84 protein-coding genes, 1 tRNA gene and 2 pseudogenes (1 of these 87 cut by a window edge) are annotated in these 109,774 nt (G+C 69.5%); 47 read left to right on the top strand and 40 right to left on the bottom strand.

The window, feature by feature from the left end; all coding sequences use genetic code 11:
• Positions 1–181 (bottom strand): transposase (locus ACFQ7F_RS02435; protein WP_383264822.1); only part of this gene is annotated, 181 nt, incomplete at its 3' end.
• Complete coding sequence (locus ACFQ7F_RS02430) at positions 165–4,346, bottom strand: hypothetical protein (protein WP_383264819.1); 4,182 nt, start codon at positions 4,344–4,346, stop codon at positions 165–167. The genes ACFQ7F_RS02430 and ACFQ7F_RS02435, both read right to left, overlap by 17 nt.
• Before the next feature lie 532 nt (positions 4,347–4,878).
• Between ACFQ7F_RS02430 and ACFQ7F_RS02425 the strand changes: the two genes are divergently transcribed.
• From ACFQ7F_RS02425 to ACFQ7F_RS02370, 12 genes are all read left to right on the top strand, one after another.
• Positions 4,879–5,022 carry a hypothetical protein gene (locus ACFQ7F_RS02425; RefSeq protein ID WP_383264817.1) on the top strand — a complete coding sequence of 48 codons (144 nt, stop codon included), beginning with the start codon at positions 4,879–4,881 and terminating at the stop codon, positions 5,020–5,022.
• A 191-nt stretch (positions 5,023–5,213) separates the two neighbouring features.
• The gene (locus ACFQ7F_RS02420; protein ID WP_383264814.1) at positions 5,214–5,543 is read left to right on the top strand and encodes a hypothetical protein; all 330 of its coding nucleotides are present in this window, start codon (positions 5,214–5,216) and stop codon (positions 5,541–5,543) included.
• Between the two features lie 58 nt (positions 5,544–5,601).
• The gene (locus tag ACFQ7F_RS02415; protein ID WP_135335255.1) at positions 5,602–5,913 is read left to right on the top strand and encodes a pore-forming ESAT-6 family protein; all 312 of its coding nucleotides are present in this window, start codon (positions 5,602–5,604) and stop codon (positions 5,911–5,913) included.
• An 84-nt stretch (positions 5,914–5,997) separates the two neighbouring features.
• Positions 5,998–6,390 (top strand): DUF6507 family protein, encoded by a 393-nt coding sequence (locus tag ACFQ7F_RS02410; RefSeq protein WP_383264812.1) that lies wholly within the window; start codon positions 5,998–6,000, stop codon positions 6,388–6,390.
• Positions 6,387–8,834 (top strand): hypothetical protein, encoded by a 2,448-nt coding sequence (locus tag ACFQ7F_RS02405; protein ID WP_383264810.1) that lies wholly within the window; start codon positions 6,387–6,389, stop codon positions 8,832–8,834. The genes ACFQ7F_RS02410 and ACFQ7F_RS02405 overlap by 4 nt, the downstream gene beginning before the upstream one ends.
• Positions 8,831–9,850, top strand: coding sequence for a hypothetical protein (locus tag ACFQ7F_RS02400; RefSeq protein ID WP_383264807.1), 1,020 nt, complete (start codon positions 8,831–8,833; stop codon positions 9,848–9,850). Before ACFQ7F_RS02405 ends, ACFQ7F_RS02400 begins: the two co-directional genes overlap by 4 nt.
• Positions 9,851–9,928: 78 nt before the next feature.
• Positions 9,929–10,222 (top strand): hypothetical protein, encoded by a 294-nt coding sequence (locus tag ACFQ7F_RS02395; protein WP_383264806.1) that lies wholly within the window; start codon positions 9,929–9,931, stop codon positions 10,220–10,222.
• 31 nt (positions 10,223–10,253) lie between these two features.
• Positions 10,254–11,618 (top strand): type VII secretion integral membrane protein EccD, encoded by a 1,365-nt coding sequence (eccD, locus tag ACFQ7F_RS02390; protein ID WP_383264804.1) that lies wholly within the window; start codon positions 10,254–10,256, stop codon positions 11,616–11,618.
• 11 nt (positions 11,619–11,629) lie between these two features.
• On the top strand, positions 11,630–12,775 hold the full coding sequence (locus ACFQ7F_RS02385; RefSeq protein ID WP_383264802.1) for a hypothetical protein: 1,146 nt from the start codon (positions 11,630–11,632) through the stop codon (positions 12,773–12,775).
• Positions 12,772–16,794 carry a type VII secretion protein EccCa gene (gene eccCa, locus ACFQ7F_RS02380; protein ID WP_383264799.1) on the top strand — a complete coding sequence of 1,341 codons (4,023 nt, stop codon included), beginning with the start codon at positions 12,772–12,774 and terminating at the stop codon, positions 16,792–16,794. The genes ACFQ7F_RS02385 and eccCa overlap by 4 nt, the downstream gene beginning before the upstream one ends.
• Complete coding sequence (locus tag ACFQ7F_RS02375) at positions 16,791–18,209, top strand: DUF6177 family protein (RefSeq protein ID WP_383264797.1); 1,419 nt, start codon at positions 16,791–16,793, stop codon at positions 18,207–18,209. The genes eccCa and ACFQ7F_RS02375 overlap by 4 nt, the downstream gene beginning before the upstream one ends.
• Positions 18,210–18,343: 134 nt before the next feature.
• Positions 18,344–18,895: a DUF6188 family protein gene (locus ACFQ7F_RS02370; protein ID WP_383264795.1), complete on the top strand. Its 552-nt coding sequence runs from the start codon at positions 18,344–18,346 to the stop codon at positions 18,893–18,895.
• A gap of 44 nt (positions 18,896–18,939) precedes the next feature.
• Here the strand turns inward: ACFQ7F_RS02370 and ACFQ7F_RS02365 are convergent.
• Positions 18,940–19,306 (bottom strand): annotated as a pseudogene (locus ACFQ7F_RS02365) (integrase core domain-containing protein); the annotation flags it as partial.
• On the opposite strand from ACFQ7F_RS02365, the pseudogene ACFQ7F_RS02360 reads away from it, so the two are divergent.
• Positions 19,303–19,830: pseudogene (locus ACFQ7F_RS02360) on the top strand (integrase core domain-containing protein); the annotation flags it as partial. The pseudogenes ACFQ7F_RS02365 and ACFQ7F_RS02360 overlap by 4 nt on opposite strands.
• 244 nt (positions 19,831–20,074) lie before the next feature.
• Here ACFQ7F_RS02360 and ACFQ7F_RS02355 read toward each other — a convergent pair.
• The 3 genes from ACFQ7F_RS02355 to ACFQ7F_RS02345 all read right to left on the bottom strand — a co-directional run bounded on the left by ACFQ7F_RS02355 (position 20,075) and on the right by ACFQ7F_RS02345 (position 21,516).
• Positions 20,075–20,635, bottom strand: coding sequence for a DUF4352 domain-containing protein (locus tag ACFQ7F_RS02355; protein WP_383264792.1), 561 nt, complete (start codon positions 20,633–20,635; stop codon positions 20,075–20,077).
• A 110-nt stretch (positions 20,636–20,745) separates the two neighbouring features.
• Complete coding sequence (locus ACFQ7F_RS02350; RefSeq protein WP_383264790.1) at positions 20,746–21,168, bottom strand: hypothetical protein; 423 nt, start codon at positions 21,166–21,168, stop codon at positions 20,746–20,748.
• Between the two features lie 153 nt (positions 21,169–21,321).
• Positions 21,322–21,516 (bottom strand): hypothetical protein, encoded by a 195-nt coding sequence (locus ACFQ7F_RS02345; RefSeq protein ID WP_383264787.1) that lies wholly within the window; start codon positions 21,514–21,516, stop codon positions 21,322–21,324.
• A 795-nt stretch (positions 21,517–22,311) separates the two neighbouring features.
• Between ACFQ7F_RS02345 and ACFQ7F_RS02340 the strand changes: the two genes are divergently transcribed.
• Entirely contained in the window at positions 22,312–22,998 is a 687-nt protein-coding gene (locus ACFQ7F_RS02340) for a hypothetical protein (RefSeq protein ID WP_383264785.1), read from the top strand.
• A 65-nt stretch (positions 22,999–23,063) separates the two neighbouring features.
• Here the strand turns inward: ACFQ7F_RS02340 and ACFQ7F_RS02335 are convergent, their stop codons facing one another.
• Positions 23,064–29,528: an RHS repeat-associated core domain-containing protein gene (locus tag ACFQ7F_RS02335; protein ID WP_383264783.1), complete on the bottom strand. Its 6,465-nt coding sequence runs from the start codon at positions 29,526–29,528 to the stop codon at positions 23,064–23,066.
• A 137-nt stretch (positions 29,529–29,665) separates the two neighbouring features.
• Positions 29,666–33,940, bottom strand: coding sequence for a LamG-like jellyroll fold domain-containing protein (locus ACFQ7F_RS02330; RefSeq protein ID WP_383264780.1), 4,275 nt, complete (start codon positions 33,938–33,940; stop codon positions 29,666–29,668).
• 906 nt (positions 33,941–34,846) lie between these two features.
• Here ACFQ7F_RS02330 and xerC point away from each other — a divergent pair.
• The gene (xerC, locus tag ACFQ7F_RS02325) at positions 34,847–36,319 is read left to right on the top strand and encodes a tyrosine recombinase XerC (protein ID WP_383264777.1); all 1,473 of its coding nucleotides are present in this window, start codon (positions 34,847–34,849) and stop codon (positions 36,317–36,319) included.
• On the opposite strand, the gene ACFQ7F_RS02320 is transcribed toward xerC, so the two are convergent.
• Positions 36,301–36,374, bottom strand: a tRNA-Pro gene (locus ACFQ7F_RS02320). The genes xerC and ACFQ7F_RS02320 overlap by 19 nt on opposite strands.
• Before the next feature lie 108 nt (positions 36,375–36,482).
• Between ACFQ7F_RS02320 and ACFQ7F_RS02315 the strand changes: the two genes are divergently transcribed.
• Together ACFQ7F_RS02315 and ACFQ7F_RS02310 are read left to right on the top strand one after the other, a co-directional pair.
• A complete protein-coding gene (locus ACFQ7F_RS02315; protein WP_383264774.1) occupies positions 36,483–37,025 on the top strand; it encodes a DUF309 domain-containing protein in 543 nt (180 codons plus the stop codon).
• Between the two features lie 374 nt (positions 37,026–37,399).
• On the top strand, positions 37,400–39,484 hold the full coding sequence (locus ACFQ7F_RS02310; protein ID WP_383264772.1) for an MDR family MFS transporter: 2,085 nt from the start codon (positions 37,400–37,402) through the stop codon (positions 39,482–39,484).
• Positions 39,485–39,521: 37 nt separating this feature from the next.
• Here the strand turns inward: ACFQ7F_RS02310 and ACFQ7F_RS02305 are convergent, their stop codons facing one another.
• From ACFQ7F_RS02305 to ACFQ7F_RS02280, 6 genes are all read right to left on the bottom strand, one after another.
• Positions 39,522–40,289, bottom strand: a complete 768-nt coding sequence (locus ACFQ7F_RS02305; protein ID WP_383264769.1) for a sulfite exporter TauE/SafE family protein — start codon at positions 40,287–40,289, stop codon at positions 39,522–39,524.
• 137 nt (positions 40,290–40,426) lie between these two features.
• Positions 40,427–41,944, bottom strand: coding sequence for a long-chain fatty acid--CoA ligase (locus ACFQ7F_RS02300; RefSeq protein ID WP_383264766.1), 1,518 nt, complete (start codon positions 41,942–41,944; stop codon positions 40,427–40,429).
• 82 nt (positions 41,945–42,026) lie between these two features.
• A complete protein-coding gene (locus tag ACFQ7F_RS02295; RefSeq protein WP_383264763.1) occupies positions 42,027–43,214 on the bottom strand; it encodes a thiolase family protein in 1,188 nt (395 codons plus the stop codon).
• Positions 43,215–43,459: 245 nt separating this feature from the next.
• Positions 43,460–44,683: an NAD(P)/FAD-dependent oxidoreductase gene (locus tag ACFQ7F_RS02290; RefSeq protein WP_383264760.1), complete on the bottom strand. Its 1,224-nt coding sequence runs from the start codon at positions 44,681–44,683 to the stop codon at positions 43,460–43,462.
• A complete protein-coding gene (locus ACFQ7F_RS02285; RefSeq protein ID WP_383264758.1) occupies positions 44,680–46,125 on the bottom strand; it encodes an FAD-dependent oxidoreductase in 1,446 nt (481 codons plus the stop codon). Before ACFQ7F_RS02285 ends, ACFQ7F_RS02290 begins: the two co-directional genes overlap by 4 nt.
• Positions 46,122–47,594 (bottom strand): FGGY family carbohydrate kinase, encoded by a 1,473-nt coding sequence (locus tag ACFQ7F_RS02280; protein WP_383264755.1) that lies wholly within the window; start codon positions 47,592–47,594, stop codon positions 46,122–46,124. Before ACFQ7F_RS02280 ends, ACFQ7F_RS02285 begins: the two co-directional genes overlap by 4 nt.
• Positions 47,595–47,838: 244 nt before the next feature.
• Between ACFQ7F_RS02280 and ACFQ7F_RS02275 the strand changes: the two genes are divergently transcribed.
• Both ACFQ7F_RS02275 and ACFQ7F_RS02270 read left to right on the top strand, forming a co-directional pair.
• Positions 47,839–48,831 carry a hypothetical protein gene (locus ACFQ7F_RS02275; protein ID WP_383264753.1) on the top strand — a complete coding sequence of 331 codons (993 nt, stop codon included), beginning with the start codon at positions 47,839–47,841 and terminating at the stop codon, positions 48,829–48,831.
• A gap of 83 nt (positions 48,832–48,914) precedes the next feature.
• Entirely contained in the window at positions 48,915–50,444 is a 1,530-nt protein-coding gene (locus ACFQ7F_RS02270; RefSeq protein WP_383264751.1) for an amino acid permease, read from the top strand.
• Positions 50,445–50,474: 30 nt separating this feature from the next.
• Here the strand turns inward: ACFQ7F_RS02270 and ACFQ7F_RS02265 are convergent, their stop codons facing one another.
• The 4 genes from ACFQ7F_RS02265 to ACFQ7F_RS02250 all read right to left on the bottom strand — a co-directional run bounded on the left by ACFQ7F_RS02265 (position 50,475) and on the right by ACFQ7F_RS02250 (position 53,915).
• Entirely contained in the window at positions 50,475–51,029 is a 555-nt protein-coding gene (locus ACFQ7F_RS02265; RefSeq protein WP_383264748.1) for a GNAT family N-acetyltransferase, read from the bottom strand.
• Between the two features lie 43 nt (positions 51,030–51,072).
• Positions 51,073–51,828, bottom strand: a complete 756-nt coding sequence (locus ACFQ7F_RS02260) for an SDR family oxidoreductase (protein ID WP_383264746.1) — start codon at positions 51,826–51,828, stop codon at positions 51,073–51,075.
• Between the two features lie 159 nt (positions 51,829–51,987).
• Positions 51,988–52,869, bottom strand: a complete 882-nt coding sequence (locus ACFQ7F_RS02255; protein WP_383264743.1) for an NAD(P)H-binding protein — start codon at positions 52,867–52,869, stop codon at positions 51,988–51,990.
• 5 nt (positions 52,870–52,874) lie between these two features.
• Positions 52,875–53,915: a saccharopine dehydrogenase NADP-binding domain-containing protein gene (locus ACFQ7F_RS02250; protein WP_383264740.1), complete on the bottom strand. Its 1,041-nt coding sequence runs from the start codon at positions 53,913–53,915 to the stop codon at positions 52,875–52,877.
• Between the two features lie 82 nt (positions 53,916–53,997).
• On the opposite strand from ACFQ7F_RS02250, the gene ACFQ7F_RS02245 reads away from it, so the two are divergent.
• From ACFQ7F_RS02245 to ACFQ7F_RS02235, 3 genes are all read left to right on the top strand, one after another.
• On the top strand, positions 53,998–54,630 hold the full coding sequence (locus tag ACFQ7F_RS02245) for a TetR/AcrR family transcriptional regulator (protein WP_383264737.1): 633 nt from the start codon (positions 53,998–54,000) through the stop codon (positions 54,628–54,630).
• 147 nt (positions 54,631–54,777) lie between these two features.
• Positions 54,778–55,065, top strand: a complete 288-nt coding sequence (locus ACFQ7F_RS02240; RefSeq protein ID WP_383264734.1) for a DUF4190 domain-containing protein — start codon at positions 54,778–54,780, stop codon at positions 55,063–55,065.
• Positions 55,066–55,323: 258 nt separating this feature from the next.
• The gene (locus tag ACFQ7F_RS02235) at positions 55,324–56,715 is read left to right on the top strand and encodes an AMP-binding protein (protein WP_383264731.1); all 1,392 of its coding nucleotides are present in this window, start codon (positions 55,324–55,326) and stop codon (positions 56,713–56,715) included.
• On the opposite strand, the gene ACFQ7F_RS02230 is transcribed toward ACFQ7F_RS02235, so the two are convergent.
• Positions 56,712–58,079 carry a radical SAM protein gene (locus ACFQ7F_RS02230; protein ID WP_383264730.1) on the bottom strand — a complete coding sequence of 456 codons (1,368 nt, stop codon included), beginning with the start codon at positions 58,077–58,079 and terminating at the stop codon, positions 56,712–56,714. The genes ACFQ7F_RS02235 and ACFQ7F_RS02230 overlap by 4 nt on opposite strands.
• Before the next feature lie 155 nt (positions 58,080–58,234).
• On the opposite strand from ACFQ7F_RS02230, the gene ACFQ7F_RS02225 reads away from it, so the two are divergent.
• Positions 58,235–59,587 (top strand): CAP domain-containing protein, encoded by a 1,353-nt coding sequence (locus tag ACFQ7F_RS02225; RefSeq protein ID WP_383264728.1) that lies wholly within the window; start codon positions 58,235–58,237, stop codon positions 59,585–59,587.
• A gap of 40 nt (positions 59,588–59,627) precedes the next feature.
• On the opposite strand, the gene ACFQ7F_RS02220 is transcribed toward ACFQ7F_RS02225, so the two are convergent.
• From ACFQ7F_RS02220 to ACFQ7F_RS02195, 6 genes are read right to left on the bottom strand one after another with little or no spacing between them, the layout of a single operon-like run.
• Entirely contained in the window at positions 59,628–60,638 is a 1,011-nt protein-coding gene (locus ACFQ7F_RS02220; protein WP_383264725.1) for a Gfo/Idh/MocA family protein, read from the bottom strand.
• Positions 60,635–61,687 carry a Gfo/Idh/MocA family protein gene (locus ACFQ7F_RS02215; protein WP_383264723.1) on the bottom strand — a complete coding sequence of 351 codons (1,053 nt, stop codon included), beginning with the start codon at positions 61,685–61,687 and terminating at the stop codon, positions 60,635–60,637. The genes ACFQ7F_RS02220 and ACFQ7F_RS02215 overlap by 4 nt, the downstream gene beginning before the upstream one ends.
• A 35-nt stretch (positions 61,688–61,722) precedes the next feature.
• A complete protein-coding gene (locus tag ACFQ7F_RS02210) occupies positions 61,723–62,634 on the bottom strand; it encodes a carbohydrate ABC transporter permease (protein WP_383264720.1) in 912 nt (303 codons plus the stop codon).
• Entirely contained in the window at positions 62,627–63,571 is a 945-nt protein-coding gene (locus ACFQ7F_RS02205; protein WP_383264719.1) for a carbohydrate ABC transporter permease, read from the bottom strand. Before ACFQ7F_RS02205 ends, ACFQ7F_RS02210 begins: the two co-directional genes overlap by 8 nt.
• The gene (locus tag ACFQ7F_RS02200; RefSeq protein WP_383264717.1) at positions 63,571–64,827 is read right to left on the bottom strand and encodes an ABC transporter substrate-binding protein; all 1,257 of its coding nucleotides are present in this window, start codon (positions 64,825–64,827) and stop codon (positions 63,571–63,573) included. Before ACFQ7F_RS02200 ends, ACFQ7F_RS02205 begins: the two co-directional genes overlap by 1 nt.
• A 22-nt stretch (positions 64,828–64,849) precedes the next feature.
• A complete protein-coding gene (locus tag ACFQ7F_RS02195; RefSeq protein ID WP_383264714.1) occupies positions 64,850–65,983 on the bottom strand; it encodes an ROK family protein in 1,134 nt (377 codons plus the stop codon).
• Positions 65,984–66,495: 512 nt separating this feature from the next.
• Between ACFQ7F_RS02195 and ACFQ7F_RS02190 the strand changes: the two genes are divergently transcribed.
• The 17 genes from ACFQ7F_RS02190 to ACFQ7F_RS02110 all read left to right on the top strand — a co-directional run bounded on the left by ACFQ7F_RS02190 (position 66,496) and on the right by ACFQ7F_RS02110 (position 84,270).
• Positions 66,496–67,527 carry a hypothetical protein gene (locus ACFQ7F_RS02190; RefSeq protein ID WP_383264711.1) on the top strand — a complete coding sequence of 344 codons (1,032 nt, stop codon included), beginning with the start codon at positions 66,496–66,498 and terminating at the stop codon, positions 67,525–67,527.
• A 49-nt stretch (positions 67,528–67,576) separates the two neighbouring features.
• On the top strand, positions 67,577–68,848 hold the full coding sequence (locus ACFQ7F_RS02185; RefSeq protein ID WP_383264709.1) for an FAD-dependent monooxygenase: 1,272 nt from the start codon (positions 67,577–67,579) through the stop codon (positions 68,846–68,848).
• A gap of 87 nt (positions 68,849–68,935) precedes the next feature.
• Positions 68,936–70,333, top strand: coding sequence for an MFS transporter (locus ACFQ7F_RS02180; RefSeq protein ID WP_383264706.1), 1,398 nt, complete (start codon positions 68,936–68,938; stop codon positions 70,331–70,333).
• 55 nt (positions 70,334–70,388) lie between these two features.
• Complete coding sequence (locus tag ACFQ7F_RS02175; RefSeq protein WP_383264704.1) at positions 70,389–71,237, top strand: FAD binding domain-containing protein; 849 nt, start codon at positions 70,389–70,391, stop codon at positions 71,235–71,237.
• Complete coding sequence (locus tag ACFQ7F_RS02170) at positions 71,234–73,594, top strand: xanthine dehydrogenase family protein molybdopterin-binding subunit (protein ID WP_383264702.1); 2,361 nt, start codon at positions 71,234–71,236, stop codon at positions 73,592–73,594. Before ACFQ7F_RS02175 ends, ACFQ7F_RS02170 begins: the two co-directional genes overlap by 4 nt.
• A complete protein-coding gene (locus ACFQ7F_RS02165) occupies positions 73,591–74,115 on the top strand; it encodes a (2Fe-2S)-binding protein (RefSeq protein WP_383264699.1) in 525 nt (174 codons plus the stop codon). The genes ACFQ7F_RS02170 and ACFQ7F_RS02165 overlap by 4 nt, the downstream gene beginning before the upstream one ends.
• On the top strand, positions 74,115–74,789 hold the full coding sequence (locus tag ACFQ7F_RS02160; RefSeq protein WP_383264696.1) for an SRPBCC family protein: 675 nt from the start codon (positions 74,115–74,117) through the stop codon (positions 74,787–74,789). Before ACFQ7F_RS02165 ends, ACFQ7F_RS02160 begins: the two co-directional genes overlap by 1 nt.
• Positions 74,786–75,445, top strand: coding sequence for an isochorismatase family protein (locus tag ACFQ7F_RS02155; RefSeq protein WP_383264693.1), 660 nt, complete (start codon positions 74,786–74,788; stop codon positions 75,443–75,445). The genes ACFQ7F_RS02160 and ACFQ7F_RS02155 overlap by 4 nt, the downstream gene beginning before the upstream one ends.
• Complete coding sequence (locus ACFQ7F_RS02150; protein ID WP_383264690.1) at positions 75,442–76,290, top strand: alpha/beta fold hydrolase; 849 nt, start codon at positions 75,442–75,444, stop codon at positions 76,288–76,290. Before ACFQ7F_RS02155 ends, ACFQ7F_RS02150 begins: the two co-directional genes overlap by 4 nt.
• Before the next feature lie 39 nt (positions 76,291–76,329).
• A complete protein-coding gene (locus tag ACFQ7F_RS02145; RefSeq protein WP_383264687.1) occupies positions 76,330–76,821 on the top strand; it encodes a MarR family winged helix-turn-helix transcriptional regulator in 492 nt (163 codons plus the stop codon).
• Positions 76,822–76,901: 80 nt separating this feature from the next.
• The gene (locus ACFQ7F_RS02140; RefSeq protein ID WP_383264857.1) at positions 76,902–77,639 is read left to right on the top strand and encodes an Asp/Glu racemase; all 738 of its coding nucleotides are present in this window, start codon (positions 76,902–76,904) and stop codon (positions 77,637–77,639) included.
• 81 nt (positions 77,640–77,720) lie between these two features.
• Complete coding sequence (locus tag ACFQ7F_RS02135) at positions 77,721–78,533, top strand: SAM-dependent methyltransferase (RefSeq protein WP_383264684.1); 813 nt, start codon at positions 77,721–77,723, stop codon at positions 78,531–78,533.
• 162 nt (positions 78,534–78,695) lie between these two features.
• Complete coding sequence (locus ACFQ7F_RS02130; protein ID WP_383264854.1) at positions 78,696–79,787, top strand: mechanosensitive ion channel family protein; 1,092 nt, start codon at positions 78,696–78,698, stop codon at positions 79,785–79,787.
• A 187-nt stretch (positions 79,788–79,974) separates the two neighbouring features.
• Complete coding sequence (locus ACFQ7F_RS02125; RefSeq protein WP_383264681.1) at positions 79,975–80,925, top strand: ABC transporter ATP-binding protein; 951 nt, start codon at positions 79,975–79,977, stop codon at positions 80,923–80,925.
• Positions 80,922–81,902 (top strand): ABC transporter permease subunit, encoded by a 981-nt coding sequence (locus tag ACFQ7F_RS02120; RefSeq protein WP_383264678.1) that lies wholly within the window; start codon positions 80,922–80,924, stop codon positions 81,900–81,902. The genes ACFQ7F_RS02125 and ACFQ7F_RS02120 overlap by 4 nt, the downstream gene beginning before the upstream one ends.
• 47 nt (positions 81,903–81,949) lie before the next feature.
• Entirely contained in the window at positions 81,950–82,354 is a 405-nt protein-coding gene (locus ACFQ7F_RS02115) for a GntR family transcriptional regulator (protein ID WP_383264676.1), read from the top strand.
• A gap of 119 nt (positions 82,355–82,473) precedes the next feature.
• Complete coding sequence (locus tag ACFQ7F_RS02110; protein ID WP_383264673.1) at positions 82,474–84,270, top strand: acyl-CoA dehydrogenase; 1,797 nt, start codon at positions 82,474–82,476, stop codon at positions 84,268–84,270.
• Here the strand turns inward: ACFQ7F_RS02110 and ACFQ7F_RS02105 are convergent.
• The 3 genes from ACFQ7F_RS02105 to ACFQ7F_RS02095 all read right to left on the bottom strand — a co-directional run bounded on the left by ACFQ7F_RS02105 (position 84,212) and on the right by ACFQ7F_RS02095 (position 89,046).
• Positions 84,212–84,871, bottom strand: a complete 660-nt coding sequence (locus ACFQ7F_RS02105; protein ID WP_383264670.1) for a DUF6629 family protein — start codon at positions 84,869–84,871, stop codon at positions 84,212–84,214. The genes ACFQ7F_RS02110 and ACFQ7F_RS02105 overlap by 59 nt on opposite strands.
• Positions 84,872–84,927: 56 nt before the next feature.
• Positions 84,928–86,331: an FAD-binding oxidoreductase gene (locus ACFQ7F_RS02100; RefSeq protein ID WP_383264667.1), complete on the bottom strand. Its 1,404-nt coding sequence runs from the start codon at positions 86,329–86,331 to the stop codon at positions 84,928–84,930.
• A gap of 111 nt (positions 86,332–86,442) precedes the next feature.
• Complete coding sequence (locus tag ACFQ7F_RS02095) at positions 86,443–89,046, bottom strand: ATP-binding protein (RefSeq protein ID WP_383264664.1); 2,604 nt, start codon at positions 89,044–89,046, stop codon at positions 86,443–86,445.
• A 262-nt stretch (positions 89,047–89,308) separates the two neighbouring features.
• Between ACFQ7F_RS02095 and ACFQ7F_RS02090 the strand changes: the two genes are divergently transcribed.
• Both ACFQ7F_RS02090 and ACFQ7F_RS02085 read left to right on the top strand, forming a co-directional pair.
• Positions 89,309–90,433 carry an NADH:flavin oxidoreductase gene (locus ACFQ7F_RS02090; protein WP_383264661.1) on the top strand — a complete coding sequence of 375 codons (1,125 nt, stop codon included), beginning with the start codon at positions 89,309–89,311 and terminating at the stop codon, positions 90,431–90,433.
• 77 nt (positions 90,434–90,510) lie between these two features.
• Entirely contained in the window at positions 90,511–91,140 is a 630-nt protein-coding gene (locus tag ACFQ7F_RS02085; protein ID WP_383264658.1) for a CGNR zinc finger domain-containing protein, read from the top strand.
• Between the two features lie 14 nt (positions 91,141–91,154).
• Here the strand turns inward: ACFQ7F_RS02085 and ACFQ7F_RS02080 are convergent, their stop codons facing one another.
• Genes ACFQ7F_RS02080 through ACFQ7F_RS02050 form a run of 7 tightly spaced genes read right to left on the bottom strand, consistent with a single transcriptional unit; the run spans position 91,155 to position 101,231 of the window.
• Positions 91,155–92,189, bottom strand: a complete 1,035-nt coding sequence (locus tag ACFQ7F_RS02080) for a LacI family DNA-binding transcriptional regulator (protein WP_383264851.1) — start codon at positions 92,187–92,189, stop codon at positions 91,155–91,157.
• Between the two features lie 2 nt (positions 92,190–92,191).
• The gene (locus tag ACFQ7F_RS02075) at positions 92,192–93,109 is read right to left on the bottom strand and encodes an ROK family protein (RefSeq protein WP_383264656.1); all 918 of its coding nucleotides are present in this window, start codon (positions 93,107–93,109) and stop codon (positions 92,192–92,194) included.
• Positions 93,106–94,833: a class I mannose-6-phosphate isomerase gene (locus ACFQ7F_RS02070; protein WP_383264653.1), complete on the bottom strand. Its 1,728-nt coding sequence runs from the start codon at positions 94,831–94,833 to the stop codon at positions 93,106–93,108. The genes ACFQ7F_RS02075 and ACFQ7F_RS02070 overlap by 4 nt, the downstream gene beginning before the upstream one ends.
• Before the next feature lie 58 nt (positions 94,834–94,891).
• Positions 94,892–98,059: a glycoside hydrolase family 38 C-terminal domain-containing protein gene (locus ACFQ7F_RS02065; protein WP_383264650.1), complete on the bottom strand. Its 3,168-nt coding sequence runs from the start codon at positions 98,057–98,059 to the stop codon at positions 94,892–94,894.
• A gap of 40 nt (positions 98,060–98,099) precedes the next feature.
• Complete coding sequence (locus tag ACFQ7F_RS02060; RefSeq protein WP_383264647.1) at positions 98,100–98,912, bottom strand: carbohydrate ABC transporter permease; 813 nt, start codon at positions 98,910–98,912, stop codon at positions 98,100–98,102.
• Positions 98,913–98,922: 10 nt separating this feature from the next.
• Positions 98,923–99,927, bottom strand: coding sequence for a carbohydrate ABC transporter permease (locus ACFQ7F_RS02055; RefSeq protein WP_383264644.1), 1,005 nt, complete (start codon positions 99,925–99,927; stop codon positions 98,923–98,925).
• Positions 99,924–101,231, bottom strand: a complete 1,308-nt coding sequence (locus tag ACFQ7F_RS02050) for an ABC transporter substrate-binding protein (protein ID WP_383264641.1) — start codon at positions 101,229–101,231, stop codon at positions 99,924–99,926. The genes ACFQ7F_RS02055 and ACFQ7F_RS02050 overlap by 4 nt, the downstream gene beginning before the upstream one ends.
• A gap of 382 nt (positions 101,232–101,613) precedes the next feature.
• Here ACFQ7F_RS02050 and ACFQ7F_RS02045 point away from each other — a divergent pair, with 382 nt between their 5' ends.
• A complete protein-coding gene (locus ACFQ7F_RS02045; protein WP_383264849.1) occupies positions 101,614–102,435 on the top strand; it encodes a PPK2 family polyphosphate kinase in 822 nt (273 codons plus the stop codon).
• Between the two features lie 133 nt (positions 102,436–102,568).
• Complete coding sequence (locus ACFQ7F_RS02040; RefSeq protein ID WP_383264638.1) at positions 102,569–104,224, top strand: GMC oxidoreductase; 1,656 nt, start codon at positions 102,569–102,571, stop codon at positions 104,222–104,224.
• 24 nt (positions 104,225–104,248) lie between these two features.
• On the opposite strand, the gene ACFQ7F_RS02035 is transcribed toward ACFQ7F_RS02040, so the two are convergent.
• The 4 genes from ACFQ7F_RS02035 to ACFQ7F_RS02020 all read right to left on the bottom strand — a co-directional run bounded on the left by ACFQ7F_RS02035 (position 104,249) and on the right by ACFQ7F_RS02020 (position 107,134).
• Positions 104,249–104,728, bottom strand: coding sequence for a carboxymuconolactone decarboxylase family protein (locus tag ACFQ7F_RS02035; protein WP_383264846.1), 480 nt, complete (start codon positions 104,726–104,728; stop codon positions 104,249–104,251).
• A gap of 22 nt (positions 104,729–104,750) precedes the next feature.
• A complete protein-coding gene (locus tag ACFQ7F_RS02030) occupies positions 104,751–105,830 on the bottom strand; it encodes a dihydrodipicolinate reductase (protein WP_383264635.1) in 1,080 nt (359 codons plus the stop codon).
• A gap of 75 nt (positions 105,831–105,905) precedes the next feature.
• Positions 105,906–106,421, bottom strand: a complete 516-nt coding sequence (locus ACFQ7F_RS02025; protein ID WP_383264632.1) for a lytic polysaccharide monooxygenase auxiliary activity family 9 protein — start codon at positions 106,419–106,421, stop codon at positions 105,906–105,908.
• 170 nt (positions 106,422–106,591) lie between these two features.
• Positions 106,592–107,134, bottom strand: coding sequence for an FABP family protein (locus ACFQ7F_RS02020; RefSeq protein WP_383264629.1), 543 nt, complete (start codon positions 107,132–107,134; stop codon positions 106,592–106,594).
• 218 nt (positions 107,135–107,352) lie between these two features.
• Here ACFQ7F_RS02020 and ACFQ7F_RS02015 point away from each other — a divergent pair, with 218 nt between their 5' ends.
• The 3 genes in view from ACFQ7F_RS02015 to ACFQ7F_RS02005 are tightly spaced (at most 4 nt apart) and all read left to right on the top strand, a layout consistent with a single transcriptional unit that may run on beyond the window.
• The gene (locus tag ACFQ7F_RS02015) at positions 107,353–108,378 is read left to right on the top strand and encodes a FecCD family ABC transporter permease (RefSeq protein ID WP_383264627.1); all 1,026 of its coding nucleotides are present in this window, start codon (positions 107,353–107,355) and stop codon (positions 108,376–108,378) included.
• A 2-nt stretch (positions 108,379–108,380) separates the two neighbouring features.
• Entirely contained in the window at positions 108,381–109,472 is a 1,092-nt protein-coding gene (locus ACFQ7F_RS02010; RefSeq protein WP_383264624.1) for a FecCD family ABC transporter permease, read from the top strand.
• Positions 109,473–109,476: 4 nt separating this feature from the next.
• Positions 109,477–109,774: the start of an ABC transporter ATP-binding protein gene (locus tag ACFQ7F_RS02005; RefSeq protein ID WP_383264620.1), read on the top strand. 584 nt of this gene lie beyond the right edge of the window; 298 of the gene's 882 nt are visible here — the first part of the coding sequence; the start codon lies at positions 109,477–109,479; its stop codon lies off the right edge, out of view.

The following is a 109,774-nucleotide window of genomic DNA, read 5'->3' as shown; positions in this document are numbered from 1 at the left end:
GCGACTGCCACGGCCCGTACCGGGCGGGCACATCCCGCCAGGCGGCACCCGCACGGATCTTCCACACGATCCCGTTCAACATCGTTCGGTCATCCACCCGCGGACGACCGAACGAAGATGCAGGAAGGAACGGACGTAACAACTCCCATTCCTCACCGGTCAGTTCATAGCGTCGGCTCACAAGGCCCATCATCCCGCGCAACTACATTGAAGACACGACCTAGGTGCCAGGCTCGGGCGAACCGTTCGTGAATGGGGATCGGGATGGCGACCGCTGCGGCGCCGTCCGCCGGGGTGGGCGGCGCGGGGCGCGGGGCCTTCGAGGCAGTGAGCTCTTTGCGGACGGCGCGGTGGTGGTCGAGGGTCCAGGCGTTCCAGCGGCGGATGGTGCGGTCGGCCGGGTGGTCGAGGGCGTGCAGTTGGAGGTAGAGGGCCGCCGCGTCGCGGCCTACGCCGAGGGCCGCTGCGGCCTTTTCCACCAGGGCCGGGACGCTGAACAGCGGGTTGGCCTCGTACTGGCCCGGCGGGACCGGAGTGACGGCAGACCGGTCCGCCAGTCGGTGCAGGGCGGTGAGGAGATCGGCGGGGGCGTCCGTGAGCCGGTCGATGAGGGCGCGGGCGCCTGCCGTGGCCGGGTCGCCGACCGGGCGTTCGGTGAGCGCCCAAGTGGCGGCGGTTGCGGCGGCTCGCATCCCGCCAGCGTCCAGGGACTCCGGGACGTGGCCGGTGAGTAGGGCAGTGGCCCAGGTCTTGGGAAGGCCGCGGTCTGCGGTGAGGGCGGCGGCGTGGCTGCCGTCGTCGATGTACGGGCCGGTACCAAGGAGTCCGGCCCATGCGGCGGCCATCCGGTCCGCGGCGGAGGTCATACCGCCGGGTGTCCACAGTTCGGCCGGGTCCGTGGGCAGGGCTGCCGCGAGCACGGTGCGCCGACCGACCGCGCCAAGCCGCCCCTGAAACTCTTGGTACGCCCAGACGGTGTCCTGGTCCGCCTTGTACGGCTTGGTGCGGAGCAGCTTGCGGTGCTCGTTGTAGTCGTCTCTGCCGGGGAACCCGTCGAGGACCAGGGCGGCGATCGGGCGCGGCACTCCGGTGCGCCAGCGGAAAAGGTCCACTGCCTCCTCGGGCACCGGCAGCGGTCCGTGCTCGGCGAGCAGGGCCAGCAGGCGGGGCAGCCGGGTGGTGTCGTCCCCGGTGATGGTGTGGGTCTCGCACTCCTCGGCGTCGGCGGGCGCCGGGTCGGCGGCGCGGTGGAGGAAGGGGGCGCGGCCGCTGCGGACCCGGCCGGAGGCAATCAGGGCGCCGCCCGCGCGGAGTTCGGCGATCCGCTGCTCGGGGGCGCGGCCGGTCCGCCAGGCGCTGTCGGCCTCGGCGAACGGTTGTCGGCTCCACACGCCGAGCAGGGCGGTGAGAGCCTGCCGCTCCTTGTCGGGGGTGGCGGCGGTGGCAGCGCGCCAGGCAACTGCGTCGATCCGGCCGGTCAGCACCGCCCACTCGGGTGGGACGGCAGGCAGGGCGAGCACCCGGACCTCGTCCTCGATCTCGCCGCGCAGGTACCGGCTGTCGGCAGCGACCGCTGTGAGGAGCGCGGGCTGCGGCTGCGGCGGATGCGCCTCGAAGGGCCGCAGTTCGGGCAGCAGGCCGCGCAGGGCAGGGGTGAGACGGGTGTCGGGTGCCGGGTCGGGCAGGTCGACGACCGGCCCGGACCGCATGATGGCGACCCGGTGGGACAGTTCGCAGCGGCGGCGCAGTACGTCGGCGGCGAGCCGGGCGGCGCGGTCGACGCCGGCCCGGATCCGCAGGTCGATCACGCCGGGCAGGGGGTGGGGCGCGTCGTTGCCGCTCCCGGAGCCGGGGTGCAATAGCTGTCGCAGGTCGGTGTCGGTAACGGTCCGTAGGGCTTTGGAGGATGCCTCGTCGCGGGGGATGAGGAAGTGCCAATAGGCGGGCGGCGGCATCGGCCCGGCCTGTTCGCCGAGGGTGGCGCGTCCCGGGGAGCGGTCACGGCTGCCAGGAAAGCCCCGAACCTGCCAGAGCAGGGAGTTGTCCTCGGCGGCGTGACTCCGGATGGTGATCTCGCCGGTCACGACGGCGTCCTCACCGCCGAGCGGCAGGGCGAGGATGCCCCAGGGGCGGCGGCCCCAGCTGCGGCTGCGGTAGGAGGCGCTGCGGCCGTCGATGGTTTCCAGCACGAATTCACGGGGCGAGGGTCCGTCATACGGCGTGCGGTAGTGGACCCGGCAGCCGGTGAGTCGCCCGCCCTGGCCCAGCGGAGAGGGCGGGGCGCCTGGCGGCAGCGCGGCGAGGATCCGGTGGTCGGTGAAGAGCTCGGTTCCGGGCGGGGTATCGGCGGGGCGGTGGAATGCGGGCAGGGTGCGGTCGTCGGTGGGGGTGCCTGTGTCCGGGTCGAAGCGGGCCCAGCCATTCCTGCGGTCGCCGAATACCTCGGAGCTCCAGAGGGCGTGGCCGTCGTTCATCTGGTAGTCGCGGTGGCCGATGCCCTCGTGGCCACCGGCGCGCAGGACGCGTTCGCCGTCGAAACGCCCGCCGCCGTCAGGGGTTTCGAACTGATAGCCGAGACCGCCCTGGATGCTGCCGCCGTAGGGGGCCAGTCCATACGTCTCCTCCGGTTCGAAGATCTCGCCGGGCCGGTCGGACCAATAGGCGCTTCGGGGCCGCCGGTCGTCCTCGGCCTCCTCCCACGCGACGAGGAACCGCCCGCCTACCCAGTGCACGGTGTGAGAACGGGAAGCGTCGGGCAGCTCCAGGGTGTGATCGCCGCGCCGGCCTACGTGGTCGACCGCGATGGCACGCGCTTCCCCGTACACGGCGAGCACCGGCCAGGTGCAGGTGACGTGCACGGTCTCGTCCGCACGAAACTCGGCAAGGGCCTGCTCCAGTGCGGGCCAGCCCAGTTCCTCGGGCAGGCCGGCGCGCAGGGTGCGGGCCAGCGGGCCGGTGAGGTGGAGGGCATCGAGGGCTTCCTCGATGCCCTCCAGGGCGATGGCGGTGGGCCGGTCGAGGAGGTCGCGCAGTTCGTCGACGGCTTCGTCGGCGGCGGCGAGGCCACCGCCGCGCAGGGCGTCGAGCAGCTTCTCGATCCGGGCGTGCACCTCGGCGGCAACGCCCGGGTTGTGTGGGAGTCGACTGATGGCGGTGCCGGTGCGGGGCTCGGCGGCGGCACCGAGGCCTGATCGGGGCCCGGCGTGCACGGTGCCCTCCAGACGGGACCCAAACACCGGGTCGGCGGCGAGCGCCTTGAGGTCCCGCTGCGAGCACTCGTCCCAGAACCGCAGGGGGATGGCGGCGCCAGGGTCCTCGACCGGGACGCCCTCGGCGAGGCAGAGGTCGAGCAGATCCGCGTCCAGGTGCTGCCACCGGTAGCGGTCCTCGTGCAGCCGGACCGGGGTGCCGGCCGACCGCAGCAGCGGCCCGAACCGGCCTACCAGGTCGAGGAGTTCGGTCGGCATGGGCTGGCTGGTCACCCCGCCGCCGGCGACACGGCGGTGCGAGTAGCCGGCGGCGTAGCGGCGCAGCCAGTCGCCGAGGCCGCCCGCGGGGGCGATCCGGCCGGCCGCTGCGGCGTCCGCGGCGCCGCAGCGGATGAGCAGCCGCAGCCAGGCGGCCGCGTTGTTCTTGGACTCGGGGAACAGGTCAAGCAGCCCGGTGGCCTGATCGTCCGTCGGTGGGTGCGCGGTGAGCGGTCCGGCGGCGGCGTCGAGCAGCCGGTCGGGTACGGCCTTACCTCGGGCTGCGGCCAGCAGCCCGCCCAGCACCCGGGCTTCCTCCTCGGTGCCGAGGCCGGCGGCGCGGGCCGAGTCGCGGACCCGGCGAGCCAGGTCGGCGGGGAGCTCGCCGGGCGACGCCGCCCAGGTGACCAGCAGGCGGGCGAACTCGCGGTGTGCGTCGCCGGGTTCGAGGATTCCGGCCAGCCAGGTGCGGTGACCACTGAGTTCGGTGGCGGGCAGGGCGCCGAACCGGGCGAACAGCAGCACATTCGCCCGCCGCCAGTCGGGGTCGACGTGCAGCTGGTGGTCGCGTTCGGCGACGCGCGCCTGGCCGTAAGCGCGGGCGGCCGAGCGGCGGTGCGTCTCCAACAGCCAGTGGCCGATGGTGTCCCAGAACCAGGGCAGATGGGCCGTCGGCAGACCACGGGCCAGACTCTCCATATCGTCCACGAACCGGCCGGGCTTCTCCCAAGCTCGCCCCCGCTTCCGGTCGGCCTCGTCGAGCACGGCGCGCGCGGTGGGCTCGACGCCCGGCTCACGGGTGCGCGCCCAGTCGGCGTAGGTCTCGGAGATGCGGTGGTTCGCCGGGAGCGGGACGGGAGTGTCGGTGCGGCTGGTCATGCCCCCGATCGTGCCAGTCGGTACTGACATGACCGCCGTAGCCCCAGCATTGAACGCGAGCTCCCCCGACCGGCTCTGCCCGCTCACAAGCGCGCAACACCGATCGTCACACTGGTACGCGTCCACCTCCACCTCGGCGAGATGGACGCAGCCATCGATGCTCGCCTCCAATTGCTCACCGCCGATCCTGCCATCGGACCGGCTCGCCTCGTCCGCCAGCTCGAGAGGTTGCGGCTGTAGCCGCACTGCGGGAGCGCCTGCAGCACAGGCTCGTAGCCGCTTTGCAAGCACTCCCGGAGAGAGCACCCCGGTACCTGCACGACGGTGCCGACTTCGCGTGACACCTACCCCCGAATTACCCATCTCGTGCAGGGCCATCGCCTCGCAGCCCTCTGCTAACCCGCATCCACGACGAAGCGACAAGCCGCCGCTTACCAACTGATCTGCGGGCAGGCAGCAAGCAGACCGAGCCGAGGAGGTGAGAGCACCGGTATGCCGCTCGCACCCTCAGGCCGTGCATGCAGTTTCGGCCATGGCAATCGCGACCGGCGCCCCCTCCTCGCCACCGCCCATCGAGTGCACCTTTCGTGACAGCGCTTCGCCAGCCTCGCACTTCTACGGCGGCATAGGACTCCTGCCGGCCCAACTGCGGCCACAGAACATCACTGCCCTGTAGCGACGGGCCTCCGCAGTGGCGCACCTCATGGCACAGATCACGCCATCTCACCCCGAACTACGTTGTGCCTGCAACGTCGTATGGGACAGGATGTTCGATACACTACGGGGCGTGAGTGACGTGTGCGTTTGCCGTGACGGCGGAACCGCCCGCGGCGCACCACGCAATTGGGGATACACGGGGGTGGACTCATGAAGTTCGACATGGGAGACACGACGCTCGCGGTGCTGGGGAAGAGCACCGTGGGGTCCAGCGACGATCTCGGGACGCTGATCAGCCTCCTTGTCCAGGCGGCCGAGCCGCTGGAGGGCAAGTTCAACGGCGCGGGCAAGGCGACCTTCGACTCGTTCAAGTTGCGTGCGGACGAGATCACTTCGGATCTGAACGGGACACTGTCCTCGATCCTGGGCGGCCAGGCAGGCATGGACACCGCATTCGGCTCCGGTGACCAGGAGCAGTCCGACAACGCCCACCAGAACATGGGCGCGGCCAACTTCGACGGCGCCCGCTTCTCCGCCTGAGCCCGCTGAGCCGACCAGCTCGCACACCCAACACTTCGCACACAGGGGGAACTTCGCCATGGCTGGAACCCAGGACCGCCGCTCCTACGACACCGGCGCCTCGTCCGACGTACAGGGCGGCCTGCAGATCATCATCGGCCAGCTGGAGCGCGTGCTCGGCGACCGCGACCGCGCGGTGAAGGCCGCGATGGCCGACTACCAGGCCGACGGCGTCTCCGACGACTACCACGGCAAGGAAGTCCGCTGGAACAAGGCGGCCAACGAGGTACGGGAAATCATCCGCCTCGTGCGCACCACGCTGGAGCAGAACGACGGCACCGCACAGTCGACGCTCGCGCGGGCGCGCGCCGCCGTCGACAACATCGGCTGACTGGGCGCCTCCGGAGGGGCACTGAGGAGCCCGGCCATGTACAGCGGTGCGGGTGACGGGGATCGGGGATGAAGGGGGCTTGTTGTGACGGCTTGGGACATTGATCCCGCGGGAGTGAGCGGCGTTCTGGAGAAGGCGGGCACGGCCGCCGAAGGGCTTGCCAGCGTCGGCGGGCAGATGCAGGAGACCCTGCCGAGCGCGGCGAAGTCTGCGGGGACTGCGGTCGAGGGTGGGCGCGAAGGTGACGGCACGCAAGGGCCGGTGGCAGCCGCGCTGGGCGTGTTCTTCACCCAGTGGCAGAAGGACTTGACCTATATCGCCAAGCGCGCCGGGGGTTCGCTGAACGGCGCGGGCGAGGCAACCACCGCGTACATCAAGGGCGACCTGGACATGGCCGCTGACGCCCAGGCCGCCGCACTGAAGGAACCCAAGATCGACATGCCCGGCGCGGGCACCGGACAGGGCGGTGGGAAGTGAGCGATGCCAAGCTCATCGACTCCGCGGGGATCCCGCAGTTCACCGGGAACCTGGAACAGCTGGAACTGGATTCGGCGACCCTGACCGCGGAAGCGATCCTGTTCCGCGTCGATGGCGCGCTGGTCCACTCCAACTTCCAGGGGCTGTCCGCCTTCTACCAGGCCCCGGAGGCGGAGGAGCTGTTCGCCACCACCGCGCCGGTGGCCACCAAGACGGACGCGTTCGCCGACGACCTGGAGAAGGTGTCGCAGGCGCTCACCGCCTACGGGGACGAGGTACGTCCGCTGGCCGCCAGGCTCAAGAGCCTGCAGTCCGAGGCCAGCAGCTTCTACTGCAACGACGTCGCGGGCGACGAGGACTGGCGCGAGGACAAGGACAAGGTCCAGCACAACAACGACCTGTGGCATGACGTGAACACCACCATGGACGCGTTCTGGGCGGCCGAACGCGCCTGCCACAACAAGATCACCGCCCTGGTCGGCGGCATCCAGCTCAAGGCCGGCGACGGCGAGAGCAGCTGCGGTACATACGGCTACAAGGCCGAGGACCTCAACCACGCCGAGTCGACGCCCTGGGGTGCACCTGTCGACCGGGAGTACACCGGCTGGGCGGCCGTCGGTCACAACATCAAGAGCTTCGTGTGGGACGGCTTCATCATCGACGGCGTCGTCGGCACGATCAAGGGCCTTGGCACCCTGGTCGGCACGGACGGCTGGGCCGCCGCAGGGCAGGCCTGGACGGGGCTGGCCAAGCTGGCCACCGGGCTGGCCATCACCCTCAGCCCCGCCGGAGCCGCCTACTGGATGGCACCCAAGGACAAACTGCCCTCCTGGCTGCGCGATTCCCGCACAGCGGTCACCGAGACGGGCAAGGCCCTGATCGCCTACGACCAGTGGGGCAAGAACCCCGCACGTGCCGCCGGGGCGGTCTCCTTCAACGTCATCACCACCGTGGCGACCGGGGGTGCGGGCGCAGCCGCCAAGAGTGGTGCCGCCGCGAAGGCCATCTCGGTCGCGGGCAAGGCCGGTCGCCTGGTCGATCCCATCACCTACCTCGGCAAGGCCGGCAAGCTCGGCGCCGTCAAGGTCGGAGACCTCTTCGGCAGCCTGAAGAACCTCAATACCGGCACGTACAACGACATCCTGTCCGGACAGGGCAGACTCCAGCCAGACGGCACGGTCGTGAAGATCCCCGACCGCGTCGAGATCCTCCCGGACAACACCCTCAAGTACGTCACGGACAAGGGCGAGACCCGCTACCTCACCCGTGAGGGCGCACTCCTCGACGAGAACCACAAGGTGCTCGTCCAGCACGTTGAGCAGGTCAAGATCCAAAGTGCGACCCCCGAGCGCGTCGGCGAGCAGGCCGACACGCCCGCCCCGCGCGATCCAGTTCGTGAGCCGGCGATGGCTGGTGCCCGCGCCGGAGAGGGGGCGGCTGGAGCCGTCGGCCGAGCTGGGGACGACCTGCCTGGTGGCACGGCCCGTGATGCCTCTCAGAGGGCCGACAGCCACGTGCCGGGTGGCAGTGCTGGCGACCTGGGCCGCAGCGGCACAACTGGTCACGACACGCCTGCCGGATCACCGCACAATGATCCCCCTGCGCGCCAGGGCGGAACCGGCGCCATGCATGCTGGTGAGGGCCAAGGAGCTCACGCCGACGGAACGTCTCATGAGACTCCCGAACACGCGGGCAGTGACTTGGATGCACGCACTGGGCCTGGAACGGAGACGGGTGGCCACGGACCGGGCGAGGCGCCCGACAACGGCCCTTCAGGACCCATGGAACGTGGTGGTGAGGCCGAGCGTAAGCTCCGCGAGAGCATGCGAGGCATACCCAAGAACAACATCAAGCCTAAGGTATTGGAAAAAATCGTTACCAGGCTCGGACAGTATCCAGATGGGCGGGAAATCGCGGACATTATCACCTCTGGAAAACTGTCACAGAAGAACGGATTCAGGGATGTAGTGTCCATGCTGGGGTCCGGAATCAAGGGTCAAGACCTGCGCGCCATCGATCAGATTCGGCTCGGCAATCAGTTCCTTGAGAGCGGTTTGCGCGAAATCGAATTCGAGGTCAAAAACCAGGCGATCAAGGCGGACATTGACGTCAGAGTGGTTGATGACGCGGGGCATAGCTACGGCTATCAGATGAAACGTTTGGACAATCCCAAGAATCCTCTCGAATCAATCGCGAAGCCGGACAACCTTGGGCAGTTGTCCAAGTCGGTCGGCGCCGACACCAAGGTCATGCTCGTAGACGGACAGGGGAAGATCGCCGACTGGGAGGCCAGAGGCATCCCCGATGAGCTCTTGCAGATACACCGCGGCGAGCACCCCATCAAGAGCGAGAAGGGGCGTGGCATCCTATTTGTGCTCCGGCTCGACGACGGAACGATCGTGATTCCGCCGGGCTCCAAGGTTGACCCGCGAGGTGTGCTGTGATTACGACGATTCCCGTTGGCAGTTGGTCCTGGGAGACCAAGTCCCAGCCCCACGACGAGCATCCCGCAGCCCGAGGCGTGGCGGTCGCGCTCGGTGCATGGAAGGTCCTCCGAGACGAGGGTATCGCCGCTGGCGATGCGTCGGTCGATATCTTCGCCACAGAAGAGGGAGGCGGCGTAACCCTGTTCAGCGTGAAGAGGGTCAGCGTGCCCGACCAGGACTCGCGAGCCTATGCTGAACTACTCCAACTTCTACGCTCTGAGGGCGGCAGAGCGGCGCACATCGGCGTGACGACGATTGATCTCTTCGCGCCGGGGGTGTGCCTGCGCCAGGGGGTGCCTCACCGGGTTGAAAAGCTCTTCATGCTCTCAGTCGACACATGGAGCAACGGTGCGGGAACGGTTACGCTCCGCACGTTCTCCGATGCATGGATGTCCCACAGCCTGCGAGGCTACAAACAGACGGAAGTTCAAGCAGAGAACGCCCCGCGACTCAGCCGTGCTCTCGCAGGGATCTCCCGCCTTACCGAAGCAGACATTTCACCAGGGGATGCCACGTCTTTTGGTATTCCTACAGAGGTCGGATTCGAAGATCTACCGGATGATGATCCCGACCTGTTGGACTCCTGGTACATGTTCGAGATCCCAAATCGAACTGAGAGGCTCCGGGCGCAACTTTCCTCGGATGCACCGCAATTCGAAGCCGAGACTGATGCACCGGTCGAGTTCCTGGAAGTAGCGATCGGCGAGGGCGTCATCGGCTACGTCTGGGGCGCCGACCGCGAGGATGCAGCAGGCTACGAACCTCGCACACCGGCAGGTGATGTGGCACTCGACGCTGCAGCGGTATGGCTCAAGAAACTGAGTGCGTCAAAGATGGGCGGGCTGTCTCCGTCTCAAGCTCTGGAAAACCTGACGTCATGGGTTGGCGACTCGCGAGCGGGTTCCATCGTGCCTGGTTCGTCAAAGACGGCGGCGTCGTTGGAGGATCTTCAGGAGCTCTCAGGACGCGAGTAGCGAACGACGCGTCTCGTAGCCGAGTCGGTGACTCTCGGACGCAAGAAACACAAGGTCTCGGAGCGGTAGAAAGAAGCTGTGGCAGCCCAGGATTACGACAGTCAGTTGCTGGAGTCGGTGTCTGTTCGACGTCGGCGGCTGCGGGATGCCCTGTTGTTCGGGGCGCAGCGGCAGCGGCGTTCAGCGGATGAGCGGTTGGGGAAGGTTTTCGCCGGGGTTGTGATCGCGGCGGTCTTGTGTGCCGGGTGTGTGGGCTGGTCGTTCATCTCCCACCGTCTTATCGGCAAGAGCCCGTACGGATCGTCAGTTCCGTCCTCTTCGCCTTCGGCACCAGTGGTCACCCCTTCTCCTCTACCTTCCTCCTCTCGATGATTGGTTCGAACGCGTGATACCTGCGGGACCCATGAGCCGCACAAGTGGTCCGAGTCGTACAGCGCTCAGCCGGGTCACACTCGTCGGCGAGGGACGGCGGGTAGACCTCGTCCTGCCGTCTCAGGAGCCGATCGGGCGGCTTCTGCCGGACATCTTGCGGCTGTTGGACGATCGTGTGGACGCGCAGCCGATGCTGCGGCATCTGGTGACGGCGGATGGTTCGGTACTGGCGCAGGACGGCACGCTGGAGTCGGCCGGTGTGCCGGACGGTGCGGTGCTGCGGCTGGTTCGGGTGGAGGATGCTCCGTCGGCACCGGTGGTACATGACGTCACCGATGAGGCTGCCGATGACTTGGATGTGCGGGCGTGGCGGTGGCGGCCTGCGGCTCGGCAGGTGGTGGCGGGCGCGGCCACGGTTGGATGGGCCGTCGTGGCCGGGGTGTTGGCGCGAGGCGAGTTCGACGCGTCGCGCGTGGGTACTGCGCTGCTGGCCACCGCTGTCCTTGCGGCTCTCGGCGGGGCCTTGTCCGGACGTGCCCGGCGGACGAGTCTGGCCGCCACATTGATCGTCGTAACCGGTGCTCTGGGTGTGTTCGGCGCCTGGTCGCTCGGCGATGCGTATGCCTGGCCCGGCACCCTGCGGCTGGCGGGTGTCGCCGGTGCCCTGGTCGTGGCGTTGACTCTGTCGGGGTGGTTCTCGCCACTGGGGCGGGGCGGGCTGGTGGGCGCTGCGGCGCTGGCCGGGTGCGTCGCGTGCTGGGAGGTGGCACTCGCCCTGCAGTCGGGCGGCGGCACGGAGGCCGAGACGGCTCATGCGGCGGCATTGCTGACGGTCGTGTCGGTGGTGGCGCTGGGTCTGCTGCCGCGCCTTGCGATGATGGCATCCGGGTTGTCGGGATTGGACGACCGGCGCTCCGGTGGGGTGTCGGTGAGCCGCTATCAGGTGTCTTCCGCTCTGGCGGCCACGCATCGTGGGCTTGCGATCGCCACGGTCGTGTCGGGTGTTTCCGCTGCGGTCGCGGGGGTGTTGGTGTTGCGCGTCGGGTCTGTGTGGACGGTGCTGCTCGCGGGGGCCGTCGCGGTGGTGCTGGCGTTGCGGGCGCGTGCCTTTCCGCTGACTGCAGAGGTAGTCGCGTTGCTGACGGCCTCGGCGGTCGTCGCCGTACGGCTTGTATGGGTGTGGGTGGAACAGTCCGGTGCAGTGGGGCCGCTGGCTCTGCTCGTGGCGTTCACGGCCGTCCCCCTCATGATCTTGGTGGTGCAGCCCGCTGAGCATGTGCGGGTGCGGCTGCGGCGGGCCGGGGATGTGATGGAGTCGGTGGGGGTGATTGCTCTGTTGCCCCTGACGATCGGGGTGTTCGGCGTGTACGGGCGTCTGCTCGACACCTTCGCGTAGGGATGGCGGCCATGGTTGAAGGGGACTGGCAGCGAGATGTGCTGCGGGAGCTGGGAACGGCTTCCGCGGAGTCCACTGCCGCACTGCGTCTTGCTGCTTCCGAATCTCTCGGGCACCCCCGGTCAGCTCCTCAGCCACCAGCACCAGCACGGTCGCAGCGACAGGAGCGGCCCACCCCTGCGGCGCAGGATTCGGTGCCTGTGCCCCGCGGTGTCCAAGATCCCCGTGTCTCTGTACCGGCGCCGGAGTCCGTGCCGACTGTCGATCCACGTCTCGCGCGTGCTCTGGGCGCCCCGCAGCACGGCGATTCGGCGGCGCGGCGGACGGGACGAACTCTGCGTAAACTCGCGGCCTCTGCCGGGCAAGAGGTCGCCGAACAGACGCGGTTGGCGCGTGACATCCAGCAGCCGGTCACCACGGGCCGGGTCGTCGCTGTCACCTCTATACGGGGCGGGGTGGGCAAGTCCACCGTCTCCGCGCTGCTCGGACGTACCTTTCAGCACTACCGGCACGATCCGGTACTCGCGCTCGAGGCCGACACCGCACTGGGCACCCTGCCCGTACGGATGGGTGCGGAGTCGGTGCGCTGGGCGTGCGCCGACTTGGCAGAGATCCTCTCCCCCTCCATGCAGCTCACCGACATCACCGGCTATCTGGTGCCGGTGGCCGATGGCGGGTGGCTGTTGCCCGCCGGTCAGGGGCGGGTCGGTGCCCCGCTGGATGTACGCACCTACCGGACGGTGACTCTGGCGCTGCGCCGGTATTTCGCGGTGACGGTGGTGGACTGCGAGTCGCTGCCGGGCGAGGTGGCGCGGACCGCGATGGACACCGCTCACGCCCGCGTGGTGGTCGCCCCGATGACCGCCGAGGGGGTCAACGGAACCCGCGTCGTGCTGGACTGGCTGGCCCAACTGCCGCACTCCGCGCTGGCGACCACGGTGGTGGCGCTGACGGCGAACTCGCCCGATATGACGCTTGATCTGAAGGCGGCCACGGCGCATCTGCGGGAGACCGGGGTGGGTGTGGTGGCCCTGCCCTATGACCGTCATCTGGCCCAGGGCGGCCCCATCCACACCGCCATGCTCGGCCAGAGTTCCCGCGATGCCGCGGTCCGGTTGGCCGCCGAGGCGATACAGAGAGCTGTGAGAGTGCGATGACTCAGCACCTTGTCCACCGCCCCGCCCGCTCCACTCGTCCTCTGGCCCCGGCCGAGCCGCGGACCATCGAGCCGCCGCCGAATCTGCCCGAGGGCAAGATGGGCAGTGCGGCGACTGCGCTCCTTCCGATGGCCGGGGTGATGGGGTCGGTGGTGATGATGACCGTGATCCGTAACAGCCAGTTCGCGGGGATCGGCGCCGTAGTGCTGGTGTTCGCGCTCCTGGGCGCGGTCGCCTTGTTCCTCTCCCAGCGGGGCAAGGCCCAGCGCACCCGGCGCGCGCAGCGTGAGCGGTACCTGGAGTATCTGGAGGAGCAGCGCGAGGAGTTGGCGGCTGTCGAGCAGGAGCGCCGGGCGATGGCCCGGCTGCTGTCTCCGGCGCCGTTGGCGTTGTACGACCTGGTGCGCGATCCGGCGCGGTTGTGGGAGCGGCGGCGTGCGGATGCGGATTTCCTGCGCGTGCGGGTGGGCACCGGGGACGTACCTGTGCAGGAGCTGGGGATCGGGCAGAACACTGCCGGGGGTGTACTGACGCCGCCGGATCCATTCATGCTCAATGAAGCCCGCGCCCTGCAGGCCCGGTACGCCGTGACGGCGGACTGTCCGCTAACGGTGCCGCTGGACCGGGTCGGGAACGTCAGCATCGTCGGGGACCGCGAGGGAGTGCTGCGCGTTGCCCGCACTCTGTTGACCCAGGCCGCCGTCACACACGCGCCGGACGATGTGGCGATCGCCCTCGGGGTGCCCGGTGACCAGCTTCCCGAGTGGGAGTGGGCGAAGTGGCTGCCGCACGCCCTGGATGACCAGGCGGGCGAGGCAGCGGGAGATGCACCAGTAGCCGCAAGGCGTATCGCACCGGATCTTTCCCAGCTGGCCCGGCTGCTCGGCCCGGACCTGCGGCGACGCGCGTCGTACGCGGCGGAGGTACGGCGCGGTCTTTCCGGCAAGGACGCACTGAAGCTCACCGACCGGCTCGTGGTGATCAGCGATGAGTACGGGGAGAACGCCGTCGAGCTTCCGCGTCCCGACGCGGCGGTCGGCCTGGCCGAAATGGGTGTGACGGTGCTGCACCTGCTGGAGCAGCAGGTGCACGAGCCGGATGAGGTGAGCGTGCGGATCACCGTCGACGCCGACCAGATCGCCGTCGAGGATCTGCGCGTCCCCCATCTCCGGGCCGCAGAGGGGACATCGGATGAGCTGAGCGTCGCGGGTGCGGAAGGGCTGGCCCGCCTGCTGGCCCCGCTGCGCCTTTCCGCCGAGTCCGCCGCCGAGGGCACCCCCGTCTCCGGCCCTGTCGACTTCCCTACCCTCCTGGGCATCGAGGACCCGGCCGCGCTCGACCTCGACAAGCTGTGGGCGCCGCGCGGCGAGCGTGACTTCCTGCGGGTGCCCATCGGCCTCAACGACCACCACGAACCTGTGCTGTTGGACCTCAAGGAGTCCTCCGAGCTGGGCATGGGCCCGCACGGTCTGTGCGTCGGCGCGACCGGATCCGGCAAGAGCGAACTGCTGCGCACCCTGGTCCTGGCCCTTGCCGCCACCCACTCCCCCGAGGACCTGGCGCTGGTCCTGGTCGACTACAAGGGCGGCGCCACCTTCGCCCCCTTCACCCAGCTCCCGCACGTCGCCGGGGTCATCACCAACCTGGAGAACCAGGCCGGGCTGGTCGAGCGCGTCCACACCAGCCTGGCCGGCGAGGTCAAACGCCGCCAGCAGGTCCTCAAGGACGCCGGGAACATCGCCGACATCGGCCACTACGCCGCCCTGCGCGAAAAGCAGCCCGACCTCGAAGCGCTGCCGCACCTGTTCGTCGTCATCGACGAATTCGGCGAACTCCTCACCGCCAAACCCGACTTCATCGACCTGTTCCTCTCCATCGGGCGCATCGGCCGCTCGATCGGCGTGCATCTGCTGCTCTCCAGCCAGCGCATCGAATCCGGCAAGCTCAAGGGTCTGGAGACCTACCTCTCCTACCGCCTGGGCCTGCGCACCTTCTCCGCCGACGAATCACGCACCGTCCTGGACACCGTGGATGCCTTCCAGCTGCCGCCGCTGCCGGGCTTCGGCTACCTCAAGGTCGACACCTCCACCTACGAACGCTTCAAGGCGGGCTACGTCTCCGGCGCCCACCGCGGCCCCACCCTCCACAACAAAGCCAAAGATGAACCCCTGGCCTGGCCCTACCCCACCTTCAACACCGGCCAGGACCCCACCACCGGCACGCCGGACGAACCCGCGATGCGGGAGCGGGAGACCGGCCCGACCGTCCTGACCGCCATGGTCGACCAGCTGTGCACCGCTGCCCCTCCTGTGCGCCGCATCTGGCTGCCGCCGCTGCCCGCCGCGATCACCCTCGATGCCGCCGCCGGACCCGTACAGGCCTCCGAGCGCGGCCTGCATCTGGCCCAGCGGGGCGAGGCGATGCGCGTGCCCCTGGGCGTCCTGGACGACCCGGCCCGGCAGTGGCAAAAACCCTGGATCCTGGACCTGACCGTGGCCGGCGGGCATGCCGCCGTCATCGGCGGCCCGCAGTCCGGCAAGACCACCCTGCTGCGCACCCTCGCCCTCTCCCTGGCCCTGACCCACACCCCGTACCAGGCCGCCGTCTACGGCCTGGACCTGGTCGGCGGCGGCCTGACCGCTCTGTCCGGGCTGCCGCACGTGGGCGGCATCGCCGGCCGCGCCGACCACGAGCGCGCCGCCCGCACCGTCGCCGAGGTACGCGCCCAACTCGCCCTGCGCGAAGAACTCTTCCGCGAACACGGCATCGACTCCGTCGACCAGCTGCGCCACCTGCGCGCCCGAGGCAAGCTGACCGAACTGGGCTCGACCGACATCGTGCTGCTCATCGACGGATTCGGCGCGCTGCGCGACGAGTTCGCCGAGCTGGACGACACCGTCGCCGACCTCCTCAAACGCGGCAGCGGCTACGGCATCCATGTCGTGGCGGGCATGCTGCGCTGGAACGACGTGCGCATCGCCACCCAGTCCATGTTCGGCTCCCGCGTCGAGCTGCGCTTGAACGACCCCTCCGATTCGAGTGTCGACCGCAAACTCTCCGAGACGCTGAGCGCGGACACCCCGGGCCGGATCCTGACCGACGCCAAACTCTTCGCCCACACCGCCCTGCCCCGCATCGACGGCCAGCCCTCCACCGGCGACCTGGGCCCCGCCCTGGAACGCGCCGGACGCACGCTGCGCGCCAGCTGGCACGGCGAACTCGCCGCCCCCGTCCGGGTGTTGCCCACCGCCCTGCCCGCCACCAAGCTGCCCTCGACCGCTGCCGAGCCCTCGCGCATCCCGCTCGGCGTCGACCAGGACAACCTCGCCCCCGCCTTCCTGGACCTGACCGGACCCGACCAGCACCTGCTGATCCTGGGCGACAACGAGTGCGGCAAGACCAACCTGCTCAAGCTCATCACCGGCCAGCTCATCGACCGCCACAGCGACGAGAACCTGGTCTTCGGCGTCTTCGACCCGCGCCGCGGCCTGCGCGGTGTCGTCCCCGAGCCCTACCGCGGCGGCTACGCCCACAACGCCAAACTCGCCACCGCCCTGGCCACCGGCATCGCGGGCGAACTGGAAAAGCGCCTGCCGGAGACCGCCGACCCCGACACCATCACCGACGGACCCGCCTTCACCGGACCCCGCATCGTCATCCTCGTCGACGACTACGACATCCTCACCACCGCAGGCCAACAACCCCTGACACCCTTCCTGCCCTACATCTCCTCCGCCCAGGACATCGGCCTGCACTTCATCGTCACCCGCCGCGTCGCCGGATCATCCCGCGCCCTGTACGAGCCCTTCCTCACCACCCTGCGCGAAACCGGCACCACCGCCCTCCTCATGACCGGCGACCGCACCGAAGGCCAGCTCTTCCCCGGCCTCTACGCCTCCACCCAACCCCCAGGCCGCGGCACCCTCATCCGCCGGGGCCGCCGACACCAACTCATCCAGACCGCCCTCGCCCATAACAGCGAAGACGCCGAAGCCCCGGAAGAGACACCACACCCGTGACCAAGGACGTCATCGCCCTCACCCCCACCATGCCCGACACCTGGGCTCTCCTGGCAGGCCTGTACGCAGGCGGCCCCGACCTTGAGATCGGAACGGCTCACGACGGCGCGGTCATCCAGCTCCGCACCCCCGCAGGCCGCCCCCTCGTCTCCGTCGAAGCCCCGCTCCTGGTCCACCTTCCCGGCGAGGCCCAGCGCCTCCTCGGCCCCGGAGCCCTCGCCCCCGAGGCCCCGTTCTGGTGGACCGAGGCCCGCGCCTCCACAGCCATCCCCGAAGCCGAACCCCTCGCGGGTTCTCTCTGCGGTCGCCTCGCCACGCTCCTCGGCGGCACCACCTGGCCTCCCTCCGCGGCCACCACCCAGGTCATCCCCACCCCCGACGACGCAGACGAAGCCGTCACCGCACACCCCGCACCCGACGGCACCCTGCCCGCAGTCGACGTACTCACCGACTCCACCGCCGTCGTCATCGCCGACCGCCCCGTCATCCCGCTGACCGCCTGGCTCTCCGACATCCTGCGCGCGACCACCACATCCGGCCGCGCCCTGCACATCGTCACCCCACACCACGCCCGCCTCAGCCTGCCCTTGCGCACGGCCCTGACCGGCGCCCCCAACCGCTGGGTCATCCAGCACCCCGACTGCGGCTACTACGACGGCCTCTCCGGTGCCATCCTGCGCTGGCAGGACGGCACCTTCGCCCCTGCCCTCACCGCCGACGGCCAGGCCACCGTGGCCGCACCCTTCGCCCAGCCCGGAACCGGCACCGAGCGCCAGCTCATCGTCTCCTTCCGCACCCACCACGATGCCGAAGCAGACCTCGTCCTCGGCCGCCCCCTCGAGACTGCCTGGCACCGCCTCGCCGGAACCCCGCCCACCGGCTGGGGGCCCGCCGAACCCATCAACCTCCCCTGGTCAACCCGCCAGTTGACCGAACTGGCCCAAGACCGCGCCCCCGACCCCACCCACGTCCTCGCCGTCGGCCACCCCGACCACCCAGCCATCGCCACCCTCCGCATCACCCGCACCAAAACCGGCATCGCCCAGGACACCACCCTCGCCCTCGGCTACGACGAGAGCCAAGCCCCACCCCTGGACACCATCGAGGCCCTCGCAGAGACCCTCCTCAACGAGCACGGACTCACCACCATGCTCACCTCCATACGCCGCGCCCGCCGAGACCTGACCATCCCCCCGCAGTTCGAAGCCCCGCCCATCCCCACCGCCTTCACCCTGGGCCCCTCCGAGGTACGCGACATCGGCCTCACCCACGCCCGCCGCCCACCCCTCAACCTCCGCCCCACCCAGCTCGGCACCACCAGCCGCCCCGCGCTCCACTACCCCCTGGGTGACGGCACCGACGCCAAAGCCTGGACCACACTCGACAAGCTCACCACCCACCTCAAGAAGGCATAGAAGCCCTACCAGCCGGGTCACATCTGCACCGAACTCCACAGGTCACCTCCCCTGAGCGCACTTGCAGGCAGCTGTGAGACTTCCAGGGCGGACCTGACTAGCATGAGCGGTATGTCGCAGGGCATCGTGCAAGGGTGAACGCATTGACCTTCACCGAGCAAGAAGACCACTGGATCTTGGGTCTTCAAGGCCTGGATGTCACCAAGATCAGCATCGACCATCAGCTGACTCTTCTGCTGGGGTCAGATGCCTGGGTCGTTCTGGAAGGCCCATGTCGGCTCTCACAGGGGGCGGCCTCTGGGGAAAATCCACAGGAGATACTGGATCCGGGGCGACAGGACGTGACGGCAGCCCTGGCCCTGTTCGGTGCCAAGGTCGCATCAGCCGTTGCCTTCAAGACCGGCTCGCTGCAGCTGGTCTTCGACAACGGTCTGCAACTCTACTGCCCGGAAGACCCGTTGTTCGAAGCCTGGCAGGTGACAGGTCCGGGAGACTGGCGGTTTGTGTCATCGCCGGGTGGGGAGCTTGCCGTGTGGCCCGGCTCCGTAGCGTCCGAAAGACGCAGCGATGGACGTCGAAGTCCTGGAGAGCCTTCTGGCCCGGCGGACTTGATGTGCCGCATTGGACCGATATCCCTGGCCAGTGGTCGCGGGCCGGACCCGGCGGGCAACGACGAGCGGCGCTAATTCGTCGGTCTAGCGTGTGCTGTTCGGAGACCCATCGCCCCTGGTCAGGCTGCGTATACGTACTCGTTGATCACACCGCCGAGTATTCGAGTGCGTAGAAGCCGGTGCGTTGACGGGCTGGGTGCCGGGTGCTTGGGCGAGGGGAGGGAGTTGTCGGCGAGCCTGGTGGGGACGATGACCGTTGTCATGCCGGGCGTACGCATCGAGGACGTGCCGGGCGTGGAACTCGTTCCAGAGCAAGAGATGGTCGAGGACCTCGCGCCGCAGGGTGCCAATGACCCGTTCGCAGTGGGCGTTCATCCGAAGGGCCCGCGGTGCGGTCCTTAAGGCCTGGATGCCGTCGGCCGCGAAGACCGCGTCGAAGCATTCCGTGTACTTCGCGTCCCGGTCTCGCAGCAGGAAACGCAACCCTGACCGGAGGGCGCCAGTACATCCTCGCCGTCATCGAGCACGCCACCCGCCGCATCCGCGTCCTCGGCACCACTGCCCACCCCACCGCGGCCTGGGTCACCCAGGCCGCCCGCAACCTGGCCATGGACCTGACGGACACCCAAGCCACCGTCACCTACTTGATTCGGGACCGGGACGCGAAGTACCCCGCCCTCTTCAATGAAATTCTGGCCGACGCCGGAATCCAAGTCGTCCTCACCGGCGTCCGTATCCCGCGCATGAACGCGATCATGGAACGCTGGGTCCAGACCTGCCGCCACGAACTGCTGGACCGCACCCTCATCTGGAACAAGCGCCATCTGCGCCACGCACTTCGCCAGTTCGAACGGCACTACAACCTTCACCGACCCCACCAAGCGATTGATCAGGCAGCACCCCTGCGCGCCACCCCCGAACCACTCACCCGCACACAGATCACCCACCTCGACGTACACCGAAAAGATCGCCTCGGCGGAATTCTGCACGAGTACCAACACGCCGCTTGAACTGCATGGATGGAGTTTTCGGCAGGCGCAGCGTCGGACACGCGCTCGGGGTCACGGACACCGCGCACGCCGCGACGTGGCACATGGCAGGTCTGATCGAGCAGCTTCATGCGCTGCGCGCCAATCAAGTTGAGCGGCTTCGGCACCGAGAGCTGAACGCGAGCCCGGTGAACCCAGGCGAGTAGCCCACCGTATGACGAAGGCCCCGCCCGGAACAACCAGGCGGGGCCGCTATGCGACGTGGCTACTTCCCGATCCGCCACTCCACCGGCTCATCCAAATCCTCAGGCGAATACACCAACCGCTCCGCCCGCCCCGACAGCGGCACCTCGAACGTCACATTCCCCCGAACGCAGTCCCCGCCCTTCACCTTCGCGTCCGCCGGATAGAGCGGCTCCGGTAGGCCGGCACTCACATGCGTTGCCTCCATCCGCGTCCCATCCGGATACGCGAGCGTCCACGCGAATGGACTCACGGGGAACGCTTTGGTGCCCTGGTTGCACACCTTCACCTCCGCCAGCGCCCACTTCTGCCCGTCCGACTGCAACCCGGGGTCACCGGTGATGCCCTGGTCTTTGAACACGAGTGCGGTCGCGGAGAAGTCGCGGCCGCCGACGCTGATGTCGGCGGTGTCGCCGAAGCGGAAGGTTTCCTGCCTTGGTGACGGGGTGGAGCTCGGCGTCCTGGATGCTGAGGGTTTGCCTGTGGCTTTGGCGACGGCGGGCTTGGCCGATTCGGATGAGCAGCCGGTGGTGAGACCTGTGAGTAGGCAGGTGGCGAGCAGGGCGGTGGCGGTGCGGCGCATGGTTCCCCCAGGCGTGTGTGAGGCCCGGAGCGTAGCGGCGTGGAGCGCAAGCGGGGCGGGAACGGCGAAGCCCCGCCGCGGGTACGGTGAGGCTTTGCTCCTGGGGCCGGTCAGACGTTGCAGAAGCCGGAGGACTTCAGCGCGTCGTTGATCTTCGCGCCTTGGGCTTCAGTCGTCGTCACGTCCTTGTACGTAAAGCGCTGCGACGCTGACCAATCGAGCCGCTGCGCTTTGCCGTTGATCGCCATGCACTGATTGCGCGCGGCATCGACGGCCTTGTCCTCGTGGCGGACCACGTCCGGCGCCGCGGCTGCCAGGGCTCGGAGGAGCTTGGCGCGCTCGGCGGCGGCGGGCTCGGACGGGAGGCCTGCCGATTGGGCGGCCTCGTCCTTCTGCTTCTGGGTCGGTTCCGAGGCGGTGGTGCTCGGTTTGATCTTCGGCTTGCTGTCGGCCTCGTCGTTGCCGGCCGAGCAGGCAGTGAGCGCGAGGGTGGCCGCGGTGAGTAGAACGGTGGCGGTAGTGCGGCGGTTCATGGTCCCCCCAGGGATGTTGAGCTGAGGGGCCATCATCCGTGAATTGTGGGGGAAGTGTGCACTCTCGTGACTAACCTGTGACGGTCACCATTTTCGGGCACGCGAAAGCCCCGCCCTCCCAGAGAGCCGGGCCTCATCACGACGACAGCAACGCTAATCGCCCAAGCCCTCCACCATCTTGAGCTTGTCGAACTGCCCGTCCTTGTCTGTCCACCCCAGACCATCGATCGCCTTGGCCATGAGTAGCGCGGTGTAGTCGTTATCCGAGAGCGGCTCGCACGCCTCCGGGCGGCTCTTCCCGCCCTCCTTGGTCTTCTTCTCCACAGCGTTTGACGCGTCCTTGGCCACGCCTGCATACCCCGAACGGACCATGCCCGCGAGCGTCTTGTCGAGTGCATCGACCCTGTGCGTGCCGAGAACCCCATCCGCGCAGGCCACTCAAGCCGTAAGCCGAGGGCATCGAGCCGGCACCCGACCGAGCCAACACCACCTGGACCGCTTTCCTGCGCTCCCAGGCCGACGCCCTCCTGGCGACGGATTTCATCGAGACCGTCACCCTGGCCTGCAAGCGCCCCTCACCGGGCCATGACATCGAGGATCCCCGCACAGCGGAGGAAGAGACCGCTGAGGACGAGGAACTGGCCCGCGTTCGCGCCGTTCTGACCCGCCACGAGGCGGGCAAACTCACCGAACGCAAAGCCCAACGTGAGGTCCGCTCCCTGCTCACCACCCGCACCCGCAACTGGGCACCGCGAAATCCTCCCTGAGTGTACGAGGATTTGGGCAAGGAGCCGGTGGACCGCCCCGTCCTAGAGGCCTGAGCCTGCGCCAACTTCGCGTATCTGCGGGCGATGCCCCACCGCCTGCGCTTGCTCCGCGAGGGACAAAAGCCGTCCCTCTCCCGACAATACGCCGCCGCTCGCATCCCCCACGCGTGCTGCCGCGAACACCTGGGGAGCCCCCGGTCTGCTGCCGCCAAGGCTCCTCCTCATTGGTCAGGCCAGCCCCAGCTCGCCTTCGCTCTCCTACACTGCCACTAAACATGCACAATGGGGTCGTGCTAGAGCTCGTCCACGGTAGCTTTACGGTGAGGCTGTCAGGGCGCTTACGCGAGCGTCCAGCATGTGGCGCATAATGATTCCCATGAATGAGCGCGCACCGGTAGACAAACAGGGCCTACTTCACTTCCTGAGAGATTGGTACGGCGACCCAACATCACCTAGCGCCAAGGCGAAGAGCTCCCGTTCGGCACCGAAAGAGCTTATCGAGTGGCATGAAATCTCGACACAGTGGGATGGGCGGATCACTTCTCATAACTACGCCATTCCGCTTCCAGAGCTCGAGGTGCACGACGGCAAGGTCCCGTTCTGGGTGGAGAACCAGGGAACTTGGCTTTGGGCCTTCGATCCCGACGATCAAGACCACCTCGTCTACGAGCAGGAGCCGTCAGGCGATCCGGCACCTTGGGCTCCCACCAGTGAGAGCCTTCCAGAATTCCTGATCCATGCCACTGTTATGGAGGCAATTCTGGGCGCACCAGCGAGGAAGATCGCAACAGGAGTGGACGCGGAATGGCTCCTCACACGAGAAAATGTAAGCCCTCTCCCGTCACCCCCATGGAATTGGCCTGCGCGAGAATCGCGCATTCTCCTGGGTGAAGATTGGCTCGCATTGGTCCACCCCAGTGATGAACCTGAACTAGGTTACGACATTACGCTTGCAGCAATTACTCCTGAAAATTTGCTCTGGGCAGAGACGACCCCGGGAATCGAATGGCGATCATACGCGGACTCTCAGGACTACACGACCGATGAACCGCTCCCGTGGTGACTGATAGAAGCCAAACCAAACTGGGGGCCAGTCCGTGAGGGCTGGCCCCAGTTTGCGAGCCAGGCTCAGTCGGGAAGCCCCACATACTTCTCGATCTTCCGCGGGGATGGTGGAACTACCCACAGCTGAGTGCCTTCTGGCAACATGTCAGGCAAGGTACTTCTACACGTTCCACACGCACCAGTCGGGTAGTCGATGTAGAGGACCGCTTTTCTGATTCCGGGATTCGATCGCAGGAATGCCGCAGTGTGCGTCTCTACGTGGTTCGCGTTAGCCTTTGTCCGGCCCGGGAGGCCCCGAAGGAGTTCAGACTGTCCACCAGGACCACTGATCATCGGAAGTTGATCGCCAGCGACGTCAAGAATTCCTACTGTGCGGCGATCATAATCCTTGGGCAGTCGCTTCAGCGCGTCGCTTAGCGCCTCCCTGCCTGCGGCGCTTCTGGCTGCACCCGCAGCCAACTTCTTCCCAATTCCGCCGACCCCACCGACATCAATAGTTCCGGTCCTTGGGGCACACGCCATATCGTCTATCGGGCAGTTATTTTTGGGGAACAGTCGCCTCTTAGTTTCTTCCCAATCTCCCTGTAGAGCCGAGACGAGAGGACCGTCTGGCACTAGGCGGCTAAGGAAGTCCAGGACCCTTGACCTTCCGGCGTCAGGGTAAGGGCCAGGTACCGGGGCTGGGTTGGCACTGGGGGAGGGGTGCGGACCGCTGTAGCCGCCGCCACCGCCTCGGTACCCTCCGCCACCGCCGCCGCTGCCCTTGCTGGTTACAGTGCCCTTCTTCTTATTGCCCTTGTGGTAATCGCCGTGGCGGTCTATCCAGTCTTCTTCGGACCTGCAGTAGTCGCCAGCGCACTCCTTCAGCCCTGTGGGATCGCTGAAGGTAAGGGGGTTGTTGCTGCTGTAGGCGTAGCCGTTGATCTGCTGGGGGTTCGTCAGATCCATGATCGGGTCGACGGAGATGAACCGACCGGTGGTGGAGTCGTATTCGCGGGCACCGAGGTGGGTGAGCCCTGTGGATTTGGTGTCGTCGGTGCCGCCCACGAAGCCCTTGGTACCGGGCCAGGACTTCGGTGCTTCGCCGCGCGGGCCGCCGAACGGCAGCGTGCGGCGCTGAGTGAGGGACAGGTCGTTGGCCTTGATGGAGAGTTGGCCGGTGCCCTGGTGGTCGGCGGTGGTGAAAGTGACGGTGCCGTTGTCTTCCTTGACGGCCTGGTGGCCGCCGCCCAGGGGGGTGTAGCGGGTGGCCTTGGCCTTGGTTGCTCCCTGGGGCAGGGTGACTTCGGTGTGGCCGAGGTAGAGGGTGCTTTCGGTCGGGGTACGTGCGATCAGGCGGTTGCCCTCGGTGTCGTAGACATACTCGGTGACCTTGTCCTTCTCGCCCTCGACGGGTTCGGTGACCTTGGCGAGGTGACCTTCGGCGTCCCAGGCCAGCTTCTGCGTATCACCGCGCAGTGTGCGGGTGTTGGTGTTACCGGTCTCGTCGTACCCGTAGGAGTCCTGGGTAGCAGTTCCGCCGGGGAGGTGCGTGGTGACCGAGGTCAGGGTGTGCGGCTGCGGGTCACCCGGCTTGGGGTATTCGTAGTCGCGCTGGGTGTTCTTGGTGCTGTTGCCGCTGGTGTCGTGGAGGGTTTCGGTGAGGCGGTTGCCCGCTTTGTCGTAGGTGTAGGAGTGCCAGTAGGGCGCGGGGCCGCCGGTCTTGTCGCCGGCTGGGGCCGTGGCGCAGGTCTTGTCGCCCTGGGTCCATGCCTCGGTCATGCGCCGCAGGTAGTCGTAGGTGAAGCACTGGGTGTCGGTGCCGGTGCGGGAGACGTCCGAGACGGACAGGACGTTGCCCGCCTGGTCGTAGCCGTAGGTGTCGAGCTGGTCGACGCCGGGCTGGTCCTGGCGGTCAATGCGGGAGGTCGCCAGGCGCTGGGTGCCCCACTCGTAGGTGTTGGTGGCCCAGGTCTTCTTGCCTCCCCCGGTGCTGCCCAGTGCGTACTGAAGCGGCTTGCCGGTGAGCGAGTAGCTCGTGTCGGTCTGGAAGCCGTCTCCCAGGACGGATATGGGGCGCAGTGTCTCCTTCTGGTAGGTGGTGGTGTAGCTGCCTCCGGGCAGTGAGCCCGCGGCGGAGTAGCTCACGGTGCCCACCAGACCGGAGGGCAGGTAGTCGGTGCCGGTCTGGTAGGTGCCTGCCAAGGCCCCTTCCTTGTCGGGGATCACCATGGCCGTCTTCATCGGCCGGTACAGCCGGTCGTAACTGGTGACCTTCGAGGTGTAGGCGGCGCCGTCCACGTAACGGGTCGACTCGGCGAGTTGTCCCTTGGCGCCGGCGATGGTGTCGTAGACCCACTTGGCGCGCAGTTCGCCCGAGACGCTGTCCTTGCGCAGTTCGGTCTTGCGGCCCAGGTTGTCGTAGACGCTGGCCAGCGTCGTGCCGCGGGCGTCGGTGGTGGTGGTCAGCTGGCCGCGGTCGTCGTACTTGCTCTTTGTTGTGCCCTTGTCCGGATCAGTGGTCTCGATCTGGCGTCCCAGCTGGTCGTAGCTGTAGCGCCAGTTATTGCCCGCCGGGTCGGTGACCTTTTCGAGCTCGCCTCGTGACGTGTAGCCGTACGAGGTGGTGTCGAAGGCCGCGCTGGGGCTGCGGGTGTGGTGCTGGCGCAGCTGGGTCGTCTTGCCCCGGGCGTCGGTGAGGGTGGTGGTGGCGGTGGCTCCCTCGGGCGGGATGACCGTGGTGCGGTCGCCCCCGTAGATCGTCTTGGTGATGCCGAGTACGGTGCCGCCGTCGCCGTTTCCGGCGATCTGCCGCTCCTCGACGGGGCGCTCCAGTCCGTCGTACGCGGTGCGTGTCTGGGACTCCACGCTGAGCGCGTCAGCGGGCTTGAACAATCCCCGGTTCGGTGCGTCCTTGGTGTAGTAGGGCGCGAACGTCTTGGCCTTCAGACCGCGTTCGTCGTAGAAGGTGTCGGTGAGGACACTGCCGCCATCGGGCCCCGGTGTTTGGGTCTGCCGCTCGCGTAGGAACCCGTCGTAGAGCGTGTATGAAGCGACCTGCCCGCCCTCGTTGTTCACGCTCTGGGTGCGGACTGCGACCGGTTGGTCCTCGTCCACGAAGTAGGTGAACTGGTGGCTGGGTGTCTGGCTAGTCTTGCGATCGGCCAGCCAGACCTTCGCTGAGCGGCCCAGCGCGTCGTACGTCATCTCGGTGCGTTTGGCGTTCGTGTCCACGATGGCTTCGGGCTGGCCGCGCAGCGGCTCGAGCTCGGTGACCGTGGTCTGAACCGATGCGGCGTCGGCGGCCTTGGCCGGCGGGGTGGTTGCGGTGACCTTGGTCGGGAAGCCGGTGGCCGGGCTGTAGGCGGTGGTCGACTTGCGGCCGTCCGAACGGACGGTGCGGGTGGGAGCATCGCTGCCTGAGGCGGTGACGTCCGCTGTCAGGTCCGTGGTGGTCAGCTGACGGCCGTAGCCGTCGAAGGTGGCACCGGATTCCAGGTAGGTGGCCGTCTTGCCGTCGTGCTTCTTGAGCGTGGCGGTTGCGGTGGCGTCACCCTTGGTGGGCGCTGCCCCGTAGGCACCGCCGTCGTAGGCGGTGCGGACGTCGGAGATGACCAGCTTGGTGCGGTCAAGAGTGGTGTCGGCGCACCCGGCGGCGACGGTCTCCACTCGCGCGGGCAAGGTGAGGATGTTGTCTTCGGTGTTGGTGGCGTAGGCGGTGCGGGTGCACTGGTTGTCGGCCGCCGTGCCGTTGTCGCCGAAATCGTCGACCTGAGTGGCCCGGCCCGCGACCGTGTCGAAGTCTGTCGCGGTCGAGGTGATCCGCCAGTCGGTGCCGGCGCCGTCGTCGAGCGAGGTCCAGGCCTTGGAGTGCCCGGTACCGGTGAAGTTTGCGGTCACCGTGCCCCAGTCACGGGTCTTCTTCGCCGTTTCGTGGTGCCAGGGGCGGTTCACCGTCTTTTCCAGAGCCTTGCCGCCCGGCCCGGAGTAGGTGACGGTCTTGTAGGCGAAGCCCGCAGCAGACTCGTGGTCGGTGATCGGGTCGCCTTCGCCGCTGCCCAGGCTGACCGAGACGCTCTTGGCGCCGCCCGAGGTGTCCTTGCGGTCGCCGTCCATGCCGCGCAGGAAGTAGGTGTCCTCCTGTGACTTGAGCGCGTCGCCGCCGCCCTGGCCACCGTTCTTGACCCGGACGTGGCCGTAGCCGCGCCACTGGGACCAGGTCTTGAACTTTTTCTTGGTCAGGCCGTCGTCATCGTCGTAGTGCCAGGCCGCATCGCCCAGGTAGTCATAGGCGGTCACCGCGTCGGCCGCACCACCGGTGCGGTCGGTGCTAGTCGTGGACGTGACGACGTACTTGTTGAACCAGTGACGTTCCGGGTCGTCCGTGCTGGAGCCGCCGATGTACTGCGGGAAGCAGCGCGTGGTGTTGGACTGCGGAGTGGGCAGTGCGTCCGCGTCGCAGGCCGGGGCCGAGTAGTTGACGTCGACCTGGCCACCGGATTCATCGGCGACCGTGAACAGGCGCTCCTTGATGAACGGTGCGTAGCCGTCGCCGCTCTTGTCCAGCCGGTTGGCGAGCTGGGTGTAGGAGAAGGTGGTCTTCGGCAGCGTCACCGCGGGTGTGGACGTGTGTCCGGTGCGCTGGATGGAGTCGAGGAGCAGCTGGTAGTCGATGTCCGCCATGCCCCAGCGGTGGCCCAGCTTCCAGGAGTCGACGTCGTTGTATGTATCGCCGTTGAGCACTTGGGTGGTGACGCTGGTCAATCGCTTGCGGGTGAAGAAGGACGGAGACAGCCGGCCCTCGTCGCAGTCCTCCGCCTCGGTGCAGTTCAGGTCCCAGGGCGTGTCGTACCAGTAGAAGCTGTCCTTGCCGATGTCCGAGCAGGTGGTCTTGCTGTCGGGCAGGCAGCGCTCCGAGGTGGCGAAGTCGACCTTGGCAAGCGGCTTGCCGCCGTACATCGCCGAGGACTTCAGGCCGTACTCGATGCGGTCAAGGGAACCGCCGCGGGTGTAGCGGGTGTTGTCCTTGGCCTTGAGGTTGCGGCCGTAGGAGTTCTTCTCCTGGTCGTAGTAGTACGCCATCGCGTTGCCCCGCGGGTCGACGACGTAGTCGAGGTTCCAGCGCCAGGCCTGCTGGCACCAGGAGTCGGCGAAGGACGCCTTGTGGCAGGGCTCGTCGGCGTTGTTGCCGAAGACCGGGGCCGTCCACGTCGATCCCGTCGTGTTCTTGCCCTCCGCCCAACCAGGCAGCCGGTGGTAGCCGAAGTAGTAGCGCACGCCCTCGGGGTCCGTCAGGCGCCAGTACTCGCCGTCGTCGTCGCCGTTGCCGCGGTCGGCCGATGCCCTGCGGACGATGCGAGTGCCATCGTCCTGCTTGAGCTTGAACTCCTCGGTCTTGGGATCCTTGTCGGGGTCACCGGCTAGGTGGACGAGCTCTCCACCTTTGCCGTTGAAGGTGAGGACGGCGTTGTCGTAGTCCCAGCACTGGTCTGCGGGCTTGTTGCCATCCGCGTGCTCTACACCATCGTCAGCACATGTCTTGTAGCGGCGCTCGATGAAGCCGGGCCACAGATCGAACCCGTCACCGACCCAGGAGGCCTGATTATTCGTTGATCCGGTCCGTCCGTCGACGGAACCGGAGGAGTAGGACAGGCCCACATCCGGCTTCAGGTCGCCGGGTACCTCGGGAACCGGCATGTCGTACGACCACGAGAAATCGCCGGTGTTCAGATTCGTGTCCCAGGTCGCCGACGGGGAGAGCGAGGTGGCCTTGTAGTCGCCGCTCACGCTCTTCTCGTCCGCAACTGCGGCCAGCACGGTCGGCCCTGACGCCCGCAGGGCCACCGAGGCAGCGGTCAGGGTCTGCTTCTCCGTGTCGTTGACGGTCCGGACCGTCTCAACGGTGCGGCACTGCCGCTTTTCCGGGGTGACCAGAGCGCAGGCCGGAAGCTGGACCAGGGTGAGGCGGGCGGCGTAGTTGCCGCCGAATGCCTCGGCGAAACTGGAATAGTCGAGTGCCGTCCGGACGTTGCCAGGCTTATCGCTCTTCTCATCCCCCGAGTTCAGGGTGAACAGGACGCCGTTCACCCCAGCCCGCTCGGCCGCCTTCCGGCTCAGCACACGGGCTTCGACACTGCCCTGTGCCGCCGACACGGCCGCACCGGAACTGCGGTCCGCACGCTTGGAGGCGGCCACCTTCGGCGCCCCGACTACCAGCGGGAGCCCCTTGGCCTGGACAGGCTTCCCTGTTTCCCTGGCCGACGGTTGCCGGATGTCCACCACGGCGGACCCAGCCTTCGGCCAGGCCGCCTTCGGCGCCTTCTCCGGGGTCTTCGGACCTTTCGCCACCGTCCGCGGCTCGACCTTGACGCCGTCGTCGCCCTTGATCGGGTTCTCCGCCGAGGGAAGGCTCGGTCTTCCGCTGCCGTCTGCTGTAGCCACCGGTGCGCTCACTGCCTGCAGCAGGGTGCCCACCATCACGGCGGACACGGCCAGGGATGCCCTGCGCCGCAACGAGCCGAACCGGCCCGGTCTGGTTATGCCGTTCATCTTCAGGATTCAGTCCTTCACGCCACAACACCAGGCCACGCAGGTGCGCAGCACGGCGTTGAAAGATTGATAGGGGATACCTGACGTCGCGGGTGCGGCGGGGGGAGGATGATCGGTCCCCCGTCCGCACCCGCGGTTCAGCTGTCGCCAGGCACTTCGGTGGGAATGTCGAACCAGGAGCCGGCCAGCTTCTCGATTTGCGCGTCATTCAGCGCGCCCTGGAAGGCCCACACGTCATCCACGGCGCCGGGGAAATAGCTTCCTGCGGCATCGCCCTTGGCCCTGCCGACCTGCAGGGCCATAGGAGCCTTGAAGGTCAGGACGTTGTCGGCCCAGGCGATGAGGTCCTGGCAGGCGGCGTCGTCCGCGTCGCCGTTGCCATCCGCATCCCCGCAGGCGACCTCCTGAAGGACACCGTTGACGTAGAGGCGGGCTTCCTTGGCGAAGCCGTCATAGACCACCGCGAGGTGGTTCCACTCGCGCGCGTCGTAGAACTCTGTATTGCTCACCACGGTGACAGGCGAGTCGGCACTGTCATTGGCAGGGAGCGTCAGTTCCCAGCGGCCCAGGCCTTCAGGGTCCTTGGGGTCAGGTTGGAAACGGACCGTGAAGCCGCTTCGCTTCAAACCTGTCCCGCTGACCAGGGCCACGCCATGATCCGGGATCGCTGCGGCCTGAGCCCAGGCGGTGACAGTGAAGCTGGCGCTCGTGTCGATGGGCGACAGCACGGTGCCCGCGTAAGCGTCCGTACCGTTCAGCTCCAGCCCGCTGTTGTCGATCATTCCTGAGCCGAGCTTTGCGCCCCCGTTCAGTTCCATCGGACGCTTCACGGCCGAGAGGTCCGGTGTGGTGGAGCCGGCGGCGTTGGTCGTTTCGAAGTTCCAGCGCCCCTTGACTAGCGGCCGCTGCTTGAACATCTGCTGGACCTCCTCGGCCGAGACCGGCCGGTCCAGCAGGCGCACATCATCGATGCTGCCCGGGAAGTGGTTCTTGACCTGGCCGCTGTAGCTGCCCGCCCCGAGGTACATGGACTGGTCGGCGTAGAAGGCTCCGGCCAGCGGGACCGAGCCGGCCTTGGCGCCGTTGACGTACAGCGTGAGGGTGTTGGCGACGGTGTCGTGCACGCCCACCAGCTGGGCCCACTCCCCCACGTAGGCGCTGTCGCCCTCGGGCTGCATGGCACGGATCGGGGTGGCATCGGCGGCATCGGCGGAGTACTGATTGACCGCCCACCGGTTGTAGGTGGAGGAGTAGTACAGCTCGAAGCCGGGGCGTTCCTTGCCTGCCTGCGCGGTGATGATCGCCGCGCCGTCCGGCTTCTTGTCGAGCTTGGCCCAGGCAGAGACGGTGAAGCTGCGCGAGGTGTTCACGTGCGGCCCGTTGGTCTGGCCGATCTTCGCGTAGCCGTCACTGCCGTTGAACGTGGCGGCCTTGCCCGCGATACCGGGGACACCGGTGGTGACACCACCGATGTACTTGGCGGGCAGTACCCCGCCGTGTCCGGCGATCTCCTTGGACTCGGCCGCCTCGTCCAGGTCGAAGACGGCCAGCGCGGGCCGGCCCGGATCGCCGACCGTCTGCTGGGCGTGCAGCTTGTCGATCTCGTCCTGCGCCAGCGGCTTGTCGAACAACTGAACATTGTCGACCGCACCGGGGAAGAACGCCGAGGGCGCGCCGTTGTAGGAGGCGGCTCCCAGCTGCAGGCCACGGCGGGCCTCCCACGGGCTGTCATAAGCGGTCTTGCCGACCAGCTTGCCGTCGACGAACAGTTCCAATACGTCGCGGACGGAATCGTAAGACCCGGCCAGGTGCGCCCACTTGTCCGGCACGACACCGCCAGGCTGATCCGCCATCGCGCGGGCGATCCCCGCATCCGCGGTATCGGACTTGTACTGGTTAAACGCCCAGCGGTCATACGTCTTGGAGTAGTACAGCTCGAAGCCCGGCGAGTGGTTGCCCGGCTGGGTGGCGATCACCGCCGCCCCCTCGGGCATCTTCGACGGCTTCACCCACGCCGAGACCGCGAACCCTCCACCGGTGTTGACCACCGGGATGTCAGTGGAGGCGTAGCCGTCGGTGCCGTTGAACGACACAGCTGTTCCCTGCACACCGGCCGCGCCCGGGGTTGCCCCGCCGTGCAGTTGCGCGGTGCGCGTCGGTGTCGAGCCCTTGGCCTCACCAGCGCCTTCGACCTCGTCCAGCTGCCAGGTCGCGCGGTCCGGCTGTCCGGCCTTGACCCGGTACTGGTAGGTACGGATCTCGCTGCCATTGCCCGCGGCGTCGAAGGCCTGGGCCGTGAGGAAGTTCAGCCCCGGCTTGGCGGGCAGCACCTTCGCACTCTTCGCGGCACCACCGGATGTGGTGATCTTGTTCTTGGAGCTGGGGTCGATGTTGATGCCGTACCGGTAGGACGTCACGTCGCTGTCGGCGGCCTTCAGCTCGAACGACCCGTACTTGCCCACTCCGTCGTGCCAAGGATCGTTGGGATCCTCCGAATCGGAGGCCGGGTACTCGCCCGAGGACACCGTCGGCGCCTTGGGGACCTTCGTGTCGTAGACGAAGTAGCAGGCGGTCGGGTCGCCCGCGTAGGACCAGGGCGAGTACTGCGCCCCGTCATAGACGCGCGCATACCAGTTGACCTGCTTGTTGGCCGGGATCTTCGATGACGGCAGGCTGATGGTGAAGTCGGAGCCTGACTTCTTCGATGTTGTCCGCGCCGGGCTCCAGCTGCCGCCGTCCCACTTGGCCTGGAACTGCACCGAGACGCTGTCGCGGTCCGGGTCCTTCACCTCGTTGGCGTGGATCTTCCCCAGGGTGCGTACGCGTGCGGCGTCGCCGGACCTCTTGCAGGTGCCGCCGTACTCCATCGTCAGCTGCGACATCTTGAGCTGAGAAGGCGCCCGGTTGTACTTCACCCGCAGGAAGGCCTTGTCGGAGAACCGCTTCCAGCCGTAGGCATCCGACTCGCTGTCCGCGCGCAGACCGAAGGTCATCGTCGCGTCCCGGCCGTTGGCCGCATCCTGCACAGCTGACTTCACCGAGAACTCGGCGTCCTTCGCCGCGCAGCCGGAGTACCCGTAGGCGAACGATTTGGACGACAACTTCTTGTCCCAGAATCCGGAAGCGTTCTGCGAGTTCCATGTCGTGGACGAGGAGATGCCCTTGGTCTGCCACAGCTCCACGCTGCGATCGGAACACGAGGCGGACCAGGTGTTACGCACCACGAACTCGGCCGACAGGATCGACTTGCCGGCGAACTTCGAGACCGGGACGCGGTAGAAGAGCCGCTTGGTGTCATTGGGCTGGCAGTAGTTCCAGTTGCAGTAGCCCATGCCCGCGTCGCGATCGCCGTTGAACTTCCACTGCGGCGAACTGGCCCAGTACTTCGACGCCATCGTCCACGCCGAGGCCCGCGGCGAGTACCACTGCGGATCGATGAACACCGGATAGGTGGTGTCCTCGCCCTTCAGTACCTCCGCGTCCGGCGTCAGCACCAACTCCTTGCCACCGGCCGGGACATCCACCTCCACCGGAGCGAGCTTGCCGGACTCCCCCGCCGCAGGCTCCTCCCCGTCCTGCGGCTGAGCTCCCCCGTCCCGCGACGCGACGGCTCCGGACGGCGCGGACTTCGTAGTCGGCGCGCTGCCGGTGCCGGGGCTGGAGTCCCACATCATCGGCTTCGGTGCCTCGAACACCGCGCCCTCGGCACCCTTGTCGATGGCCTGGATCTCGCCGTGCGCGGTCTCCTTCACGTCCATGCCGTCGGCGGACAGCTTCAGCCGCAGCTCCGCCAGATCAGAACTCTCCGCAGCCTTGGCCGACTTCACCACAAGGAGCTGAGTGAAGCCGTCTTCCTGCGCGCCCATGCGCAGATCCACATCCGGGAGCACATCGGCATAGGTGGCCGTGGCGCCGTTCAGTTGCGGCGAGGGCAGTTTGCCCGGCCAAGACAGTGCCAGTTCACGGCCGGACTTCGTCATCCGCACCAGCGGTGCGTCACCGCCACCGGAGAACTCCAGCCCTACCGTGGTCACTTTGGGCGCGACAGCGCCATCAGCAGCCTTCTCCAGATCGGTGTCGACCGGCTTCCACTGGTCATCCACGCGGGCACGGACCGGGCGCAGGTACTCCCGCGCCTCCAGGTTTCCGTCGGCGGTCGCGTACACGTCGCTGCTCGCGCTGCGCAGCGACGTGACCTCTACCGGCTTGCCGGTCCGCTTGGCTCGCGCCAAGGCCGCCTCGGTGCCGGCCTCTTCAGGAGCGGCCCCCTCATCTGCCGTCTTCGCCGCCGCGGGCGTGGTGGGTGAGGCTCCTGCAGCGGTCGCTGCTGGGGCCAGACCCGCCACGATCGCCACGCTGACCAGACCAGCCAGCGCCCCGGCCCCACCACGCGAACGCACGCGCCTCCACATATCCCACCCCGGCCCATCACAAAGATGAAGATTGTCTAAACAGAGCAACCAAATGCGGACTGTATGTAGTCACCAAGTGAAGATCCAGAAGGACTACTTGGGGCGTATTAGACAAATAGCCTGCTACGACTGTGGTGTTGATCACGGTTGTGCTGAGTTAGGGAGCAACTCGATAACACTCACTCTCTCAACGTGGCACCAGCACTGGCCGCAAGACGTCTGACGAACTCCGGGATCGCCACCTGCGTGGATGAGGACACCCCGCGGCACCTGGGAACGTGTCTGCTCCACCCGGTCCAGGGCACGGCCGGCTCGGCGAAGGAGATCGACTTGGCCATCCCCGAGGGGAGCAGCGTGAGCCGACCGAGGTTTTGGAACATGACAGCCCTGCGGGTTTGAGAATCTCGCGGAGGCGCGCAGCGTGCTGTCGTTCTGGGCGGGTCTGCACGGACCAAGGGAAGATCACGCCGCCGCTCCAAGCGCAGGTGCAGGAGGCATTCGCGGCCGTGCGGAGGGATTCGGTGTACGGACTCACTCCCGGGAGCAGCGTGCACCCTAAACGCCGCGTTCCGGTGCTCTCTGCACAAACAGAAGCGGGTCGGAGTTCCGCAGCTGAGGCGTGCCGTCGATCGCGTGCTCTCAGCGCCCAGGGAAGTGAGCCGTCCACGACGGACGGTGACGGAGCTGCCGTGGCGGACGGAGGCGCTGAGGCCGAACCCCACTTATCCCATCCGAGCGCCGCTCAAATCGGCGCCGAGGAGTGGTGTCAGTAACCGGAGCCCCCGTTGTCGCTCAACAGGGGAAAGGGGCAGGTCAGGCAAGGTACTCGTGGCATTGTGAGCGCATGGTGGTCTCCGGCCGGAGACTGAAGGTGTCAGGTATTTCCTCCGCTCGGAGGCGATCACCATGCGCACCACCACCACCACCACCACCACCACCGCTGGCCGGGGCCGGATCTACCGCAGATGCGGCTGCCGCGACATCCAGCGCCGCCAGCTCGGCGCCCGCTGCCCCCGCCTGATCACCGAGTACGACCACGGCACCTGGACCTTCGCCGTCGACCTCCCCACCCCGCGCTCCCGGCGCACCACCGTACGGCGCGGCGGATTCCACGACCACGACACCGCCGACCTCGCCCTGCGCAAGTTCTTGGAAGGCCAGGCGGGCGGCTTCAACGCCGACCCGAACCAGACCCTCGCCGCCTACCTCACCACCTGGCTCAAGACCAAGGCCCTCACCCTCAAGCCGACCACCATGGTCCGCTACCGCGCCTACACCACCCACGACCTCATCCCGGCCCTAGGCAGCCTGAAACTGGACGAGCTCAGCCACCGCCACATCGCCGCCTTCGTCCACACCCAACTCGCCGCCGGACGCAGCAAGATCACCCTCTACCGGTGCCTGGCCACCCTCTCCAGCGCACTGGGCGACGCGGTCCGCCAGCACCGCCTCGCCCACAACCCCGCCCAGCCCTCGCCACTGCCGCGGCCACCCTCGCCCGAACGCCGCATCTGGACCGCCGCCGAAGCCGTCCGCTTCCTGCACCACTGCCACCGCGCCGACCCCTACATGGCCGACCTGTTCGAGGTCCTCATCGGCACCGGCATGCGCAAAGGAGAAGCACTCGGACTCCACTGGAGCGACGTCCACCTCACCCAACGCGTCCCCTACGTCCGCTGCACCCTCTCCGCCATCGACAACAACCGCCTCGTCCTCACCTCACCCAAAACCCGCACCAGCAAGAACTGGATCGCCATCTCCCCACGCGTCGCCACCGCCCTCCAACACCAAGCGAGAAACCGCCTGCTGGCGGAATGCAATCCAGACGACCCGTTCACCGGGCTCGTCTTCTGCCGCCCCGATGGCCGCCCCCTACGCCCCCGCACCGTCCTCGAACGCCTCCACGCCCTCTCCGCGGAGGCCGACGTCCCGCGGATCACCGTGCACGACCTCCGCCACCTGGCCGCCACCCTCACCATCACCGCCGGCGTCCCCCTCACCGTGGTCTCCAAGACCCTGCGCCACTCCACCCTCTCCACCACGGCCAACCTCTACAGCCACCTCACCCAGCAAGCCGCACACGAAGCCGTCGACACCATCGACAAAACCCTCACCGACCAAGAACGACCCGGCACCCTGCACAGCTGGCTAAAACGGCTGCGACCACGCCGTGACCACATCTGCCGACACCAGGACCACCCGAAGCAGCCGCACTCCCCCACTGCGGCGCCCACCGGCCCTGCCGCGCCTCCGCCCCGCACGCGCAAGGGCGACCACACTGCGACCACCACAGCCCGGAAAACACTGAAGGCCGCCCTCGCATCTCTGCGAAAGCGGCCTCCGACCTGTGCAAACACAAGTCGGGACGACAGGATTTGAACCTGCGACCCCTTGACCCCCAGTCAAGTGCGCTACCAAGCTGCGCCACGTCCCGATGCGCGTGTCTCGCGGTGTTCTGCGTGATCGCGCAAACAGAACTTTACCCCACGTTCGGGGGTGGTCCGCGCCCCCTGTCGAGGGCCTGGCGAGGGACAATCGGCTTATGAGTAGCGCACCTCTACCCGATGACCGTGGCCGTGACCGTGACCCCGAAGGGCGGGCCCGCAACGCGCGGCCGCGTGATGGGCTCGGGCGGCCGTTGGCGTATGGCACCGAAGGCGTGGAGCGGCAGCCTGAAGGGGTCACGCGTACGCCCGAGGAGACAGTCGCTCAGGCGCAGGGCCTGCTCGACGCGGGGCGTCCCTTTCATGCGCACGAGGTCTTCGAGGACGCCTGGAAGTCGGGGCCCGAGGACGAGCGCGACCTGTGGAAAGGGCTCGCCCAGTTGGCCGTTGGGCTGACCCACTCGGCCCGCGGCAACCTCACGGGCGGGGAGCGGCTGCTGCTCAGGGGGGCGGGTGCGATCGGCCTGGGGAAGTGGGGGGAGCGGCCGTACGGGATCGATGTCGACGGACTCGTGGTGTGGGCAACGGAGTTGGCGGAGTCGCTCGATGGGGACGGGCCCACGGTGGACGCGGCTGAGCACGCGCCCCGGCTGCGTGGAGACGGGGGCGGGGCTGCCGGTGACGGGGGCGGCAGCGAGTGACGATGCGGGGCCGGCCGGGGCAGCAAGCAGCATGCGGGCAGCCCCGCCAGGTCGGGTCGGGTCGGGTCGGGTCGGGTCGGGTCGGGTCACGCGCGTATATCGCCCGGAGCGCACCGGAGCTTTCTTGAACGTGTCCATGATGTCGTGCTCATGCTCGATGCCCAGCAAGCGTTCCGGCAGTACCAGGGCGGGGAGGGCGGCGATATCTACATCCGTATCTACATCTGTATCTACATCTACTGGGGTGCCCTACCTCCGGGCCGAGCCACGCGAGCATAAGGGGTGGGGGGCCGGAGCGCGGTCGGTCGGCGGGCCGTCACCGGACCGGACCGGCCCCGCATGCACTGGCACCCGCACGGTGTGAGGGTGACCGTGTGACCACCACCGCCGAGCCCGCCGCCGAAGCCCCGGCTCAGGGGCCGCCCGTCCTGGACAAGCGCCGCCGGAACATCGTCTTCGTGACGATCATGCTGGGGATGCTGCTCGCCGCCCTCGACCAGACCATCGTGGGTACCGCGCTGCCCACGATCGTGGCGGATCTGGGCGGCGCCGAGCACATGTCGTGGGTCGTGACGTCCTATCTGCTCGCGGAGACCGTCGCCACCGTACTTGTGGGGAAGTTCGGCGATCTCTTCGGGCGGAAGATCGTTTTTCAGGTCTCGGCGATCGTCTTCATCACCGGCTCGTTCCTGTGCGGCCTGTCGACGAACATGACGCTGCTCATCGCCTGGCGCGCCCTGCAGGGCATCGGTGCGGGCGGTCTGATGGTGACCTCGATGGCGTTGATCGCCGATGTCATCCCGCTGCGCGAGCGCGGTAAGTACCAGGGTGCGATCGGCGCCGTGTTCGGGGTGGCCACCGTCATCGGGCCGCTTCTCGGCGGGCTCTTCACCGATCATCTGACCTGGCGCTGGGCCTTCTACGTCAACGTACCCATCGCGATCGTCGTGGTGATCGCCGCGGCCAGGACGATCCCCGTCGTGAAGTCGGCGGTGCGGCCCGTCATCGACTATCTCGGCATCGCCTTCGTCGCGATCGGCGCGAGCGCGCTGATTCTGGCGACGAGTTGGGGCGGCAACCAGTACGCATGGGGTTCTGGCACCATCATCGCGCTGTTCGCCGGTGGCGCGATCGCGCTCGCGCTGTTCTGTGTGGTCGAGACGCGGGCCGCCGAACCGATGCTGCCGATGCGGCTCTTCGCCAATCCCGTCTTCACGGTCTGCTCGATCCTCAGCTTCATCGTGGGCTTCGCGATGCTCGGCGCCATGACGTTCCTGCCCACCTATCTGCAGTACGTGGACGGGGACTCGGCCACGATCTCGGGCGTGCGGACGCTGCCCATGGTGATCGGGCTGCTCATCGCGTCGATCTTCAGCGGCAACGTGGTGAGCAAGACCGGGACGTATCGCATCTTCCCCATCGTGGGTGCGCTGGTGATGGCGCTCGGGCTCTATCTGCTCTCCCTGATGGGTGCTGAGACCAGCACCTGGCTCGAATCGCTGTACATGTTCGTCCTCGGTGCCGGTATCGGGCTGTGTATGCAGGTTCTGACGATCGCCGTGCAGAACACCGTCGTCTACTCCGATCTGGGGACCGCGACCTCCGGAGTCACCTTCTTCCGTACGCTCGGCAGCTCCTTCGGCACCGCCGTGTTCGGCACCATCTACGCCAATACGCTGAAGCCGAACCTGGCAGACGGTGTCGCCGCGGCCGCCAGGGCCGGGGGCACGGATCCCGCCGTGGTGGCCAAGGCCGCGCAGAGTCCGCAAGGGCTGCACAGTCTTCCCGCGGAAGCAGCCGCGCCCGTCATCAAGGCATACGCCGACACGCTGCACACCGTGTTCCTGTGGACGGTCCCCGTGGCGCTGCTCGGGTTCGTGGTGGCTCTCTTCCTCAAGCAGGTGCAGCTGCGGGACAGCGCGCGGATGAGTTCCTCGGACATGGGCGAGGGCTTCGCGTCACCGACGTCGGGCGGCAGCCCGGACCGGGTGCTCGAGCTGGCGGTCGGCAACATCATCCGCAGTACCGGTATGGACACCGCACGCCGTGTCATCCGCGATTCCGACACCCGGCTCGACATCGCAGGAGCGTGGGCCGTCATGCAGGTCACGCTCTTCGACCGGATGGTCGGTCACGCGAACCTGAGCCTGATCGCCGCGCGGCGTCAGGTGCCGGCCGAAGTTCTGGTGCCGGTCTTCAACCGGATGGTCGAGGAGGGCTTTCTCACCCGCTCCGGCCTGCTCTTCTCGCACACCCCCGCGGGTGAACGCGAGGCCGACGTGATCGGCAAGGCGTGGGCGAAGTGGCTGGGCGAGCAGGTGGAGAAGGACAGCGGCCGGCCTGCGGACCAGGACCTCGTCAAGGCGGTCGACGCGATCGCGAAGCGGCTTCTCGTGGAGGATCTGGAACACGGGCTTGCTCCCGAGGCGCGGCAGGCGGTCCCGTTGAGCAAGGCCTAGGGCCTGGTGGGCCTGGTGGGCCTGGCGCGTCCCGGCGTCAGCGCAGGAGCAGCTGGAGTCCGCCGAGCACCGTGGCTCCGATCACCAGCTGCTCGAAGAGACGTTGATTGATGCGGTGCACGGCCGCCTTGCCGATGAGGGCGCCGGGGACGACGAAGAGCACGAGCGCCGCGTCGAGCAGCAGCGAGTGCGCGTCGATCAGGCCGAGGCCCACGCTGAACGGCACCTTGGAGGTGTTGACGATGAGGAAGAACCACGCCGACGTGCCCAGGAAGCTCAGTTTCCGGAAGCCCGCGGAGAGTAGATACATCGACATCACCGGGCCGCCCGCGTTGGCGACCATCGTGGTGAAGCCGCCGAGCACGCCGTAGGAGGGGGCTTTCAGGCGGGCGCCGCGCGAGAGCCGCGAGGGTTCCGCCTCGACCGCGGCGGGGGTTCGGCGGCGCCACAGCGTGACCGCCGCCATCAGCAGGAGGATCGCCCCTATCGACGTACGGACGGCTGCGTCGTCGGCCCACATCAAGAAGACCGTGCCCACCACCACGCCGCCCGCGACCGCGGGGAACAGGCGCCACAAGGTGGGCCAGTGGGCGTGTCTGCGGTAGGTGAGGACGGCCAGTACGTCGCCCGCGATGAGGATCGGCAGCAGGACACCGGTCGACTCGCGGGCCGGCAGGACCGCGGCGAAGACCGCGAGGCTGACCGTGTTGGCCCCGCTGACGGCGGTCTTCGAGAAGCCGACGAGCACCGCGGCCGCGGCGAGCGCGGCGAATCCCCAGGGAGATACGTCGAGAGATACGTCCATAGATATGTCCATGCCGGGAACAGATGCTAGGCCCAACTATCTCCGGGCCGTGAGGGGCAGCCACATCCTGGACGCCTGGTCCGACCGGCCTGGCCGACCACCGGCCCGACCGACCGGCAGCCTGACCGACCGGCAGCCTAGACCCCGCTGTAAGTAACCCGCAGCTCCCGCTTGAGGATCTTCATGCTGGGGCCGAGCGGCAGCTCGCCGGTGAACTCCACGCGGCGCGGGTACTTGTGGCGGCCCAGGTGTTCCTTGGACCACTCGGTGATCTGCGCGGCGTCGGGCGTTGAGCCGGGTGCCGCGACGACGACGGCGCAGATCTCCTCGCCGTGCACGTCGTCGAGCAGGCCGATCACGGCGACGTGTGCGACGTCCGGGTGGCGCATGAGCACCTCCTCGACCTCACGCGGGTAGACGTTGAAGCCGCCGCGGATGATGACGTCCTTCTTGCGGTCGACGATGGCCAGGAACCCGTCGGCGTCCTTGGTGCCGAGGTCCCCGGTGCGGAACCAGCCGTCGACGACGGCCTCGGCTGTCGCCTCCGGGCGCCCCAGGTAGCCGGAGAAGACGTTGTGACCCCGGACCACGACCTCGCCGAGCTCCCCCGCGGGCAGCAGCTCGATGCGGTCCTCCACCTCGGCGCGGGCTATCTCCACGTCCACGCCCCACAGGGGGTGGCCGATGCTGCCTGCCTTGGTGCCGAAGGCGGGCTGGTTCGCGGAGGCGGTGGGTGAGGTCTCGGAGAGCCCGTATCCCTCGTGGACCGGTACGCCGAAGGCCTCCTCGAAGCGCTCCAGTACGGCGACGGGCAGCGAGGCGCCGCCGGAGACGGCGAGCCGCAGCGTGGGCAGCCCGGGAGACGTGGCCGCGGCGGCCACGAGCTTCACGTACATCGTCGGCACCCCGTGGAAGGTGTTGACGCCCTCCGCCGCCATCAGCTCGATGGCCCGCGCGGCGTCGAAGCGCGGCAGCAGGACGAGCGTCGCGCCCGCGCGCCAGGTGGCGTTCATGGAGACGGTCTGGCCGAACGCGTGGAAGAGCGGGAGCGCGCCGAGCGCGGTGTCGTCGCTGCGCACGTCGTGCGCGTCGAAGGCGCAGACGGTCGCGTTCATCACCAGGTTGAGGTGGCTGAGCACAGCGCCCTTGGGGACGCCCGTGGTGCCGCTGGTGTAGAAGACGACGGCGGGGTCGTCGGCGTCGCGCGTGACGTAGCTGGGGAGGGGCTCGGCCGCGCCCGCCAGGGTCTCCAGTTCGCCGTCCCCGCCGAGGGTCAGCATCCGTACGCCGGTGGCGGCGGCAGCGGCCTTGCCCGTCTCGGCCTGCCCGGGGTGACAGAGCAGCAGGGTCGCGCCGCTGTCCCGCAGGACGTGCTCGACCTCCTCGGCGGAGAGCAGGAGGTGTACGGGGACGACGACGCCGCCCGCGGCGAGGATCGCGTAATAGGCGCGCGGGAACTCGGCGGTGTTGGGCGCCATCAGGGCCACCCTGTCCCCCGGCCCGACCCCGAGCCCCACGAGCGCCGCCGCCTGTGCGCGGGCCTGCTCCCACAACTCCCGGAAGGTGAGCCGCAGTTCACCCTCGACGAGGGCGGTGCGGTCCGGTCGGCGACGGGCGGGCTCGGCGAGGATCGCGGCGAGGGACAGCGTGGCCATGAGTGGTGCTCCGTTTCCTTGCGGTGGTGCGGTGGTGCGGTGGTGCGAGGTGACGCCGGGGAGGGTCTACGCCTGGACGTGGTCAGCCGCGCTCGACCAGCAGCGCGCTGCCCTGGCCGACGCCCACGCACATCGTGGCGAGGCCGCGGGCCGCGCCGGTGCGGCGCATGCGGTGAAGGAGCGTGGTCAGGATGCGGGCGCCGGAGCAGCCGAGGGGGTGGCCGATGGCGATGGCGCCGCCGGTCGGGTTCACCAGCTCGGGGTCGATGCCGAGGGCGTCGACACAGGCGAGGGCCTGGGCCGCGAACGCCTCGTTGAACTCGGCCTCCTGGAGGTCGCCGATGGACCAGCCGACGCGGGTGAGCGCCTTCTGGGTGGCGGGGACCGGGCCGATGCCCATGACGTCAGGGTGCACACCGGCGGAGGCGCCGGCGACGTACCGTCCGAGGGATTCGAGGCCGAGCTCGTTCAGGGCTTCCTCGCTGACGAGGAGGAGTCCGGCCGCGCCGTCGTTCATCGGCGATGCGTTGCCCGCGGTGACGGTGCCGTCCTTGCGGAAGACGGGGCGCAGGCTGCTGAGCTTCTCGTACGAGGTGTCCTCGCGGACGCATTCGTCGAGGTCGACAAGGGTTCCGTCGGGCCGTGTGACGGGGAGGATCTCGTCGTCGAAGTGGCCGTTCTTGCGTGCCTCGGTGGCGCGTTGGTGGCTGCGGAGGGCGAAGGTGTCCTGGCGCTCGCGGGAGACGCCGTAGCGCTCCGCCACTTCCTCTGCGGTCTCTCCCATGGCGAGGACGCCGTGCAGGTCCTTCATCGCGGGGTTCACGAGACGCCACCCGAGGCGGGTGTCGACGGTCTCCATCTTGTGCGGCAGCGCTTCGTCGGGGCGGGGCAGGACGAAGGGGGCGCGGCTCATCGACTCGGAGCCGCCCGCCAGGACGATGTCGGCTTCGCCGGACGCGATGGTGCGGGCGGCGGCGGTGACGGCTTCCATGCCGGAGGCGCAGAGCCGGTTCACGGTGGCGCCGGGCACGGATTCCGGGAGTCCTGCGAGGAGGGCGGCCATGCGGGCCACGTTGCGGTTGTCCTCGCCCGCCTGGTTGGCGGCGCCCCAGTAGATGTCGTCGATACGGGCGGGGTCCAGCTCGGGGGTGGCTGCGAGGAGGCCGCGTACGACCGTGGCGGCGAGGTCGTCCGGGCGGACGGAGGAGAGGGTCCCGCGGAGTTTGCCGATGGGGGTTCGGCGGGCTGCGGCGAAGTGGACTGGGCGCACGATACGGCTCCGGATCGTTTGCGGTCAGCGTCTGTGGGTCTCGCGTGACGGCCTAGCGTTAATTAGCACTGCTAGTTTTGGAGTGTACGGGGCGCTTGCGCTGGGCGGAAGGGTGGTCTTTTTCCCCAACCCCGCCCCTTCCCGAAAACCCGCTCGGCGCGGGGGCCTAGTGCCTTCTGCGTACCGTCATCACCGGCTTCGCCGAGTTCGTCCTCAAACGCCGGACAGGCTGAAAGGCACCCCCCCTAGCCCACGCTCACCCGTACCGCACCGCCCTCCGCATCCACCTTCCCCACCCAGCCCCCGGAGAGATACAGCCCCTGGTTAGGCAGCACCCTCCGCCACACCCGTTGCCGGTGCAGGCAGTGCCCGTCCTGCATGACCACCAGGACGGGGCGTCGCACAGCCTCCGCCGTCCGTAGGACGAAGCGGCTCCCCGGAGTACCCGGCACGAGCCGGTTCGGCGCCACCCACCGCAGCGGGGCCTCGGCCACCACAGGCACGCCGCCCGAGGGCCATCGCGCACCCTCCAGATAGCCCCGCACCGAATCCGCGACCCGCGTACCCTCCTCCGCCGCCACCAGTGCAGGCTCCACCGCGTGCACACCGCTGCCCACCGCGAAGACGCCCGGCGAGTCCGTGCGGAACGAACCGTCCACCGCGGGGCCCCGTGTCCCGGGGTCGAGGAGCACACCCCCGCGCCGAGCGAGCTCGTGGTCGGGAACGAAGTCCCCGGTGAACACCACCGTGTCGCAGGCCAGCGTTCTCTCCCGCCCGTCCGGGCGCCGCAGCCGCACCCCGGAAAGCCGACCACGCCCCAGAAGCTCGGCCACCACCACCTCGGTCATCAGCGGCACCCGGGCGACCCCGAGCCGGGCCGCCGCGGACCGCGCCCGGCCCACCTGCGCCCGCGCCTCCTCCGTGACGAGTGCGGCGACCTCCACCCCCGCGCCCCGCAGCGCGGACAGCGCCGCGTAGCTCACCGGCTCCGCCCCGACGACGACCGCCCGGGTGCCGATCTCCTGCCCGTAGACGTGGACGGCCTGCTGCAGTTCCCCGGTCGTGAACACCCCCGCCGGGCGCGTCCCCGGCACGAGCCGTGCGGTCCGCGGCCTTTCCCGCGCGCCCGTGGCCAGGACCACGGCGCGCGCGGTGATCCGCTCCAGGCCGTGCGGTCCCGTCGTCTCCACCGCGAGGGACCCGGCCCACCCGGTGGCGCTCACCCCGGTCCGTACCGCCGCTCCGGCCTCGAGCGCGGCCTCGACGAGGCGTTCCGCGTACTGCGGTCCCGTCACGCCCCAGCGCCCGAACCCTCCGTGCAGACAGTGGCGCGGCACTCCGCCGGCCCGCGCCTCCCGTTCGAGTACCTCCACCGTGCCCGCCCCCGATGTGGCGAGGCGGGCGGCCGCCGCGAGCCCCGCGGGGCCCGCGCCGATCACGAGTACGTCCACACTCCGCTGCCGCCTCATCGCGCCGCCCCCGACTCGCCCCAGCCTTCGAAGAGTTCACGTACCGCGGCCCCGCAGTAGAACCCCTGGCAGCGCCCGCCCCGCGCCCGCGTCCGTCGCCGCAGGCCGTCCAGTGAACCGGGCGGGACCGTACTGATGAGGGCGTCCCTGATCTCCCCCCGGGTCACGCGCTCGCAGTGGCAGACGATGCTGCCGTACGCGGAGTCGGTCGCGATGAGGTCGGCGCGCTGGTAGGGGCGGGGGAAGGCCTCGCCGATGTTCGGCATGCTCACGGGGTCCAGGCTTCCGGCCACCGTCAGATCCAGGTCGGGGCCCGCGGCATCGGCGAGCAGACCGACGACGTACTCGGCGATCGCCATCGACGCGGTGAGGCCCGTGGACCTGATGCCGCCGACGGTGATGTAGCGCTCACCGGGCGAGCTGTGGATCTGGTAGTCGTCGTGCTCGGTGGCCGCCCGCAGCCCGGCGTAGACCGCGGTGACCTCCTCGTCAAGCAATGAGGGCAGGATGCGGCGGCCCTTGGCGCGCAGCCCGGCGAGGCCGTCCTCCGTCGTGCCCGACGCCCGCTTGTCGTCCAACTCCTCGGCGGTGGGGCCCAGAAGGACGTTTCCGTACACGGTCGGAGCCACGAGCACACCCTTCCCCAGCGCTGTCGGCACCGGCAGGAGGATGTGGCGGACCAGGTCGCGGGCGAGCTTGTCGAAGACGATGAGCTGACCCCGGCGCGGGGTCACCGTGAACTCGCCGCGGCCAAGGAGCCGCCGGTCGAGCGCGTCGGCGTGCAGACCCGCGGCGTTGATGAGGTAGCGGGTGCGTACGACGCCTCGGGGCGTGGTCAGTTCGTGGCAGTCGGAGCCGTCCGGTGAAAGGGAGGAATTCACCTCCCCCACCTTGCAATTGAGGTGCAGGTCCACTCCCTCGCGCACGGCCTGGGTGGCGTACGCGAGTGTCGTCGTCCAAGGACAGATGATGGATTCGCCCGGGACTTCGAGCGCGCCCAATGCTCCCTCGCCCAAGTGTGGTTCGCGCGATCTGACTTCGTCGGCGCCGATGATCCGGGCGTCGTGGTATTCGTTGCGCTCCGCCTTCTTCAACAGGTTCGGCAGCGCGGCCAGTTGCTCCTCGTCCCAGGCGACGAGCAGGGCGCCGACCGGCTCCACGGGGATGCCGGACTCGGCGGCGTACGCGGCGAGCAGTCGTCGGCCCTCCCGTACGAGGCGGGCCTCGAGGGAGTCGGGAACGGCGTCGAAACCGGTGTGCAGGATCGCGGTGTTGGCCTTCGACGTGCCGTCACCGACGTCGCCGGAGGCTTCGACGAGGGCGACCCGGAGCTGGTGGTGTCCGGCCAGCTCGCGGGCGATGGCCGAGCCGACGACACCGGCTCCCACCACGGTCACGTCATAGGGCTCGGAGGGCAGCGGGCCCTTGGTGGTGACGGTCATGACGACGGTACGGGCGCGCGGTCGAGCAGGGCGTCGACCGCCGAGCGGAAGCCGCCGATGCGCTCGGCGGCCTGTGCGGCGTCGATCTTCGGCTCGTACACGGTGGTGGGCCGCCACCGGGGGACCGCGTCGCGCACCGTGAGCTTCGGGTCGAGCCCCATGCGCGCGACGACGCCCACACCGAGGGCGGTGACATCGGGCAACGCCGATACCTCGACGGGCATTTGGAGCAGGTCGGCCTGGGTCTGCATCAGGAGGGCCGAGCGGGTCAGGCCGCCGTCGACGCGCAGGCTCGTCAAGGGCTCGCCCAGGTCGGCGGCCACGGCGTCGGCCAGGGATGCGACCTGGGCCGCGATGCCCTCGCACAGGGCGCGGACCAGATGGCCGGGGGACGTGTCGAGGCCGAGGCCGGTGATCGAGCCGCGCAGATCGCCGCGCCACCAGGGCGCCGCGAGCCCGGCGAGCGCGGGGACGAAGGTGACGCCGCCCGTGTCGGGCACGGACACGCCCACCAGGTCGAGGTCCGCCGCCCCTTCGATGACGCCGAGGTCCGTGAGCCAGCGGACGGCGGACGCGGCGGTGTAGACCTGCCCGTCGAGGCAGTAGCTGCTCTCCCCCGCAAGGCGCCAGGCGACACAGCTGACCAGGCCGGAATCGCCCCGGCGCGGCCGGGTGCCGGTCTGGGCGAGCAGGAACGCGCCGGTTCCGTACGTGCACTTCGCGCTGCCGGGCTCGGTCACGTCCTGGGCGAGGAGCGCGGCCTGCTGGTCGACGAGGAGGCCGGTCAGCGGCAGCTCGGGGCCGAAGGCCTTCGTGGTGCCGACCGGGCCCGCCGCGTCGACGACACGCGGCAGCCGCTCGTCGGCCAGACCGAAGACGTCAAGGGCGCGCGGTGACCACGCGACGGTGTCCAGGTCGAGGAGCTGGGTGCGTCCGGCGGTCGCCGCGTCGGTGACGAACTCGCCGGTGAGCCGGTGTATCAGCCAGGCGTCGCTGGTGGTGACGACGCCCTCCCGGGTGAGGTGGCGGCGTATCCACGCCATCTTGGGCGCGGCGAAGTAGGGGTCGAGCGGGAGTCCCGTCAGATGCTGCAATTCATCCGCGTAAGGGCCCAGTTCCGTGCACAGCGGCTCCGCGCGCCGGTCCTGCCACACGATCGCCTCGGTCAGCGGGCGGCCCGAAGCGGGGTCCCAGGCGAGCACCGTCTCACCTTGGTTGGCGAGGCCGACCGCTGCGACCGGCTCCCCCGCGGCGTCCAGGGCGCGGCGTCCGGCGTCGACGACCGAGTCGTACAGGGCCGCCGGGTCGACCTCCACCAGGCCTCCGGGGAGGTGGCGCGGGCGTACGGGCGCGGCGCCGGAACCGATCACTCCGCGTTCCGGGCAGAGGACGAGAGCCTTCGTGCCGGATGTGCCCTGATCGATGGCGAGGACTGCCTCGCCGCGCGGTCCTCTGCCATTCGTGATCACCGCGGAAGCCTGCTACAGCGGCCAGGAAGGCGTCAAGAGCCCCCTTCCCGGGGCGGTCTCATCCTCGCCCTTTCAAAAAATGCCAACCGGCGCGCCGAGTTGACCTCAATTCAAACTCAAAAGATCCATGAACCGCTCTGAGAATGGAACTTCCAGATCTACACTGACCGCCGAACAACATCATTTCGTCATAGGCCAGTTCACACACGCTCTGCCCTCCGCCCTCCTCCCCCACAGAGGATCCATGCCCACTCCGTCAGGCCGCCCCGTGTACCACCCGGCGGGCCACGACGAACAGTTGCGCGCCGTGCTCCAGGACCTCAAGACGGGTCGCTGGGTGTCGACGCGCAACCTTCTCGACTCCACGCCCGACTGGGGCCTGTGGACGCAACGTACGCAGATCCTGGCGGCCGCCGTGGCCGGTTCCGACGTGGTCAGGGCCTGGCTGACCGAGGAGCCGCACAGCGCCGCGGCATCCGTTCTGCACAGCAGGGTCCTGGTCGAGCGGACCCTGCGCGCCCACCGCGCCGGACACCGCCAGACCAACGAGCTGTGGCGCGAGGCGGCAGCGGCGTGCGGCGCCGCGATGGACGCCTCGCCCGAGGACCCCGTGCCGTGGGTCTGCCTGCTCGCCCTCGCCCAGCTCGACAAGGGCCAGCGGTGGGACGAGCACCGGGTGCCGGCCCCCGAGCCGATGCTGTTCCCCGGCCCCTGGCATCTCCTCGCCGAGGCCGACAAACGCGACCCGGGCAACCGCGAGGCCTACCACCGGATGCTGCAGTTCGCGTACGCGCGCCGCCCCGGAGGCCCGCTCACCGAAGCGGTCAACTTCGCCCACTGGGCGTCCGGTTCGGCACCGGCGGGCTCGGCGCTGCACCTGCTGCCCCTGTATGTGCGCGTCGAGCGGTACCGCAAGGACGGCGGCGCCGAGAACGCCCTGGACCTGCACTGGATAGGGGAGGACGCGACCCGCTCCGCCCTGCGCGCGCTGCACCTGTGGTTCGACCACGCGCTGCCCGCGGCGACCTCGCTCCTCGACCTCAGCCACCTGGCCCACGCGCTGTGGGGCGCGCATCACTTCCAGGACGCGGCAAGGGTGTTCGAGGTCCTCGATCCCTTCTACACCGTGGCGCCGTGGACGTACCGCACGCGCTCGCCCGGTGACACGGACGCGGCGGCCGAGATGTTCATGCAGGCGCGTACGCGCTGTGTGACCGCCTTACAAGATCCGGGCTGAGGTCCCCTGCCGCCCCCCGGCAACGGTCTTTCGCTCAGCACCACCCGCTCCCCGAACCACCGCTCCCCACCGGAGGTACATCCGTGTCCCGCACCACCTGGTCGAGCCCCGCATCGACCACAGACCCGCTGCCCGACGAGGAACAAAGGCTCAGGGAGCTCGGCTACCAGCCGGTCCTGGCGCGCCGGATGGGCGGCTTCGGCAACTTCGCCATCAGCTTCTCCGTCATCTCGATCCTCTCCGGCTGCATGACCCTGTACGGCTTCGGCCTCGGTACGGGCGGCCCGGCCGTGATGCTCTGGGGCTGGGCGGGCGTCGGTCTCTTCGTGCTCTGCGTGGGCATGGCGCTCGCCGAGGTCACCAGCGCGTACCCGACGTCGGGGGCCCTCTACTACATGGCCGACCGGCTCGGCGGGCGGCGCTGGGGCTGGTACACGGGCTGGTTGAACCTGCTCGGCCTGCTCGGTGCGATAGCGGGCATCGACTACGGCGCGGCGCTCTTCTCCGGGGCGTTCCTGAACCTGAAGTTCGGGTTCACGCCGACGCCGGAGAAGACCTTCCTGATCTTCCTCGGCATCCTGCTCCTGCACGCCGTGCTGAACCTGTTCAACGTGCGCCTGGTGAGTCTGCTCAACTCGATCAGCGTGTGGTGGCACGTGGCCGGTGTCGCCGTCATCGTGGGCGTCCTCGCGATCGTGCCGGACCACCACCAGTCCCCCGGGTTCGTCTTCGGTGAGTTCGTCAACAACACCGGCTGGGACAACCCGCTCTACGTCACGGCGATCGGTCTGCTCCTCGCGCAGTACACCTTCTGCGGATACGACGCGTCCGCGCACCTGTCGGAGGAGACCTCCAACGCCTCGGTCTCCGCGGCGCGCGGCATCGTGCGTGCCATCTGGGCGTCGTGGATCGCCGGTTTCATCCTCCTTGCCGGGCTGACGTTCGCGATCCAGGACTACGCGGGCACCGTGAAGACCGACACCGGCGTGCCGCCCGCGCAGATCATGATCGACGCGATCGGCGAGTCCGGAGCGACGGCGCTGCTGCTCATCGTGATCGTGGCGCAGCTGTTCTGCGGCAACGCCGAGACCGCCGCGGCCAGCCGCATGGTGTTCGCCTTCAGCCGCGACAACGCGCTGCCCGGATCGAAGATATGGCGCAAGGTCAGCTCCCGTACCCAGGTGCCGGTGCCCGCGGTCTGGCTCTCGGTCGGTCTTGCCGCGGTCATCGCCCTGCCCTCCCTGTACTCGACGACCGCGTACACGGCCGTGACCGCCATCAACGTCATCGGGATCACGCCCGCGTACGCCATCCCGATCTACCTGCGCCTTCGGGCGGGCGACCGCTTCGAGAAGGGCCCCTGGAACCTGGGCCGCTGGAGCAAGCCCATCGGCTGGATAGCAGTGGTCTGGGTGGTGTTCGTGACGATCCTGTTCTGCTTGCCGCAGGTCTCGCCCGTGACGGTCGACTCGATGAACTACGCGTCGATCGCGCTCGTCGTGGTGCTCACCCTCGCCACCATCTGGTGGTTCGTGGCGAGGCGCTCCTACAGCACGCCGTCGGCGTACGGGTCGGAGCGGGAGCAGGCGGAGATAGCGGAGGACATCATCTAGGCGACCCACCGGACGTGTCGTCGTATCGCCCTATGGCAGGCGGTCGTTGAGGATCCGCTGGAAGAGTCGGTGGTCGCGCCAGGCGCCGTTGATGTGCAGGAACTCCGGCGCGACACCGAACTCCTCGAAGCCGCACTTGGCGAGGACCCGCTGCGAGGGCACGTTGTCGAGGAGGGTGCCCGCCTCGACGCGGTGCAGGCCGAGTTCGGTGTCGGCGGCGGCGCAGGCCTGCGAGACGGCGGCAGTCGCCAAGCCTTGGCCGACGTGGTCCACGTCGATCCAGTAACCGAGGTTTCCGCTGCGCAAGGGGCCGAGGACGATGCCGGACAGGGTGACCGAGCCGACGATGTCCCCCTCACGGTCGAGCACCCAGGGTGCCGCCCGCCCGGCCCGGCACTCCTCCAGCTGGACACGGAGCCGGGCGGCCTGCGCCTGCGAGGTGAAGTAGTCCTCGGGCCGGGTGGGTTCCCACGGCTCCAGGTGCGCCCGGCTGCGCAGCCGGGCACGGGCGAGACCGCCCGCGTCCTCCAGGGTGGCGGGGCGCATGACGACGTCCGGGGTGATGCGGGCGGATTCGGTGATCATGCGCCAAGGGTAGGGACTGCGGCGGGCGCGCGGGCGGGTTGGCTCACCTTCCGCCCGCCACGCGCAGGATCGTGCCGGACGTGTACGACGCCTCGTCCGAGAGCAGCCAGGAGACGGCCGCCGCGATCTCGTCGGGCTGACCGGAGCGACCCAGAGGGATATTCGCGGCGAGCTTCGCCGGGCGCTCGGGGTCGGCGTGGAACTCGGTCCAGATCACGCCGGGCGCGACGGCGTTGACGCGGATGCGGTCCGCCGCGACCTCCTTCGACAGGCCGACGGTCATCGTGTCGACGGCTCCCTTGGCGGCGGCGTAATGGACGTACTCGCCCGGGGCGCCGAGGGTCGCCGCCGCGGAGGAGATGTTCACGATGCCGCCGCCGACGCCGGTCCGTGTCATGTCGCGGACCGCGCGGCGGGCGCAGAGGAGGTAGCCGAGTACGTTCACGTCGAGCGCGCGGCGCATGGCGGCGGCGTCGGCGTCCGCGAGAGGCCCCACGGGGGCGCCGATCCCGGCGTTGTTCACCAACCCGGTGACCGGGCCCAGTTCCGCGGCGGCACTCTCGAAGAGGCGGTCGACGTCCGCCTCGTCGGCGGTGTCCATCCGGACGGTGACGCAGCGGATGCCCGCGCCTTCGCCTGCGCTCGTCGCGCGGACTTCCGCGGCCACCTTTTCGGCGGCGTCGGCGTCGGAGTGATAGCCGAGGGCGATGTGGTGGCCGTCCTTGGCGAGGCGGACGCAGATGGCTGCGCCGATGCCGCGGCTGCCGCCGGTTACGACTGTGACGGGGTTTTGCGGCACGTTTCCTCCGAGGGACGGGGCCTGACTGGGTTGCTGTTTGATCGATCATTCCCCAACCCCGCCCCTTCCCGAAACCGGGGCTCCGCCCCAGACCCCGGTCCTCAATCGCCGGACGGCTGAAAGATTTCCCCGGGGCTGGGGGAATCTCAGCCCGTCACCTCAGCCCAGACGGCCCCGCACGAACTCCCGCAACGTCCCCGGCCCCCTCCCCCCGAACCGCTCGATCGACGACGTCACCTCGTACAGCTCGTGGTGCGAGCCGATCAGGCGGAACAGTTCCCACAGCTTGTCCAGGTGGGCCACCACGTGCGCGTCCCCGTACAAGGACATCGCCCGCTCCCGCCACTGCTCCGGCGACGCGTCCACGTACTTGAGGCCGCCACCGAACGTCTCCACGATCTCGGCGACGGAAAGCACCTGCCCCGTGAGCAGCACCACGGGATCGGAGCACGACGGCATGGGATCCGCGAGGAGCCCGGCGCCCACCCTGGCCACGTCCTGCCCCGCGATCAGCGGAAGCACGGTGTCCGGCGCGCCGAGGGGCATGGCCAGCTCGCGCCCGCCGCCGGCCCGTACCAAGAAGTCCAGGTTCTCGAAGAAGACCCCGGCCCGCAGATGCACCGCCCCGACCTCCGCCCGGTCGAAGACCTCCTCGGCCACCCAGTGCTGCCGCATTCTCGGCGTCCCCGCGTCCGGCGCCGCCGCCAGCTGGGAGACCTCGACGACGCGCTCAAGGCCCTCCCGCCTGGCCGCCGCCGCGAACACGCCGGTCGCGTCAAGCAAGCCATCGGTCACCGGGTAGGTGAAGAAGGCGCGACGCACGCCCCGCACCGCCGCGAGCACGTCCGTGATCTCGCGGAGGTCGCCGACGACCACCTGCGCGCCCATCCCCCGGAGAACGGCCGCACGCTCGTCGTCGGTGCGCACGAAGGCACGTACCGCCTGACCGCGATCGAGCAGCAGCCGTACGACATGACGGCCGGTGGAACCCTGTTGTCCACCCGCCGCTCCCGTGACAAGGACCGGTTCGTTCGACGGCATCCCGTTCACCCCTCTCCGCGCCGCAGCGTGAGCGTGAACGCGCCCCGCCGCTCCAGATCCCGCAGGAACGGCTCCGCCGAGAATGCCTCCCCGGGTGCGAGAACCCCTGTCTTCGTCGGTCCCCTCCCTTCCGCGATCCGCACCGCCGCCTCCACCGAGGCCAGTGCTCCGGCCCGCCACAGGTCCTGACCCGTCAACTGGCCTGCCGCGCCGCCGCCTTCCCACATCGCCTGGACCGCGATGGTGAAGTCGGTGCCAGCGCGTTCCGCCGCGTGGATGTGCTCGCTCTCGAAGGCACCCTCGGCCTCGAAGGCACTGGTGCTGAGCATCAAGTCGACGGCACGGACGGGGACATGGCGCGGCACCGTCACCACCTCGCTTGACGGGAACGGCGCGATCATCGTGCGCGGGCCGAGCGGGGGCGGGAAGGGGAAGACGGCGTTACGGGGTTCGACATAGCCCGCGTGGAGGGCGCCGTCGCTGAACGTGAGACGTTCGGTCTCGGCGAAGAGGTGGGTCGCGGTGTTCTTGGCGCCGGTGGTCAGGCGCCAGCCGTTCACGGCGTACGCGACGACGATCCGGTCGATGTCCGCGATGCCGTCCGACACCGCTCCCGCCAGGAGGTCTCCGAGGCCGCCGTAGAAGCTGAGGCCGGGGATCATGACGGCACCGGTGCGCTGCGCCGTGTCCTGCGCGGTGTCGAAGACCCCTTTTACGTGGTGGGGCTCGAGGGCGTGGTCGATGTAGTGGCAGCCCGCTTCCGCGGCGGCGGCAGCGACAGGTGCGCCGGTGACGGCGAAGGGTCCTGCGCACTGGATGAGGACGTCGGCGGCCGTCATCACCTCGCGCAGTGCGGCGGGGTCATCCACGGAGGCGGTGCGGATCCGTACCCGCTCCCCCGCGTCGAGTTCGTCGGCCAGCGCGCGCAACGCCTCGGCGTCGCGGCCGGCCAGGAGTAACTCCTGTTCTCTGGCCAGGAGTTCGGATGCCACCAGGCGTCCGGTGTGGCCATAGGCTCCGTAGATCGCGAAGAGCGACTTTGTCATGCTCAACTCGCTTCCATACCGAAGGTATGTAACTGGTGCGGAACCTACGTACCCTGAGTATGTTCGTCAAGAGGAGCCGACCGTGACCCCGTCAGTACCGTCAGCGCGACCGACTGCCCGCCGCACACAGGCCGAGCGCTCCGACTCGACCACCGCGCAGCTGATCACCGCGGCGCAGTGGCTCTTCGGCCGGGACGGGTACACGACCACCTCGATCGTCGCCGTGGCTGCCGCCGCCGGGGTCACCAAGGGTGCGGCCTACCACCACTTCGAGGGCAAGGCGGCCCTTTTCCACGCGGTGTTCGTCCGCGAACAGGAGGAGATCGCGGCGGAATTGGAGCGCGCGGCGGCAGAAGAACCCGACGCCTGGTCCGCGCTGCGGCGCGGCTGCCGCCGGTTCCTGGAGCACTGTCTCGACCCCGGATTCCGACGGATCGTCCTGCTGGACGCGCCCGCGGTCCTCGGCTGGGAGACCGTCCGAGAGATCGAATACGCTCATACGCTGCGGGTGTTGACCGGCGGAATGCGTGCCGCGGCAGCCGCGGGCCACATCGGCGAGGGGGATCTGGACGTTCGTTGCCAGATGATGTTCGGCGCGCTGTGCGAGGCAGGCATGCTCCTCGCCCGCTCACCCGACCCCGCCTCCGCCCTCACCTCCGTGACGGCAGAAGCGGAATGTCTGCTCGCGGCGCTGGGTGCACCGGACAGGCACTGAAAAGCGGGGCGGCCGACTTGGGTAACCCGGCATCGCCCTTGCGTGAACCCTCAACCACGTAGCCGACCGGTTGATTACGCGCCGAATTCCGGGGCACTCGGAGTCGCGTCACGTAATGCTGGAATGCGATCTCCAAGGAGTGTGATCATGTCGGCTTACGGTAACTCGTCAGCGGCTTCGTCCGGCTCCCGGACAAATGGCCTCGCGATAGCCGGTCTTGTCTGCGGCATCGTCGGGGTGTTCTTCCTCAGCATCATCCTCGGGCCGCTCGCGATCATCTTCGGTGCTGTCGCCCTGCGTCAGAAGACGGCCAGGGGTGGCGGGGGCATGGCCAAGGCAGCTGTCATCCTGGGCATCGTCGACGTGATCCTGTTCATCGTGCTCATATCTGTCGCCGCCTCCTCCGGAGGATTCACCTGGTATATCGGCGGCTGACCTGAAGCACTGAGGGCGGGTCGGGCGGTTCCATCGGGTTCCATCGAGTTCCACCGGTGGGGGAATGCGCATTACGCGCGTTCCCCCACCGGTTCGTCCGCGCTCTTTGGACTTTCCGCCGATGGAATGCAGCATTCATGGTTCGGAAAGCGCATTGCGTACACGGGCGTCGAAGGATTGGATCGCCAAGGTCAAGAAGTCGAGACACTGTCGAGACAGCGGGGTTGCTCCCCGGTGTCGAGGGGAGGCGATCCGTGCATGGCGTCCATGCTCGACGGCTGTACGCCGTGGCCCGATGAGTTCGTCGACCGCTACTGGTCGGCCGGGCACTGGCGTGGCATCACGCTGGACAATCTGCTGCGCGGCTGGGGCCTGCAGCACGGGCCGCGCACCGCGCTCGTGCACGACGGCACCCGCATCACGTACGCGAACCTGAACCGGCGCGTGGACCGTATGGCCGCCGGGTTCCGGCTGCGGGGCCTGCGGCCCGGGCAGCGGGTCGTCGTCCAGCTGCCGAACGTTCCCGAGTTCGTCGTCACCGTGTTCGCGCTGATGCGCGTCGGCGCGGTCCCCGTGATCTGCCCGGTCTCGCACCGCGCGCCCGAGGTGTCCCACGCCGCACGGGTCACCCAGGCCGTCGGCTACGTCGGCCCCTCGACCTACCAGGGCTTCGACCACACGGCGATGGCCGCGGACATCGCGGCCCAAGGGCCCTTCCTGCGGCGGGTGTTCACCTTCGAGGCGCCGGGCGCCGCTTCCCCGTACGGCGGCATGACGACCGACCCGTCGGGGTGCCACTACTTCCCGCTGGACTCCGTCGACTCGCCGCCCGGTCCCGCGCTTGCCCAGAGTGCGGGACAAGTGGCGTTCTTCCTGCTGTCCGACCTGTCCGACGATGCCACCGCGGTGCCCGAGCTCATCGCGCGCACCCACGACGACTACGCCTACCAGGCGCGGGCCGCCGCCGAGCTGGTGTCGCTCACCGAGAACGACGTGTATCTCGCCGCGCCGCCCGCCGGGTTCAACCTCACCGCCGGGTTCAACCTCATCTTCGGCTGCCCCGGCATCGTCGGCACCCTCTCCGTCGGCGGCACCGTCGTCCTGGTCGAGAACGCGGAACCGGCACCGTCCCTTTCGGTCATCGGACAGGAGCGGGTCACCGTCACCTCGCTGGTGCCCGCCGTCGCCCGGCTCTGGCTCGACGCACTTCCCACGGTCGAGGCCGACCTGAGCAGTCTGCGTCTCGTCCAGCTCTGCGGCGCGTCCATGGACCGGGCGACCGCCGCGCGGGTGGGACCCGAATTGGGCTGCCACCCGCAGCAGGTCTTCGCCATGGCCGAGGGGCCGCTCGCTCTCACCCGGCCCGCCGGTCCGGACGAGACCGTGCTCACCACGCAGGGCCGCCCGCTCTCGCCCGACGACGAGATCCGCCTGGTCGACGCCGACGGCAAGGACGTGCCCGACGGGGAACCCGGCGAACTACTCGCCCGAGGTCCGTACACCCCGCGCGGCTACTACCGGGCCCCCGACCGCAACGCACGCTCCTTCACCACCGACGGCTACTTCCGCACCGGCTTCCTCGCGCGGCGCACCCCGGACGGCGACCTGATGGTGACCGGCCGCGTCGGCGCCGCGGAGGCGACGGCCTAGGCCTTTCCGGGAACCGCGGTCTCCGACACCTGGTCCTCGGGGGCGGCCTGCTCGGGGGCCAGGCTGTCCATGAAGGAGGAGACGGAGAACACCGCGCGCCCCGGGCCCGCGGGACCGTATCCGGGCGGCGACGACAGGCCGTTGGCCTCCATCGTCGCGCGGTACGCCTCAAGGAGACGGACGTGGTACTCCAGCGGCGCGCCCAGCGGGTTCGCCTTGCCCAGCGGTGTCGTGGGCTCCGGGCACCACGTCGTGAAGCGGGGCGTGATGCCGCGCGACATGAAGTACTGCAGCCCCTCGACGGTGGAGTCGATGGCCTCGCCGACCGTCTTGAAGCCGAACGGCTCCGCCATCTCCACGCCCGCCACGAAGTTCGGGATCACGTTGCGCGGCCCGAAGACGTCGGCGGAGTCCAGGATGCGGCGGTGCCACTCGTCGCGACCCACGTAGCGCTCCTTGCCGGGGCAGTAGCGCTCGAAGAGGTAGGGGTCCCACACCTCGTAGTTGGGGTGGTAGATCCGTACGCCGTAGTCGTGGAAGCGCTGCACGTCCGCCTTGGGCAGCGCCTGCGCGACGACCTTGCCGATCCAGCGGCCGGGGAAGCGCTCCTCGATAGCCTTCGCGTACTGCCCGTAGAAGTCGGCCTCGTCCTTGCCTTGGAGCTTCGAGGTGATGGCGCCACCGGTGAGCGTGTACGCGGTGGAGGACTTCGCGGTGTCGTACTTGTCGATGATCGCGAGGGCTTCGAGGACCTCGTCCATCGGCTTCACGCCCGTGTAGGGGCGGCCCGCCGCCTTCTGCTGGCGCCAGTTGTGGTTGATGTCGCAGTACCCGCACTCCTCCTTGGCGCCGAAGTACTGGCAGACCCGGAAGACCGTCAGGTAGATCAGGTAGCCCCACTGGATGGTGGGCGCCACCTCCATGACGGACTTGCCGTTCTCCAGGGTGTGCCGGTAGTAGTCCGGCATCGGCGGCAGACCCACGTCGGAGATCCGGGCGCCGTCCAGGTACAGGCCGAGTACGCCGTTGTCGTCAGCGGCCACGCGGTAGGGCGACGAGGGGTTCACGCGGACCGAGACGACCGTGCGGCGCAGGTCGTAAGGGCCGCCGGTGAGGACGATCTCCTCGGGCGGGCGGCGCAAGGCGGCGGCGCCGAGCTCGGGCAGTGTGCTGTGGTCGAAGGAGAAGATGAAGTACGACTTCGGCTTGATCTCACCGCCCTCGTTGTCACTCAGCGCGGACTCGTCGAAGGCCATGCCACCCCTGAGCAGGTCTTCTTTGATCACCGCCTCTCGCGGCACCTGCGGGAACCGCTCCATGAGTCCCTCTACGAGCTGGGTACGGCTCTCGCTGCGGCTTGCCATCTGCCGGGCACCTCGGATCCTGTCGGTGAATTGTGCTTTCCCGTGGCCCCCACGCTAATACCCTCCTCCCGCGGCGCGGACCCGCCTCCGGTTATGGGCCCCCTCAGGCCTGTCCTGGCGGGAACCTCGTGGTGCCGCTCCCGCGTTGTCCTGGCATGAATGAGCTGGTTGCCGGGGGGAACGTGCCCCTGCCGGACGGTGCCGTCACCCTGCGGGTGCCCGGCCCCTTCGACCTGTCCGTGATCGTCACGGGCGACAGCGGGAAGGTCGCGGGCGACGGCGACTTCGTCTTCTACAACCAGCCCGCAGCGCCGGGCGCCAGGCTCCAGGGCGACACGGTCACGGTCGACGGGCGGCGACTGCGTGCCGGTGCGAGCCGCGTCACCGTGGCCGTCAGTCCCGCCGATCCCGGCACTCCCCTGGGCCGCCTTCCCGGCATCACGCTCCAGGTGCACGGACCCGGCGGCCATCACGTGGCCCGTTTCACACCGCCGCGCCCCGACCGCGAGACGGTGCTGCTGCTCGCGGAGATCTACCGCAGGGGCCCGGGGTGGAAGCTGCGTGCGCTCGGGCAGGGGTACGCGGACGGGCTCGCGGGGGTCGCGAGGGACTTCGGGGTGGACGTAGCGGAGGACGAGAGCCCTCAGCCGCCCTCCCCTTCCGTTACCCGTCCACGCGCACCCGCGTCCGCACCCGCCGGTGTGCCCATGCCCCGTCCTTCGGCCGCATCCGGCCCCGACGGGTTCCTCCCGCTGGTCAACGCATCGCGGGCGTCGGTGGGCGCCCCTCCGGTCGCCATCGACGCCCGGCTGACCGCCGCCGCGAGCGCGCACGCCGCCGGGATGGCGGCGCGGTCCACGCTGAGCTCCGAGCACGCGGACGGCACGTCCCTCTACCAGCGCGTCGTCGCGGGCGGGTACGCCTACCTGGCCATCGGCGAGCATCTGGTCTCCGGGCCGCGCACGCCCGCCGACTTCGTGGAGTACTGCCTCTCCGGCGAGCAGTCACGGCGTACGGTGCACAGCCGCGCGTACACGCAGGTCGGGGTGGCCCACACCACCGACGCGCGCTCCGGCGACGTGTACTGGACGGCGCTGTGGGCCACCCCGTTCACCTCGCAGGGGCTCGCGGAGTGGGCGTCGGCCGTGCTCCGCCTCACCAACGCCGAGCGAACAGCGGCCGGTCTTCGCCCCCTCGCACCCGACCCGCTCCTGACCGTCGCGGCGCAGGGCCACAGCGCGGACATGGTCGCCCGCGCCTTCTACTCCCACACCTCGCCCGACGGCGGCGAACCCTGGCACCGCGCGTCGGCGGCGGGCAGCACGCACCGGGCGATCGGCGAGAACATCGCCTGCGGGCAGCGCACCCCGGCCGAGGTGGTGGACGGCTGGATGAACAGCCCCGGTCACCGGGCCAACATCCTCAAGCCCTCCTTCACCCACCTCGGCGTCGGCTTCGCGGGCGGCGGCTCGGCGGGAACGTACTGGACGCAGCTCTTCGGCGGCTGAGGACAGCGCCCCCTGCCTACTGTAAGCACCCTCCCTGCCGTCAGCCCACCGCCACCGCAACTCCGCTGCGGGCCGACGCATAGCCCGCCGCCACGATCTTCAGCGTCCGCAGCCCGCCCTCGCCGTCGGCCACGTCCATGCCGCCCTCCTCCGGCCCGTACAGGAACGCCCGCAGCATCCGCTCGTCCAGATCGGCCCCGAAGGGCAGTTCGAGCCCCTGCCCGCGGCGTTCGCTGTAGCCGTGGACCGCCTGGTCGAAGGCGTCCATCTCCAGGGTCGCCCGCTCGCCGACCACGGTGAGTTCGAGCCCGCCCCAGGAGTGGTGGGAGCGCGGGTGCGACCAGCTGCAGTCGATCGTGGCCACCGAGCCGTTGTCGTAGGTCACAGTGACCAGGCCGCTGGTCTCGGCGTCGACCTCGCCCTCGTACATGCGGTTGTTCGTCTGGGCGTACACGTCGACGGGCCGGGCCTCGCCGAAGAGGTCGTCCAGGAGGTCGGCGATGTGGACGGTGTGGTCCATCAGGGCGCCGCCGCCCGCGAGTTCGGGATCGGCGAACCAGCGCCGCGAGGTCGGCATGGAGCCGTTGTTCGCGCCGGACACGGTCAGGACCCGGCCCGCCTCGCCCGAAGCGACGGCCGCCTTGACGGCCGCGTACGCGGGGCTGAAGCGGACAGGGAAGGCCACCGCGAGGCGGACGCCTGCCGCCCGGCAGGCCGCGAGCATCGCCTCGCCGTCCGCGACCGTCGTGGCCAGGGGCTTCTCACACAGGACGTCCACGCCGTGGGACGCGGCGAGCTCCACGAGGGGCCGGTGGCGCGCGTTCTCGGAGCAGACGATCACCACATCAGGACCCCAGGCGAAGACCTCGTCGTACGTCTGCGCGTACGCGACCCCCATCTCCTCGGCGAACGCGCGGCCCCGCACCTCACCGGGCGCGGCCGACCCGGTGTCCGGGTCGCTGCCGATGACCTCGACACCCGGCATACGGGAGAGGAGCCGCAGGTACCCCGCCGCGTGGACATGGGCGAACGACAGAACGGCGACCTTCATCGCGTGACCTCCTTGGTGTCCGACTCGATACCCGACTCGGCACCCGACTCGATACCTGTCCGGATCTCGACGGCCCGGCCCGTGCGGCTCGACTCCACCGCCGCCTCGGCGATCCGCACCGCCTCGATCCCGTCCCGCGCGCTCACCCGCGGTTCACCGCCGCCCTCCTCCCACGAGGCCGCGAACTCCCGCAGCTCGGACAGGTAGGGGCTCTCCGTCATCGGGCTCGATGGGATGCCCTCGTTGGCCGCGCGCACTCCTTGCGCGGTGATGCGGTAGCCGGGCACGGACGTGGAGTCGTGCCGCAGGAGTCCGTCGCTGCCCGCGATCCGGAACGTCGTACGGAACTGCTGGTCCGAAAGGCCCCAGAGGCCGGTGATGTGGCTGATCGCACCGGAGGCGTGGGTAAGGACGGCGGTCGCCGAGACGACCTCGGCCTCCGCTCCCCCCGTGGCGTGCTCGACGCCCCGCGTCTGCGCGTGCACCCGGACCACGTCGCCCGCGATCCAGCGGGCGATGTCGATGTCGTGCACCATCAGGTCCATGATCACACCGCCGGACTTGGCGGGGTCGGCGAACCAAGGCGCCCACTGCGGGCGCGCCCCGCCCCGCGTGAACCGCAGCACCGCCAGATCCCCCAACTCACCGCTCTCTACGGCTTGTTGCATCGCCGCGTACGCCGGGAAGTACCGCACCACATGGGCGGGGTGCAGCCGTACGCCCGCCGCTTCGGCGGCTGCCGCGATCTCCTCGGCGTCGGAGGCATTGAGGGCGAGCGGCTTCTCGCAGATGACGTGCCGGCCCGCGGCGACGGCCGCGAGGGCGAGCTCCTTGTGGGTGGGGGTGGGGGTGCAGATGTCGACGGCCGTGCAGTCGGCGAGCAGTTCGTCGAGACTCGCCACCGCAGCGACCTCGCGCCCCGGGTACTCGGCGGCGAGCTTCTCCGCGGAGCCGTCGACGGTGTACACGCTGACGCGCGCACCCAGTTCCAACCAGCCGGGGAGATGGGCGCGGGCGATGCCGCCCGCGCCGATCAGGCCTATTCGCATGGGCAGAGTTACCTTTCGTGGTTCCTGGAGTGGGGTCAGCTCTTGGAGCCGGAGAGCGCGACGCTCTGCACGAAGTGCCGCTGCAGGAAGACGTAGACGACGAGCATCGGAAGGCTCGCGATGAGCGAACCGGCCATCATCACCGGGTAGTTGGTCTCGTACTGGCCTTCCAGTGAGGTCAGTCCGGCGCTGATCGGCATCTTCTGCGGGTCGGTGTTCACGATCAGCGGCCACAGGAGGTCGTTCCACGACCACATCGCGGTGATGACGGCGAGTGCGGCGAGCGCGGGCCGGACGAGCGGCAGCATGATCGACCAGAAGATGCGGAGCGAACTCGCGCCGTCGATCCGTGCGGCCTCCTCCAGCTCCTTGGGGAGCGTGAGGAAGAACTGCCGCAGCATGAACGTCCCGAACGCGCTGAACATGCCGGGCAGGAACAGCGCGGGCGCCGAGTTGAGCAGGCCGAGCCGCTGGATGATGTCGTACTGCGGAAGGACGAGCAGCGAGCTCGGCACCATGAGTACGGAGAGGAAGAGTCCGAACAGGACGTTGCGGCCCCGGAACTGCATGCGCGCGAAGGCGTAGGCGGCGAGCGAGCAGAACACCAGCTGCCCGACCGTGCGCCCCACCGTGTTGAAGACGCTGTTGAAGAGCATCTCCCGGAACGGCAGCGCGGTGAAGACCTCTTCGAAGCTCGACCAGTTCCAGGTGTGGGGCAGAAAGGTCGGCGGCACCTGGGCCGTCTCGGCGAGGGACTTCGCCGCGGTGAGCAGCTGCCACAGGAAGGGGAAGACCATCACCAGGGCGCCGAGCGAGAGCACCGCGTGGGTGGCGACCGAACCGGCGTTGATACGTCGGACGTTGACGCGTCGGAAGTTGACGCGTCGGACGTTGACGCGCCGACGGCTCGCGGGCCGCGCAGAGGGACTCGCCGAGGACTCACGCATAGTGCACCCACCTCTTCTGCAGCCTGAACTGCACCAGCGTCAGCGCCGCGATGATCAGCATGAGCAGGAAGGCGAGGGCGGCGGCCGGACCCTGGGCGTTCTCGATGAAGGCCCACTTGTAGAAGAGGCTCACCACCGACTGGGTGTCGCCGATCGCCGGGTTCTTCTCGGCCATCATGATGTAGATCAGGTCGAAGGTCTGCAGGGAGTTGATCATGCAGATGATGGACGAGAAGAAGATCGTCGGACTGAGCAGCGGCATCGTGATCGTGAAGAACCGGCGCAGCGGCCCGGCGCCGTCCAGCTCGGCGGCCTCGTAGTAGTCCTGCGGGATGCCCTTGATGCCCGCCATGAAGATGATCAAGTAGTAGCCTGTGGTCGACCAGACCATGACGGTGCCGATCGCGTACACGGCGGTCGAGGGGTCGGAGACCCAGTAGCGGCGGTCCGCGCCGAACCACTCGAAGACTTCGTTGATCAGTCCGTAGTCTCCGTTGTAGAGCCAGTTCCAGACGAGGCCGACGGCGACGGGCAGCGTCACGAACGGGATGAAGTACAGGGCGCGGTAGATCGCGACGCCGCGCAGTCCACGCCGGTTGAGCAGCGCCGCGACGCCGATCGCGACCGGCAGGGCGAGCAGCCCAATGACGCAGTAGATCAGCGTGTTGCCGAGTGCCTGCCAGACGGTGACGTCCTTGAGGACGCGTACGTAATTGTCGGTGCCGATCCAGGTGTTGCCGCCGAATGCCCCGAACTCGGTGAAGCTGTAGAAGAAGGTCTGGAGCAGCGGCCAGAAGTAGAAGAGGGCGAAGCCGATGCCGAGCGGCGCGATGAAGAGGTAAGCGGCGCGCTGGTTGCGGGACTTGGGCGCGGCTTCTTCTGACGACTTGCGTCGTCCTGCCGCCTTCGCCGCCGCCGTGGAGGGAAAGACACTCATCATGCGCGCTCCTCCTTCAGGGCCCGGTCCATCTGCTTGCCCAGCGTGCGGGCGGCGCTCTCGATGCCGCCCTTGCCACTGAACGCGGCGCCCAGGAGCGGGTATTGGAGGTTCTCCCAGACCGCGGTGTTCTTCGAGCTCGGGTACGGCACGGCGTACTTCTGCATCTCGACGAAGCACTTCAGGTCGAACTCGGGCATCGACTTGAACCAGGCGTCCTGCGTCCCCTCGTACGAGGAGATGGTGACGCCCGCGGACGCCTGGATCTCGGCGGCCCTGCGACCGGCCATGAAGTGGACGAACTTCCAGGCGGCAGCCTTCTTGCGGCTCTTGGCGGAGATGACGTTGGCGAGGCCGTGGATGATCGTGGCGCGCTCGCGGCCCTTGGGCAGGACGGTGACGCCGCCGTGGTCCTTGATCGCGGGGGTGGCGTGCATCTGGCCGGAGAACGAGGAGATCTCGTAGACCATGGCGGCCTTCTCCGACCAGAAGCGGTTGCGCGCCTTGGATTCGACCATCGCGCTCTGCGGCGGTGACCAGCCGCGGTCGATCATGTCGGTCCAGTAGCGCAGGCCCTCGATGGACCGCTCGTCACCGAAGCCGGACTTCCCGTCCTTGAGGACGTAGCCGCCCGCTCCGTAAATGGCGGGGTAGATCTGGGCCTGGCGGTCCATCTCGGCGGCCATGCCGTGCACACGCTCGCGCGGGTTGGTGAGTTCGGCGGCGGCGTCGCGCACGTCGTCCCATGTCCAGGTGGCATCCGGGTACTTGATGCCCGCCTTGTCGAAGAGCGCCTTGTTGTACCAGAGGCCGATGGTGTCGAAGTCCTTGGGGATGCCGTACTGGGTGCCCTGGTAGGCGTAGATCTTCACGAGCGATTCGGGGTGGCGGTCCACCGGGGTCGCGTCGCTCTTGATGTGTCCGCTCAAGGGCTCCAGGACGCCGTTGGACGCGTACAGCTTGAGATTGACCGCGTTCATCCAGAACACGTCGGGGGCTGTGCCGCCACGCATCGCGGTCTTCAGGGTGGTCCAGTAGCTGGACCAGGGCGTGAGCTCTATGCGCACGGATATGCCGGGGTTCTCCTTCTCGAAGGCCTCGATCACCTTCTGCAGCCCCGGCACATGGGCCACGTCCCACACCCCGTACGTGAGGGTGGTCCCGCCACCGCTCTCCTTGCCGTCGTCACTCCGGCCGGAGCAGGCGGCGAGCAGGGGCGCCGCCATCGCTCCGTACAGCAGAGTTCTCCTGCGCATGGGCGCCTCCGTCTGCGTTGTCCTACGGCGTCGCATCCGTCAGGAGATCGGATTCGACCTGGTCAAGTGCTTTGCGTACGGCGCCGATCGCGACGCCCTGTTCGCCGAGCGTGCTCAGTGCGATGCGGGGGACGTGCAGCGTCAGCGGGCGCAGTCTGTCCTCGATCAGCGGCACGAGATGGCCGCCCAGCGGGGTCGCGCCGCCGGTGAGCACCACTAACTCCGGGTCCACGGCGAGGGCGAGGGCGGCGATGCCCGGCGAGATGCGGTCGGCGAAGTCCGCTACGGCGGCGAGTGCACGTGGGTCCGCGGTGTCCGCGGCGCGGGCGAGGGCGGCCACTTCGGACTCACCGGGGCGCCGCGCGCCCTTCCAGCTGAGAGCTTCCTGCGCGGTGTTCATGCCGAGCAGCGGAAGCAGACCCAGCTCGCCCGCGCCGCCGCGCCGCCCCCGGTGAAGGCGCCCCCCGATGGTGAGGCTGCACGCGACTCGGTGTCCGGTCAGGACGCAGACGACGTCTCCGGCGAGGGTGGCCGCGCCCTGCCAGCGCTCGGCGAGCACGGCGAGGTTCACGTCGTTCTCGACGAGGGTGTGGCCCGGCTCGCCGTCGGCGAGGAGCTTGCCTAGGCCGACGCCGGACCATTCGGGGATGACGTGGGAGGTGATGGTGCCGCCCGCGTCGACGACGCCGGGTACGCCCACGCAGCGGGCGAGGATGTCGTCGCGCCGTACGGAGTGCGCGTCGAGGAAGGCTTCGAGTCCCTTGCGCAGGAGGTCGAGCCGCCTTGCGCCGCCCAGCTCCGGGTCGATGTCCTCGCGGTGGACGGCGAGCACCGTCCCGCCGAGATCGGCGAGGAGGAGCACCATCTTGTGCAGGCCTATGTCGGCGCCCACGACGTAGCCCGCCTCCACGCGGAACCGGAACCGCCGGGCGGGGCGGCCCGGCGCGCGCTCCCCGTCCTCGCGCTCGGCCTCCCCCGCCCAGCCGTGCGCGGTCAGCTCCTCGACGGCGGATTCCACGGTGGGCCGGGAGAGTCCGGTGCCCGCGGCGAGCTCCGCGAGTGTCTGCGGGCTGCGGCGGTGCAGGGCGCGCAGCACGACGGTGGTGTTCAGCCGGCGCAGCGAGGCGAGATCGTGCCCCCGTGTCCCGTTCCGCAACACTTCTTCACCCCATGTCGAGGCCGGGGCATCCCTGTTGACCTGTGGATCAACCGCTGCTCCCGGAGATTTGGGAGGACACTTTCATATCTGTGCCCGGCGGGGAACCCCCTTCGCGGGGACGGATTTCGCGAGGGCGGGCCCGACCGCGGGGCGGTTTACCGGGTCGTAACCGCGCCCCCGAGCACCCTCGGGCGACTACCGGACAGCCGTCGGTGACGAAGTCGAGGTCAGCCGGTGCGCGGCGGCATTTTACTGACGGCTCATCAGGAAAGACCGGTGTTAACTCCGTGCGCGACCCCTTGCCAAGGGAGATCGTACGTGTTCGGATTATCTCTGTCGGGCGGTCACCCACCGCCTCGTATCCGCAGTTCAGACCCTGTACGGCGGGCCAGTCAGGCCTGTCTGCCCTCCCCCCCCATACCCCCATTTCCCCTCGCACGAAGTGTCCGGAGTCGTGCTGCCCGTTTGCCTGCGGCAGCCCGAAAGAGCCCGAAAGAAGGGACCCCCCCGTGTTCGATCTTTCGTCCGTCGATCTGCTCGACGCGTTCACCCGCGAACTGCGACTGTGCAAGCTCACCGAGGGCGAGCACGTCGTCGTCCTCTCCGAGCCCGGCAGCCGCGGCGACTACGTGGCGGCGGCGTTCGGCGCCGCGAAGGCGTGCGGCGCCCATGTCATCGCCGCGACCGTCCCCGGCGGCAGCCCCGCGCCGATGCCGAGCACCCACACCGGTGCGGGCCCGGGCCTGGTCTCCGTGCTCAACGACACCACCGCGCAGGACCTGCTGAAGTCCGCCGATCTGGTCGTCGACATCACCCGCGAAGGCTTCATCCACGCGCCCGTCCAGCAGGAGATCCTGCGCGCGGGCACCCGCATCATCTTCGTCTGCGACGCACCCGACGTGCTCATCCGCAATCTGCCCAAGGAGTCCGACAAGGACGAGGTGCTCGAAGGGGTCCAGCTGCTCAAGCGGTCGACCGTCATGAAGGTCACCTCGGACGCGGGCACGGACCTGACCGTGCAACTGGCGGGTTCCAAGCCCGAGTTCCAGTGCGGCTTCGCCGACGACCCGGGCCGCTGGGACCACTGGCCGAGCACGATGGTGCTTGCCTGGCCGGAGATCTCCGACGGGCAGATCGTGCTCGCCGAGGGAGACATCCTGCTGCCCTTCAAGGAGTACGTGCGTCAGCCGGTCACCCTGCAGATTTCGGGCGGGCAGATCGAGAAGGTGTCGGGCGGCGCCGAGGCCGAGCTCCTGAACACGTTCTTCGATGACGCGGACGACCAGTGGGCGCGCAGCCTCTCCCACATGGGCTGGGGTCTGATGCGTACGGCCGACTGGTTCGCCACCGCGATGTACGGCAAGGACGACCTGATGGGCATGGACGCCCGCGCCTTCGCCGGGAACTTCCTGTGGTCCACAGGACCGCACCCCGTCCTCGGGCGCGAGTCGTACGCGCATCTCGACATCGCCATGCGCGGCTGCACGGTCCGGGTCGACGACACCGAGGTCGTGACGGGCGGCCGTCTCACCGAGCGCTGACCCGCGCCGCGCGTCAACTGCCCGAACGTGTAAGCAAGATGGAGGAAGTGTGGCGTCCAGCCAGTCGTACGAAGTCACCGTCGTCGGAGGCGGCCTCGGTGGCCTGACCGCCGCCCTCGCGCTGCGGCAGCGCGGTCTGCGGGTCACCGTGCTCGAACAGGCCGCGCAGCTCGGTGAGGTGGGCGCGGGCATCCAGACGGCGCCGAACGCCAGCCGCATCCTGCTCGGCCTCGGCCTGCGCCGGCAGCTGGAAGCCATCCACACCGAACCGCTCGACCAGGTGCGGCGGCGCTGGAAGGACGGCAGCGTCGTCGGACTCACCTCGCTCGGCCGGCGCTGCAAGGAACAGTTCAACGCGCCGTACTGGCACTACCACCGGGCCGATCTGCACCGCGTCCTCATGGACGCCTGCGTCGACCCGGCGGGGCCAGGACCCGTCGTCGCGCTGCACACCGCGAGCAAGGTCGCCGAGCTCGACCGCACCGACCCCGCGCACCCGGTGGCGATCACGGACGACGGGCGGCGGTACGTGTCCGACGTCGTCATCGGCGCCGACGGCATCCGCTCCCAGGTGCGCGACCTGATGGGCGCCCCGGACACCCTGCAGTTCTCCGGCGAGATGGCCTACCGGGCCCTCATACCGGGCGACTTGATCGCGGCCGACCCGGCGACGCGCTGGCTCGTCGACCGCTACCAGTCCACGATCTGGTACGGGCCCGACCGCCATCTGGTGCACTACATGATCCGCGGCGGCGAGTACCTCAACATCGTGGCCTGCGTGCCCTGCACGGACGAGGTCGCCGAGAAGTGGTCCATCGCCTCCACCGCGCAGGACCTCGTCGACGCCTTCCCCGGCTGGGACGACCGCGTCCCGGCGATGCTCTCCAAGGCGAAGGAGGACGTCTCCTGCTTCGCGCTCTACCACCGGCGCCGCGACCCGGTGTGGCAGGACGGCCGCGTCGCCCTGCTCGGCGACGCCTGCCATGCGATGCTCCCCTACCAGGCGCAGGGTGCTTCACAGGCCATGGAGGACGCCGCCGTGCTCGCCGAGGAACTGGGCGCGGTCACGGCGGACGGCATCGACGGTGCGCTGCGCCGCTATGTCGACCGGCGCGCCAAGCACGCCGGGATGGTGCAGGACGCCTCGCTGCAGAACAAGACCTTCTACCACTTCCCCGACGGCCCCGAGCAGCAGGCCAGGGACGAGAAGCTCCGGCGGAACTTCGACGGCGAGTCCGATCTCTCCTACGACTGGCTCTGGGGCGGCAGCCCGCTCAACGACCCCGATCTCGGCGCGTTCTCCTACCAGTTCACGCGCTGATCCCCTCCCCCTCAACTCCCCCCACCCCGCTGACCCGGCACCCGCAACCGCCGCAGAACGTCCCCGACACGACCCTGTGGAGCGCACGTGAAAACAGGCGATCAGATCGTTCAGGAACTTCCCTGGAGGTGGTCGGTCCAGGGCAAGATCTTCATCATCGGTGGCCTCGGCTACCTCTTCGACGCGTACGACATCGCCTTGAACGGCTTCCTCATGCCGCTCCTCGGCAAGCATTTCGACCTCTCGCTCAGTGAGCGCGGGCTCGTCGCCACCGCCAACCTGGTGGGGATGGCCGTGGGCGCCGTCGCCTGGGGCGCGGTCGCCGACCGTATCGGCCGCAAGAAGGCCTTCAGCGTCACGCTGCTGATCTTCGCCCTGTTCTCGGTGTTCGGCGCGCTCGCGCCGACGTATCCCGTCTTCCTCGCGCTGCGGTTCCTCGCGGGTGTGGGGCTCGGCGGCTGTATCCCCGTGGACTACGCCCTGGTGGGCGAGTTCTCGCCGCGCAAGTACCGGGGCAGGATCCTGACCGCGCTCGACGCGTGGTGGCCGGTGGGCGTGACCCTGTGCGGGCTCGTCTCGACGGCGATGCTGACCCTCGACGGCAACTGGCGGTGGATGCTGGCGACGATGGTGCTGCCCGCGCTGCTGCTCTTCTGGGCCCGGCGCGGCATCCCCGAGTCGCCGATCTATCTGACGAAGAAGGGCCGCGAGGCCGAGGCGCGGAAAGTCATCGACGACCTGGTGGCGCGGACGGGCGCTCCCGTGGAGCCCTATGTCATCCCCGAGCCGGTGGAGGACGAAGGACCGCGCGGCGTGGGCGCCGCCGTCGACCAGCTGCGCCGCATCTGGGCCTTCAGTCCGCGCATCACATCGGTGGCCTGGCTGCTCTTCTCCACCATCATGCTGGTCTACTACGCGGCCCTGAGCTGGATGCCCTCGATCCTCAAGGAGGAGGGCCAGGGCGACACGGCCGCGTTCATGAGCACCACGGTGATGAGCGGCGTCGGCATCGTCGGCGTCCTGGTCTCCACCGCCCTGGTCGACCTCGTCGGCCGCAAGTGGCTGATCGGTGTCTCTGCGCCGGTCGCTTCGCTCGCCCTGGTGGTGTTCGCGCTGGTCAGGGACATGCCGACCGGTTCGGTCGTGGCCATCGGTGTCTTCGGCTTCCTGGCCCAGCTGGCCATCCCCGCCCTGTACGCGTACATCTCCGAGCTCTACCCCACTCCCCTGCGGGCCAGCGGCTTCGGCTGGGCCTCATCGGTCAGCAGGGTGCTCACCGGGTTCGCACCGCTGCTCTTCGGCTCGGTGATGTGGCCGGTGCTCGGTCTTCCGCTGACGTTCGCCGTGCTCGGCGCGACGGTCCTGGTGGCCGTCGTGTGGATGGCGGTGGCCGCGCCGGAGACGAAGGGCCGGGAGCTGGACGGCGCGGAGGAGTCCCCGGAGGCCGCGGCACCGCTGCCGGTCCCCGAGCAGGCGGCGCTCTGAGCGGCGCCTGCCAGCCAAGCTCCCCCGCGCACCCCCTACGTACGACAGGAGGACCATGAAGCCCGCCCCCTTCGCCTATCACCGGGCCCGCGACCTCGACGGCGCCACGCGGCTGCTCGCCGAGCTCGGTGATGACGCCAAGGTCGTCGCCGGCGGCCAGAGCCTGGTCGCGATGATGAACTTCCGGCTCGCCCGGCCCCGGCACCTGGTCGACATAGCCGCTCTGCGGGAGCTCGACGGTGTGCATACGGACGCGGCGGGCGGGCTGCGCATAGGGGCGCTCACCACCCACCACACGGTGGAGAGGGACCCGGCGGGGCGGCTCGGGGCGGACTTCGGTGTGCTGCGCGATGCCATGCCGTGGATCGGGCATCTGCCGATCCGTACCCGCGGTACGGTCGGCGGCAGCATCGCGCACGCCGACGCCACCGCCGAGTGGTGTCTGCTCGCCCTCGCGCTCGACGCCGAGTTCGTGGTCCGCGGGCCGCGCGGCGAGCGCCGGATCGCGGCCGGGGAGTTCTTCCTCGGCTACTACACCACCGCCATCGACTTCGACGAGATCCTCGTCGAGATCGTCTTCCCGCGCCCGGCACCGCACGCCGCGCTCACCGAATTCGCCGAGCGGCAGGGGGACTTCGCTCTCGTCTCCGCGGTCGTGGACCTCGATGTCGCGGGCGGTGCGGTACGCGGCGGGCGGGTGGCGCTCGGCGGGGTCGCCGCCGCCGTGGTGCGTGTGCCGGAGGCGGAGGCGGTCCTCGCGGACGGCGGCTCGTTCGCCGAATGCGCGGCAGCGGCGGCGGACGCGGTCGATCCCCCGGCCGACGCGTCCGGCAGCACGCACTACCGCAAGCAGCTCGTCCGCACGCTGGTCCTGCGTGCCTGTGAGGAGGCGAAGACCCGATGAACAAGGCAGTAAAAGAAGGGCAGTTGGTCGGCAGGTCCGTGGCACGGCGTGAGGACCCCCGGCTGCTCACCGGGCGTGGCAGGTTCGTCGACGACATCGCGCTGCCGGGCATGCTGCACGCCCAGTTCGTCCGCAGCACGGTCGCGCACGGCGAGATCACGTCGATCGATCTGACGGCGGTCCGTGATGTGCCGGGTGTCGTCGCCGCGTTCACGGCCGACGACCTGGAGCTGACCGACATCACCGCCCAGCTCGGCCGCCCGCTCTCGGAGTTCGTGCCGACCGCGATGCCCGTCCTGGCCCGCGACCGGGTCCGCTATGTCGGGGAGCCCGTCGCGATCGTCGTGGCACGGAACGCGTACGCCGCGGAGGACGGCCTGGAAGCGGCCAAGGTGAGTTACGCGACCCTTCCCCCGGTCGTCTCCGAAGAAGCGGCCCTCGCGCCCGACGCGCCGCTCGTCCACGAAGAGGCGGCGCACAACACCCTGGTGGACGTCTCGCTCTTCGCCACCGACGGCATCGACGAGATCTTCGACTCCGCAGCCTGCGTCGTCCATGTCGCCTCACGCACCGGTCGGCAGAACGCCCTCCCCCTGGAGACGCGCGGTGTCGTCGCGGACTGGGACGACCGGGAGGAACAGCTGATCCTGCAGACCTGCACCCAGGTCCCGCACCAGGTGCGGACGGTGGCGTCCCGCTGTCTGCGCCTTGACGAACGGGCGGTGCGGGTCGTGGTGCCCGACATGGGCGGCGGCTTCGGCCAGAAGTGTGTCGTCGGGCGCGAGGAGATCGCCGCTGCCGCTGCCGCTCTGCGGCTTCGCAGGCCGGTGAAGTGGATCGAGGACCGCAAGGACGCCCTGTCCGCCTCCTTCCTCGCCCGCGAACAGCACTACGACGTACGCGCGGCCTTCGACGAGGAGGGCAGGATCCTCGGCCTGGACGCCGATGTGGTGTGCGACATGGGCGCCTACTCCTGCTATCCGTTCACGGCGGGCATCGAGCCGCTGATGGCGTCGGCCGAGATGCCCGGCGTCTACAAAGTGCCCGCCTACCGGGTGCGCGGCCGTGCGGTCACCACCAACAAGGCGCCCACCGCGCCCTATCGGGGGGTGAGCCGTCCGCAGTACGTGATGGTGGTGGAGCGGCTCTTCGAGCGGGCCGCACGTGAACTGGGCCTGGACGCCGTGGAGATCCGCCGCCGCAACGTCATCACCGAGTTCCCTTACACGGGCGTCAACAACATCACGTACGACCCGGGCTCCTATCTGGAGTCGCTGAACCTGTGCGAGCAGCTGGTCAAGGACGAGGGCTGGTACGAGAAGCGCTCGGAGGCGGCGGCGCAGGGTCGGCACATCGGCATCGGCTACTCCTGCTTCAGCGAGCGCACCGGCTACGGCTCCAAGGCCTTCGCCCAGCGCAAGATGCGGGTCGTCCCCGGCTTCGACATCTCCGAGGTCCGGATGGACACCAGCGGCGCGGTGACCGTCACCACCGGCACGATGAGCCACGGGCAGAGCCACGAGACGACGATGGCGCAGATCGTGGCGGACGAACTGGGCGTGGACATCCTCAAGGTGAAGCTCCATCAGGGCGACACCGAGCGCATCACCTACGGCTGGGGCACCTTCGCGAGCCGTTCCATCACCGTGGGCGGCAGCGCGGTGCGGCTCGCGGCGGCGAAGCTCGGCGAGAAGCTGTGCCGGATCGCCGCGGCACGCTGGGAGGTCGGTCCTGACGACGTGGAGCTCGTGTCAGGGGCCGTACGGCGCCGCGACGGGACCATACTGACCTACGAAGAGCTGGCCGATATCGCCTACCTCCAGGCGCAGTTGCTGCCCAAGGACATCGAGCCGGGCCTGAGCGCCACCGCCACGTTCGACGTCTTCAACGACGGCACCTTCTCGAACGCCACCCACGGTGTGGTCGTCGAACTCCACGAAGGCACCGGGCAGGTGGAGATCCTGCGGTACGTCTGCGTCGAGGACTGCGGCGTGGCGATCAACCCGCAAGTCGTGGAGGGGCAGTGCCGTGGCGGCATCGCGCAGGGCATCGCGGGCGCGCTCTTCGAGCAGGTGACGTACGACGCCCAGGGCGAACCGTCGGCGACCAGCTTCATGGACTACAAGGTGCCCACCGCCCATGAGATCCCCGACGTCCTGATCCATCACCTGGAGACGCCGTGCGCGTTCACCGAGACCGGCGCGAAGGGCGCGGGCGAGGGCGGCACCATCGGGGCGCCGGCCGCCGTGCTCAACGCCGTCAACGACGCGCTCCTTCCCACGGGCGTCGAGCTCGATCACACCCCCATCACCCCGGAGACGGTGCACCGCGCCCTGAACCTGGAGCTCTCCTCATGACCGACACCGGCAACATGACAGCCACCGGCAACGCCACCGACGTTCTGCTGCTCACTCTCGACGTCAACGGCGAGCGGCACGAAGTGATCACTGAGCCCCGCCGCACCCTGGTGGACGTGCTCCGGCACGATCTGCGCCTGACCGGAACCCACGTCGGCTGCGAGCACGGCATCTGCGGAGCGTGCACGATCCTGGTCGACGACCGGCCCGTACGCGCGTGTCTGATGTTCGCGGCGCAGGCCGAAGGTGCCCGGATCCGTACCGTCGAGTCACTGTCGGACGGGACCGAACTGAGCGATCTGCAACGGTCGTTCAGTGAGCACCACGGCCTTCAGTGCGGCTTCTGCACCCCCGGCTTCCTGATGCTCGCCGAGGGTTTCCTCGCCGAGCGGCCCGAGGCGACCAAGGACGAGATCCGTGAGGTCGTCGCCTCCAACCTCTGCCGGTGTACCGGCTACCAGACCATCGTCGAGGCGATCGACGGGTGCGCCGTCACCCGGCGCTGCCCCAAGGAGTCCTGATGCAACTCACCAACTCGGTCCCGGTCAAAGCCTCGCCGGACGAGGTATTCGCCCTGATGAACGACGTCGAGCGGGTCGCCTCGTGCATGCCGGGCGCGGCGCTCGAAGGGCGCGACGGCGACGCCTGGCAGGGCTCCGTGAAGATCAAGGTCGGACCGATCAGTGCCGCGTACGCCGGTACGGTCCGCTTCCTGGAGGTCGACCCGCAGGGGAGGCGGCTGCGGGTCCAGGCACGTGGGGCCGACACCCACGGGAGCGGTGACGCGGAGGCCGAGGTCGCGCTCGAAGTGCTCGCGGCGCCGGAGGGTGCACTGCTTCAGATCTCCACGGATCTGGTGATACGCGGCAAGATCGCGCAGTTCGGGAAGGGCGCCATCGCGACCGTGTCCGACCGGATCCTGCAGCAGTTCGCACGGAATCTGGGGAGCCTGCTCGACCAGGACCGGACACCGGCCGCATCCACCTCCGGCCTGCCCTCCACCGCACCCCGGGCCGCTCTCCCGGCGGCCCCCGCGGAAGCCGAACTCGACGGTCTCTCCATGCTGCTCGGTCCGGCCGCCGCCAAGTACGGCGTCGTCGCCGGCGCCTTCGCCTTCGGCCTCTTCGAGGGCTGGCTGCTCGGCAGGATCGGCGCACAGGCGAGGGAGCTGCGCGCGCTGAGGAGGGCATCGTGAACTACGGCCAGGAAACGGAACGTACCTACGAACGAGCCGGATTCGGTGCCCCCGTGCGCAGGGGCAGCCGCCCCGCCATCCTGGTCGTCGACCTCACACGCGGCTTCACCGAGGACGCGTTTCCCTCGGGGGCGGATCTGAGTGATGTGGTGGGAGCGGTAGGGGAGTTGATCGACAGCGGGCGCCCTGCCGACGTGCCCGTCATCTTCACCGCGATCGCCTACACACCCGCCGAGGCCGCGGGCGACTCCGTCACCTGGCTGCAGAAGGCTCAGGGCATGCGGTCCCTGGTCGAGGGCGGCGAGGAGGTCGCACTCGATCCCCGACTCCCCCGCGAGCCACAGGACTTGATGGTCGTGAAGAAGGGGGCTTCGGCCTTCTTCGGGACCTCGCTGGCCGCCCTGCTCACCGGTCTCGGCTGCGACACGGTCCTGGTGTGCGGGGCGACGACGAGCGGCTGTGTGCGGGCGAGCGCGGTCGACGCCGTGCAGAGCGGGTTCTCGGTGCTCGTGCCGCGCGCGTGCGTCGGCGACCGCGCCGAGGGGCCGCACGAGGCGAGCCTCTTCGACATCCAGGCCAAGTACGGCGACGTCATCGACCTCAAAGAAGCAGTCGACTACCTCGGCACCCTCACGCACGCCAGGAGGAACGCATGACCCCGCCCGACCGCTGCCTCCCGCAGTCCGCCCTCGCCGACCTGGCCGACGTCCCCGCCACCAGCCGCTGGGTCCGCTCGGGCGCCACCCGCCTGCACCTCCTCGACTACGGCGGCCCCGGAATCCCGCTCCTCGTCCTGCCCGGCATCACGAGCCCCGCCGTCACGATGGACTTCGTGGCGCGCGAACTGAGCGACCTGGTACGCCCGTTGGTACTGGACGTCCGCGGGCGCGGGCTCTCCGACGGCGGCGGCTCCTACACCCTGGAGGAGTACGCCGAAGACGTCGAAGCCGTCGTCACGGGGCTCGGCCTCGACCGTCCCATCCTGTTCGGGCACTCCATGGGCGCGCGCATCGCCGCGGTGACCGCGGTGCGCGGCAAGGTGGCGCTGCGTGGCACGGTGCTCGGGGACCCGCCGATGAGCGGCCCCGGACGCGGGCCCTACCCCACGCCCCTGGAGGCCTTCCTCGCCCAGCTGGCACAGGCCGCGCGCGGTACCGACGCGGAAGAGGTGTCCCGGTCCTGGCCGCGCTGGCCGCGCCGGGAGCAGGAGCTGCGGGCCCGCTGGCTGGCGAGCTGCGACGCCGAGGCGATCGCCGCCACGCACCGCGGCTTCGAGACCGAGGACTTCTTCGACTGGTGGCCCTCCGTGCCGGGGCCCACCGCTCTCCTGTACGGCGCGGACAGCCCCGTCGTCACCGCGGTGGGCGCCGCCGAGGCGGCGCGCCTTCTCCCGTCGGCCGTCATCGGCAGCATCCCGGACGCGGGTCACATGCTGTTCTGGGACAGCGGCCACGCCGCCCTCACCGCCCTGCGTGAGGCGCTGCGCCCGATGCTGACCTGACCGCCCTAGCCGATCAACCACCGTGCTTAAGTGGGCCCCATGGCTGACGAAACCTCCACCACGACGGCTACGACGTCAGGGCCGCCCGAGCCGCCCGCCGCCCTCACGGCCGCCCCCGGATACCAGGTACGGCGCCTGTACCAGGCCTACCTCGCGGTGTGGATCCGGGCGGTGGATCCCACGCTCACCGGACCGCAGTTCGCCGTACTGCAGGCCGTGGACGCCTCGCCGGGCCGCGACCAGCGGTCGATGGCGTCCGCGGTGGCCCTGGACACGTCGACGATGGCGGACGTGGCACGTCGCCTGGAGAACCGGGGGCTGCTCCTGCGCAGGACGGCCGCCGACGACGGCCGCCGCAAGCTCCTCTATCTGACCGAGGAGGGTGAGCGCACCCTCCGCGACTCCAACCGTCGCGCCCGCGAGCTCGACGAGCGGCTCCTGGAGCCGTTCGGGGGCGAGCGGCGCGAAGAAGTCATGCATCTCCTCACGTCCCTCGCCGATCACTGGGAGGGGCTGACCGAGGACTCATAGCCGTACGCATCGCCGTACGAGAACATCCGGAGGATCCCGTGGCAGTGACCGCGACGACAGCGACCGACCACCACATCGGCATGATCGTGCCCAGCTCGAACCTGACGATGGAGACGGAGCTGCCGCGCATGCTGCGCGACCGCGAGTCCGTGGCTCCGCAGGATCGGTTCGTCTTCCACAGCAGCCGGATGCGTATGAAGCACGTGACGCCCGAGCAGCTGAAGGCCATGAACGCGCAGACCGAGCGGGCCGCGCTCGAACTCGCCGACGCCAGGCCGGACGTGGTCGCCACCGCCTGCCTCGTCGCGATCATGGCGCAGGGCCCGGGACACCACTGCACGGCGGAGGACGAGATCACCGCCGCCCTGCGCTCCGAGGGCGCACAGGCGCCGGTGATCTCCAGCGCGGGCGCCCTGCTCGACGGCATCAAGGCGCTCGGCGCCGCACGGGTGGCGATCATCACCCCGTACATGAAGCCGCTCACGAAGATGGTCGCCGACTACATCGAGGACACCGGGATCGAGGTCGTGGACGCGCTCAGCCTTGAGGTGCCGGACAATCTGGCGGTCGCCCGGCTCGACCCGGCCGACCTGCGCGACCACTGGCGGCGCGTGGATCTGAGCCGCGCCGACGCGCTCGTCCTCTCGGCGTGTGTGCAGATGCCTTCGCTCGCGTCGATCCAGGCGGTGGAGGACGCGGCGGGTCTTCCCGTCCTGTCGGCGGCCACCGCGACGGCGTACCGCGTCCTGACCGAACTGGGGCTGCCGCCGCATGTGCCGGGCGCGGGCAGTCTGCTGCGGGACCCGAGTGGTTCTTGAGCGCAGGGGGCCGAGCGGGCACGATGAACGGACGTACGCGAAGTCCGTCTGAACGCCCGCCCGACCCATGGGAGTTGACGCATGACCGCGATCCCGCCGCCCGCCGCCCACCCGATCGACACCAGCAAGCCGCATCCCGCCCGGGTCTACGACTGGTTCCTGGGCGGCAAGGACAACTATCCGGTGGACCAGGAGCTCGGGCTCCAGATCGTGTCGCTCGAACCGCAGGCCAAGTACTACGCGCAGCACAACCGTTGGTTCATGCAGCGCGCCACGCGACGCCTCGCGGGAGAGGCCGGAATACGCCAGTTCCTCGACGTCGGCGCCGGGATCCCCACCGAGCCGAACCTCCACCGCATCGCCCAGTCGGCCGCCCCCGAGGCACGTGTGGTGTACGTGGACAACGATCCGACCGTGCTCGCGCACGCGGAGACGCTGCTGCGGGGGACGCCCGAGGGGGCGACGGAGTTCCTCCAGGTGGACGCGCGCGAGCCGGACAAGATCCTCGAACAGGCCGAGGGCGTACTGGACTTCAGCCGGCCGATCGCCCTTTCGCTGCTCGCGCTGCTGCACTTCATCAGCGATGACGACGGTGCGTACGACGTCGTGGAGAAGCTCGTGGCCGCCCTCGCTCCGGGCAGCCACCTGGTCCTGTCGCAGATCTCCAGCGACTTCGATCCGGAGCGGACGCGGCAGGCGGTGGAGATGTACAAGGCGGGCGGCGTCACGCTGGCGCCGCGTGCGCGGGCTCAGGTGGAGCGGTTCTTCGAGGGCCTGGAGCTCCTTGACCCCGGCATCGTGTGGGTGCCGGACTGGCATCAGGAGCTCGGCGTCGACGAGGTCAGGAGCGGGGCTGCGGTGCCGATGTACGCGGGGGTGGCGCGCAAGCCGTAGCAGGTGGTGATCGGGATGGCGGAAATCGCCCTGCGCCCGGTGAGTTGACGGCAGGCTGAGCTCGGGCCCCCGGCAACGGCGCCGCACCCATGGGGCAGGATGACGCTCGCGCCGGACACGAACATACGTCCGGCGCGCCCGTACGACCTGGAGAAGGAACTGATGGAGCGAGCCCTCACATGGCACGACCTGATCACCGCCGGTATCGCGGTGGCCGTTGGCATCGCGGCGGGTCTGCTGCTGCGCATGATCCTGCGGTGGCTGGGCGAACGGGCCAGCAGGACCCGCTGGAGCGGCGATGACGTCATCGTCGACGCCGTGCGCACCCTGGTTCCCTGCGCGGCGATAACCGCGGGCGCGGCCGTCGCCGCGGCCGCGCTGCCGCTCACTCCCAGGACCGGCCGCAACGTCTCGATGACGCTGACCGCCCTGCTCGTCCTTGCCGGGACCCTGACGGCGGCCCGCGTGGTCACCACCCTGGTGAAGTCCCTCGCGCAGTCCCGGTCGGGTGTCGCGGGTTCGGCGACGATCTTCGTCAACATCACCCGCGTCGTCGTGCTCGCGATGGGCTTCCTCGTCGTCCTGCAGACGCTCGGCGTCTCCATCGCCCCGCTGCTCACGGCCCTCGGCGTCGGCGGCCTCGCGGTGGCCCTGGCCCTGCAGGACACCCTGGCCAACCTCTTCGCGGGCGTACACATCCTCGCCGCGAAGACGGTGCAGCCGGGCGACTACATCCGGCTCAGCAGTGGTGAAGAGGGCTACGTCGTCGACATCAACTGGCGCAACACGGTGGTGCGTCAGCTGTCGAACAACCTCGTCATCATCCCCAACGCCCAGCTCGCGGGCACGAACATGACCAACTTCAGCCGTCCCGAACAGGACCTGTCGATCATGGTCCAGGTCGGCGTCAGCTACGACAGCGACCTGGAGCAGGTCGAGCGGGTCACGACCGAGGTCGTGGAGAACGTCATGAAGGACGTCGAAGGCGCCCTTCCCGAGCACGAACCGGCCGTGCGCTTCCACACGTTCGGCGACTCCAGGATCAGTTTTACGGTGATCCTGGGCGTCGGCGAGTTCAGCGACCAGTACCGCATCAAGCACGAGTTCATCAAGCAGCTCCACCAGCGCTACCGCGCCGAGGGCATCCGGGTGCCCGCCCCGGTCAGGACGGTGAACGTGCAGCAGGGTGAGCTGCCGCCGGGCCTGATCCCGCACCAGCGTGAGGTTATCGTGCCGACGAAGTCGGTGCCGTAGCGGCGCCCCACACACACTCACATCGGCCGATCCCCGCACATGCGACACGCATGGCATGCGGGGGTCGGCCGATGCCGTTCCGGCCCGTAGTTGTTCCGGCCCCTCAAGAGGGCGTTTGACAGGTCCGCGCCGGGCAGATCATTATTCCATTAATTGTTTAATGGAATCGAGAGAGGCGCGCGTGGACATGACCCTTTCCGACCCCACCGAGGCCGGCGGATCCCTGAGCGCGACCGCGCTCGAGGCCCGCGGTCTGGGCAAGCGCTATCGCCGCGGCTGGGCGCTGCGTGACTGCTCCTTCCGGCTGCCCGCCGGGCGGATCTGCGGTCTCGTCGGCCCCAACGGCGCGGGAAAGAGCACCCTGTTGGGGCTCGCGACCCGCCTGGTGACCCCGACCGCGGGCGAACTGCGCATCTTCGGCGTGCCCGCGGACGACCCGGCCGCGATGCCTCGCTACGCCTTCCTCTCCCAGGACAAGTCGCTGTACAAGAGGTTCACCGTGGCCGAGACGCTGCGCATGGGCAGCGAGCTCAACCCCGGCTGGGACATGGCCGCCGCCGAGCGGATCGTGCGCTCCGGCAATGTCCCGCTGGACGCCAAGGTCGGCACGCTCTCCGGGGGACAGCGCACCCGCGTCGCGTTCGCGCTCGCCTTCGGCAAGCGGCCCGATCTGCTGCTGCTCGACGAGCCGATGGCCGACCTCGACCCGCTGGCCCGGGACGAGATGAGCTCCCTGCTGATGTCCGAGGCCGTCGAGCGCGGCACGACGGTGGTGATGTCCTCCCACATGCTGGCCGAGCTCGAGGACATGTGCGACTACCTCCTGGTCGTCGCGGGCGGCAGGATCCGGATGGCCGGCGACGCCGATGAGCTGGTCAGGGCCCACGCCCTGGTGACCGGGCTCGCGCCCGACGGGAAGCCGCCCGCGGACCTCACCCCGCACACGACGGTCGAATTCCGGGCCCAGGGCCGCCAGTTCCGTGCCCTTCTGCGCCCGGGCGGCCCGATGGCCCCGGACTGGGAGGTCTCCGAGCCGAGCCTGGAGGAAGTCCTGCTCGCCCACCTCCGCTCACCGGACACGGAGCCGCTGTTCACGCACGAAGCACGCATCGAGACCGAGGGGATCGCCGCCGCATGAGCACCACCCTGACCGAGCAGCCGCGCACGGGGCAGTCGGCCAAGAAGCCGGGCCTGCTGCACGGGCTCACCTGGCTCGTCCTGCGTCAGCACCGCACCACGACGTGGCTCGTCGTCGCCCTGGTCGTGCTCGGCGCGGCCGTGATCGTCTACGAGCGTGGCGTGATGGCCGACATGCTCGCCGGGAGGGGCTGGCCGGAGAAGGAGGTCCACCTGATCTCGGCCCCGCAGAGTTACCAGTACATCACCTCGGCACTGGGCGCCGTGCCCGTCGTCCTCAGTGTCTTCCTCGGCGCCCCGCTGATCGCGAGCGAACAGGAACACGGCACCGCGCAGCTGGTCACCACGCAGTCGGTGCCGCGCCGCCGCTGGCTCGCGGCCAAGCTGGCCTGGTGCCTCTCGCTCGTCCTGATGTCCACCGTCGTACTCTCCACGCTGCTCTTCTGGTGGTGGGAGCCCTACCGCGATCTCATCCTCTCGGAGTGGCTTTCGGGCGAGGTGTTCGACAACACCGGCCCCATGCTCGCGGCGCTCTCCCTCTTCCTCACCGTCAGCGGCATCGCGATCGGCATGCTGCTGCGCAGGGTGCTGCCCGCCATGCTGGCCACCTTCTTCTTCGCCCTGGTCGTAGTGGTGGCCTGGGGCGAGTTCCGTGACCGTCTCGCCACCCCGCGCCTGGCCACCTACCCGCTGAACGGCGACACGCCCCCCATCCTCGACAGCAGCAGCGCCGTGGAGACGGACCGCTGGATCGGCACCGCGGACGGGCAGCTCTACGGATGGGGCACCTGCGCCGAGCAGACCGAGAAGGCCACCAACGCCTGCATCAAGGAGCACGGCATCGTCAACAACGTGGTCGAGTACTTCGCCTACGACCAGATGCCGGGCATGCAGTGGACCGGCGCCGCCCTGCTCCTCGGCGCGACCGCCGCCGTGGCCGTCTTCGTCCTGTGGTGGGCGTCGCGGCGCCCCCTCTAGGACAACCGTGAAGGCAAGTACGTAAAGTGGCCGCAAACGAGCAGAGAGTGGGGACAGTGGTCGAATTCCGCATCGACCGGCGCAGCGGTGTGGCCACGTATCTCCAGATCGTGCGCCAGGTCGAACAGGCCCTGCACATGGGTGCGTTGGTGGAAGGCGACCGGCTGCCCACGGCCGCACAGGTCGCGGCGACCACGAAGGTCAATCCGAACACGACGCTCAAGGCCTACCGCGAGCTGGAACGCGCGGGTCTCGCCGAGGTCCGTCAGGGAGCGGGTACGTTCATCACCCGCTCCCTCGCCCGGCCGCAGGCGGGACCGGACTCTCCGCTGCAGGGCGCGCTGACCGAGTGGATGCGCGAGGCACGGGCGGCAGGGCTCACCGGGCAGGACGTGACGGCGCTGTTCGAGGCCGTGCACGCGGCCACGTTCCAGGCGGATCCGGCCGGCTGAGGCCCGTTACCGCGGGCCACACTCGACAAACCCTATAAGCAACCGCTTAGTATCGGGTGTGCGGGGCTCCTCGCCCCGGGATCGGTACCGCCGTCACCGTCACCGCATGGAGAATCCGCATGGCATCCCTGCTCCTTTCCCGCCGCGATCTCGAGTTCCTGCTGTACGAGTGGCTCGACGTGCCCGCGCTCACCGGCAGGGAGCGGTATGCCGACCATTCCCGCGAGACGTTCGACGCCGCACTTGAGCTGAGCGAGCAGATCGCCACGCGGCACTTCGCCCCGCACAACAAGAAGGCCGACGCCCAGGAGCCCACCTTCGACGGGGAAACGGTGCACATCATCCCCGAGGTGAAGGAGGCACTTCGCGTCTTCGGGGACTCGGGGCTCCTGGCCAGCGCCATGGACCACGAGATCGGCGGCGGGCAGCTGCCGTCCGTGGTGGCGCAGGCCTGCTTCGCGTGGTTCCAGGCGGCGAACGTCGGCACGGCCGCGTACCCCTTCCTGACCATGGGCAACGCCAATCTGCTCCTCGCGCACGCGTCGAAGGAGCAGATCGAGACCTTCGTACGCCCCATGGTCGAGGGCCGCTTCCTGGGCACGATGTGCCTGTCGGAGCCGCAGGCAGGTTCGTCGCTCGCCGATGTGCGCACGCGGGCCGAGGAGCGGGCGGACGGGACGTACCGCCTCTTCGGGAACAAGATGTGGATCTCCGGCGGCGAGCACGAGCTCTCGGAGAACATCGTGCATCTGGTGCTCGCGCGCATCCCCGGCGGCCCGCCCGGTGTGAAGGGGCTCTCGCTGTTCATCGTGCCCAAGGTCCTGGTCGGCGACGACGGTGTGCTCGGCGAGCGCAATGACGTCGTGCTCGCCGGCCTCAACCACAAGATGGGCTACCGAGGGACCACGAACACCCTGCTGAACTTCGGCGAGGGCGCCCACCGGCCCGGCGGCGAGCCCGGCGCGGTCGGCCACCTCATCGGGGATGCCAACCACGGCCTGGCGTACATGTTCCACATGATGAACGAGGCCCGGATCGGCGTGGGCCTCGGCGCCACCGCGCTCGGCTACACCGGCTATCTGCACGCCCTGGACTACGCGCGCACCCGCCCGCAGGGCCGCCCCCTCACCGCCAAGGACCCGGCAGCCCCGCAGGTCCCGATCATCGAGCACGCCGACGTACGCAGGATGCTGCTCGCCCAGAAGGCGTACGTGGAGGGCGCGCTCGCGCTCAATCTGTACTGCGGGCGGCTGCTCGACGAGCAGAACACCGGCACCTCGCCCGAGGAGCGCGACGAGGCCAAGCTGCTGCTCGACGTGCTGACGCCGATCGCCAAGAGCTGGCCGTCGCAGTGGTGCCTGCAGGCCAACGACCTGGCCATCCAGGTGCACGGCGGCTACGGATACACGCGCGAGTACAACGTCGAGCAGTTCTACCGCGACAACCGCCTCAACCCCATCCACGAGGGCACGCACGGCATCCACGGCCTCGATCTGCTCGGCCGCAAGGTCGTCATGAACGGCGGCGCGGGGCTGCGGCTGCTCGGCGAGCGCATCGCGAGGACGACGGCCCGCGCCGCCGCTGCGGGCGGCGTCGCGCCCGGGTACGGGCGTGCGCTCGACGCGTCCGTGGCCCGTGCGGTGGACGTGACCCAGCGGCTCTGGTCGACCGGTGACCCGCAGACGGCACTCGCCAACGCCAGCGTCTACCTCGAAGCGGTCGGGCACGTGGTCGTCGCCTGGATGTGGCTGGAGCAGCTGCTCGCGGCCGAACCCGGCACCGAGGACTTCCACGCGGGCAAGCGCGCCGCCTGCCGCTACTTCTTCCGTCATGAACTGCCCAAGACGGAAGCCCAGTTCACGCTCCTGGAGAGCCTGGACCGGACCGCTCTCGAGCTGGCCGAGAACGCCTTCTGACCCAGAAGTAGAGGACCACCGAGCACACCGCGGCGAACGCGCACCACGTGGAGACGTACTCCCGCCGCCACAGCACCGCACACACCCCCGCCCCGACGGCGACCAGGACGCCGAAGAGGGCCAGGCCCCGGTCGCCGGAGAGGAGCAGGGAGCCGATGGTGGCCAGGAGGTATCCGGCGACGATCAGCTCGGGCTGGGGCAGGCCGAACGCGTACCCGACCGTGTGGCCGCGGATCTCGGCTGTCACCGTACGGGTCGCCAGGCTGTAGGAGAGCGCCGCCGCCGTCGCGATGCCCGCGGCGAGGGGGATCAGCAGGCGGCGGCGCGCGTTCGGCGGCGCCGCGCACAGCACCGCCGCGGGCATCCACAGCGGGAGCAGCGGCAGGGCGATCACGGTCCAGGCGACGGTGGCGGGACCCGTGCCCCCGCCACCTCGCCAGACCTGGGACTCGATGATCTGGTGGGCGCCGAGAAGGATCGGGAGCGCGGCGAGCGGCACATCGCCAGGGCGGGCCCCACGGGCCGCCCTGGTCACACTTGCGACTCCCACAACGGCGATACCCGTGCCCGCCACGAGATCGGCCGTCTCGCTCCAGCACATGGCTCCCACGCTACGACCCCCGTCACCGGGGGGCGCGGCGAGGCGGGCCGCAGGGGTTACGCGGGGCCGCGCGGGTCGGGCTCGATGTTCTGGTTGAGGCGGAAGACGTTGTCGGGGTCGTACGCGGCCTTGACGCGGGCCAGGCGGGCGTAATTGTCGCGGTAGCTGGCCCGTACGCGCTCCTGCCCCTCGTCCATCATCATGTTCACGTAGGCGCCGCCCGCCGAGAACGGGTGCAGCGCGTCGAAGTAGTCGACGGTCCAGCGCTTGATGAGGTCGGCGTTGGACGGGGACGCGTCCACTCCCGCGTAGACGCAGCCCCAGCGGGCGCCGCGGTAGCTCCAGGCGGTGTCCGTGGGGCTGTGGTCGTGGGCCGCGCCGTCGATGGGGTAGAGGTGCATCGTCGACTTCATGGTCGGCACCTCGGCGCCGAACTTGGCGTGCAGGGCGACGGCGTCGTCCGGGATCTCGTCGACGAAGTCCGCGCGCCAGTACCACTGGTCGCCGGGCGGGTAGAGCCCGTCGAACATGGACTGGAGCACGGGGTGCGGCAGCTCCCCCACGGCGTGCAGGAGCGGATCGGGCAGCGCGTCGAGCAGGGGCGCCATGGCGTGGGCCGCTGCATCGGCGTCATCGGTGGTGTGACACCAGACGACGCCGCAGATCTTGCGCAGGTGGAGGCTCTCGGGGAACGGCGGGGCCGGGGGCACGGTGCCGAACATGAAGAAGCCGGTCGTGTCGCGGGGCGCACCCGGCAGGAAGTCGCGGTAGGCGGCGAGGACTTCGGCGCCCTGCTCGACGGGCCAGAAGGTGGGGCCCGCGATGACCGTGCTCAGCTCGTGGAGCCGGAAGAGGAACGAGGTGACGACGCCGAAGTTGCCGCCGCCTCCGCGGATCGCCCAGTAGAGGTCGGCGTTCTCCTCGGCGCTCGCCCGCACCTGACGGCCGTCGGCGAGGACGAGGTCGGCCTCCAGGAGGTTGTCGATGCTCAGGCCGAACCTGCGGGTGAGGTGGCCGAGGCCGCCGCCGAGGGTGAGGCCGCCGACGCCGGTCGAGGAGATGATGCCGCTGGGCGTGGCCAGGCCGTGCTCGTGGGTGGCGCGGTCCACCTCGCCCCAGACGCAGCCGCCGCCGACCCGCACGGTCCGGGCCCGTGCGTCGACCTCGATCGCCTTGAGAGGCGAGAGGTCGGCGACCACACCGTCATCGACGGTGCCCAGGCCCGCTCCGTGGTGGCCGCCGCCGCGGACCGCGAGCGGCAGGCCGTGCGCGCGGGCGAAGCCGATGACGCGGGACACGTCGTCGGCGTCGGTGCAGCGGGCGACGAGCGCGGGGCGCTTGTCGGCCATGGCGTTGTAGACGGCGCGCGCCTCGTCGTACCCGGCGTCCTCCGGCCCCTTCAACTCCCCTTTGAATCCTGCGAGTTCCCGGCGTGCATCCTGTGCGGGCGTCATGGACATGTGCTCCCCCGTTGGATCGGCGCATCCGATGAGCCCGTTCTAGTCCCGCCCCCGACGCACCGATATCCGTGCCCATCACCCAGCTCACGTCCGGCCATTGCCTACTTTTGCCTACTTTTCGCGGCCGATCTCGATCCCCAGCTGTGCGGCGCGGGCGGCGACCTCGCGCCGGGTGCGGGCGCCGAGCTTCTCCAGGACCGCGCGGACGTGGTTGTCGACCGTGCGGACGGAGAGGAAGAGCCGCCCTGCGATCTCGATGTTGGTCAGGCCCTCCACCAGGAGCCTTCCGACCTGGAGCTGGCGGCCGGTGAGGCCCGCCGGGTTGCGGCGGGTCGCCGCGTGCGGGCCGCGCGGGATCCGGGCGACGCCGAGGGTGCGCAGTTCGTTGCGGACGATCCGGGCCAGGGGTTCGGCGCCCAGTGCGTCGAGGCCGGAGAGCGCGGTGAGCTTGTCCGCCGGGTCCGGGCTGTCCGCGAGGGCGGCGGCGTATTCGTAGGGGCAGCCCGCCGCCCGCCAGGCCTCGGCGGCGAGGCGCCACCGCCCGGCGGTCTGCAGGGCGTACGGATGGTCCGATGCGTCCGCGGGGACGGGGTGCCCCGCCTTGGCCAGCCAGTGGCCGAGCTCCGCGCGGTACGGCGTCGCGGCCAGGCCCCGCGCCTGTACGTACAGGGGGCCGACGGCGTCGGTCACGGCCGCGTGGTCACCGCGCAGCCAGGCGGCCTCCGCCCTGGCCGCGGCGACCGGGGCCGTGCGCTGGAGCTCCCGGGTCCGCGCGGCGACGTCCCAGGCCCGTCCGAGGAGTTCGTCGGATCCCTCCGCACCGCGCCGGATCCGCACCCGCGCGAGGACGGTCAGGGCGGGGCAGCGCGCGGGCGGGAACTCCTGCGCGTCACCGGACTCGGCGAGCTTCGCCGCCTCGTTCCATTTGCCGGCGGCGAACTGCCGCAGCGCGAGCTCCACTTGGAGGTAGCGCAGGAACCCCAGGTGTTCCGTGCGGTCCGCGAACTCCATGGCGGGAGCCAGGAAGTGGTCCGCCTCCGTGAAGCGCAGGTTCTCCAGGAGCGTCCAGATGACATTGGCGTAGGCGCGGCAGGCGTGCTCGGCCTCGTCCGCCTTCAGCGCGACCGCCAGGCTCTCCTCAAGCTGTGGGCGGCCAAGGGGGTCGCCGCCGCGCCAGCGGGCGGTGCCCACGTTGTTGAGCGCGTGCGAGAGGATCGCCGCGTCCCCCGTACGCCGGGCCAGGGTGATGGCGCGTTCGCCGTAACCGATGGCCTCGGCGTACCGGTCGGAGAGCATGCGGAGCTGAGAGGTGTTGCTGAGCGCGAGCGCCAACAGCCGCTCGTCACCCGCCTGTTCGAGTACGTCTATGGCCTCCCGGGCGGCCTCCTGTGCCGCGTCCGCGTCGCCCGCCCACCAGTGGATCCGCGAGAGCCAGCGCAGATCGGCGCCCAGCGCCCTCATGTCGCCGAGGGAGCGGCGCAGGGCGACGGCTTCCCGTTGGGCGCCGACGGCGGCTGGTGAGTCGGCGATGGTGTAGCTCTCCACCGCGAACCGCTCAAGCAGATCGGCGAGTTCGGCAGGGCCATAGCGGCTGCGCTGCGCCAGGACGAGCCGCAGCTGGGCGGCGGCCTCTCGGTGCGCGCCGGTGCGTGCGGCGTCCCTGGCCGCGTCGGGTCCGTAGCGCGCGATGGCGTCCTGGTCGCCCGCCTGGGCGGCGTGGTGGACGATGCGCGAGTAGTCGGCGCCGGGCTGCGCGACCAGGACGGTGAGCACTTTCCGGTTGAGCTCGATGCGGCGTGCCGCGGGCAGCGAGTCGGCGATGGCCCGCCGGATGATCTCGTGCCGGAACACCACTCGCTCGGGGGCGACGACAAGGAGGCCGCGCCGTTCCGCCTCGGTCAACTGGCCCACTCCGTACGGCAGTAGCGCGTCGGCCAAGGGGCGCTCGGTCGCCGACGGCACCACGGCGAGCTGTTCGAGCGCGTCGCGTGCGGCGTCGTCTAGGCCTCGAAGGCGGGCCAGAACGGCGTCGACCACGGTCGGGGGCACACCCCCGGTGCCGCCCGCCGCGACGACCTCGGCGACGTAGAAGGGGTTGCCCGACGTCACGGCGTACACCTGCGCGGGATCGAGGCGGCTTGGCGCGCTCAGGGTGCGCACCGCGTTCCGGGACAGGCGGGACAGGGGTACGCGGTGCACGCGGGCCGCACGCGACACCTGGCCCAGGAGGTGGCGCAGGGGATGCTCGCGGCTCAACTCGTCGTCGCGGTAGGTCAGTACGAGGACGGCGGACATCCGGTCCATGCGGCGTACGAGGAACCGCAGCGCGTCGAGAGAGGCCTCGTCCGCCCAGTGCACGTCCTCTACGACCAGGACCGTCGGATGCGGCGGTTCGCCGAGCTCGGCACGCAGCGCGTCGTACACCCGATGCCGGTCGCCGCCCTCGGTCACCGCCCGCGCCAGCTCGGCCCGCACGCTGCCGACTAGGTCACGGAACGGCCCGAGCGGGCGCCGCGTGGCAAGGTCGTCGCACTGCCCGACAAGCACCCTGGCCTGCGTGGACAGCACACCCGGCAGCGCGTTCACGAGGCTCGACTTGCCGATGCCCGCCTCACCGAAGACGAGCGCCACCGAACCCGCGCCGTCGGCCGCTTCCCGTACGGCGGCGGTCAGCCTGACCAGCTCAAGATCCCGCTCGAGGATCCCCCCGTCCACGCGGCAGATTCTCCCACGCGACCGCGCATTTCCCCCGCCCGTACTGAGGTTCGGTCAGCACGGACGGGCCTCGGGTGCGGGCGTACGGCGATGGCGGCGGCGTCGAGGCCGTCGCGCAGGTAGGGCCAGGCGAGGCTGGAGGGGGTTCCCCGGTCGCGGCCGTACCGCCGCGGGGCCCTCCGCCAAGCGACATGAGTAAAGCAGGTACGCTTGCGTCATCGATCTCACGATGATCGCACCCTCGTTCCTGCCAGGAGGACGCATGACCTCGGCGTCGCAGACCGCACGCACCCCCCAGACCCTCGACCGCCCCTTCAGCGTCGGCAGCCTCACCTTGCCCAACCGCATCGTGATGGCACCCATGACCAGGGAATTCTCACCGGACGGCGTGCCGGGCGCGGACGTGGCCGAGTACTACGCCCGCCGGGCCGCCGCGGGTGTCGGCCTGATCATCACCGAGGGGACGTACGTCGACCACGCTTCGGCCGGTACGAGCGACCGTGTCCCGCGTTTCTACGGGGACGACGCCCTCGGAGGCTGGCGCAAGGTGGTCGACGCCGTGCACGCCTCGGGCGGCAAGATCATTCCGCAGCTGTGGCACGTCGGCGTCGCGCGCGACGAGGGCACGGGCCCGGTGCCCTCCGCTCCCTCGGCCAGCCCCTCCGGGATCGGCCTCGACGGACAGCCCAAGGGCAGCGCCCTTACCGCCTCCGACCTCGACGACGTGATCCGGGCGTTCGCGGACGCCGCGGCGGCCGCCGAGCGCATCGGCTTCGACGGTGTCGAACTGCACGGCGCGCACGGCTACCTGCTCGACCAGTTCCTCTGGGAGCGCACGAACCAGCGCACGGACGGCTACGGCGGCGACATCGATTCCCGCACCCGCTTCGCCGCGGAGATCGTCGCGGCTGTGCGCGCCGCCGTCTCGCCCGACTTCCCCGTCGTCTTCCGGCTCTCGCAGTGGAAGGCCGGGAGCTACGACGCACAGCTCGCCGAGACCCCCGAGGAGCTGGAGCGCCTGCTGACGCCGCTGGTGAACGCGGGTGTCGACGTACTGCACGCCTCCACACGGCGCTACTGGGTGCCCGAGTTCGAGGGCAGCGACCTCAACCTCGCGGGCTGGATCAAGAAGGTGTCGGGCAAGCCGGTGATCACCGTGGGCTCGGTCGGCCTCGACCAGGTGTTCATCGGATCGCAGGGCTGGGCTGCGCCGTCCGCCTCCACCGGCATCGACCCGCTCATCGACCGCCTGGAGCGGGACGAGTTCGACCTGGTGGCGGTGGGCCGCGCCCTCATCGCCGACCCGGAGTGGGCGGCCAAGGCCCTGGAGGACCGCCTCGGTGACGCGCTGCCCTTCGACAAGTCGCAGCTGAAGAGCCTGGTCTGAGTGACGGGCGCCGCGAGTACGGCGACAGCAGCTAAGGCAATACGCTGCTGTCGCCCGCGGTCGCGTAGGATATGCGCATGACCTGGCCTGCCACCGAGCGCTACTTCCCCACCGCCGTCCCCGGCGGCCTTGGCCTCGTGCAGGACATCCTGAACACCGCGCCCTCCGGCGGCGCGGCGGAGGCCGACCTCCTCGGGGACGTGGCCGCCGCGCAGGCCTGGGTCTCCGTGGCACTGCCCACCTGGGCCGAGAAGACAGGGCGCACGGCGGCGCGGCTCACGCTCACCGAAGAGGACCTGCCCAAGCTGCGGCAGTTGCGCGAACAGCTGCGCCGGGCCCTGCACTCGCGGTGCGGCACCACCGGCGGCGAGAGCGAGAGCACCCGCTTCACCTCATGTGCCCTTCAGGTCAACCTGCACGGCGACGCGGCCCTGACCACCGAGCCCGAGGGCGAGGGCTGGCGCTGGCTGACGTCCGCCGTGCTGTGCGAGGCGCTGCTCGCCCAGACCACCGGAGAGTGGCGGCGCCTGAAGATCTGCCGCAACGAACGCTGCGCCACGGCGTTCTACGACCGCTCCCGCAACAACAGCGGCGTCTGGCACTCCACCCGGGACTGCGGAAACGCCGCGAACCTGCGGGCCTCGCGCCAACGCCGCCGCGCGGGCGCGGAAGCGGAGCCGACGCCGGACGTCGGCGGTCAGGCGTAGGGCCACCGCGGCCGTCAACTGCCGTACTCCACCAGGCTGGTGGGTATCACGATGCGCCGCACCGGCCCGGGCGTCGGCTTCCTGCCGGTGTCGGATCCCCTCCCCCGCAGCCGGTCGGCGAGGAGTTCGCCCGCGGCCCGGCCGAGCTCGTCGCTGTCGTACGCGACGAGCGTGAGCGGCAGGCCGAGCGCGTCGGCCAGTTCGAAGTCGTCGAAGCCCGCGAGCGCGGTGTCGGTGCCGGAGGCGCGAATGGCTCGGAACGCCCCTATCGTGTTGCGGTTGTTGGAGCAGAACAGCGCGGTGGGCGGCTCGGGCAGCGCCAGGAGTTCGGCCGCGGCCCTTCGCGCCTCGCGCGGCTCGGTCTGCCCCTGTCGTACGTGGTGCTCGTCGAGCGGAATGCCGTGGGCGGCGAGGGCGGCGGCGTATCCGCGCAGGCGCTCGGTGCCGGTGTAGACGGCGGGCGGTGAGCCGAGGAAGCCGATCCTGCGGTGGCCGCGGGTGATCAGGCGGGCGGTGGCGGCGCGGGCCCCGCCGAAGTCGTCGACAAGGACACAGTCGGCCTCGAATCCCTCGGGCGGCCTGCTGGCGAGCACCACGGGTACGCCGTCGGCCGCGGCGGCGGCGAGATGGCGCTGGTCGGCTGTCGCGGGGACGGCGATGATGCCGTCGACGCGGCGGGCCACCAGGTCGGCGACGAGCTCACGCTCGGCGTCCAGGTCCTGGCCGGTGTTCCCGATGACGGTCTTGAAGCCATCGCCCGCGATGACGGAGTCCACTCCGAGGGCGAAGCGCGAGTAGAAGGGGTTGGCCAGGTTCGTGACGACGAGTCCGACCAGGCCGGTGCCTCGTCCGAGGCGCAGACTGCGGGCCACTTCGTTGGGCCGGTAGCCGATCTCCGCCGCGGCGGCCCGGATGCGTTCCCGGGTGGCCGGGAGCACGCTCGCGTCGTCGCGCAGGGCCCTGGACGCGGTCATCGCGCTGACGCCCACCCGCTCGGCGACGTCCCGCAGGGTGGGCGGGCCTTCCGTGGGTGGCCGCGGTTCGGGCATCGTCATGTGTGTCCTCTCCCCGGGGAGCGCCTCACCGCCCGGCGCCCATCGGCATCCACGTACACCGCGGCCCCGATCAGCGCCGCATCCGCGCCCAGCGTGCCGGGGCGCGGTCTCACCGGAGTATCCCCGAGGCCGGCGCCGATGGCCGGGCCGACCAGGTCCCAGGACAGCGCCATGGCGCCGCCGACGACGACCGCCGACGCGCCGAAGTCGCGTACGTATGGGGCGATAACGGTACCGAGAGCGGCAAGGGCCTCGTCAAGGACCTGCCCCGCCCACTTCTCACCCTCCCGCGCGCGCACGGCGATGTCCCGCACATCCACGTCGTGGCCGCCGTGACGGGAGCCGCGGCGAGAGCCATAGCGGGCCAGGATCGCCCGCCGCGAGACGGAGTGCTCCAACGGGGCGCCTGACCAGCGAAGCAGGTCGACGCGGCCCTCGGGCGGCACCCCGGGCCCTGCCCGGCGCACGACCCCGTCCGCGAGGAACGCCGACCCCACCCCCGACCCCAGGGTGATCCCCACACAGCGCCGGTGGCCGGCCGCGGCCCCCGCACACCACTCCCCCAGCGTGAACGCGTGGGCGTCGTTCAGGAACACCACGTCCGCGGGCCTCGGCCGCACGCCGTCGATGAGCACCGAGCGCACATCGATGCCGTACAGATCCTCGAACTTCCCCACGCCCTTGAAGCGGGCGATCCCCTTCTCGTGGTCGAAGGGTCCCGGCACGGCGGCGCCCCACACCTGACCCGCGGGCACCTGAAGCTCCCCGGCACAGCGCACGACCGTGCCGAGTATGTGCTCGGCGTTGCCCCACGCATCGAGCGGGCGCCGGACGCGGCGGCTCACCCGGGTGCGCAGCGGGTCCACCAGAGCGGCGGTGACATGGGTGCCGCCGATCTCCAGAACGGCTCTCACGAGTGGCCCGCACGCACGGCCCGACGGTCTCTCACGAGCGCCTTCACCACCTTCGCAGGGCCTCCACGCGCCTGAAGGCGGTACCCGCCGACCGCCGCGGGCACCGTCAGCGTCTCCGCGTACGCCAGCGCGTGCCGCTCCCCCGCCGATGTCAGCACGGTGATCCCCTCCCCCTCCACCACATTGAGCACGTGGAACCGCCCCGCCGTGTCGTCGCCGACGACGGCGTCCGCGTCGAGGGCGTAGCGCCGCACCTCGTAGAACATCTCGTCGAGCGCGCCGAGCAGTTCCTCGCGCCAGCCGTCCCCGCGCCGCAGTACGTGAGGCTCCTGCACCAGATCGCGTGCCACCGCATCGCCGCGCCGCTCCGTCTCCAGGTTGGCGAGGCCGTGTTCGTAGGGCAGGGGGCGCGGGTTGCCGTCGGCGTCAGGCCGCAGCCAGTCGTAGAAGCGCAGGCTGTAGAGGTACGGGGTCGCGCTGATCTCCAGGACGAGGTTGCCGGCGCCGCTGGCGTGCGGGGTACCCGCCGGGATCATGAAGAGCCTGCCCTGTTCGGCCGGGAACGTCATGACGTGGTCCCCGGGATCCATCGACACCCCGTCGTGCGCCGCTTCCTCGATCTCCTTGCGGAAGAGAGCGAGGTCGGCGTCTTCGCGCAGGCCGAGGTAGACGCGCGTGTCGGCGCTGCCGAGCGTCATGTAGTACGTCTCGTGCTGCGTGTAGTGCCAGCCGAACCGCTCCCGCATGTACGGCTCCTTGGGGTGGCAGTGCACCGACAGATTGCCGCCGCCCACGGTGTCCAGATAGTCGAAGCGGATCGGGAAGGAGGTGCCGAAGCGGGCGTGCGACTCCGGTCCGAGCACCTCGTCGGGGTGCAGGACGCACAGGAGTTGGAAGGGGACCTCCGCCTGGGTCTCGGGGCCGTGGCCGATGAGGATGCCCGCTTCGGGGGCGATGAGTTCGTAGCCGAGGGCGGTGTTGCGCGCGCCGGAGTCGAAGCCGAGCGCGCGCTGCCCCCAATGTCCGCCCCAGGGGGTGGAGTTGAAGAACGGTCTGGTGCGTACGGGATGCCGGGCGAGGTCGGCGTAGCTCGCCCGCAGGCCTTCCCCGTCGAGGAACACGGGCCGCCCCGGATCCTGTACGTCCAGCCAGCCGTCCAACTGGCCGACGACGGCGTCTCGGTGGCGGTCGAGCATCGGCCAGTCCACGTAGAAGAGCCGCTTCAACTCGGGCCGCTCGCCGGGCAGTCCGAGGTTGCTCCCTTCCCCGGTCACCACCGCGGACTCCGCGTACCGCTTGGGCAGATCGGCGTACCAGAGCACGTCGTGCAGGACCAGCGAGGCGCCGGGCCCGTAGACGAGCAGCAGGCCTTCCGTGTCGCCGTCGCCGCCCCCGTCAATGTCCTCCTGCGGGAGTTCGTGGAACAGATCGGACAGGGGGTTCTCCGCGAGCTTGCAGTAGTACGGGTCGTCGGCGTCCGGCGCGCTCATGGTGCGGCGCCGCACCACGGCGGGGGGCGCGTAGCGCGTACGGATGTCGAGGGTGCGCACGGGCAGGTGGCATGCGGCGGGGAGCCGGGCCGCGATGGTCTCCCAGTCGGCGGTCGGTGGCCCATCGACGGCCACGATCGCCGGTTCGGAGGGCAGTCGGGCCGCCACGGCCTGCCAGCCACTGATCAGCACGGTCCCCGGTGCCGGGGGGTAACGCGGGTCGAGCCGGTACACGCATGCTCCTTCGAGCGGAGGTTCTTGTCGGGGATTCGCGGAGGTTCTTGTCGGGGATTCAGGGACGTACGAACAGCACCGCGGTTGTGCCGAGGGCGGGTATGTCGACAGTCAACGTGCGGTTCGTCAGACGGAGTTCGCTGCCCACCCGACCCAGGTAGTCCGCGCTGTGAGCGGCTGTGACCGGGAAGTCGACCCGCACCGGGCAGGCCACCGGCTCCTCGGCGAAGGACTGCAGCCGGAGCAGGACCTCACCCGGTCCCGGCGCCGTGACACCGACAAGGCGGACCCTCGCGTCCCCCAGCTCGGCGAAGGAGAGCGACGTCTGCCCGCCGCCCTCGGCTCCCCTGGCCCGCACGGCGCGCAGGGGACGGCTGAAGGCCGCCGCGGTCCGTGGGCCGAGTCCGTCGGCGGTCGGGCCGCAGGCCAGGCTGTAGCGGTAGGTGAACTCGAAGCCCTGCTCGCTGGGGAAGTTGGTGTCCCAGAGGTTGTTGTGGATCCAGGAGAAGACGGTGGCGGGCTCGTCGTGCCCCATCGTCTTCGGGAAGGGCGCGTACGGCAGCGCGATGTTGCCGAACTGCACCAGCGGCGCGTCCTGCGTGGACCAGGCCACCGCGAGCCCGTCGTCGGCGAGCGTCACCCAGCGGCGTACGGCCCGCATGTGCAGGGCCGATCCCGGCACCACGGGAAGGGACGTACCCGTGACACCGCCGGATGCCTCCATCCGCACGACCGGCTCGTCGAAGGCGAAGGGGAACGCGAAATAGGCGCTCTCCTTGCGCAGCGTCGCGTCCTTGTCGAGGCGGTTCTCGATGTCGAGGCGGGCCGCGCCCGCGGGCAGCGTGAGAGTGGTGCGCAGCCGGTTGGCTCCGGCCGGGCGGGTCTCGTACGTGATCGATTCGGCCGTCGGCGTGGAGCGGCGGGCGATGAGCGCGGCGGGCGGGGCGACCGCGCGGTCGCCGAGGTGTTCGAGGCGGTCGGACGCCGTCGTACGGCTCGAGTTGTGGTTGAAGGCCCCGGCGGTGGTGTAGCTGTCGTGGATGTAGCCGTTGAAGCCGACGGTCGCGTCGGGCCGCACGAGTTCGCGGCCGGACGCCTTGTCGACGACCGAGGAGATGCAGGCGTGCGCCAGGTCCACACGGACGGCGAGGTGTTCGTTCTCCAGGAGGGTCGGTTCGGGCAGGGCGAGCGCCGCGGCGGCGGTCCGGGCCGGGTCATCGCGCTCGGTGCCGCCGGTGGGGTTCCAGCCGGTGGCCGACTTCAGAGCCGTGGCCTGTGACCGCTCGTCGGCCCTCCTGGCATCGGCGGTGATGTCCAGGCGCACCGACCCCGAGGGCGGCACATCGTCCACGCGGACAAGGAGGAACCGCCCGGCGTCCCGGTGGTCGTCGTTGGTCTGCGGTTGTTCCTCGTGGGTGAGACGGCGTCCGTCGCGGGCGTCGTGCACGGCCACCGGCTGTTCAAGCGGCGCGCTGCTCTCCGGCAGGAAGATCCGTACGACGTCCGTGCGCGGCCAGGAGCAGGTGTTGACGACGTGGTAGGTGGCGGCCGCGTCCGGCGACACCGCGAGCCGCTGCCCGAGCCGGGCGCTCGCCCTGCCGAGGAGCGCGTTGCCGTCGTCGTACGCGCGCATCGCCTGCCCGTACTTCCAGTGCCACTGGTGTTCTCCGGAGTGGCCGCCCTCGTCGCCGTGGGTCCATGGGTCGCCGGCGCCCCAGGTGTGCTCGTCGAAGAGCGACACCGCCTCGTAGACCCCGGCGGCGTCCCGCGTGTCGTCCTCGGCCCCCGTGGCGTCGAGGATGCCTGCGAACGTGCCGATGGTCTGGGCGTCGGCGACCACGGACTGGGCGGTGCGGGCCAGGGACAGCGGTCGCGCGCCGGACCCGACTCCGTCGACCCACCAGTCGGTCCAGTCGCCTTCGAAGGTCTGGATGGAGTCGCCGAGTCTGGCCTCGGCGTCGGTGAAGAAGTCTTCGTTGCGGGAGAGCCGCAACTGGGGGTGGGCCCAGGTCTCGTTCCAGCGGCGCACGGTGTCGGCGATGATGCGGCGTGGCGGCGCGTTGTCGCCGAACTTGCCCTGGACGCGCAGGTGGAGCACGTCCCAGGGGTAGGGCTCGCGCTTGGTCTCCGTCTGGTCCATGGCCCAGCCGAAGATGCCGCCGCGGTAGGGGTACGGGTTGGTGGCCAGGGAGGTCAGATAGGCGGGAAGGAGGTCGTCGACGTCCGCGTAGTTCGTGTCGAAGCCGAGCAGCGGGCCTTCCATGTAGGCGAGGCCGTGCGGGGTGTCGGTGACCCAGACGAGGACGCTGTTGCCGCTGGGCGCGCGCCAGCGGAAGAGGCGGGGCAGCTTCTCCCCGCCGACCAGGTGGGGCACGGAGCGCCCGGCCCAGTTGTGCGCCACGGAGAGGTACTTGACCCCGGCGGCGGACAGGGCGTCGACCAGGCCGACGACGGCGCCCGGTACGTCGGTCTGCATGGCGGAGGTGAACGTGACGCCGTGCGTCTCGCGCACGTCGCGAGCGAGGCGGAGCAGTTCGTGCAGTTCGTCCGTGGAGCAGGTCTCGGTGTGCAGGTTGAACGGCAGCGCGGTCAGCTCGATGCGTCCCTCGCGCACCCGGCGTACGAACTCCTCGACCTGTTCGGCGGGGCGGGCGTCCGCCCACTGCCTGAACGACCACAACGACTCGACGCACCACCGGAACCGCGACTCGGCGGGCCAGTCGTCGGTGGCCCGGGTCAGCTCCAGGCAGGAGTCGAGGAAGGAGAGGTGCTCGGCGAGGACGTGACCCTGGGGGTCGGTGTAGCCGATGTCGAGGTGGGAGTGGTGGACCAGGTGGATGGTCCACCGGCGCTGCGGGGTGAGGCACACGTCAATGCCGTCGGTGGCGTCCGGCAGGCAGACGGTGAGGCGGGTCTCGGTGTCGACGGCGGGCACCATGAGGCGTACGGAGCCGCCGGGTCCTGCGAGGTGTTCGACGGGCAGTGCGGTCCCCGACTCGGTGCGGACGACTAACTCCCCAGGTAACACGGACCCGTTGACCGCTTCGATCCGCAGCGACTGCGCGAGACCGTCGCCGTGCGCCGTCCTGCGCAGCAGCGGTTCCTGCGTGAGCCTCAGGGCGCTGTCGCCGAGGCTTCCCTCCGCGGTGACGACCGAGGAGCGCAGGCTGTCGCGTATCCGGTCGTTGTCCCAGTCGGTGGTGCGGACGAGGGCCCGAGTCGTCATGCGGTTGCCTCCAGCGGGGCTCGGCGGGTCTGAGCGGGTCTCAGCGGGCGGATGCGGTGACGCCGCGCAGGAACAGGCCGCGGAACACCAGGAAGAGGAGGAGCGTGGGCGCGGAGACGATCAGCGCGCCGGCCAGGATGACGGGCGGTCCTGTCGAGGAGTAGGCGTTGTTCAGGGTCGTCAGGGCCGCCATCACCGGCTGCACGTCGGGGCTGCGGCTGAGCGTGATGCCAAGGAGCAGGTCGTTCCAGACGGCCGTGAACTGGAAGATGAAGGCCGCGCCGAGGCCCGCCTTCATCAGGGGCACGTGGATGCGCCAGAAGATCCGCCGGAAGGACGCCCCGTCGATGAGGGCGGCTTCGGTCAACTCGGGTGGCATCGTGGTCATCTGATTGCGGATCAGGAAGAAGGCGAACGGCACCGCCCACGCGGCGTAGATGAGCATGAGCCCGAGCCTGGTGTCGTACAGATTGGCGTCCGCGTACAGGCCGAAGAGCGGTGCGAGGAACATCTGCAGCGGGAAGAGCGTGCCGGAGTAGATCAGCCAGAACCAGAAGGCGGGTCTGGGGATGGGCAGGACGACGACGGCGAACGCCGCCATGGCCGCGATGAGCACGGCGGCGAGGCCGCACACCACGGCGTAGAGCAGCGAGGCCTGGAAGCTGTCGCCGATGCCCGCCTCGCTCCAGGCGGTCTCGATGTTCTCGGCGAGGTCGAAGCCCTGGACGGTCCAGCCGGGCTTGCCCGTGTACTCGGCCGCGGGCGTCAGCGCGTTGACCACGAGGAGGTGGAGCGGGATCAGCCAGAGCAGCACACATCCGGCGATGAAGAGATGGCGCACGGCGCGACCCATGGGTGCCTCCTCAGGCCCTGGCGGTGACAGTGGCGGCGCGGGATTCGACCTCGGGCATCTGGCGGCGCAGATACATCCAGGAGGAGGCGACGACGATCACCGAGAGGACGAGCGCGATCGCAGAGCCGTAGCCGATGTGGAAGAGCCGGAACGCCTCGCGGTACATGCTCAGGGCGAGGGTCTCGGAGGAGCGGGAGGGGCCGCCCTTGGTGAGGATCCAGATCATGTCGAACGCCTTGAGGCTGTTCACGATGGCCATCCCGACCACGACGACCGTCACGGCCCGCAGCTGGGGCAGCGTGATGTACCGGAGCATCCGCCAGCCGCTCGCGCCGTCCAACTGGGCGGCCTCGACGGTGTCTTGAGGGATGGCGCGGAGCCCGATCGCGAAGAGGACGACATTGAGACCGGTGGCCTGCCACGTACTGGCGACGATCATCGAGAGGGTGTTCTGCGGCCACTCCAGAAGCCAGGTCTGCGCCCAGGAGTCCAGGCCGATCCCGCGAAGGACCTGATTGACCGCGCCGTCGGACGTCAGTATGAAGTTCCACAGGACGGCGGTGGCGGAGGCCGAGATCGCGTACGGCAGCACGATGACGAGCTGCGCGATGCCGCCGAACCGCATCCGGTGGGTGGCGACGGCGATGAGCAGTCCGGCGAGGACGGGCAGGAGCAGGGTCCCGGCCACCCACATCAGGGTGTTGAGCAGGGAACGTCCGAAGATCGGGTCGTCGGCGAGGCGCGCGTAGTTGTCGAATCCGGTGAAGCTGCTCGTGAAGCCGTTGTCCTCGAAGAAGCTGTCGTAGACGCTGCGGAAGAACGGATAGACGAGGAGTACGCCGACGAAGGCGAAGGCGGGCAGCGCCCAGGGCAGTGCGGCGAGCGGGCCGCCGAGTCTGCCGTTGCCGCGGGCCGCCTGGTGCGGGGTGCGGGTGGGGACGCGGCGGCGTAAGCGAACGGGCTTCGTGGCAGGCCGGCGTCCGGGCTCCTTGGCGGAGGTCACGGTCTCGGTCATGTCTTCTCCGCCTCCCGCCATACCTGCCATGCCTCGTCCGCACGCTCCTGCATGGTCCGCAGCACCTTGCGGTACGAGGACGGATTCAGCAGGAAGCCGGCCAGGTCGTCGACCGTCGCCTCGACCAGTTCGGGCGGGCCCTGTTCCCAGAAGCGGTTGAGCAGCCAGAGCTTGTCGCCGCGGACCTGCTTCGCGAGACCGGCGATCATCGGGTTCGGGGGCTCGACCTCCGGGTTGGGACAGCCGTCCTGGAGGCTGTGCGAGAAGGCCTTCATGACGGCGGGCCGCAGCCAGTTGCCCGCCGCCTGCAACGCCTCGGTCCTGTCGGGCCCTTTGACGGTGGAGACAAGGGCGCTGGACTCGAAGATCACGCAGGGGCGGGCCTTCGGGTCCGCCATGGGCAGCACGAAGGCGCCGAGGTTCTTGCCGGGTCTCGCGCCCGCGCCCACGAGGGTCGAGCCGAGCCAGGTGCCGCAGGGGACCATCCCGACCTTGCCGTGGACGACGGCCGCGGCGGCGTCGGCGTGGCTCACGTCCATGGGGGTGAACCAGTCCTTGTCGAAGAAGGACACCAGGGTGCGCAGGGCGTGTTCGGCACGCGGGTCCGTGTACCGCTCGCGGCCGTTCATCAAGTCCGCGTAGAACTGCGGGTCTTGGCGGCTGAGGATCTCCTGGAACCAGATGAAGGAGGGCCAGCGGTCGGCCGCCGAACCGTGCAGCGGGGTGATCCCGCTCTTCTTGAGCCGCTCGCAGGTGGCGAGGAAGTCGGCCCAGGTCGTGGGGGCTTGGAGGCGATGCTCCTCGAACACGTCGATGTTGTAGAAGAACACCCAGTACGCGAGGTTCATCGGCAGGCCGTAGACCCGCCCCCGGTAGGTGAACGCCTCCCGTAACGAGGCGTCGACCCAGCCCTTGCCGACGGCGCTGTCCCACTGCCGGGTGAGATCGACGATGCCGCCGGTGCGGGCGAGGTCCTGAAGCCGGTAGCCCGACCAGTACTTGAGCATGTCCGGCGTCCTGCTGGTGCGCAGCGAGGACTTGACGACCTGCTCGAACGATTCGAGGGACGGATTGATCTGCGGGACCAGACGCAGGCCCGCCACGGACTTCATGGCCGCCCCCGCGGCGGCCATCGGCTTCTCCCAGGCGGCACTGTCACCGAGCACGGCGACCTTTCCCGGGGGCTGTCCGCTCGCGGTTCCACAGGCCGTGGCGAGCGCTCCCGCGGCGGCCGTGGCAAGGAGAGCGCGGCGGTCGATCGGAGCGCCTGACGCCGGACGAAGTCTGTGACGACTACCTGACATGGGTGGCTCCCTCAGGTGTGTGTCAGCCCGGTGTTAGCGTTAACACGGGCGTGATGGAGCTTCCCGACGCCGGGGTGGGATGTCAATGGTTCGCGCAACGGGCCAATTGAAGTGACTGAGTGACCGGGCGGGCACGCGCGCGAGGCGGCCCCACGCTGAGTAGCGGGCCCCGGGCCACCGGTCGCACCATCGAGGGAGACGACCGGAAGGGGCGTTCCCCGTGGCGAAGGCGACGAAGGAAACCAAGAAGGACGCGAAGGAAGCGAAGAGCGCGAAGGACGGCAAGGGCGGGAAGAAGCAGGGCAAGGGCGCAGGGAAGCAGTCCCGGGAAACCCCCGCCCCGCCCCCGCCCCCGCCGCCCCCGCTCCGCGAACTCCTCCGCATCCCCGAGGGCGAGCGCGTGGACCTCGCCTCGTACGCGGCCGACGCCACCCCGGCAGGACCGGCGGACAAGGCTGCCGGGGTCCTGGCCACCGCCCGGATGGGCGAACGTCTTGCCGACCTCCAGGAGCGGCTCTACGCGGCGAGCACCGCGGGCGACCGCCGCCGGGTCCTCCTCGTGCTCCAGGGCATGGACACCAGCGGCAAGGGCGGCACGGTCAAGCACGTCATCGGCTCGTTCAATCCCTCGGGCTGCCGCATCAAGGCCTTCAAGACGCCGACGCCGGAAGAGCGGAGCCACCCCTTCCTCTGGCGCATCATGCGGGCTCTGCCGCTGCCCGGCGAGATCGGCATCTTCGACCGCTCGCACTACGAGGACGTCCTCATCGCCCGTGTCCGCGAACTGACCCCCCGCCGCCAGCTCGGCCGCCGCTACGGTCAGATCAACCGCTTCGAGCAGAGCCTCGCCGACGACGGCGTCACCGTCATCAAGTGCTTCCTGCACATCTCGTACGAGAGGCAGCGCCGACGCCTGCTCGAACGCCTCGACAACCCGGACAAGCACTGGAAGTTCAGCCCCGACGACATCGAGTCGCGCGCCCTGTGGCCCGCCTATCAGCAGGCGTACGAGATCGCACTCGAGCGCTGCTCGACGGCGCACGCCCCTTGGTACCTCATCCCGGCGGACCGCAAGTGGTACCGCAACTGGGCGATCAGCAGCCTGCTCCTGGAGCACCTGAGCGCGCTGGATCCGCAGTACCCGAAGGCGGACTTCGATGTGGACCTGGCGCGAAAGCAGCTGAGGGGCGACGGCGCCATATAGGTACAAGATCCACATAGGCGCAAGATCCGAATAGGTACAAGATCGGACAGAAGTTACCTCTAGGTATGCAGTGACTTAATGCGCCAGTAGCAGTAGAACTCGTTCCCATTCCTATGAGAGTGAGGAACGTCACATGAGTGGCACTACCACGCGCATTACCGCCTCGGAGGGCGTGACACGTCGAAGATTCATCACTGGAACTGGTTCTATTCTTGGCGCCGTCACCCTCTCCGCCCAGGCCATCCCAGCCGCCGCCCGAACGCAGTCCGCGACCGCAGCCGCTGCCGGACCCATCGGCGACGGAGCCCGCGTCCCCGTCCTGGTGATCGGCACCGGGTACGGCGGCTCCGTCGCCGCCCTGCGCCTCGCCCAGGCAGGCGTCGACGTCCACATGATCGAGATGGGCATGGCCTGGGACACCCCTGGCTCCGACGGCAAGATCTTCGCCCACACGACCTCGCCCGACGGCCGCTCCTACTGGCTGCGCACCAGGACCAAACAGCCCCTGAGCAACTTCCTCGGCTTCCCGATCGACAAGGACATCCCCCGCTACACCGGGATCCTGGACGCCGAGGAGATGGGCGGGATCATCGTCTACCAGGGCCGGGGCGTCGGCGGTGGCTCCCTGGTCAACGGCGGCATGGCGGTCACACCCAAGCGCGAGAACTTCGGCGCCATCCTCCCGTCGGTCAACGCCGACGAGATGTACTCCACCTACTACCCGCGCGCCAACGCCGGTCTCGGCGTCGGCACCATCGACCCGGCCTGGTTCGACAGCGTCGACTGCTACCAGTACTCCCGGGTCGGCCGTAAGCACGCCCAGCGCTCCGGCTTCCCGTTCGTCTTCGTGCCCGGCGTCTACGACTGGGACTACATGAAGCAGGAGGCTGCGGGAACGGTCCCCAAGTCTGCGGTCGCCGGCGAGATCCTCTACGGCAACAACTACGGCAAGAAGTCACTCCAGAAGACCTACATCGCCAAGGCCACCGCGACCGGAAAGGTCACCATCTCCCCGCTGCACAGGGTGACTTCGGTCGCCCCCGCTTCCGGCGGCGGCTACACCGTCGTCATCGAGCAGCTCAACACCAGCGGCACCACCACCGCGACCAAGACCGTGACCGCGGACAAGGTGTTCTTCGCGGCAGGCAGCGTCGGCACCAGCAAACTCCTGGTCAAACTGAAAGCCACCGGCGCGCTGCCGAATCTCAACGGAGAGGTCGGCAAGGGCTGGGGCGACAACGGCAACGTCATGTGCGGTCGCGCCAATCACATGTGGGACGCCACCGGCAAGGTCCAGTCGTCCATACCCACCGGCGGCATCGACAACTGGGCGGCCGGTGGTGCGTTCGCCGAGGTCGCGCCGCTGCCCACCGGCATCGAGACCTACGCCTCGTTCTACCTGTCGATCACCAAGAACCCGAACCGTGCCTCCTTCTCCTGGAACGCCGCCGCGGGCAAGGCGGAGCTGAACTGGCAGACGTCCTGGAAGCAGCCGTCCATCGACGCCGCCAAGACCATCTTCGACAAGATCAATTCAAAGGAGGGAACGATCTACCGCACCGATCTGTTCGGCACGTACAAGATCTGGGGCGACCACCTCACGTACCACCCGCTCGGCGGCGCGGTTCTGAACAAGGCCACCGACAACTACGGCCGTCTGCACGGCTATTCGGGCCTGTACGTCATCGACGGCTCCCTGATCCCCGGTAACACGAGCGTCAACCCGTTCGTCACCATCACGGCGCTCGCCGAACGGAACATCGAGAAGATCATCGCCACGGATGTCTGACAGCACCCCTCAATGTCCGGGGAGTCAGTGCCCGGGTAGTACACACACCGCATCGAGGCCGAGCACGTGGTTGAGCCGGCCGAACGCCAGCCAGGAACCGATGCTCATGCTCAGTTCCACGATCTCGTGCTGGCTGTAGTGCGCGGTCATCCGCGTCCAGAACTCCTCGTCGAGGCCATGGTGATCCAGGGCGTACCGCTCGGCGTACTCGGCGGCAAGACGTGTCCGGTCGTCGAAGGCGTCGGTGGTGCGCCACTGGGTCACCGCTTCGGCAAACTCCTCCTCGACCTTCTGGCCCTCGCGCTCGGTGCGCCAGTCGAGGCAGAACAGGCACCCGTTGATCTGCGCGATGCGCAGCCGCGCGGCCTCGAACTCCCTCAGTCCCAGCGTCGTGTGCTCGTACACCGACAGCGAGAAGTTGGCGGCGGCCATGCCGATACCGGGGACCATGTCACCCCACACGTACCCGATCGGCTCCTGACCCTCGGGAATGTCTATGTTCATCGAGCTCATTGCTTGCTCCTTCTCATTGCTTGCTCCTTCCGAGCTTTCCGGTCGCGGGGCGCAGCGGGACGTCGAGCGCGTCGTAGAGGCCGGGTTCCCTGTCCACTAGCCAGTCGATGGCGCCGACCAGACGGCCGACCGCGGTGGCGTTGCCGCCCGCCGACCGGTTCTCGCCCTCGTCGGTGGCCTCGACCGTGACCTCGATGCGCGGGCGGCCCTCGATGATGACCCGGTGCGCCCCGGCGCCGTCGGGCGGCGTGGGCCAGTCCGGTGCGCAGGACGGGTGGATGCGGGTGACGTGCTCGATGACGATGCGGGGCACGCCCCCGACGATGCCCTGCACTTCGAACCGCACCGCGCCCTGGGTGCCCGCCTCGAAGTCGCCCATCGTCCGGGTGCTCACCGCGCTGTCGAGCGCACGCCGCTCCAACGTCTCGCGGATGTCGTCGAGTTCGGCGCCGAGCGCCCGTGCCATCAGCCGGATCTGGCCGCCCCACACCATGGTGGGGACGGTCTCGGCGAGCATCAGGGGCTCGTAGTCCAGCGGATGTCCCATGCCGATCAGGTGGCGTACGGAATCCTCCTGGTCGTACGTGGAGTAGTCGAAGATCTCCTGGCAGCGGATCGCGTCGATGGTGCTGCCGAGTCCGCTGACAAGGAGCGGCAGTACGTCGTTGCCCCAGCCGGGGTCGACGCCGGACACGAAGAGGGAGCCGCCGCCGTCCGCGATGGCGGCGAGGATCGGGTCCCGCAGCTCGGGCGGGGCGTTGCGCTGGTCGTAGAGCGCGTAGAGGGCGGGGGTGACGACGACGGCTCCGGCCCGGATCGCCCTGCCGATGTCGGCGAGGGCCTCGTCGGGGCGCAGGTCGCCGGAGGCCGCGTACACCACGGCCTGGGGCGTCGCGGCGAGGACCGCCTCGATGTCGTCGGTCGCTGTGACGCCCAACTGCCCGTCGAGACCGGCAAGGTCGGCCGCATCACGGCCGACCTTGTCGGGATGGTGGACGAGCACGGCAGTGAGCTTCAGCGTCGGATGGGCCTCGACGGCACGGATGGCCGCTCGGCCGACATTTCCGGTACCCCAGACAACCGTGGAAATCATGCGGCGGAGGGTAACCAGAGGACGTATCACTTCATAGGGCCATGACCAGAGAGATTTCGAGCAAGAATGCCCGCGCTAGCGGATGTTCACGTCGATGCACGCGTAGAAGGCGTTCGACGTGTCGCCGATGTTCCAGACCGCGAGCACCTTGTGCCTGCCCGTGGCGCTGCCGAGGTTGACCTGGTGCTGGACGGTGGCCGGCGGCTGCTGGTTGCCGCCGTCGATCGTGGCGACCTTCGTGCCATCGACGAAGTACTCGTAGTTCGCGGTGCGGTGCCGTGCGGTGAACGTCCAGGTGAAGGTCTGCGTCCTGCTGACGTTGCTGACCTTCCACCCCTTGTTGTCGTCGTTGAGCTCAGCGAACCTGGCGTTGCCGCCGCTGCAGCTGCGCAGGCCCTTCGGGCCCTCGACGCTCTGGGGTTCCCACTTGATCTCGCCGCACGAGACCGCGCCCGAGGCGCACTGCGCCTGCCGGCTGGCCGGTGCGTTGACGTATCCGTGTGCGCTGGCCGAACCGGTCGGCAGCGTGAGGGCGAGGACGGGCGCAAGGCCCGCACCGATCACGGCGGCTATCTTCCGCTTCCTGTGCATGCGTAACTCCTTCACGACGCTGGGGTGGGGGTGTGCGTGAAGTGCTGGGGCAGTGCTGGGGCCAGATGTTCGCGATGGCCGATTAGTCCAGACCATAGACTTTGGCGGGCCTCGGTCAAGGCCGCTTTTGGGCCACGTACGGGGCGGGCGGGTGGCAGGCGGTGCGTGCCCTACGCCGTGCGGTGGAGCCGTGCCGCGAGGTGGTGCTGCAGCGGTTGGCCGACCGCGGCGAGGTCGTGAACGAAAGTGAGGGTGTCCGCGTCCGTCAGTTCGTAGCGGCGGCGGGTGGCCTCGACCTCTTTGGCGGTGGGCGTGCGGGCCACCTGGCTGGTGGAGAGGTCGATCGTGTCGCCGGTCGCGTGACCCACCGCGATCTCCGCGATGCCGGTGGGCTGGGTGATCAGCGCCTCGACCCGGCCGTCGGGCTGCAGCCGCCACCAGCCGCTTTCCCGGGCGGACGGCCGTAGCGGCGCGCCTTCGGCGTCAAGGAGCCAGGCCCGCGCCTCGTAGTGCAGGAAGGGGCGGCCGTCGTGGCTGAAGGTGACTTCCTGTGCGTACGTGAAGTCCGCCTCGATGGTGGGGTACTCACCCTGACCCCGGCCGTGCCAGGTGCCCAGAAGACCGAGCACGGGCGCGAGCAGCGCGTGCGGTGCCGGTGCCTCGTCCGCTCGATGGGCGTCGGGGTACGGGTGCTCCGGTGCGGTGTCGAACACGGTGTGCGCTCCAGGGGGTAGGTGCGGGTGCCGGGAAGCAGCCTAGGGGCCCGCAGGGACCTGGCCTGGAAGGAAACAGCAGCGGCGGAAGCCCGCACCGACGATGGCCGAAAAGTTAGGGTAACCTAATCGCCCGGCCCGGCTTTGGCGGATTTCGCACCCTCGACCGCGCCCAAGTCCCGCCTTCCTCAAGGGAGTTGGCTGTTGGAGACCGCAAGGTGACGCTGAGCAAAAGGGTCCGCCCCGCCCTTCTCGTGGCTCTGCTCTGCGCCGCCCTCGCCGCGCTCTGCGTCCTGTCGATCTCCATCGGCGCGGCCAGTATTCCGCCGGACCAGGTCGTACGGGCGCTGTTCGGTGATGCGCCGAGCCGACTCGTGGAGAACATCGTCTGGTCGGCACGCGTGCCCCGCACCACGCTCGGCATCGCGGCGGGCGCGGCCCTCGGTCTCTCCGGCGCGCTCATGCAGGCCCTGACGCGCAATCCGCTCGCGGACCCGGGCATCCTCGGCGTCAGCGCCGGTGCCTCCTTCGCCATCGTGCTCGCCGTCGGCGTGCTCGGGGTCGGCTCGTTCCACGGGTACGTCTGGTTCGCCTTCGCGGGCGCTCTCGTGGCGAGCGTCGTGGTCTACCTCCTCGGCAGGCTCGGGCGCTCCGGCCTGACGCCGGTCAAACTGGCGCTCGCCGGTGTCGCGGTGACCTCGCTGCTCTCCTCCCTCACCAGCGCGATCGCGCTCACCGACCCCGACGCGCTCGACCGCTACCGCTTCTTCTCGGCCGGTTCGATGGCCGACCAGGACGGTGCGACGGTCCTGCGGATCCTGCCCTTCATCGCCGTGGGCACGGCCCTCGCCCTGGCGTGCGCACCGGCCCTCAACAGCCTGGCCCTCGGCGACGACGTGGCGGCATCGCTGGGGCGGCGGCTCGGCCTGATCCGGCTCCAGGGCGTCGCGGCGGTCACGCTCCTCACCGGTGCGGCGGTCGCGGTGATCGGCCCTGTCGTCTTCATCGGCCTCGTCGTCCCGCATGTCGCCCGCGTCCTCGCCCAGTTGGCGGGGATCGGCCCGGACCACCGCTGGCTGCTTCCGCTTTCGGCGGTGCTCGCCCCATGCCTGCTGCTCGCCGCCGACATCGTCGGACGGGTCGTCGCGCGGCCCACCGAGATACAGGCGGGTGTCGTCGTCGCTTTCATCGGCGGCCCGTTCTTCATCGCCATGGTCCGCCGACGCCGCCTGTCGGAGGTGTGAGGATGAGCAGTTCGAAAGTCACGCCCGACTCCTCGCCCGCTCCCTCGCCCGCCCCGTCTTTCCGCACCTACCGGCTGGCTCTGCCGCCCGTCTCCGGGATCCTGCGCCCCCGGCTCATGGCGCTGAGTGCGGGTCTCGCCGTCGCGGGCTTCCTGCTGTTCTGCTGGGGTCTGTCGTTCGGCGACTATCCGATCGCCTTCGCCGACGTCGTACGCGCCCTGGTGGGCTCCGGCGACCCGGGCACCGTACTCGTGGTCGAGGAACTGCGGCTGCCCCGCGCCCTGGTGGGGCTGTTCGCGGGGGTCGCCTTCGGTGTTTCCGGCGCGCTGTTCCAGACCATGACCCGCAATCCCCTTGCCAGTCCCGACATGATCGGACTGACGCAGGGCTCGGGCACCGCCGTCGTCGCGGGGATCGTCCTGGGCTGGGACGGCGGCCTCGGCACCCAGACGCTCGGGCTGCTCGGCGCGCTGGTCACGGCGCTCGTCGTGTACGCCCTCGCCTGGCGGCGCGGCGCCACCGGCTACCGGATCATCCTGGTCGGCATCGGGGTGGCCTGGATCTGCACCAGCGCGACCGACTACCTCGTGGCCAAGGGCGGACGGTTCCAGGCGCAGGCCGCCCTCGGCTGGCTCGTCGGCAACCTCAACGGCCGTACGTGGGGCCAGGTCGGGCCGCTCGCCATCGCGCTCGCGGTGTTGCTTCCGACGGCGCTGCTGCTCGGGCGGCTGCTGCGCACCCTGCAACTCGGTGACGACGTGGCCACCGGGCTCGGCACCCGCGTACAGCCGGTGCGGCTGGCCGTCCTGCTCACCGGGGTCGGGCTCGTCGCCTTCGCCACCGCGTCCGCGGGGCCCGTGGCCTTCGTGGCACTCGCCGCCCCGCAGATCACCCAGCGCCTCGCCCGCACCGCGTGGCCGCCCACTCTCGCCTCGGGTCTTGCAGGGGCCGTGATGGTCCTCGGCAGTGACCTCATCGCCCGCACCCTCGTCTCCGGCACGGAACTGCCGGTCGGAATCGTCACCGGCGTGCTCGGCGCGCCGATCCTGCTCTGGCTGCTCGCCCGCGCCAACCGCGCGGGTTCAGGAGGTTGATCCCATGTCGGCTGACTCAGCGGCTGGCTCTCTGTCGACCGACCCCGTGTCGTCCGGCCCTGTGTCGTCCGGTCCCGCGCCGACCACCGACGTGGACCTGCGCGCAAGTGATCTGCGCCTGTCCTACGGCAACCGGCTTGTGGTGGACGGCCTCGACCTGTCCGTCCCGCCGGGCCGGATCACGGCCATCGTCGGCGCCAACGCCTGCGGCAAGTCCACCCTCCTTCGCGCCCTGGCCCGGCTGCTAGCGCCCCGCGACGGCGCCATCCACCTGGACGGCCGCGCGCTGCACTCCATACCGA

The sequence above is a fragment of the Streptomyces sp. NPDC056486 genome (assembly GCF_042795295.1).
In the GTDB taxonomy this organism is placed as follows: Bacteria; Actinomycetota; Actinomycetes; order Streptomycetales; family Streptomycetaceae; genus Streptomyces.
Note: the sequence above shows the minus strand (reverse complement) of the source record. Positions and strands in the feature narration are given on the sequence as shown.

Excerpts from the sequence above, each read along its gene's own strand:
- ACFQ7F_RS02430 (WP_383264819.1), bottom strand. The coding sequence starts at position 4,346 with ATGACCAGCCGCACCGACACTCCCGTCCCGCTCCCGGCGAACCACCGC.
- ACFQ7F_RS02425 (WP_383264817.1), top strand. The coding sequence starts at position 4,879 with ATGGCAATCGCGACCGGCGCCCCCTCCTCGCCACCGCCCATCGAGTGC.
- ACFQ7F_RS02420 (WP_383264814.1), top strand. The coding sequence starts at position 5,214 with ATGAAGTTCGACATGGGAGACACGACGCTCGCGGTGCTGGGGAAGAGC.
- ACFQ7F_RS02415 (WP_135335255.1), top strand. The coding sequence starts at position 5,602 with ATGGCTGGAACCCAGGACCGCCGCTCCTACGACACCGGCGCCTCGTCC.
- eccD (WP_383264804.1), top strand. The coding sequence starts at position 10,254 with ATGAGCCGCACAAGTGGTCCGAGTCGTACAGCGCTCAGCCGGGTCACA.
- ACFQ7F_RS02385 (WP_383264802.1), top strand. The coding sequence starts at position 11,630 with ATGGTTGAAGGGGACTGGCAGCGAGATGTGCTGCGGGAGCTGGGAACG.
- eccCa (WP_383264799.1), top strand. The coding sequence starts at position 12,772 with ATGACTCAGCACCTTGTCCACCGCCCCGCCCGCTCCACTCGTCCTCTG.
- ACFQ7F_RS02355 (WP_383264792.1), bottom strand. The coding sequence starts at position 20,635 with ATGCGCCGCACCGCCACCGCCCTGCTCGCCACCTGCCTACTCACAGGT.
- ACFQ7F_RS02350 (WP_383264790.1), bottom strand. The coding sequence starts at position 21,168 with ATGAACCGCCGCACTACCGCCACCGTTCTACTCACCGCGGCCACCCTC.
- ACFQ7F_RS02340 (WP_383264785.1), top strand. The coding sequence starts at position 22,312 with ATGAATGAGCGCGCACCGGTAGACAAACAGGGCCTACTTCACTTCCTG.
- ACFQ7F_RS02335 (WP_383264783.1), bottom strand. The coding sequence starts at position 29,528 with ATGAACGGCATAACCAGACCGGGCCGGTTCGGCTCGTTGCGGCGCAGG.
- ACFQ7F_RS02330 (WP_383264780.1), bottom strand. The coding sequence starts at position 33,940 with ATGTGGAGGCGCGTGCGTTCGCGTGGTGGGGCCGGGGCGCTGGCTGGT.
- xerC (WP_383264777.1), top strand. The coding sequence starts at position 34,847 with ATGCGCACCACCACCACCACCACCACCACCACCGCTGGCCGGGGCCGG.
- ACFQ7F_RS02315 (WP_383264774.1), top strand. The coding sequence starts at position 36,483 with ATGAGTAGCGCACCTCTACCCGATGACCGTGGCCGTGACCGTGACCCC.
- ACFQ7F_RS02305 (WP_383264769.1), bottom strand. The coding sequence starts at position 40,289 with ATGGACGTATCTCTCGACGTATCTCCCTGGGGATTCGCCGCGCTCGCC.
- ACFQ7F_RS02300 (WP_383264766.1), bottom strand. The coding sequence starts at position 41,944 with ATGGCCACGCTGTCCCTCGCCGCGATCCTCGCCGAGCCCGCCCGTCGC.
- ACFQ7F_RS02290 (WP_383264760.1), bottom strand. The coding sequence starts at position 44,683 with ATGAGGCGGCAGCGGAGTGTGGACGTACTCGTGATCGGCGCGGGCCCC.
- ACFQ7F_RS02285 (WP_383264758.1), bottom strand. The coding sequence starts at position 46,125 with ATGACCGTCACCACCAAGGGCCCGCTGCCCTCCGAGCCCTATGACGTG.
- ACFQ7F_RS02275 (WP_383264753.1), top strand. The coding sequence starts at position 47,839 with ATGCCCACTCCGTCAGGCCGCCCCGTGTACCACCCGGCGGGCCACGAC.
- ACFQ7F_RS02265 (WP_383264748.1), bottom strand. The coding sequence starts at position 51,029 with ATGATCACCGAATCCGCCCGCATCACCCCGGACGTCGTCATGCGCCCC.
- ACFQ7F_RS02255 (WP_383264743.1), bottom strand. The coding sequence starts at position 52,869 with ATGCCGTCGAACGAACCGGTCCTTGTCACGGGAGCGGCGGGTGGACAA.
- ACFQ7F_RS02250 (WP_383264740.1), bottom strand. The coding sequence starts at position 53,915 with ATGACAAAGTCGCTCTTCGCGATCTACGGAGCCTATGGCCACACCGGA.
- ACFQ7F_RS02240 (WP_383264734.1), top strand. The coding sequence starts at position 54,778 with ATGTCGGCTTACGGTAACTCGTCAGCGGCTTCGTCCGGCTCCCGGACA.
- ACFQ7F_RS02235 (WP_383264731.1), top strand. The coding sequence starts at position 55,324 with ATGGCGTCCATGCTCGACGGCTGTACGCCGTGGCCCGATGAGTTCGTC.
- ACFQ7F_RS02230 (WP_383264730.1), bottom strand. The coding sequence starts at position 58,079 with ATGGCAAGCCGCAGCGAGAGCCGTACCCAGCTCGTAGAGGGACTCATG.
- ACFQ7F_RS02225 (WP_383264728.1), top strand. The coding sequence starts at position 58,235 with ATGAATGAGCTGGTTGCCGGGGGGAACGTGCCCCTGCCGGACGGTGCC.
- ACFQ7F_RS02220 (WP_383264725.1), bottom strand. The coding sequence starts at position 60,638 with ATGAAGGTCGCCGTTCTGTCGTTCGCCCATGTCCACGCGGCGGGGTAC.
- ACFQ7F_RS02215 (WP_383264723.1), bottom strand. The coding sequence starts at position 61,687 with ATGCGAATAGGCCTGATCGGCGCGGGCGGCATCGCCCGCGCCCATCTC.
- ACFQ7F_RS02210 (WP_383264720.1), bottom strand. The coding sequence starts at position 62,634 with ATGCGTGAGTCCTCGGCGAGTCCCTCTGCGCGGCCCGCGAGCCGTCGG.
- ACFQ7F_RS02205 (WP_383264719.1), bottom strand. The coding sequence starts at position 63,571 with ATGAGTGTCTTTCCCTCCACGGCGGCGGCGAAGGCGGCAGGACGACGC.
- ACFQ7F_RS02200 (WP_383264717.1), bottom strand. The coding sequence starts at position 64,827 with ATGCGCAGGAGAACTCTGCTGTACGGAGCGATGGCGGCGCCCCTGCTC.
- ACFQ7F_RS02175 (WP_383264704.1), top strand. The coding sequence starts at position 70,389 with ATGAAGCCCGCCCCCTTCGCCTATCACCGGGCCCGCGACCTCGACGGC.
- ACFQ7F_RS02170 (WP_383264702.1), top strand. The coding sequence starts at position 71,234 with ATGAACAAGGCAGTAAAAGAAGGGCAGTTGGTCGGCAGGTCCGTGGCA.
- ACFQ7F_RS02165 (WP_383264699.1), top strand. The coding sequence starts at position 73,591 with ATGACCGACACCGGCAACATGACAGCCACCGGCAACGCCACCGACGTT.
- ACFQ7F_RS02160 (WP_383264696.1), top strand. The coding sequence starts at position 74,115 with ATGCAACTCACCAACTCGGTCCCGGTCAAAGCCTCGCCGGACGAGGTA.
- ACFQ7F_RS02150 (WP_383264690.1), top strand. The coding sequence starts at position 75,442 with ATGACCCCGCCCGACCGCTGCCTCCCGCAGTCCGCCCTCGCCGACCTG.
- ACFQ7F_RS02145 (WP_383264687.1), top strand. The coding sequence starts at position 76,330 with ATGGCTGACGAAACCTCCACCACGACGGCTACGACGTCAGGGCCGCCC.
- ACFQ7F_RS02140 (WP_383264857.1), top strand. The coding sequence starts at position 76,902 with ATGATCGTGCCCAGCTCGAACCTGACGATGGAGACGGAGCTGCCGCGC.
- ACFQ7F_RS02135 (WP_383264684.1), top strand. The coding sequence starts at position 77,721 with ATGACCGCGATCCCGCCGCCCGCCGCCCACCCGATCGACACCAGCAAG.
- ACFQ7F_RS02130 (WP_383264854.1), top strand. The coding sequence starts at position 78,696 with ATGGAGCGAGCCCTCACATGGCACGACCTGATCACCGCCGGTATCGCG.
- ACFQ7F_RS02125 (WP_383264681.1), top strand. The coding sequence starts at position 79,975 with ATGACCCTTTCCGACCCCACCGAGGCCGGCGGATCCCTGAGCGCGACC.
- ACFQ7F_RS02120 (WP_383264678.1), top strand. The coding sequence starts at position 80,922 with ATGAGCACCACCCTGACCGAGCAGCCGCGCACGGGGCAGTCGGCCAAG.
- ACFQ7F_RS02110 (WP_383264673.1), top strand. The coding sequence starts at position 82,474 with ATGGCATCCCTGCTCCTTTCCCGCCGCGATCTCGAGTTCCTGCTGTAC.
- ACFQ7F_RS02105 (WP_383264670.1), bottom strand. The coding sequence starts at position 84,871 with ATGTGCTGGAGCGAGACGGCCGATCTCGTGGCGGGCACGGGTATCGCC.
- ACFQ7F_RS02100 (WP_383264667.1), bottom strand. The coding sequence starts at position 86,331 with ATGTCCATGACGCCCGCACAGGATGCACGCCGGGAACTCGCAGGATTC.
- ACFQ7F_RS02090 (WP_383264661.1), top strand. The coding sequence starts at position 89,309 with ATGACCTCGGCGTCGCAGACCGCACGCACCCCCCAGACCCTCGACCGC.
- ACFQ7F_RS02085 (WP_383264658.1), top strand. The coding sequence starts at position 90,511 with ATGACCTGGCCTGCCACCGAGCGCTACTTCCCCACCGCCGTCCCCGGC.
- ACFQ7F_RS02080 (WP_383264851.1), bottom strand. The coding sequence starts at position 92,189 with ATGCCCGAACCGCGGCCACCCACGGAAGGCCCGCCCACCCTGCGGGAC.
- ACFQ7F_RS02065 (WP_383264650.1), bottom strand. The coding sequence starts at position 98,059 with ATGACGACTCGGGCCCTCGTCCGCACCACCGACTGGGACAACGACCGG.
- ACFQ7F_RS02060 (WP_383264647.1), bottom strand. The coding sequence starts at position 98,912 with ATGGGTCGCGCCGTGCGCCATCTCTTCATCGCCGGATGTGTGCTGCTC.
- ACFQ7F_RS02055 (WP_383264644.1), bottom strand. The coding sequence starts at position 99,927 with ATGACCGAGACCGTGACCTCCGCCAAGGAGCCCGGACGCCGGCCTGCC.
- ACFQ7F_RS02050 (WP_383264641.1), bottom strand. The coding sequence starts at position 101,231 with ATGTCAGGTAGTCGTCACAGACTTCGTCCGGCGTCAGGCGCTCCGATC.
- ACFQ7F_RS02040 (WP_383264638.1), top strand. The coding sequence starts at position 102,569 with ATGAGTGGCACTACCACGCGCATTACCGCCTCGGAGGGCGTGACACGT.
- ACFQ7F_RS02035 (WP_383264846.1), bottom strand. The coding sequence starts at position 104,728 with ATGAACATAGACATTCCCGAGGGTCAGGAGCCGATCGGGTACGTGTGG.
- ACFQ7F_RS02030 (WP_383264635.1), bottom strand. The coding sequence starts at position 105,830 with ATGATTTCCACGGTTGTCTGGGGTACCGGAAATGTCGGCCGAGCGGCC.
- ACFQ7F_RS02025 (WP_383264632.1), bottom strand. The coding sequence starts at position 106,421 with ATGCACAGGAAGCGGAAGATAGCCGCCGTGATCGGTGCGGGCCTTGCG.
- ACFQ7F_RS02010 (WP_383264624.1), top strand. The coding sequence starts at position 108,381 with ATGAGCAGTTCGAAAGTCACGCCCGACTCCTCGCCCGCTCCCTCGCCC.